The 114301-nt window shown below is 42.9% G+C and carries 107 protein-coding genes, 10 tRNA genes, 1 other RNA gene and 9 pseudogenes (1 of these 127 cut by a window edge); 72 read left to right on the plus strand and 55 right to left on the minus strand.

The window, feature by feature from the left end:
* Positions 1 to 89 precede the first annotated feature (89 nt).
* The 4 genes from L6C30_RS04270 to rpoD form a co-directional block, all read right to left on the minus strand.
* On the minus strand, positions 90 to 635 hold the full coding sequence (locus L6C30_RS04270) for a hypothetical protein (protein WP_236162474.1): 546 nt from the start codon (positions 633 to 635) through the stop codon (positions 90 to 92).
* A 75-nt stretch (positions 636 to 710) separates the two neighbouring features.
* The gene (gene lipB, locus L6C30_RS04275; protein WP_070153958.1) at positions 711 to 1367 is read right to left on the minus strand and encodes a lipoyl(octanoyl) transferase LipB; all 657 of its coding nucleotides are present in this window, start codon (positions 1365 to 1367) and stop codon (positions 711 to 713) included.
* 153 nt (positions 1368 to 1520) lie between these two features.
* Entirely contained in the window at positions 1521 to 1814 is a 294-nt protein-coding gene (locus tag L6C30_RS04280) for a YbeD family protein (RefSeq protein WP_019837061.1), read from the minus strand.
* A gap of 114 nt (positions 1815 to 1928) precedes the next feature.
* Entirely contained in the window at positions 1929 to 3815 is a 1887-nt protein-coding gene (rpoD, locus tag L6C30_RS04285; RefSeq protein WP_019837062.1) for an RNA polymerase sigma factor RpoD, read from the minus strand.
* Between the two features lie 373 nt (positions 3816 to 4188).
* On the opposite strand from rpoD, the gene L6C30_RS04290 reads away from it, so the two are divergent.
* Together L6C30_RS04290 and L6C30_RS04295 are read left to right on the plus strand one after the other, a co-directional pair.
* The gene (locus tag L6C30_RS04290; protein WP_019837063.1) at positions 4189 to 4389 is read left to right on the plus strand and encodes a PA3496 family putative envelope integrity protein; all 201 of its coding nucleotides are present in this window, start codon (positions 4189 to 4191) and stop codon (positions 4387 to 4389) included.
* 68 nt (positions 4390 to 4457) lie between these two features.
* Entirely contained in the window at positions 4458 to 4982 is a 525-nt protein-coding gene (locus tag L6C30_RS04295) for a YecA family protein (protein WP_070153956.1), read from the plus strand.
* 138 nt (positions 4983 to 5120) lie between these two features.
* On the opposite strand, the gene L6C30_RS04300 is transcribed toward L6C30_RS04295, so the two are convergent.
* The 5 genes from L6C30_RS04300 to L6C30_RS04320 all read right to left on the minus strand — a co-directional run bounded on the left by L6C30_RS04300 (position 5121) and on the right by L6C30_RS04320 (position 8600).
* The gene (locus tag L6C30_RS04300) at positions 5121 to 5663 is read right to left on the minus strand and encodes a hypothetical protein (protein WP_019837065.1); all 543 of its coding nucleotides are present in this window, start codon (positions 5661 to 5663) and stop codon (positions 5121 to 5123) included.
* 225 nt (positions 5664 to 5888) lie between these two features.
* Entirely contained in the window at positions 5889 to 6305 is a 417-nt protein-coding gene (locus L6C30_RS04305) for an ABZJ_00895 family protein (RefSeq protein WP_070153955.1), read from the minus strand.
* Positions 6306 to 6353: 48 nt separating this feature from the next.
* Positions 6354 to 6968, minus strand: a complete 615-nt coding sequence (locus tag L6C30_RS04310) for a DedA family protein (RefSeq protein WP_019837067.1) — start codon at positions 6966 to 6968, stop codon at positions 6354 to 6356.
* Between the two features lie 75 nt (positions 6969 to 7043).
* The gene (locus L6C30_RS04315; RefSeq protein WP_070153954.1) at positions 7044 to 7331 is read right to left on the minus strand and encodes a hypothetical protein; all 288 of its coding nucleotides are present in this window, start codon (positions 7329 to 7331) and stop codon (positions 7044 to 7046) included.
* 336 nt (positions 7332 to 7667) lie between these two features.
* A complete protein-coding gene (locus tag L6C30_RS04320; RefSeq protein WP_070153953.1) occupies positions 7668 to 8600 on the minus strand; it encodes a rhodanese-related sulfurtransferase in 933 nt (310 codons plus the stop codon).
* A 218-nt stretch (positions 8601 to 8818) separates the two neighbouring features.
* Between L6C30_RS04320 and L6C30_RS04325 the strand changes: the two genes are divergently transcribed.
* On the plus strand, positions 8819 to 9304 hold the full coding sequence (locus L6C30_RS04325) for a DUF1289 domain-containing protein (protein WP_230244050.1): 486 nt from the start codon (positions 8819 to 8821) through the stop codon (positions 9302 to 9304).
* A 105-nt stretch (positions 9305 to 9409) separates the two neighbouring features.
* Here L6C30_RS04325 and panD read toward each other — a convergent pair whose 3' ends face one another.
* From panD to L6C30_RS04380, 11 genes are all read right to left on the minus strand, one after another.
* Positions 9410 to 9790: an aspartate 1-decarboxylase gene (gene panD / locus L6C30_RS04330; protein WP_004972232.1), complete on the minus strand. Its 381-nt coding sequence runs from the start codon at positions 9788 to 9790 to the stop codon at positions 9410 to 9412.
* Positions 9791 to 9936: 146 nt separating this feature from the next.
* Positions 9937 to 10518 carry an aminoacyl-tRNA hydrolase gene (gene pth / locus L6C30_RS04335; RefSeq protein ID WP_230244051.1) on the minus strand — a complete coding sequence of 194 codons (582 nt, stop codon included), beginning with the start codon at positions 10516 to 10518 and terminating at the stop codon, positions 9937 to 9939.
* Between the two features lie 18 nt (positions 10519 to 10536).
* Positions 10537 to 10833, minus strand: a complete 297-nt coding sequence (gene rplY, locus L6C30_RS04340) for a 50S ribosomal protein L25 (protein WP_070153949.1) — start codon at positions 10831 to 10833, stop codon at positions 10537 to 10539.
* Positions 10834 to 10935: 102 nt separating this feature from the next.
* Positions 10936 to 11889, minus strand: a complete 954-nt coding sequence (locus L6C30_RS04345; RefSeq protein ID WP_004972226.1) for a ribose-phosphate pyrophosphokinase — start codon at positions 11887 to 11889, stop codon at positions 10936 to 10938.
* Positions 11890 to 11925: 36 nt separating this feature from the next.
* Positions 11926 to 12000: transfer RNA gene (locus tag L6C30_RS04350), tRNA-Gln, on the minus strand.
* Positions 12001 to 12093: 93 nt separating this feature from the next.
* Positions 12094 to 12168 (minus strand) — tRNA-Gln (locus tag L6C30_RS04355).
* 19 nt (positions 12169 to 12187) lie between these two features.
* Positions 12188 to 12262 (minus strand) — tRNA-Gln (locus tag L6C30_RS04360).
* A gap of 27 nt (positions 12263 to 12289) precedes the next feature.
* Positions 12290 to 12364: transfer RNA gene (locus tag L6C30_RS04365), tRNA-Gln, on the minus strand.
* A complete protein-coding gene (ispE, locus tag L6C30_RS04370; protein ID WP_026438066.1) occupies positions 12363 to 13193 on the minus strand; it encodes a 4-(cytidine 5'-diphospho)-2-C-methyl-D-erythritol kinase in 831 nt (276 codons plus the stop codon). Before ispE ends, L6C30_RS04365 begins: the two co-directional genes overlap by 2 nt.
* A 19-nt stretch (positions 13194 to 13212) precedes the next feature.
* Positions 13213 to 13791 (minus strand): lipoprotein insertase outer membrane protein LolB, encoded by a 579-nt coding sequence (gene lolB, locus L6C30_RS04375; protein WP_070153948.1) that lies wholly within the window; start codon positions 13789 to 13791, stop codon positions 13213 to 13215.
* A gap of 7 nt (positions 13792 to 13798) precedes the next feature.
* Positions 13799 to 15511: a tetratricopeptide repeat protein gene (locus L6C30_RS04380; protein ID WP_236162475.1), complete on the minus strand. Its 1713-nt coding sequence runs from the start codon at positions 15509 to 15511 to the stop codon at positions 13799 to 13801.
* Between the two features lie 79 nt (positions 15512 to 15590).
* On the opposite strand from L6C30_RS04380, the gene hemA reads away from it, so the two are divergent.
* The gene (hemA, locus tag L6C30_RS04385; RefSeq protein ID WP_019836799.1) at positions 15591 to 16865 is read left to right on the plus strand and encodes a glutamyl-tRNA reductase; all 1275 of its coding nucleotides are present in this window, start codon (positions 15591 to 15593) and stop codon (positions 16863 to 16865) included.
* 73 nt (positions 16866 to 16938) lie between these two features.
* Here hemA and L6C30_RS04390 read toward each other — a convergent pair whose 3' ends face one another.
* Together L6C30_RS04390 and L6C30_RS04395 are read right to left on the minus strand one after the other, a co-directional pair.
* The gene (locus L6C30_RS04390) at positions 16939 to 18909 is read right to left on the minus strand and encodes a DNA primase (protein WP_230244052.1); all 1971 of its coding nucleotides are present in this window, start codon (positions 18907 to 18909) and stop codon (positions 16939 to 16941) included.
* A gap of 196 nt (positions 18910 to 19105) precedes the next feature.
* Complete coding sequence (locus tag L6C30_RS04395) at positions 19106 to 20086, minus strand: outer membrane protein assembly factor BamD (protein ID WP_019836796.1); 981 nt, start codon at positions 20084 to 20086, stop codon at positions 19106 to 19108.
* A gap of 71 nt (positions 20087 to 20157) precedes the next feature.
* On the opposite strand from L6C30_RS04395, the gene rluD reads away from it, so the two are divergent.
* The 3 genes from rluD (at position 20158) to L6C30_RS04410 (ending at position 22634) form a co-directional block, all read left to right on the plus strand.
* Positions 20158 to 21210, plus strand: a complete 1053-nt coding sequence (rluD, locus tag L6C30_RS04400) for a 23S rRNA pseudouridine(1911/1915/1917) synthase RluD (RefSeq protein ID WP_070153945.1) — start codon at positions 20158 to 20160, stop codon at positions 21208 to 21210.
* Positions 21211 to 21281: 71 nt separating this feature from the next.
* A complete protein-coding gene (gene pgeF / locus L6C30_RS04405) occupies positions 21282 to 22025 on the plus strand; it encodes a peptidoglycan editing factor PgeF (RefSeq protein ID WP_070153944.1) in 744 nt (247 codons plus the stop codon).
* A gap of 39 nt (positions 22026 to 22064) precedes the next feature.
* Entirely contained in the window at positions 22065 to 22634 is a 570-nt protein-coding gene (locus L6C30_RS04410; protein ID WP_070153943.1) for a flavodoxin family protein, read from the plus strand.
* Positions 22635 to 22719: 85 nt separating this feature from the next.
* Here the strand turns inward: L6C30_RS04410 and smpB are convergent, their stop codons facing one another.
* Positions 22720 to 23196 carry an SsrA-binding protein SmpB gene (gene smpB / locus L6C30_RS04415; RefSeq protein ID WP_230244053.1) on the minus strand — a complete coding sequence of 159 codons (477 nt, stop codon included), beginning with the start codon at positions 23194 to 23196 and terminating at the stop codon, positions 22720 to 22722.
* 178 nt (positions 23197 to 23374) lie between these two features.
* On the opposite strand from smpB, the gene coaD reads away from it, so the two are divergent.
* The 5 genes from coaD to L6C30_RS04440 all read left to right on the plus strand — a co-directional run bounded on the left by coaD (position 23375) and on the right by L6C30_RS04440 (position 24967).
* Positions 23375 to 23866 carry a pantetheine-phosphate adenylyltransferase gene (gene coaD / locus L6C30_RS04420; RefSeq protein ID WP_019836792.1) on the plus strand — a complete coding sequence of 164 codons (492 nt, stop codon included), beginning with the start codon at positions 23375 to 23377 and terminating at the stop codon, positions 23864 to 23866.
* A 1-nt stretch (position 23867) separates the two neighbouring features.
* The gene (locus L6C30_RS04425; protein ID WP_230244054.1) at positions 23868 to 24131 is read left to right on the plus strand and encodes a YfhL family 4Fe-4S dicluster ferredoxin; all 264 of its coding nucleotides are present in this window, start codon (positions 23868 to 23870) and stop codon (positions 24129 to 24131) included.
* A gap of 27 nt (positions 24132 to 24158) precedes the next feature.
* An RNA gene (gene rnpB / locus L6C30_RS04430) (RNase P RNA component class A) lies at positions 24159 to 24536 on the plus strand.
* Between the two features lie 73 nt (positions 24537 to 24609).
* Positions 24610 to 24686: transfer RNA gene (locus L6C30_RS04435), tRNA-Met, on the plus strand.
* 204 nt (positions 24687 to 24890) lie between these two features.
* Positions 24891 to 24967: transfer RNA gene (locus L6C30_RS04440), tRNA-Met, on the plus strand.
* Positions 24968 to 25111: 144 nt separating this feature from the next.
* On the opposite strand, the gene L6C30_RS04445 is transcribed toward L6C30_RS04440, so the two are convergent.
* The 3 genes from L6C30_RS04445 to gltA form a co-directional block, all read right to left on the minus strand.
* On the minus strand, positions 25112 to 26737 hold the full coding sequence (locus L6C30_RS04445; protein ID WP_230244055.1) for an NAD+ synthase: 1626 nt from the start codon (positions 26735 to 26737) through the stop codon (positions 25112 to 25114).
* A gap of 355 nt (positions 26738 to 27092) precedes the next feature.
* The gene (locus L6C30_RS04450) at positions 27093 to 27608 is read right to left on the minus strand and encodes a hypothetical protein (RefSeq protein ID WP_070153941.1); all 516 of its coding nucleotides are present in this window, start codon (positions 27606 to 27608) and stop codon (positions 27093 to 27095) included.
* Between the two features lie 194 nt (positions 27609 to 27802).
* Entirely contained in the window at positions 27803 to 29077 is a 1275-nt protein-coding gene (gene gltA, locus L6C30_RS04455) for a citrate synthase (RefSeq protein WP_019836788.1), read from the minus strand.
* A 1097-nt stretch (positions 29078 to 30174) separates the two neighbouring features.
* On the opposite strand from gltA, the gene sdhC reads away from it, so the two are divergent.
* The 9 genes from sdhC to sucD all read left to right on the plus strand — a co-directional run bounded on the left by sdhC (position 30175) and on the right by sucD (position 42240).
* Positions 30175 to 30573, plus strand: a complete 399-nt coding sequence (sdhC, locus tag L6C30_RS04460; RefSeq protein WP_026438062.1) for a succinate dehydrogenase, cytochrome b556 subunit — start codon at positions 30175 to 30177, stop codon at positions 30571 to 30573.
* Positions 30573 to 30938 (plus strand): succinate dehydrogenase, hydrophobic membrane anchor protein, encoded by a 366-nt coding sequence (gene sdhD, locus L6C30_RS04465; RefSeq protein WP_230244056.1) that lies wholly within the window; start codon positions 30573 to 30575, stop codon positions 30936 to 30938. Before sdhC ends, sdhD begins: the two co-directional genes overlap by 1 nt.
* A 12-nt stretch (positions 30939 to 30950) precedes the next feature.
* On the plus strand, positions 30951 to 32849 hold the full coding sequence (locus L6C30_RS04470; RefSeq protein ID WP_004972199.1) for an FAD-binding protein: 1899 nt from the start codon (positions 30951 to 30953) through the stop codon (positions 32847 to 32849).
* A gap of 14 nt (positions 32850 to 32863) precedes the next feature.
* Positions 32864 to 33574, plus strand: coding sequence for a succinate dehydrogenase iron-sulfur subunit (locus L6C30_RS04475; protein WP_026438061.1), 711 nt, complete (start codon positions 32864 to 32866; stop codon positions 33572 to 33574).
* Between the two features lie 874 nt (positions 33575 to 34448).
* Positions 34449 to 37271, plus strand: coding sequence for a 2-oxoglutarate dehydrogenase E1 component (locus tag L6C30_RS04480; RefSeq protein ID WP_236162476.1), 2823 nt, complete (start codon positions 34449 to 34451; stop codon positions 37269 to 37271).
* Between the two features lie 16 nt (positions 37272 to 37287).
* Positions 37288 to 38502, plus strand: coding sequence for a 2-oxoglutarate dehydrogenase complex dihydrolipoyllysine-residue succinyltransferase (odhB, locus tag L6C30_RS04485; RefSeq protein ID WP_236162477.1), 1215 nt, complete (start codon positions 37288 to 37290; stop codon positions 38500 to 38502).
* A 60-nt stretch (positions 38503 to 38562) separates the two neighbouring features.
* On the plus strand, positions 38563 to 39996 hold the full coding sequence (gene lpdA, locus L6C30_RS04490; protein ID WP_236162478.1) for a dihydrolipoyl dehydrogenase: 1434 nt from the start codon (positions 38563 to 38565) through the stop codon (positions 39994 to 39996).
* Positions 39997 to 40170: 174 nt separating this feature from the next.
* The gene (sucC, locus tag L6C30_RS04495) at positions 40171 to 41337 is read left to right on the plus strand and encodes an ADP-forming succinate--CoA ligase subunit beta (RefSeq protein WP_019836779.1); all 1167 of its coding nucleotides are present in this window, start codon (positions 40171 to 40173) and stop codon (positions 41335 to 41337) included.
* A 12-nt stretch (positions 41338 to 41349) separates the two neighbouring features.
* Complete coding sequence (gene sucD / locus L6C30_RS04500) at positions 41350 to 42240, plus strand: succinate--CoA ligase subunit alpha (RefSeq protein WP_019836778.1); 891 nt, start codon at positions 41350 to 41352, stop codon at positions 42238 to 42240.
* A gap of 213 nt (positions 42241 to 42453) precedes the next feature.
* On the opposite strand, the pseudogene L6C30_RS04505 reads toward sucD, so the two are convergent.
* Positions 42454 to 43527, minus strand: a pseudogene (locus tag L6C30_RS04505) (poly-beta-1,6-N-acetyl-D-glucosamine N-deacetylase PgaB).
* Between the two features lie 489 nt (positions 43528 to 44016).
* Positions 44017 to 45030: a tryptophan--tRNA ligase gene (gene trpS / locus L6C30_RS04510; protein ID WP_019836775.1), complete on the minus strand. Its 1014-nt coding sequence runs from the start codon at positions 45028 to 45030 to the stop codon at positions 44017 to 44019.
* A gap of 191 nt (positions 45031 to 45221) precedes the next feature.
* Here trpS and L6C30_RS04515 point away from each other — a divergent pair, with 191 nt between their 5' ends.
* The 3 genes from L6C30_RS04515 (at position 45222) to L6C30_RS04525 (ending at position 47545) form a co-directional block, all read left to right on the plus strand.
* A complete protein-coding gene (locus L6C30_RS04515; RefSeq protein ID WP_230244057.1) occupies positions 45222 to 46151 on the plus strand; it encodes a DUF808 domain-containing protein in 930 nt (309 codons plus the stop codon).
* 70 nt (positions 46152 to 46221) lie between these two features.
* On the plus strand, positions 46222 to 47127 hold the full coding sequence (locus tag L6C30_RS04520) for a neutral zinc metallopeptidase (RefSeq protein WP_019836774.1): 906 nt from the start codon (positions 46222 to 46224) through the stop codon (positions 47125 to 47127).
* 127 nt (positions 47128 to 47254) lie between these two features.
* Positions 47255 to 47545: an MGMT family protein gene (locus tag L6C30_RS04525; RefSeq protein WP_051092510.1), complete on the plus strand. Its 291-nt coding sequence runs from the start codon at positions 47255 to 47257 to the stop codon at positions 47543 to 47545.
* Between the two features lie 158 nt (positions 47546 to 47703).
* Here the strand turns inward: L6C30_RS04525 and L6C30_RS04530 are convergent, their stop codons facing one another.
* Together L6C30_RS04530 and L6C30_RS04535 are read right to left on the minus strand one after the other, a co-directional pair.
* Entirely contained in the window at positions 47704 to 48144 is a 441-nt protein-coding gene (locus L6C30_RS04530; protein WP_019836772.1) for a universal stress protein, read from the minus strand.
* A 189-nt stretch (positions 48145 to 48333) separates the two neighbouring features.
* The gene (locus L6C30_RS04535) at positions 48334 to 48972 is read right to left on the minus strand and encodes a CatB-related O-acetyltransferase (RefSeq protein ID WP_019836771.1); all 639 of its coding nucleotides are present in this window, start codon (positions 48970 to 48972) and stop codon (positions 48334 to 48336) included.
* A 389-nt stretch (positions 48973 to 49361) separates the two neighbouring features.
* Here L6C30_RS04535 and L6C30_RS04540 point away from each other — a divergent pair, with 389 nt between their 5' ends.
* On the plus strand, positions 49362 to 49736 hold the full coding sequence (locus L6C30_RS04540; protein WP_019836769.1) for a hypothetical protein: 375 nt from the start codon (positions 49362 to 49364) through the stop codon (positions 49734 to 49736).
* 37 nt (positions 49737 to 49773) lie between these two features.
* Positions 49774 to 50097 carry a hypothetical protein gene (locus tag L6C30_RS04545; protein ID WP_019836768.1) on the plus strand — a complete coding sequence of 108 codons (324 nt, stop codon included), beginning with the start codon at positions 49774 to 49776 and terminating at the stop codon, positions 50095 to 50097.
* A gap of 106 nt (positions 50098 to 50203) precedes the next feature.
* Here L6C30_RS04545 and L6C30_RS04550 read toward each other — a convergent pair whose 3' ends face one another.
* The 4 genes from L6C30_RS04550 to carA all read right to left on the minus strand — a co-directional run bounded on the left by L6C30_RS04550 (position 50204) and on the right by carA (position 55472).
* Complete coding sequence (locus L6C30_RS04550) at positions 50204 to 50416, minus strand: hypothetical protein (protein ID WP_019836767.1); 213 nt, start codon at positions 50414 to 50416, stop codon at positions 50204 to 50206.
* 110 nt (positions 50417 to 50526) lie between these two features.
* Positions 50527 to 51003, minus strand: coding sequence for a transcription elongation factor GreA (gene greA, locus L6C30_RS04555; RefSeq protein ID WP_230244058.1), 477 nt, complete (start codon positions 51001 to 51003; stop codon positions 50527 to 50529).
* 83 nt (positions 51004 to 51086) lie between these two features.
* Positions 51087 to 54317 (minus strand): carbamoyl-phosphate synthase large subunit, encoded by a 3231-nt coding sequence (carB, locus tag L6C30_RS04560; protein ID WP_019836765.1) that lies wholly within the window; start codon positions 54315 to 54317, stop codon positions 51087 to 51089.
* Between the two features lie 15 nt (positions 54318 to 54332).
* Complete coding sequence (gene carA, locus L6C30_RS04565) at positions 54333 to 55472, minus strand: glutamine-hydrolyzing carbamoyl-phosphate synthase small subunit (RefSeq protein WP_019836764.1); 1140 nt, start codon at positions 55470 to 55472, stop codon at positions 54333 to 54335.
* A gap of 323 nt (positions 55473 to 55795) precedes the next feature.
* On the opposite strand from carA, the gene L6C30_RS04570 reads away from it, so the two are divergent.
* Complete coding sequence (locus L6C30_RS04570) at positions 55796 to 56275, plus strand: hypothetical protein (RefSeq protein WP_019836763.1); 480 nt, start codon at positions 55796 to 55798, stop codon at positions 56273 to 56275.
* A 126-nt stretch (positions 56276 to 56401) separates the two neighbouring features.
* Here the strand turns inward: L6C30_RS04570 and L6C30_RS04575 are convergent, their stop codons facing one another.
* Together L6C30_RS04575 and yhbY are read right to left on the minus strand one after the other, a co-directional pair.
* Positions 56402 to 56941, minus strand: a complete 540-nt coding sequence (locus L6C30_RS04575) for a DOMON-like domain-containing protein (protein WP_019836762.1) — start codon at positions 56939 to 56941, stop codon at positions 56402 to 56404.
* Positions 56942 to 56947: 6 nt separating this feature from the next.
* Positions 56948 to 57271, minus strand: a complete 324-nt coding sequence (gene yhbY / locus L6C30_RS04580; protein ID WP_004972158.1) for a ribosome assembly RNA-binding protein YhbY — start codon at positions 57269 to 57271, stop codon at positions 56948 to 56950.
* A 297-nt stretch (positions 57272 to 57568) separates the two neighbouring features.
* Between yhbY and rlmE the strand changes: the two genes are divergently transcribed.
* The 4 genes from rlmE (at position 57569) to L6C30_RS04600 (ending at position 61693) form a co-directional block, all read left to right on the plus strand.
* The gene (gene rlmE, locus L6C30_RS04585) at positions 57569 to 58219 is read left to right on the plus strand and encodes a 23S rRNA (uridine(2552)-2'-O)-methyltransferase RlmE (RefSeq protein WP_019836761.1); all 651 of its coding nucleotides are present in this window, start codon (positions 57569 to 57571) and stop codon (positions 58217 to 58219) included.
* 137 nt (positions 58220 to 58356) lie between these two features.
* Positions 58357 to 60246 (plus strand): ATP-dependent zinc metalloprotease FtsH, encoded by a 1890-nt coding sequence (gene ftsH, locus L6C30_RS04590; RefSeq protein WP_019836760.1) that lies wholly within the window; start codon positions 58357 to 58359, stop codon positions 60244 to 60246.
* A gap of 187 nt (positions 60247 to 60433) precedes the next feature.
* Positions 60434 to 61288, plus strand: coding sequence for a dihydropteroate synthase (folP, locus tag L6C30_RS04595; protein WP_019836759.1), 855 nt, complete (start codon positions 60434 to 60436; stop codon positions 61286 to 61288).
* Positions 61289 to 61378: 90 nt separating this feature from the next.
* The gene (locus L6C30_RS04600; RefSeq protein WP_019836758.1) at positions 61379 to 61693 is read left to right on the plus strand and encodes a DUF5713 family protein; all 315 of its coding nucleotides are present in this window, start codon (positions 61379 to 61381) and stop codon (positions 61691 to 61693) included.
* 24 nt (positions 61694 to 61717) lie between these two features.
* On the opposite strand, the gene L6C30_RS04605 is transcribed toward L6C30_RS04600, so the two are convergent.
* On the minus strand, positions 61718 to 62143 hold the full coding sequence (locus tag L6C30_RS04605) for a hypothetical protein (RefSeq protein WP_236162479.1): 426 nt from the start codon (positions 62141 to 62143) through the stop codon (positions 61718 to 61720).
* Between the two features lie 121 nt (positions 62144 to 62264).
* Positions 62265 to 62350, minus strand: a tRNA-Leu gene (locus tag L6C30_RS04610).
* A gap of 209 nt (positions 62351 to 62559) precedes the next feature.
* Between L6C30_RS04610 and L6C30_RS04615 the strand changes: the two genes are divergently transcribed.
* Positions 62560 to 64332, plus strand: a complete 1773-nt coding sequence (locus L6C30_RS04615; protein WP_236162480.1) for an alkaline phosphatase — start codon at positions 62560 to 62562, stop codon at positions 64330 to 64332.
* A 71-nt stretch (positions 64333 to 64403) separates the two neighbouring features.
* On the opposite strand, the gene L6C30_RS04620 is transcribed toward L6C30_RS04615, so the two are convergent.
* The 3 genes from L6C30_RS04620 to L6C30_RS04630 form a co-directional block, all read right to left on the minus strand.
* Positions 64404 to 65135 carry a hypothetical protein gene (locus L6C30_RS04620; RefSeq protein ID WP_019836755.1) on the minus strand — a complete coding sequence of 244 codons (732 nt, stop codon included), beginning with the start codon at positions 65133 to 65135 and terminating at the stop codon, positions 64404 to 64406.
* Positions 65136 to 65246: 111 nt separating this feature from the next.
* Positions 65247 to 65332 (minus strand) — tRNA-Leu (locus L6C30_RS04625).
* 15 nt (positions 65333 to 65347) lie between these two features.
* Positions 65348 to 65421: transfer RNA gene (locus tag L6C30_RS04630), tRNA-Cys, on the minus strand.
* 153 nt (positions 65422 to 65574) lie between these two features.
* Here L6C30_RS04630 and folD point away from each other — a divergent pair.
* Together folD and L6C30_RS04640 are read left to right on the plus strand one after the other, a co-directional pair.
* Positions 65575 to 66423 carry a bifunctional methylenetetrahydrofolate dehydrogenase/methenyltetrahydrofolate cyclohydrolase FolD gene (gene folD, locus L6C30_RS04635; RefSeq protein ID WP_019836754.1) on the plus strand — a complete coding sequence of 283 codons (849 nt, stop codon included), beginning with the start codon at positions 65575 to 65577 and terminating at the stop codon, positions 66421 to 66423.
* Between the two features lie 202 nt (positions 66424 to 66625).
* Positions 66626 to 67280: pseudogene (locus L6C30_RS04640) on the plus strand (methyltransferase).
* A gap of 39 nt (positions 67281 to 67319) precedes the next feature.
* Here L6C30_RS04640 and L6C30_RS04645 read toward each other — a convergent pair.
* Positions 67320 to 67754, minus strand: coding sequence for a hypothetical protein (locus L6C30_RS04645; RefSeq protein WP_236094758.1), 435 nt, complete (start codon positions 67752 to 67754; stop codon positions 67320 to 67322).
* Between the two features lie 295 nt (positions 67755 to 68049).
* Entirely contained in the window at positions 68050 to 69879 is a 1830-nt protein-coding gene (locus tag L6C30_RS04650; RefSeq protein WP_019836751.1) for a phosphoenolpyruvate carboxykinase (GTP), read from the minus strand.
* 413 nt (positions 69880 to 70292) lie between these two features.
* On the opposite strand from L6C30_RS04650, the gene L6C30_RS04655 reads away from it, so the two are divergent.
* The 5 genes from L6C30_RS04655 to L6C30_RS04675 all read left to right on the plus strand — a co-directional run bounded on the left by L6C30_RS04655 (position 70293) and on the right by L6C30_RS04675 (position 75567).
* Positions 70293 to 71231 (plus strand): diacylglycerol kinase family protein, encoded by a 939-nt coding sequence (locus L6C30_RS04655; protein ID WP_019836750.1) that lies wholly within the window; start codon positions 70293 to 70295, stop codon positions 71229 to 71231.
* Positions 71212 to 71985 (plus strand): metallophosphoesterase, encoded by a 774-nt coding sequence (locus L6C30_RS04660; RefSeq protein ID WP_019836749.1) that lies wholly within the window; start codon positions 71212 to 71214, stop codon positions 71983 to 71985. Before L6C30_RS04655 ends, L6C30_RS04660 begins: the two co-directional genes overlap by 20 nt.
* Before the next feature lie 185 nt (positions 71986 to 72170).
* Positions 72171 to 72461 (plus strand): co-chaperone GroES, encoded by a 291-nt coding sequence (gene groES, locus L6C30_RS04665; protein ID WP_004972131.1) that lies wholly within the window; start codon positions 72171 to 72173, stop codon positions 72459 to 72461.
* Between the two features lie 59 nt (positions 72462 to 72520).
* On the plus strand, positions 72521 to 74155 hold the full coding sequence (gene groL, locus L6C30_RS04670; protein WP_180052218.1) for a chaperonin GroEL: 1635 nt from the start codon (positions 72521 to 72523) through the stop codon (positions 74153 to 74155).
* Positions 74156 to 74415: 260 nt separating this feature from the next.
* On the plus strand, positions 74416 to 75567 hold the full coding sequence (locus L6C30_RS04675) for a helix-turn-helix transcriptional regulator (RefSeq protein ID WP_019836747.1): 1152 nt from the start codon (positions 74416 to 74418) through the stop codon (positions 75565 to 75567).
* Positions 75568 to 75605: 38 nt separating this feature from the next.
* Here the strand turns inward: L6C30_RS04675 and L6C30_RS04680 are convergent, their stop codons facing one another.
* Entirely contained in the window at positions 75606 to 76790 is a 1185-nt protein-coding gene (locus L6C30_RS04680) for a hypothetical protein (protein ID WP_019836746.1), read from the minus strand.
* Positions 76791 to 77071: 281 nt separating this feature from the next.
* Between L6C30_RS04680 and L6C30_RS04685 the strand changes: the two genes are divergently transcribed.
* The 3 genes from L6C30_RS04685 to L6C30_RS04695 all read left to right on the plus strand — a co-directional run bounded on the left by L6C30_RS04685 (position 77072) and on the right by L6C30_RS04695 (position 82411).
* Positions 77072 to 80176 carry a multidrug efflux RND transporter permease subunit gene (locus L6C30_RS04685; protein ID WP_236162481.1) on the plus strand — a complete coding sequence of 1035 codons (3105 nt, stop codon included), beginning with the start codon at positions 77072 to 77074 and terminating at the stop codon, positions 80174 to 80176.
* A gap of 162 nt (positions 80177 to 80338) precedes the next feature.
* Positions 80339 to 81673: a magnesium transporter gene (gene mgtE, locus L6C30_RS04690; RefSeq protein ID WP_236162482.1), complete on the plus strand. Its 1335-nt coding sequence runs from the start codon at positions 80339 to 80341 to the stop codon at positions 81671 to 81673.
* 147 nt (positions 81674 to 81820) lie between these two features.
* A complete protein-coding gene (locus L6C30_RS04695) occupies positions 81821 to 82411 on the plus strand; it encodes a DUF4112 domain-containing protein (protein ID WP_026438058.1) in 591 nt (196 codons plus the stop codon).
* Between the two features lie 109 nt (positions 82412 to 82520).
* Here L6C30_RS04695 and htpX read toward each other — a convergent pair whose 3' ends face one another.
* A complete protein-coding gene (htpX, locus tag L6C30_RS04700) occupies positions 82521 to 83426 on the minus strand; it encodes a protease HtpX (protein WP_004972117.1) in 906 nt (301 codons plus the stop codon).
* A 188-nt stretch (positions 83427 to 83614) separates the two neighbouring features.
* Positions 83615 to 84502 (minus strand): lytic transglycosylase domain-containing protein, encoded by an 888-nt coding sequence (locus L6C30_RS04705; RefSeq protein ID WP_019836743.1) that lies wholly within the window; start codon positions 84500 to 84502, stop codon positions 83615 to 83617.
* A 535-nt stretch (positions 84503 to 85037) separates the two neighbouring features.
* Between L6C30_RS04705 and ttcA the strand changes: the two genes are divergently transcribed.
* Positions 85038 to 85958 carry a tRNA 2-thiocytidine(32) synthetase TtcA gene (gene ttcA / locus L6C30_RS04710; RefSeq protein ID WP_026438057.1) on the plus strand — a complete coding sequence of 307 codons (921 nt, stop codon included), beginning with the start codon at positions 85038 to 85040 and terminating at the stop codon, positions 85956 to 85958.
* A 246-nt stretch (positions 85959 to 86204) separates the two neighbouring features.
* Positions 86205 to 86588: an SCP2 sterol-binding domain-containing protein gene (locus tag L6C30_RS04715; protein ID WP_019836741.1), complete on the plus strand. Its 384-nt coding sequence runs from the start codon at positions 86205 to 86207 to the stop codon at positions 86586 to 86588.
* 166 nt (positions 86589 to 86754) lie between these two features.
* On the opposite strand, the gene L6C30_RS04720 is transcribed toward L6C30_RS04715, so the two are convergent.
* Positions 86755 to 87870: a transglycosylase SLT domain-containing protein gene (locus tag L6C30_RS04720; RefSeq protein WP_026438056.1), complete on the minus strand. Its 1116-nt coding sequence runs from the start codon at positions 87868 to 87870 to the stop codon at positions 86755 to 86757.
* 363 nt (positions 87871 to 88233) lie between these two features.
* Here L6C30_RS04720 and greB point away from each other — a divergent pair.
* From greB to L6C30_RS04765, 9 genes and pseudogenes are all read left to right on the plus strand, one after another.
* Positions 88234 to 88724 (plus strand): annotated as a pseudogene (gene greB, locus L6C30_RS04725) (transcription elongation factor GreB).
* A gap of 86 nt (positions 88725 to 88810) precedes the next feature.
* Positions 88811 to 88900 (plus strand) — tRNA-Ser (locus L6C30_RS04730).
* Between the two features lie 809 nt (positions 88901 to 89709).
* Entirely contained in the window at positions 89710 to 89970 is a 261-nt protein-coding gene (locus L6C30_RS04735; protein ID WP_049591060.1) for a hypothetical protein, read from the plus strand.
* Positions 89971 to 89988: 18 nt separating this feature from the next.
* Positions 89989 to 90567 carry a hypothetical protein gene (locus L6C30_RS04740; RefSeq protein WP_236162483.1) on the plus strand — a complete coding sequence of 193 codons (579 nt, stop codon included), beginning with the start codon at positions 89989 to 89991 and terminating at the stop codon, positions 90565 to 90567.
* An 11-nt stretch (positions 90568 to 90578) separates the two neighbouring features.
* Positions 90579 to 90959 (plus strand): hypothetical protein, encoded by a 381-nt coding sequence (locus tag L6C30_RS04745; RefSeq protein WP_019836737.1) that lies wholly within the window; start codon positions 90579 to 90581, stop codon positions 90957 to 90959.
* A gap of 139 nt (positions 90960 to 91098) precedes the next feature.
* Positions 91099 to 91398 (plus strand): hypothetical protein, encoded by a 300-nt coding sequence (locus L6C30_RS04750; protein WP_019836736.1) that lies wholly within the window; start codon positions 91099 to 91101, stop codon positions 91396 to 91398.
* Positions 91399 to 91455: 57 nt separating this feature from the next.
* A complete protein-coding gene (locus L6C30_RS04755; protein WP_070153901.1) occupies positions 91456 to 92493 on the plus strand; it encodes a DUF932 domain-containing protein in 1038 nt (345 codons plus the stop codon).
* 148 nt (positions 92494 to 92641) lie between these two features.
* Positions 92642 to 93733, plus strand: a complete 1092-nt coding sequence (locus L6C30_RS04760; RefSeq protein ID WP_019836735.1) for a YqaJ viral recombinase family protein — start codon at positions 92642 to 92644, stop codon at positions 93731 to 93733.
* Positions 93734 to 93871: 138 nt separating this feature from the next.
* The gene (locus L6C30_RS04765) at positions 93872 to 94768 is read left to right on the plus strand and encodes a hypothetical protein (RefSeq protein ID WP_019836734.1); all 897 of its coding nucleotides are present in this window, start codon (positions 93872 to 93874) and stop codon (positions 94766 to 94768) included.
* A gap of 190 nt (positions 94769 to 94958) precedes the next feature.
* Here L6C30_RS04765 and cadR read toward each other — a convergent pair whose 3' ends face one another.
* A complete protein-coding gene (cadR, locus tag L6C30_RS04770; RefSeq protein ID WP_001219642.1) occupies positions 94959 to 95366 on the minus strand; it encodes a Cd(II)/Pb(II)-responsive transcriptional regulator in 408 nt (135 codons plus the stop codon).
* Positions 95367 to 95461: 95 nt separating this feature from the next.
* Here cadR and L6C30_RS04775 point away from each other — a divergent pair, with 95 nt between their 5' ends.
* The 3 genes and pseudogenes from L6C30_RS04775 to L6C30_RS04785 all read left to right on the plus strand — a co-directional run.
* The gene (locus tag L6C30_RS04775) at positions 95462 to 96358 is read left to right on the plus strand and encodes a cation transporter (RefSeq protein ID WP_004964805.1); all 897 of its coding nucleotides are present in this window, start codon (positions 95462 to 95464) and stop codon (positions 96356 to 96358) included.
* A 3-nt stretch (positions 96359 to 96361) separates the two neighbouring features.
* Positions 96362 to 96874: a signal peptidase II gene (lspA, locus tag L6C30_RS04780; protein WP_000905420.1), complete on the plus strand. Its 513-nt coding sequence runs from the start codon at positions 96362 to 96364 to the stop codon at positions 96872 to 96874.
* Between the two features lie 21 nt (positions 96875 to 96895).
* A pseudogene (locus tag L6C30_RS04785) lies at positions 96896 to 97108 on the plus strand (transposase family protein); the annotation flags it as partial.
* 32 nt (positions 97109 to 97140) lie between these two features.
* Here the strand turns inward: L6C30_RS04785 and merR are convergent.
* Positions 97141 to 97575: an Hg(II)-responsive transcriptional regulator gene (gene merR, locus L6C30_RS04790; RefSeq protein ID WP_019836732.1), complete on the minus strand. Its 435-nt coding sequence runs from the start codon at positions 97573 to 97575 to the stop codon at positions 97141 to 97143.
* A gap of 71 nt (positions 97576 to 97646) precedes the next feature.
* Between merR and merT the strand changes: the two genes are divergently transcribed.
* The 7 genes and pseudogenes from merT to L6C30_RS04825 all read left to right on the plus strand — a co-directional run.
* A complete protein-coding gene (merT, locus tag L6C30_RS04795; RefSeq protein WP_001294659.1) occupies positions 97647 to 97997 on the plus strand; it encodes a mercuric ion transporter MerT in 351 nt (116 codons plus the stop codon).
* 13 nt (positions 97998 to 98010) lie between these two features.
* Complete coding sequence (merP, locus tag L6C30_RS04800) at positions 98011 to 98286, plus strand: mercury resistance system periplasmic binding protein MerP (RefSeq protein WP_004178136.1); 276 nt, start codon at positions 98011 to 98013, stop codon at positions 98284 to 98286.
* Positions 98287 to 98313: 27 nt separating this feature from the next.
* Positions 98314 to 98739, plus strand: coding sequence for an organomercurial transporter MerC (merC, locus tag L6C30_RS04805; RefSeq protein WP_236162484.1), 426 nt, complete (start codon positions 98314 to 98316; stop codon positions 98737 to 98739).
* A gap of 38 nt (positions 98740 to 98777) precedes the next feature.
* Entirely contained in the window at positions 98778 to 100463 is a 1686-nt protein-coding gene (merA, locus tag L6C30_RS04810) for a mercury(II) reductase (protein WP_005174088.1), read from the plus strand.
* Between the two features lie 16 nt (positions 100464 to 100479).
* Positions 100480 to 100674, plus strand: a pseudogene (merD, locus tag L6C30_RS04815) (mercuric resistance transcriptional repressor MerD); the annotation flags it as partial.
* Positions 100675 to 100721: 47 nt separating this feature from the next.
* Positions 100722 to 100802, plus strand: a pseudogene (locus tag L6C30_RS04820) (mercury resistance protein); the annotation flags it as partial.
* Positions 100802 to 101377 (plus strand): annotated as a pseudogene (locus L6C30_RS04825) (ISL3-like element ISPpu12 family transposase); the annotation flags it as partial. The pseudogenes L6C30_RS04820 and L6C30_RS04825, both read left to right, overlap by 1 nt.
* 67 nt (positions 101378 to 101444) lie before the next feature.
* Here L6C30_RS04825 and L6C30_RS04830 read toward each other — a convergent pair.
* The gene (locus L6C30_RS04830; protein WP_019837812.1) at positions 101445 to 102041 is read right to left on the minus strand and encodes a putative adenosine monophosphate-protein transferase Fic; all 597 of its coding nucleotides are present in this window, start codon (positions 102039 to 102041) and stop codon (positions 101445 to 101447) included.
* 12 nt (positions 102042 to 102053) lie between these two features.
* A complete protein-coding gene (locus L6C30_RS04835) occupies positions 102054 to 102224 on the minus strand; it encodes a YhfG family protein (protein WP_000935322.1) in 171 nt (56 codons plus the stop codon).
* Between the two features lie 300 nt (positions 102225 to 102524).
* Here L6C30_RS04835 and L6C30_RS04840 point away from each other — a divergent pair, with 300 nt between their 5' ends.
* The 9 genes and pseudogenes from L6C30_RS04840 to L6C30_RS04880 all read left to right on the plus strand — a co-directional run.
* Positions 102525 to 104810 carry a class I SAM-dependent DNA methyltransferase gene (locus L6C30_RS04840; protein ID WP_019837813.1) on the plus strand — a complete coding sequence of 762 codons (2286 nt, stop codon included), beginning with the start codon at positions 102525 to 102527 and terminating at the stop codon, positions 104808 to 104810.
* Positions 104810 to 106180 carry a restriction endonuclease subunit S gene (locus tag L6C30_RS04845; protein WP_019837814.1) on the plus strand — a complete coding sequence of 457 codons (1371 nt, stop codon included), beginning with the start codon at positions 104810 to 104812 and terminating at the stop codon, positions 106178 to 106180. Before L6C30_RS04840 ends, L6C30_RS04845 begins: the two co-directional genes overlap by 1 nt.
* A complete protein-coding gene (locus L6C30_RS04850) occupies positions 106177 to 109428 on the plus strand; it encodes a type I restriction endonuclease subunit R (RefSeq protein ID WP_236162486.1) in 3252 nt (1083 codons plus the stop codon). Before L6C30_RS04845 ends, L6C30_RS04850 begins: the two co-directional genes overlap by 4 nt.
* A gap of 7 nt (positions 109429 to 109435) precedes the next feature.
* A complete protein-coding gene (locus tag L6C30_RS04855; RefSeq protein ID WP_081406283.1) occupies positions 109436 to 109645 on the plus strand; it encodes a DUF2513 domain-containing protein in 210 nt (69 codons plus the stop codon).
* Positions 109646 to 109735: 90 nt separating this feature from the next.
* A pseudogene (gene arsC / locus L6C30_RS04860) lies at positions 109736 to 110169 on the plus strand (arsenate reductase (glutaredoxin)).
* Between the two features lie 57 nt (positions 110170 to 110226).
* Complete coding sequence (locus tag L6C30_RS04865) at positions 110227 to 110547, plus strand: metalloregulator ArsR/SmtB family transcription factor (RefSeq protein WP_004644580.1); 321 nt, start codon at positions 110227 to 110229, stop codon at positions 110545 to 110547.
* Between the two features lie 6 nt (positions 110548 to 110553).
* Positions 110554 to 111027 (plus strand): arsenate reductase ArsC, encoded by a 474-nt coding sequence (locus tag L6C30_RS04870; protein ID WP_026438201.1) that lies wholly within the window; start codon positions 110554 to 110556, stop codon positions 111025 to 111027.
* Positions 111028 to 111034: 7 nt separating this feature from the next.
* Positions 111035 to 112078, plus strand: a complete 1044-nt coding sequence (gene arsB, locus L6C30_RS04875; RefSeq protein WP_019837818.1) for an ACR3 family arsenite efflux transporter — start codon at positions 111035 to 111037, stop codon at positions 112076 to 112078.
* Between the two features lie 5 nt (positions 112079 to 112083).
* Positions 112084 to 112272, plus strand: a pseudogene (locus L6C30_RS04880) (NADPH-dependent FMN reductase); the annotation flags it as partial.
* Between the two features lie 65 nt (positions 112273 to 112337).
* Here L6C30_RS04880 and L6C30_RS04885 read toward each other — a convergent pair.
* The 4 genes from L6C30_RS04885 to L6C30_RS04900 form a co-directional block, all read right to left on the minus strand.
* Complete coding sequence (locus L6C30_RS04885; RefSeq protein WP_019837820.1) at positions 112338 to 112580, minus strand: hypothetical protein; 243 nt, start codon at positions 112578 to 112580, stop codon at positions 112338 to 112340.
* Positions 112577 to 112960 (minus strand): transposase, encoded by a 384-nt coding sequence (locus tag L6C30_RS04890; protein ID WP_163143575.1) that lies wholly within the window; start codon positions 112958 to 112960, stop codon positions 112577 to 112579. Before L6C30_RS04890 ends, L6C30_RS04885 begins: the two co-directional genes overlap by 4 nt.
* Before the next feature lie 98 nt (positions 112961 to 113058).
* Positions 113059 to 114003, minus strand: a complete 945-nt coding sequence (locus L6C30_RS04895) for a copper resistance protein B (protein WP_019837822.1) — start codon at positions 114001 to 114003, stop codon at positions 113059 to 113061.
* Positions 113990 to 114301: the 3' portion of a hypothetical protein gene (locus L6C30_RS04900; RefSeq protein ID WP_004668310.1), read on the minus strand. Its footprint extends 27 nt past the window's final position; only the last 312 of its 339 coding nucleotides appear in the window; its start codon lies off the right edge, out of view — the gene reads right to left on this strand; the stop codon is at positions 113990 to 113992. The genes L6C30_RS04895 and L6C30_RS04900 overlap by 14 nt, the downstream gene beginning before the upstream one ends.

The raw sequence follows: 114301 nt of genomic DNA on the forward strand, positions 1-114301 counted from the left end.
TTTGTTTAAGATAAGATATAACTCATTGAGATGTGTCATAGTATTCGTCGTTAGAAAACAATTATTGTGACATTATTTCAATGAGTTATCTATTTTTGTCGTGTACAGAGCCGTTTGAAATAAGATTGGGCAACTTTTAAATAGATATTGGCTGCACCTGATAGTTTTTCTTTTAAGCTGAGTTCAGTCGGATATTGTTTTACCGCCAGTTCTGCCAGTAATTTAGGCAAGATGAGCGCTTCCATTTTATTCAGGCAACGTACCAAGCGAATTGCATAAGATACATCACCATCGGCAATCATGCGGTCATGCGCAAAAGCCTGTGCGGTACTTTCCTGAAATGAAAACACTAAAAATGCATGATTTAAGTGTTTGAAGGTAATGGTTAAATCGGGTTTTTGTGCCGTATTCTGTAACAGTTCTAATTGATGATCCGCAGTGACTTTGGCAACAAAGGCTGGACCATTCGGAAAAACTTTCATAGACAACACAAAGTTGCTGGGAAATTTGGCAACTTCTTGTTTAATTTCTTCATCGACCTGACTTGCCATGACTAAACCTCTGCCAATCACATCCATCATGAGTTTGACATAGGCCAGTTGCAAAGCGGGTTTCACAGATTTAGTTGAAATCACGCGCTGAATCCCTGTGTTATAAATCATTATTTAGAGTAAATACTCTATTTTATTTCTTATTGAAAAGAAAGCCATTTATACGTGAATGACTTGTACGTCATTAAAGTAACCGCTGTTTTGTAAAGTTGCAATGATATCTGCGCAGAAGTTTTCAAAATGTGGATAGTCATTGACTAAATCCATCACACGTACCATTTCCAAACCTGCATAGCCGCAAGGGTTTATACTTTGAAAACCTGTTAAATCACAATCAATATTAAGAGCTAAACCGTGATAACTACGACCTTTGCGAATTTTAAAACCGAGCGAGCCAATTTTTCGTTCATTGACATATACTCCTGGTGCATCGGCTTTGGCATAGGCATCAACGCCGTATTTTTTTAGCAGTTCAATCATCAAATTTTCGGCATAAGACACCAACGTACGGACATTCCAGCCTAAACGGTTCAGGTCAAACATGAAATAGGCAACCAATTGACCTGGGCCATGCCATGTAACTTGACCACCGCGATCCGTCTGTACTACAGGAATATCCGTTGCCATTAAGATATGTTCGGCTTTACCTGCTTGCCCTTGGGTGAGTACATTAGGATGTTGCAAAATCCAGAGTTGGTCAGGGCTGTCAGCATCACGTTGTTCAGTCCAGTATTTCATTTCCTGAAAACGTGCTTCATAGTCAGTCAGGTCATGATATTGACGAATAATCAGGTTTGGCCGTTGTGCAGTATCCACAGAGATGCAGTCCTATCCATAAAAGCAAGAAATTGATTTTATTATACGAAAATGTCGTGGGTGTAGGGGATTTGTGGATGGAATAAGATTTTAGCAGCACAGAAACAAAAAAACACGCCCGAAAGCGTGTTATTTGAAAATCAATCTACAAAATTACAATGCAGTTTTAATCAAAGGGCAGGCTGCCAAATCTGCATAAATGGCATGCACTTGTTCCAATTCTTCAAAACGCAATTGTGCTGTAATTGAATGATACTTGCCTGTGCGTGATGGGGTAATGCTGATGCTTTGTGCATCAAACTCAGGGAAGTGTTTCACTAAAATTTCAACCACAGCAATACGCAGTTCATCACCCGCGTCACCAATGAGTTTAATTGGGTAATCCATTGGAAACACCCAAAGATGCTCTTGCAGTTCACGAGATGGGGTACGGTTGAATAACGTCATAAGCGTGTGTCTCTATTTCTATATCAAACGCCTGCTTAGGGCAGGCGTTTTTTGGTCTTGTTGAATAAATGAGGCTGAATTTTAAAATTTCAATAGCTCATTTATGCAGCAATTTTAGTCATTTTCTAAGAATGAACGTAAGTGTTCAGAACGAGAAGGATGACGAAGTTTACGTAAGGCTTTGGCTTCAATCTGACGGATACGTTCACGGGTCACATCAAACTGCTTACCCACTTCTTCCAAAGTATGATCGGTTGGCATATCAATACCAAAACGCATTTTCAGAACTTTGGCTTCACGTTCAGTCAAATTTTCAAGCACTTCACGGGTCGCTTCTTTTAAGCCTTCAGAGGTTGCCGCATCAACAGGTGAGGTGATGTTGCTGTCCTCAATGAAGTCACCCAAATGAGAATCTTCATCATCACCAATTGGCGTTTCCATAGAAATCGGCTCTTTGGCAATTTTCAGCACTTTACGAACTTTAACTTCGTCCATTTCCAAACGTTCGCCTAATTCTTCTGGAGTCGGTTCACGACCCATTTCTTGAAGCAATTGACGCGATACACGGTTGATCTTGTTAATAGTTTCGATCATGTGTACTGGAATACGAATGGTACGCGCTTGGTCGGCAATAGAACGGGTAATCGCCTGACGAATCCACCATGTTGCATAAGTCGAGAACTTATAACCACGACGGTATTCAAACTTGTCTACCGCTTTCATCAAGCCGATGTTACCTTCTTGAATCAAGTCTAGGAATTGTAAACCACGGTTGGTGTATTTTTTCGCAATCGAAATCACCAAGCGTAAGTTGGCTTCAACCATTTCTTTCTTCGCACGACGGGCTTTAGCTTCACCTACTGCCATACGTTTAGAAATGTCTTTGATGCCTTTCACATCTAAGCCTAACTCTTTTTCAATGTCGGCAATTTTTTGTTGGAATGCCAAAATATCTGGACGTACTTTTTCCAAATAACCTTTTTGGTCGGCAGGTGCTTTGGCAATGTGCTCATCTAACCAAGCAAAGTTAGATTCCTGACCTGGGAATGAGGTACGGAATACAGTACGATCCATACGACCACGACGTACCGCATAACGCATCACTTCACGTTCAGCAGTACGAATTTGTTCATGTGTACCACGAATCATTTCCGAAATAATATCGAATAAACGTGGCGTAAATTTAAACATCATGAATACCGTCGCTAAAGCTTCTAAAGCTTCTTGTGCTTCGGCACTTTCACGACCATGTTTTTCAATAGCTGCAATTTTTGCAAGATAAGCCTGTTCCAATTCACCAAAACGCATTCTTGCAATTTCTGGGTCTGGACCTGAATCTGCTTCTGATTCTTCTTCGGCTTCAGCCTCTTCTTCCTCATCGTCATCATCAAGTTTAACGTCTTTGGTCGGTTTGTTGCTGGTATCTTCTTCTTTGTCTAAATCGGCTTCGTCCTCTAAAACTTCTGGAATTTCTTCATCGGTTTCAGGGTCTAAATAACCTGATAAAATATCAGCAAGGCGACGTTCACCTGCTTCATAATCTTTATATTCTTGCAGTACCACTTGCACAGCGTTTGGCCAGTAGGCAATCGAGTGAAGTACATCGCGAATCCCTTCTTCAATACGTTTCGCGATGCTAATTTCACCTTCACGCGTTAACAGCTCAACCGTACCCATTTCACGCATATACATGCGCACAGGGTCTGTGGTGCGACCAGGCTCATTTTCTACAGAGGCAAGTACGGCGGCAGCTTCTTCTTCAGCAACTTCGTCGGCAGCTTCCGCATTACCCTCAAACATTGCATCATCAGATTCAGGCGCACGTTCATGCACAGGAATACCGACGTCTTGAAGCATTTGAATAATGTCTTCAATCTGCTCGCTTTCTGTGATTGAGTCCGGGAGATGATCGTTAACCTCAGCGTAAGTTAGGTAACCTTGCTCTTTGCCTCGGCTAATCAGAGCCGCTACTTGCGAAGTAGGGGAATTCATATCGCTCATCTTTGCTTACTCTTCGTTGAATCTGTGGCAGTGAAAAACCGTGCATGATAGCACAATTCGCTTTAAATAAGGGGGGAATTGATCAATCAAGCATGATTTTAAAATGATGTTTGAATGAAGAATTTGATAGGAATATGGGGCTTTAATACTGTTTTTCAAGTCAATTTCCTTTTTGCCCACAAAATATTTTTATGATTGGGGCGAATCTCAAATAATGATACTAACTTGTCCATAAATACACAAATTTCCCCCAAGGCTGCAAGCGGTTTATGTTGCAGTTATTTGAAAAAAATAAATAAAACTTGACAATGGTGAAAAAGGCAGATAAATAGCGGCTTGACCCTTCACATTTTTTCATTCTGAGGTAGTTTTAGTGTCTTCTACAGATTTTGAACTAGATGATAACTACGGTGATGATGATGTTAATTTCGATGAGGCATCAAACAAAATAAGCGCGAAAGAATCTTTAGAAAAGCGCCGTTTGATTGATGATTTACTCGCACAACGTCGTTTGGAGCGTGAGCTCAAAGATTTTGATTACGATTTTGACGATGATGACGACGAAGATGACTAAAATCAGGTACTGTATCGGGCATTGAAAATGTTATGCTACACCCCTAAATTGACACCGATGGATTTGAAATGACTGCTTTAGATTTAGACCTGTTAAGTGAATATCTAGATGGCGACCAAAACGAGCATGGTCTAGACTTCGCTGCAACGCATGGTTTCTTGTGCGCCATTGCAGTTGGACCTCAATTTGACCCATGGTTAAATGAATTGTTTGAAGGCAATCAAAAGAAAGTCCCTGCCGAAATTATTGCGCAAATTGAGGCTTGGTTAGAAAGCATTCGCCAAAGTTTAGCCAATGAAGAAGGCATTGAGTTTCCATTTGAAATTGAAGAAGCAGAAGTTGATTCAAGTTTAGGTGATTGGAGCGTTGGCTTTGTCGATGCGATGTTCTTAAACGAAGAAGCGTGGTTTAGACCTGAATTTGAAGAACAATTGGTTGATTTAACTTTGCCAATGATGGTGTTCAGTGGCATTGATGAAGAAGATCCACAGATGGAAGCTTTCCGTCGAAACGGTCAGTTAATGGACGAAATAGCAGAAGAAATTCCTGAGAATCTGAATGAGTTGTATTTAATGTATCACACGCCTGATTAAGCTGCAAAATTTATTTGAGAGATTCAGTTTTTTGCATATATGAAGGGTTTATCCGCAAAAAGCACTGCTAAATGCAGTGCTTTTTTGTGGCTCTAAGATGAATAGATTTGTGCTATATATGTAGCGGAACTTTGCCCACTAGCGTGTAGCGCGATCCCAAGCATCTTTTACCGCAAATTTGGCTTGTTCCCACGTTAAGCGAGAACTCCCTTTAATATGTTCCCATTTCCCTTTTAAATCGTGTTCCACATCTTCAAAGCGGGTATGTGCATCATAGTGTGGGCGGTTTTCATAACCAACACGGTAGGCATTTTGATAGTCACGTTCATATTCTAAATCGGGGTAATGACTACGTGTTTGAGCATAATAGTCTGTATTGAGACTATTGGCACGCCAGTACGTTTCTTCTTCTGTAGGGTTTACTGCTTCTGCAGCGCCTTTACCAGCCAAGCCACCAACAACGGCACCTACAGCACCACCCACCACAGCACCTACTGGACCACCTAATGCGCCAACGGTTGCACCTGTTGCCGCACCCCCAACTGCGCCAAGACCTGTACCAACAGGGTGTGCACCAGGTTCTCCTGTAATTGGGTCGGCATTTAAACGATCACGCTCTTCTTTGGGTAAGTTTTTAACCACATCACGGTCAATCTTATCATTGCGTTCAAAATCTGACATCCGAATCACCTTTTTCTCTTTGTATGCGTTATTGCGTTTTTATATTCATAAACCGCTATGAATAGGTTTAATTTACGCTGCTACAATGTAGATTTGTACTCTATTCAGAATGTGTTTCAGTTACAGCGCATGTCCGACGTAAATTTATGTGTCATATATCAGCCTGATGTTAATTTTAAGTGTTTACTGTTATGGTTCAATGTAAAATACGCGCTTTAGGTAAGCTTATAAAAACGTTTTGTGATAATAACGATTCGCATACCAACCATAAGCAACATGAAAAATTGCGCCATGAATTGCAATCAAACACAGCATCACCACCGCAGACAAAGCCAGTCCTGCTTTATCTGCAGCTTGTAAAATGGCCTCAGCATTCGGGTTCATGAGCACTAAGAAAAACACAAAGAAGCTGCCAATAATAATCGCGACTGCACTTGAGCCCCAGACCAGTTGAATTTTTTCATCACTGCTCGGTAAGCGTTGTTCTTTTTTGACAAAATGTCCTGCGCTAATGAATGCTGCGGCAATTAATGCAGGGAGTAAGGTTAAGCCACCTAAGTTCAGACCAAAAATCAATACGCTAATGAGTAAGACCAGCGCAATACTGTAAACCGCAGCAAAAAATAATAAATATGGTTTCATGTCTGATTTTCCCCAAAAAATTGATTCAATTACGCAGCAACGAGCGCATTAGTCACGCATTTTACGTTTATGCCTACGGTATAAAAGCATGGCGATGACTAAGAGCACCAAGCCGATAATGACATGACTGACCTGACTGAAAATTTGCTGCATCAATTGTTGGTTTTCACCAAAATAATAACCCAGGCAGGCTAAAAAAGTGGTCCAGATGATTGTGCCTAAACCACTATAAAACATAAATTTCCAAAATGGCATGTGACTCATGCCTGCAGGAATACTAATCAGAGAACGAATGGCGGGAATCATGCGCCCAAAAAATACAATCCGATGTCCATATTGTTCAAACCAATGTAGGGAGTTTCGGACATCTTGTTCTTTAATCCATAGATATTTACCGTAGCGATTCACCCAGTGGTAAATACTTTCGTGTTTACAGCGATAACCCACCCAATACAACACTGCCGCCGCGACCAATGAGCCGATACAGCCCGCAATAATGACACCCAATAGCAATAATTGCCCTTGCGATGCAGAGTAGCCTGCAGAGGGCATAATAATTTCAGAGGGAACAGGTGGAAAGACATTATCCAGAAACATCAACAGGGCAATACCTAGGTAGCCCAGTTGTTCCATAATGGAAATAATCCATTCAGTTAAGTTCATGCAAGTCGTGCTTTAGAAAAGTGCTTCTATCCTAAGCAGTATTGGTCAAACAGTAAAGTCTTGCGCAATCTGGACTTAATCAAGCTCTGCATGGGTCAGGGTATAGATATATACACGTCTTAAGCTATACGCCACGAGGATAGGGATGGCACAGAGCAGGGCGTAATTCAAGAAATGCGCTTGCAGATGGTAGCCTACAAATGCCGCAATAATACCGCCTAAAATTGCACCTAAAGCTACAATAAAAGTATGTGATTTATGTTCCAAACAATCTTGCATTGTTGCACTATGCGCAGCAGTCACCGCTTTTACAGGCGTAAAACGTAGTGTGTGCATTGAATTTGAAATTGTTGTTTTAGGCATAGCGTCACTCCTGATTGCGGCATATAAATTTAGGAATACATAACGATCCTTGAATTTTGGGTCACGGAATATGTTGAGTTTGTGCTGAACATCCGCACGAATAGAGCCACAAATTTTGTGGCTTATTTTGATTGAATGCTATCACCTAATCAGGGGATATTGCGCAATGCTTGGTAAACATGCGTTGTAATTTTATGTTCTATGTAATCTTGCATGAAGCGTATAGATGGACATAAAAAAATCCCCATACAGGATGAGGACTTTTCATGATCGATGGTCGATACAACATTAACATGGCTTTAATTAGCCTTATTGATGTGTATGAGCCTGTATTGATTACAGACGTTTACGTTTAGCTGCGGCAATTTGTGATTGGCGCATACGGAAACCTTCTTTTTGTTTCTCGCTGGTTTTATCAATACAGTACACGCAAGATACGCCGTGTTCATAGCTTGGTAATTCAACTTCTTTAGGCAGTAATGGCCAACCGCAAGCATGACATTTGGTGTTTTGACCTTCTTGCATGCCATGTGTTACCGCTGTACGACCATCAAATACGAAACATTCGCCTTCCCATAAGCTTTCATCGGCTGGTGTTTCTTCTAAGTATTTGAGTACGCCACCTTTTAAGTGATAGACCTCGGTAAAACCTTCTTGTAACAATAAAGAGGTCGATTTTTCACAACGAATCCCGCCTGTGCAGAACATCGCAATTTTTTTGTCTTTATGCTGTTCTAGGTTTTTTTTCACATATTCTGGAAATTCACGGAACGTTTCAGTTTTTGGGTCAATTGCGCCCTTAAACGTTCCTGCTTTGTATTCATAGTCATTACGGGTATCAATCAGAATAACATCGTCACGGGCAATCAGTTCATTCCATTCTTTCGGGTCTAGGTAGTGACCGACTAAATCACGTGGTTTTACTTCTACACCCAAAGTCACAATTTCTTTTTTGAGCTTGATTTTCATTTTACGGAATGGCTTTTCAGAGCTATGTGACTCTTTGTATTCCATTGATGTAAAACCTTCATCCCACAGAAATTGATGAACTTGATCAATGGCGGCACGATCACCCGCCACAGTTCCATTAATGCCTTCACCTGCCACAATAAGAGTACCGCAAAGGTTGATTGAATTTACCAAATCTAATAAGCGTTGTTGAAGATCGGCAGGATCTGAAACTTCTTTGAATTGATAAAGTGCGGCAACAACCCAAGTCGTGGTCGCTGGCTGTTCTACAGGTGCAAGCTGTTCTACAGTAGCGTTCATGGAGTACTCCAATAGATGAAAGACAAAAATTTAAGGCGCATATTCTAACCTGCTTTGTGTGAATATGCGAGAAAACCGAGCGCGGTACATGGTTTGTAAAGCACGACACAACATTTTAAAAATGGAGCAGAACGGAGTATGATGCCACTCGTTTCAAAGAAGAATGTTGTGTTCATATTGATGCGTCAACAGGTGTTGTTAAATATTGGAGTGTTGTGTTGAGTAAGGATCGTCAAATTGCCACTTTAACCCCGTGTGCAGGTCGTTGTTCTACGGTGTTTGGTGATGCTGTCTGTCGAGGTTGCCGTCGTTTTAACCATGAAGTGATTCAATGGAATAGTTATACGCCTGAACAACACACTGCCGTTTGGCGTCGCTTAGATGCACAGCTTGATCAGATTTTAGTGCCTATGCTGCCTTTTGCCGACCTGTGTCATGTCGAAGAGTTTATCCGCTCTAAGCGTGTGCGTTTACGTGATGATGCTTCAAAAGGGCGTAAGCTGTATCATGCATTGAAAATTTGTGAAAAAAATCGACATTTTACCGATGAAAGCGGCTTGGGCATTCACGACAAAGAAGTGCGACCTTTGTGGCAAGAGTTTGAACGTCGTGTGTTGGCGCTTGCAACCGCAAGTTATGATTTTGCATTCTTACGTGCCGATGGCATCAGTCATAGCTTATTGCATAGCTTGCAAGATGACTAATTTGTAAGTCTTGCTATGAGGTCTGCAAAGAGTAGACAGACTTTTATTGAGCCATAAAAAAAACTCGCAAAATTTGCGAGTTTTTTTATTTTGTACAGGAATGGCTTAAGCCACTTGTACAGGAATACAGTTTGCAGTGTGGCTCACGGTATTGTCTGGGTTTGCATAGACCAAACGTGGTTCGTGCGCATTGGCTTCTGCTTCAGTGAAGTCACCAAAGGTTGCAATAATAATAATATCGCCTACATCGGCTTGGTGTGCAGCACCACCATTGACTGAAATGATGCCTGAGTTGTCTTCACCACGAATTGCATAAGTTGTGAAGCGCTTACCATTGGTCACGTTCCATACGTGGATTTCTTCATATTCACGAATGCCAGCCAAATCCATGAGTGTTCCGTCAATTGCACATGAACCTTCGTAGTGAAGTTCTGCATGAGTTACAAAAGCACGGTGGATTTTGCATTTTAATAAACGAGATAGCATGGTGAGCGTCTCCTTAGTGGACCTAAGATTTTATCTTATGGTTGAATTCAAACACTGCTTGCTGGATGTCAGTTCCGAGCAGAAAGCGCATTTTGCTCTGAAAATTGCGACATGGCAAGTGTGATTGTTCAACAATTGTGGATTCATCAGTTCGGTTTATAGGCATTGATTTGATTCATGGCTTGTTGTACTTCGCCATTGACCAGTAACTTGATACGACCTAATGCATGTGCAAGTGCATCATCCATTAAAGTTTGCTCGCTACTCGGTGCTTTGCTCAGTACATGACCAGACACGCGTTCTTTTGAACCCGGATGCCCAATACCAATGCGTAAACGATGGAAGTTTGGACCTGTGTGCGGCACGATGTCACGTAAACCATTATGTCCACCATGACCACCACCCGTTTTTAGGCGAATGATCCCTGGGCTCATATCCAGTTCATCATGAGCAATCAGCATTGCCTCAGGTGCAATTTGATAGAATTTGGCGAAGGGAACAACACTTTGACCAGAACGGTTCATAAAGGTTGTGGGTAATAACAGACGAACGTCTTGACCTTCGATATTACCACGTCCGCTGATCCCATGAAATTTAGGATCGACTTTTAATGCGATGCCATATTGATCTGCAAGGCGTTCTACAAACCAGAAGCCTGCATTATGGCGGGTTTGGGCATACTCTTTACCAGGGTTGCCCAAACCAACAATCAGTGAAATATTAGCCACTAATTACACCATAAACACTTATGCGCGTTTGAAGTCAGCGTGCATAGGTGTGTTTTTAGCAGGGTGACGTTGTAACGCTTGAATTTTCACGTTTTCAACTTTGTCACCGACTTTGATTTCTACAACTTCTTCAAAGAAAGCATTGCTTTCTAAAACTTTTACAAGCTCACGAAGTTCTAAAGTGATTGATACTGGTTCAGCGTCGCCACCATAAATGATAGCTGGAACTAATGCAGCGTGACGAAGGCGGCGGCTCGCACCTTTCCCTTGGTTAGCTGCTTCTCGCGCTTGAGCGTTTAATACGAAGTTTGCCATGATAGACATCCTTATTTTGAGTTTAAATAAACTAGATCTGCGACCAATCTAGTGATAGAAAACCCTGCCAAAGTGGCAGGGCTTTGAAAATTCAGCGCATTATTATAGATAAGAATCGAACATTGCGCTAATAGATTCTTCGTTGTTAATGCGACGAATTGTTTCTGCAACCATGCTTGCTACAGATACTTGGCGAATTTTACCAAGTGCTTGTGCTTCTTCTGAAAGAGGAATGGTGTCGGTAACAACCAGTTCATCAATCACAGAATTTTTCAGGTTTTCAATCGCTTTGCCTGAAAGTACAGGGTGGGTCGCATAAGCAACTACGCGGCGAGCACCAAAAGTTTTGAGCGCATCGGCAGCTTTGCATAATGTACCTGCAGTATCTACCATGTCATCTACAATGACACAGTCACGATCTTTTACATCACCAATCAAATGCATCACTTGTGATTCATTCGCTTTTTGACGACGTTTATCGATAATTGCAAGATCGATATCACCCATTTGTTTTGCAACAGCGCGTGCACGAACCACACCACCAACGTCTGGTGAAACTACCATGAGGTTGTCGTGTGACTGTTGACGCAGGTCAGCCAATAGCGCAGGCGTACCATAAATGTTGTCTACAGGGATGTCGAAGAAACCTTGAATTTGGTCTGCGTGCAAGTCAATCATCACCACACGGTCAATACCTACAGTGGTGAGCATATCTGCAACCACTTTAGCGGTAATTGGAACACGCGTAGAACGAGGACGACGGTCTTGGCGGGCATAACCGAAGTAAGGAATCACGGCGGTAATACGACCTGCACTTGCACGACGCAACGCGTCAGCCATCACCAAGATTTCCATGAGGTTGTCATTGGTTGGCGCACAAGTAGGTTGTACGATAAATACGTCTTTACCACGGACATTCTCGGTAATCTCTACAGCAATCTCACCATCAGAGAAGGTAGAAACTGATGCAGCACCTAAAGGAATGTGCAAGTGGCTTACGACTTTTTGAGCGAATTGTGGATGCGCGGTTCCACTAAAAACGACAAGATTGGGCATGAAGCACCCTTGGCGGTTGGTGTATGTAGGAATAGATGGCAGGGGTAGCTGGATTCGAACCAACGGATGCCGATATCAAAAACCGGTGCCTTACCACTTGGCGATACCCCTAATGCGGCAGAACTTTAATATTTTTACGGCACTCTGTCAAGGTGAGTTAACAGGATAACGCGAATAAAGGGTGTTCTGTCTAATGCGAGAAAATGGCAGGGGTAGCTGGATTCGAACCAACGGATGCCGATATCAAAAACCGGTGCCTTACCACTTGGCGATACCCCTAGATTTGATCACTGTAAGATGGCAGGGGTAGCTGGATTCGAACCAACGGATGCCGATATCAAAAACCGGTGCCTTACCACTTGGCGATACCCCTAATACAGTAATCTACAGGTGAATGAGATGGCAGGGGTAGCTGGATTCGAACCAACGGATGCCGATATCAAAAACCGGTGCCTTACCACTTGGCGATACCCCTATTGTACTGTGAAATGTCGTAATGGAGATTCATTTAAGCTATACACTAAGTACGCAGTACATGGTGAGTTCGCCAAAATGTGGTCTACATTCATTTCTGTAGTCACTTCAGTAAAGACACAAGCACCTGTACCTGTAAGCTTTGCTTGACCAAACTGGTCTAAATAACGCATTGCTTCATCTACTTCGGAGTATAAATTTCGCGCCACAGGCTCAAAATTATTTCCAAAGTCAGATGGCTTTATCTGATAGCCGCAGAATTTAGTGGGCTTCGTGTTTCTTGTCAATGTTTTTTGTGAAAAAAGTAGTTGAGTGCTGATAAAACAGTCAGGTTTTAACACAATATATTGTTTTGGGGCTAAGTCTATGAATGTTAACTGTTCACCAATGCCTTCTGCCCATGCATTGCGACCATACACAAAGATCGGTACATCTGCTCCGAGCTGTAAACCCAGTTCTGCCAGTTTTTGAGTATCGAGGCCACATTGCCAAAGTTGATTGACCACAATTAAAGTGGTTGCGGCATTGGATGAACCGCCGCCAAGCCCTGCACCCATAGGGATGTGCTTCTCAATTGCTATATTTAAACCTGTGGTTTGTTTCGCGTAAGGCATTAAAATTTGCGTGGCTTTGTAAATCAGATTTTGTTCTAAATCGACGCTGTTTAAACCCTGAATGTGAATGCTTTGAGTATCATTGATTTCAAATTCTAGCCAGTCATATAAATCAATCAGTTGAAAAATAGTCTGCAATTCATGGTAGCCGTTGTCACGACGCCCAGTAATGTGCAAAAACAGATTTAATTTGGCAGGTGAGGGTACACGAATCATGACTAAACTTGGCAAGTGATTAACGATTTTGGATGAGCATTGTAATACGGTTTTCTTGCCCTGATTCAAGTCCCTGTTTCAAAATCAGGCGGTTTGGCAAACTGGCACTGTCGTTATAGCTCAAATCGACTGTCCAACCATCTTCAATAAATTGAGTTGGGCGCTGTTGGGGATCTTTTTGAATTTGGGCATTGACCGTTGCAGGTCGGGCTTGTACCCAATCGACCAAGTGGGTGATAGGCGCTTGCCAGCCCGTGGCTTGTTCTAACAGTTCTTCAGGACTTTCTGCATAAATTAACCCTGTTTTGGCACTATTGAGGGTGACTTGTCCAGGTTTTCCGTTAATTTGTGTTTTCCCAACGCCTAAAATGCCGCTCAGTTCAATGTCAAACTGCTGTTGCTGCTGTACCCAAGTAAAAAAGGCACTGCCAGATTGCTGTGGAGTGCGCACGCCAATTTTGCCTTGCAAGTTAAATTGATTTTCAGCTTCAACTTGCTGTGAAACATTGGCTGGTTTTTGTACGAAAGGCTGACAACCTGTCAGCACAAGGCTACTGGTGGCAAAAAGGGTTAATCCTAATTTTGAAAATAAACGCATGAATCATTTAACTCTTTTTAACTGGCTGCGGTAACAATAGCGAATTTAATTGTTGCAATTGCGGATCATTCGGATGATTTTGTTGTAATTGTTGTAACACTTGGCTGAATTTTTGAATATTACCTTGCATATACAACGATTTTGCATAACGTGAGCCAATCGCGGCACTATGACTCAGTGCGTAGGCTTTTTCCAACGCTTGAGCCGAAGCGGTATAGTCATTTTGTAAATAGCTGACATAACCTAAGGTATCTAAAATAGAGGCCTGTTCAGGAGCAAACTCAAGTGCTTGCTCAACATAGCGACGCGCTTCGTCTAAACGGCGATTTTGAAGCGCAAGGGTATAGGCGTACGCATTTAAATAGGTTGGGCTGTTCGGCTCAATTTCCAGTAACTTGGTGAGCAGTTGATCCAGTTTGTCTTTTTCCTGATGTGCATCGAGTAGTAAGACTTCTGAATAGATCAGATCAGGATCATCGGGTAGGTTTTTGATGGCTTCATCCAGCAAACGCAGAGCCGCTTTTTTATTGTCCATACGTTTTAAAATATCGGCCTGTGCCTGATATAAAAAACTGGCATGCTGTGGATAATTGACCCGTTCCTGCGTTAAAAAGCGCAGTGCATCGTTTAGTTTATCTTGCTGGGCAAAAATACTGATCATGTTGCGACGTGAAACGGTATAGAGGCTACCATCGACCAAACGATAATAGGCTTTGGCTGTTTCAAAATGCTGTTTACGTTCGGCATTGACCGCCAAATAGAAATAGGCTTCGTTTTGATATTGTGCCGAATAGCGCAGCTCTACCAAATACTTTTCAGCTTTTTCGTATTGTTGTAAGTCAATACTGGTCAAACCTGCAATAAATAAGGCTTCATCTTCCGTAGGCCATTTTTTTAAAATGGCTTCCAGCTTTGTTAGCGCCAAAGTTGCTTCATTTTTTTTGACCAGATATTTGGCTTCGGCTAAACGGACTTCAAAATTATTTTTGTGTTTACGGCTAGATTTGGCATACCAAGCTGCTGTTTCTTCTTCATTGCCGAGCGCGCTCAATAAATTGGCTTTCATTAAAATATAGCCAGTGACTTTCGGGCGTTTACGCAACGCTTGGTTAATGGTATCGAGGGCAGCTTGATATTGTCCATTTTGCGCTTTTAAACCTGCAATTAATACCAAAATCGATGGATTGAATTTGGCTTTGCTGGTGCGCAGAGCTTGAATCAAAAACTCACGGTCTTCCACAGATTCAGGAGAAATGCGTGCCAAAATTTGTTCTAAGTCAGCCGTTGCATCAATATTTAGAATTTTGTCTAAGGTTTCTGCGGCTAAGTCGTACTCATGTGCTTTTAGCGCAATGTGCGCCAAATAAAACAGCGCAGGCACATCGGATGGTTCTTGTACTACCCAATGTGTTGCAATGTCTAGTGCGGCGCTTAGGTCGTTTTGTTCAATCGCAACATTTAGGGCGCGTTGCTTAATAGAGGTCGAGTTATTCTTAATTGCCAAGACAGTATAGTTGTGTAATGCCGTTGGAATATCACCATAAGCCAAGGCAAACTCTGCGACCATGGTTTGTTTTACCGCATTATAATTTGAATTTGCATGATAAATTTCTTCAGATGCTCTAAGATGAGCAACTGAAGCCATGCTACCGACCAGTAAGAATGTGGTAGAATATTGCTTAATTGTAGCGCCGTATGGTCGGCTATTTGTTTGACGCAATTTTTTCTTTATCCAAGTAATGCTTTTTATGACACCGTTATTGCACAATAGCATAAATTTAGCGAAATGATGATCTGATATGTCTTTCTTTGCATTGGGTGTCAACCATCAAACCGCCTCTGTAGAGTTGCGTGAGCAAATTGCATTTAACCCAGAAAAATTAAGTGCCTTACTTGCTGAGCAAAGCCAACATCCCGAACTGAATGATTTGGTGGTGGTGTCTACCTGCAACCGTACCGAAGTCTACGCCATGTCTGAACATCCAGAACAGGTGTTGGATTGGCTTGCACAAGTGAATGGTATCGATGCACAGCAATTGAGTCGTCATGTTTATCGTTATGAGAATGCACAGGCGGTGTCGCATTTAATGCGTGTAGCCAGTGGGCTAGATTCTCTCATGTTGGGTGAGCCGCAAATTTTAGGTCAGGTCAAAACTGCCCTGTCTTTAGCTAAAGACGCGCATACGGTTTCGCAACAACTCAACCGAATTTTTGAATATGCTTTTTATGCTGCCAAACGGGTACGTTCAGAAACTGCCGTAGGTAGCCATGCTGTGTCGATGGGTTATGCGGTTGCGCAACTGGCGTTACAAGTTTTTAGTCACCCTGCAAAACTGACGGTGATGGTGGTGGCTGCAGGCGAAATGAATAGCCTTGTGGCAAAGCATTTAGCAGAAATGGGCGTCGCTAAAATATTAATTTGTAACCGTACCCGTGCCCGTGCCGAAACATTGGCGCAGGAAATTGCGCATCAGGTAGAAGTTGAAATTATTGAGTTTGATCAGCTTGCGGCTAATTTACATCGTGCCGATGTGATTTCAAGTTGTTCGGGAAGCTTGCATCAGGTGATTGCTTATCATGAGGTGAAAGCAGCTTTAAAAAAGCGCCGATATCAGCAAATGTTGTTAGTCGATTTGGCCGTACCACGTGATATAGATCCTAAAATAGAAAACTTGGATGGCGTGTATTTGTACGGGGTCGATGACTTGCAAAGCGTGATCGATGAAAACTTGGCACAGCGTCGTCAAGCTGCTGTGGAAGCAGAAGTCATGGTTAATCAGCTTGTGACTGAGTTGGTAACCCATCAAAAAGTTCAGCAAGCGGGTGCAACCATTCATGCTTACCGTGAACATGGCGAAAGCTTACGTCAGGAAGAATTAAACTTGGCGATGGCGCGTATTGCCAAAGGTGAAGATGCTGCACGGGTTATGCAAGAATTTTCTTATCGTTTAACTCAAAAATTACTCCATCCAACTTCTATTTTATTACGTGAAGCAGCCAAAGGCGATGAGCCTGAATGTTTTGAGTTTATGCAGGAAAATTTGGCAGCGACAATCAAAAGTCGTCGTAAATAAGCTGGATCATCGTGATTCACAAAAAATGATTGAGTTTGGTCGATATAAAACTCACTCTATAAGACCAGATTGTTTATTCCTCTAGCAAAGTTAGCGATCTTTTTTTATCAATTTCATAAATTTGATGTTTCAAACGCTTCATTTCTTCAATGCTGCTGAATTTTTTAGAGCGAATTTTTTGCTGTAAACAGTCGTATTGCAATTTAGTTGAAAAATCTTGAGCCAATTTATCAACATGCTCGGGAGAGGTTGTGTAATCACTGACATTGGCTTGTTGTAAAATACGCTGTAATTCATAGTGATACGCCGAACATGCACCCAAAATATAATATTTGGCTTGTTCAGGATCATCGGGTAGATCATCAAAAATAGTATTTAAAATATTTAAGATTTGATGCAGCAGGTGATCACTTGGAATCAGTGCACGTAACGGTTCAAAGTGAATATACAAATACGGATGATTGATTAGAATCGCAATCACATATTCTTCAGCATCAACTTTGGTGCTAAAACTCAAAGATGCATCGTTATTGGTCTGTGCCTGCCATTTACGGTTAAAGCCTAACTTTTCACGAAAAAACTGTTGCAGCAAATAACGATAAGAACCCGTTTTGGGCAAAAGTTCGGTCAATTGCCGGAGTTCGCCCATGACCTGACTTTTGCCTTCAGGGGTACTGATATTATGGCCTTGGGTGAGATGTGCAAAAACAAAATCTGACAGTAAAGGCGCCTGATCTAATAAACGTCGGAAATTTTCGATGCCCTCACGACGAATAAGTGAGTCTGGGTCGTGCTCATTCGGTAAAACAAAGAATTTCAGTTCACGCCCATCATTTAACAAAGGCAGCGCAATTTCCAATGTGCGACGTGCGGCTTTTTGACCTGCGGCATCTCCATCAAAAGCGATGGTAATGCGGTTATTTTGACGGAACAGAATATTTAAATGATCGGTATTGCTTGCTGTACCAAGTGTTGCTACAGCACCATAAACGCCGTATTGCTGTAAGGCAATCACATCCATATAGCCTTCAACCATTAAATAGTCTTGGGCTTTCAGTTTGCGTCCTTCATATAAACCATAGAGCAATTGGTTTTTATGAAACACTTCCGAGTCGGGCGAGTTGATGTATTTGGGTTTGATTTCATCATTCAGTGCACGGCCACCAAAGCCGACCACACGACCTTTGCTGTCACGGATTGGGAAAATCACCCGATCACGCAGTAAATCGAAGTCACGTCCTTTGTCACTGGTACGAATCAAGCCTAGAAGTTTTAAACCTGCAATATCTTGCGGAAAGGCTTTTTCTAAATGCTGCCAATCTTCAGGTGCATAACCCAAACGCCAAAACTGCAAGGTTTGTGCGGTTAAACCACGTTTTTGAAAATACTGCTGCGCGGCAGGGCTGTGCGGCAATTGCTGCTCATAATATTGCGCTACATTTTCTAGCAAGTCGTATAAGTTGCCTTCCTGTGCAGGAGTTTCCTGCGTGCTGTCCCATTGCTCAAAGCTTGCAAACGGGTCGGCACTGTTTTGAAATTCCGAGTTCTGAAATTCCGAATTTGCGTATTCAGCACTTTGAAATTCGGCAAAAGGATCAAAGTCGATGCCTGTAGCAACCAAAGCCTGCTCGTTTGTTGCAGCTTGAGTCGCAGAAATTTCGTTTTGTTCTTTTGCTGTTGGCTTGGGTTGAGCTATCGGTGTTGGCTTTTTGGCTTCGCGTTTATAAGAAAGTTTTTTATTGTCGTGCTGATCTTTCGGGAGTTCGATGCCTGTTTGACTGGCCAAGTCTTTCATGACATCTATAAAATTACGGTTATCAATATCCATTAAAAAACGGATGGCGTTACCATTTGCTTGACAACCAAAGCAATGATAATACTGCTTGTCACGATAGACGTGAAAAGACGGGCTTTTTTCCTGATGGAACGGGCAGCAGCCCGAATAGGTACGACCAGTTTTTTTTAATTTCACGCGCTGACCAATCAGATCGACAATATCGGTGCGATCTAAAATTTGATCAATCGTGTGCTGTGGAATGGCCATACGGTTTTTTCTGTTATCTCTTGGTAGTGAAAGGTTCGCCGAACAGGTCGAATACATCAGACTGTGCTGATTGACTCATTGAGTATTCTCTTTTTATCTTTTTCTAGGGCAGGAAACAAGCCCATAAAAGACCAAAGGGCAAGTATCATAACTTGCCCTTTGCATTTTTCAAAACTGAAAAACAGTCGTAAAGGTTTTATTCAGCACTGTCGTTTTCAGATTTTGGACGATCGAGCAAACCAAAACTCAAACGGTTGGTGAGGCTGCGTGACGGCTCTGCTTGCGCTTTAGCATCTGACTGCTGTGCTTCGGTGCTGCTTTGCGCTTCACGTCCGAAAATACCCAAAGTTGCACGATTAAGCCAGCTGGCATCATGGCGCGCAGCACGTAAATTCACGCTACCATCCGCTTTGACCAAGTTTGGATAATTCAGCTTCAACACATCAATATATTGCTGAGCCGTGGCTTGATCGCCCAATTTACCATAACCGTAAGCCACCGTTGCCAATGCTTCAGGAATTTGCGGTGTTTGCGGATAGTGTTCAATCACCCACAATGAGCGCTCAACTGCAGCCACCCATGCTTTACGTTTAATGTTATAACGTGCTGCATTCATTTCGGCTTCAGCCAGTTCCTGACCAATAAACTGCATACGCTGTGCCGCATCTACCGCATAAGTGCTTGATGGATAGCGACGGATAAAATCGACAAAGTTTTGATAGGCCAATTTTAAATAGCTAACATCACGGTGCGATTGCTTGAGCGAGGTATAACGCAACAAGCCATCATAGTTTTGTTCCATATTCGCCACGCCACGTACATAGTAGGCATAATCGGCTTTAGGGTGCTGCGGGTTCATGCGGATAAAACGATCTGCAACAGCAATTGCACCTTCATAATCCTTTTGCTGGAATTTTGCATACAACAATTCAAGCTGCGCCTGCTGCGCATAATCACCCGTTGGGTAATAGGTTTCTAAAGCTTCGAGATGCTTAACGGCATCGGTGTATTGACCACGATCCAGTGCTTTTTCTGCTTTTTCAATATAAACCTGTTCGCTAGATTGCGGACCAGTATCGACCACTTCTTTTTTTGGATTGCTGCTACAGCCCACAATTGCAGACGCAACGCCGAGTGAAAAAGCAAGCATTGTTATTTTATAACGTGGTAGCGACATAAAAATTCCTCTGTTAATACGGGCAATGAGCTACAATTGCGCTATTAAACCACTTTTGTCTGAATGAGCAAATGAGTCAAGCACAATCTACCCATTCCAATTTACCTGAAACTGAGTTCAATTTACTTGAAGATGCTGAGGATGCAGATAACCATACTTCAGGCTCAACTGCAACACGTTTATCGTTGCAATTTCAATTGGATGACAGCCATTTAGGACTACGCATCGACCAAGTTGCAGCCATCATTTGGAGTGAATTTTCACGTGAAAAGCTAAAACAGTGGCTCAAAGACGGTCATTTGTTGGTAAATGGTAACACGGTCAAACCCAAATATAAGTGTGAAGGTGATGAGCTTCTCACCCTAGAAGTCGAGCTTGAAGCGCAAACCCGTAGCCTGCCTGAAGATATTCCATTGGATATTATTTATGAAGATGATGACATCATTGTGATTAATAAACCTGTGGGTATGGTGGTGCATCCGGGGGCAGGCAATAGCTCAGGGACTTTAGTGAATGCCTTGCTACATCATTATCCAAAATCGGCTGAGTTGACTCGTGCAGGTTTGGTGCATCGTATTGATAAAGATACGTCGGGTTTATTGGTGGTTGCCAAAAATCTGGAAGCACAGTTTGCCTTGACCAAGCAACTGTCAAAAAAGTCAGTCTATCGTTTATATGACTTGGTGGTGTACGGCAACATGATTGCGGGCGGTACAGTTGATGAGCCGATTAAACGCCATCCTGTAGATCGGGTGAAAATGGCGGTCTTGCCAGGCGGCAAAGATGCCGTCACACATTACAATGTTAAAGAACGCTTTCAGCACTTCACTCGTGTTCAGGCGCGTTTGGAAACTGGGCGAACACATCAAATTCGTGTGCATCTAAGTTATATTGGTTATGGTTTGGTCGGTGATTCTGTTTATACGCCACGTGTACGTGTGCCCGCAGGTGCATCTGCATTATTAAACGATACGTTGCGTAAATTTAAACGTCAGGCCTTACATGCCGTCAAACTTGGTTTGGTGCATCCACGAACTCAAGAAGAAATGATGTTTGAAGCGCCGTGGCCGGAAGACTTTAAACAATTGGTAGACGTGTTACGCAGTGAAAATGCTGCCTATTAATTGTTGTAAGGATAGCATCAACAAGATTAACCCAGATACAGCAACGCCAGAAAACGATTAAGGATAGATGTATGCAATTCGTTCAAGGATTACCTAAAGGTGTGTATGTCGGGCAAACCCGTATACAACATGCACAGGCTTTAGCAACAGACTGTGCCGATGTATCTGGTTTTAATCTGGCACTGCATGTGCAGGACGATGCGTGGCGTGTGCAGCAGCATCGTATGAGTTTGCTGGCAGAGTTTGCGGAATATGGGGTCGATAAGATGACGTGGATGACGCAAACACATAGTGTGTTGTGTCAGACCATTAATGAGCAAATCACTTGTGAAGCCTTAGAAGGTGATGGTTTGGTCACTCAGCGTAAAGCGCATGCTTTAATGATGATGACTGCAGACTGTTTACCAGTGGTTTTGGGTAATGCTGAAGGCACTGAAGTTGCGAATCTGCATGCGGGCTGGCGTGGCCTTGCCAACGGTATTATCGAAAACACCATTGCCGAAATGCAAAGCGTCCCAGCATGGGCGTGGTTGGGTGCAGCGATTAGTCAGCCGTGCTTTGAAGTTGGCGTAGAGGTGAAACAGGCGTTTTGCGATAAATATCCTGAATTAGACTCGGCCTTTATTGCTGGGCAGCAGCATGCTAAATATCTTGCCGACTTGTATGCAATTGCGCGTTTTATTTTGCAGCAGCATGGCGTTACAACGGTTTTGGGTGGTGATCAGTGCTCCTATCAACAAGCCGATGATTACTATTCTTACCGCCGTCAAGCACGTACAGGACGTATGGCAACATTCGTGTTTATGCAGGCTTAGTGTTAAACTTGACTTAATTATTTGGTTTTAAACATTCTCATGTCAGTGACTCATTCAACATCTTCTTGCGCTGCTATTCGTGTGGCGGTGGTTTATCACAGTCCTTATGGTCATACTGCAAAGGTGGCACAGCATATTGCACAAGGTGCTGCGCAAATGGATGCTCAGGTGACTTTGATGGATGTGGGTGAAATTGAATGGGACAGTCTAGACCAAGCCGATATTATCATTATGGGCTGTCCAACTTATATGGGTAGCATTACTTCGGCTTTAAAACAGTTTATGGAGCAATCGTCTAAGCGTTGGTTGGCTAGAACTTGGCAGGGCAAACTGGCGGCAGGTTTTACCAATGGCGGTGGTTTAAGCGGCGATAAACTGGCAGTGCTGCAACAAATTAACTTATTTGCGATGCAGCATGGCATGTTGTGGTCAGGTTTACCGTTTATGCCTACAGGGCGTAGTCCACATGATATTAACCGCATGTCGAGCTTTTTAGGTTTAATGACGCAGTCTGACAATGCCAGTGTTGAAGTTACGCCACCCGAAGGTGATTTGGAAACTGCAGTCAAATTTGGTAAATACTTGGTGGAATTAAAACTTAAAGCCTAAGAATTGTTCTACTTTTAACTTCCATAAAAATAAAAAAATGCTCGAAATCAACATCGAGCATTTTTTATGGGCGGAATGTGCAGAATTATTTGTGCATCAAACGTGCTTTATCACGCTGCCAATCACGGTCTTTTTCAGAAGCGCGTTTATCGTGCAATTGTTTACCTTTCACCAAAGCAATTTCAAGCTTCGCTAAAGGACCTTTCCAATAACAAGCTAAAGGTACACAAGAATAACCTTTTTGATTGACTGCACCCATCAACTTTTCAATTTCACGTCGTGACAGTAATAGTTTGCGGGTGCGGGTTGCTTCAGGCACTACATGTGTTGAAGCCGACAAAAGAGGTTGAATTTGTGCGCCAAATAAAAAAGCTTCATTATCACGAAGCAGGATATAACTTTCAGTAATAGTCATACGTCCAGCGCGCAAAGATTTGACTTCCCAACCTTGCAAAGAAAGTCCTGCTTCAAATTTTTCTTCAATAAAATAATCGTGGCGTGCACGTTTATTCTGTGCAATTGTTCCGCCCGTATTTTTTTTAACTACAGTTAGCTTCGCCATAATCAATTACTTCCAAACTTATGACTATTGTGCCTCAAACCAAGGCTTGCTGACAAATCAAAATCATCACAACTGCTGGCGAAACTGCTCTGATATTTCATAATTTGGTAGACTTTGCTCACTAAATTTTTTTGAATTTGTTAAACTAACTTTGACAAAACCAACTAGAGCATAATGGATGTCTAAATCTCGCGTAATTTATCCGGGCACCTTTGACCCAATTACTAATGGTCATATTGACTTGGTGACACGTGCCGCAAAAATGTTTGAAGAGGTTGTGGTCGCAATTGCTATAGGACATCATAAAAATCCAATTTTTACTCTGGAAGAGCGTGTAGAATTGGCACAGGCATCTTTAAAGCATTTGCCTAATGTTGAATTTGTCGGCTTTGATGGTTTGTTGGTTAATTTTTTTCGTGAGCAAAATGCGACTGCAGTTTTGCGTGGTTTGCGCGCTGTTTCAGATTTTGAGTATGAATTTCAGTTGGCAAATATGAACCGTCAGCTAGATAGCAATTTTGAAGCTGTATTTTTAACCCCGTCAGAGCAATATTCGTTTATTTCATCCACGCTGGTGCGTGAAATTGCGCGTTTAAAAGGAGATGTGACCAAGTTTGTACCGCAAATCGTCGTCGAAGCCTTTGAACGCAAACATCAACAAGGTTGGTAGCGTGTCTTTATATATTACCGATGAATGCATTAACTGCGATGTCTGTGAACCTGTGTGCCCGAATGAGGCCATTTTCATGGATGAGCTGATTTATGAAATCAATCCGGCGCTGTGTACCGAATGTGTCGGGCATCATGATAAACCGCAGTGCCAGTTATTCTGCCCGGTGGACTGTATTCCGCATGATCCTAACCATGTCGAAACACAGGAGCAATTGCTAGCAAAATATCAAAAACTGATTGATCAAAAAAGCACGAGCAATTAGTGCATTTATTTGTTAAAATGCGCCCTCGAAGTGAACCAGACGATCGCTGCTGTGGATGTCTCCGTGACTGAAGCAGGGGAGGAAAGTCCGGGCTTCAAAGGGCAGGGTGCCAGGTAACGCCTGGGCGGCGTGAGCCGACGGAAAGTGCAGCAGAGAGTAGACCGCCTTCGTGTCGTTTCTTTTTCGGAAGAAATTGAAGGTAAGGGTGAAAGGGTGCGGTAAGAGCGCACCGCATGGCTGGTAACAGTTCATGGCATGGTAAACCCCACCAGAAGCAAGACCAAATAGGAATCCTGAGGTACGGCCCGTACTGGATTCGGGTAGGTCGCTTGAGCGTATAAGTGATTGTACGCCTAGAGGAATGATCGTTCTCGACAGAACCCGGCTTATCGGTTCACTTCGCCAAATTTTAAGCAATTGAAATGTGATAAGGCTTGACGTTGCTTAGATTACAGCAGATAATGCGCGCACAGTTTTTGGCTATGTAGCTCAGTTGGTTAGAGCACCGCACTCATAATGCGGGGGTCACAGGTTCAAGTCCCGTCATAGCCACCATTTTCAGACCACGTTCACTAACGTGGTCTTTTTTTTGGTGACTTAATATAAATTTTGCTGAAAATATTTAACGATTTCCGTAAGAAAATACTAATTTGATTAAAATTAAACAAATCTACCTGTTTTTGCTTAAACTGTGAGCGTTTGTAAATTAAAATGCTTGACGATGCAGAGCTAAGTTTAGATAATGCGCACACAGTTTACGGCTATGTAGCTCAGTTGGTTAGAGCACCGCACTCATAATGCGGGGGTCACAGGTTCAAGTCCCGTCATAGCCACCATTTTAATAGACCAAGCTCACAGCTTGGTCTTTTTTTTGCCAAATTTTTAAGTTGCTTTTGGTGCAGCATTGGTTTTATAGCAGTTATAAAAAACCAAGCCACAGCTTGGTTTTTTATGAATCTAGTTAAGCTATGCTTTAAGCTTTAAATTCCTGCTTTCCAACCATTGACTAGCGGATAGCGACGTTCACGACCAAAAGCACGCGAGCTTATACGTGGACCTAATGCACCTTGACGACGTTTGTATTCATTCCGATCAACCAATTGAATGACTTTCTCAACCATTGCACGTTCAAAGCCTTTGCTAATGATGTCTTCTTGGCTTTGATCTTCTTCAATATACGCATACAAAATTGCATCGAGCACTTCGTATGGTGGTAAAGAATCCTGGTCTTTTTGGTCAGGACGCAATTCGGCTGAAGGTGGACGAGTAATGACACGTTCAGGAATTACAGGGATATCGGCAATGCTGTTACGGTATTTTGCCAATTCAAACACTATGGTTTTGTACACATCTTTCAATACAGCAAAACCACCGACCATATCGCCATAAAGCGTGCAGTAACCAACTGCTAGCTCAGATTTGTTACCTGTAGAAAGCACGAGGTTGCCAAACTTATTCGATAGTCCCATTAAAATCGTACCACGGGCACGGGCTTGTAGATTTTCTTCTGTAGTGTCGCTTGGGCTGTTGCCAAAGAAAGGATAAAGCGTTTGCATAAAGCTATTGACGATAGGGTGAATTTCGGCAATACCAAAAGTCACGCCTAAGGTTTTGGCTTGCTCTGCAGCATCTTCAACGCTAATTTGCGCGGTATAGGTGTACGGCATCATCACTGCTTGTACTTTGTCTGCACCAATTGCATCAACCGCTATAGCAAGGGTGAGCGCTGAATCAATTCCGCCTGACAAGCCTAGAATCACACCTGGAAAGCCAGAGCGTTGCACATAGTCTCGGGTTGCGAGTACCAAACCTTGATAGATTTCAGCAAGGGTGTCTAAAGCGGGGCTAATTTCGGCGCTTCTAAAGTGCTTCAGCGCAGCGTCATATTCAGCGTAGAACAAACCTTCTTGGTAGGTTGGGGCTTGTAGCGCAACATTGCCTGCTTGGTTAATCACAAAGCTCGTACCATCGAAGATTAAATCATCTTGACCGCCAACTTGGTTGACATAAACCACATTGAGATGTAATTGCTTCGCTAACTCGGTCATGGTCTGTACACGATGCTGCGGTTTACCCACTTCATACGGCGAAGCGTTTAAGACCAGTGCAGTTTCAACATTCAACTGTGCTAATTGTTGTACCGTTGGCAAAGACCATAAATCTTCACAAATCAAAACGCCAAACTTATGACCAAGATATTCAAATACCAAATGTTGATGACCTTCGTCAAAATAGCGTTTTTCATCGAAAACTGCGTAATTTGGTAAATTTTGTTTATTGTAAATGCCTAAGATGTTGCCATCTTTCATGACGGCTGCTGAGTTAAAGCGCTGACCATCTTCAGTTTCATTAACAAAGCCGAAAACTAAAACAATATCTTTAATTTCGCGTAATTGTTCAAATGCTTGTTGCGTGCGTTGATTCAAGCTTGGGCGAAGTAATAAATCTTCTGCAGGGTAGCCCAAAGTTGAAAGTTCAGGAAAAATAATCAAATCTGCATGTTGTTTTTTCGCTTCATTTGCTTGTTCAAGCATTTTTTGCGCGTTTGCTTCGAGATTGCCAATGTGTGGAGAGAACTGTGCAAGGGCAATTTTAAAAGATTTCATTTAAATTAAGTCCTATTCCTATAGGTGTAAAATACACGTAAGTGGCTGATGATTATTGTTATAAAAATTTCAGCGCAGTGTATTGTGGATTAAACGACTGCCGAAAGGCACAAATAAAAACCATTTATTATCTAACAGATAAAGATCTTATTTTGCAGTGCAAAAATGGAGACTTTTGCTATTTTATCTTAATTTAGAATAGATGCTAGCATCGAATACACTTTATTGTCTTGTCTATGAGAATATCATGGAAATGTGTCAGCATTTTTATGCTATTTGTTTGAAAAGCATTATATTTTTATGCTGCTTGTTGCTGGTATTTGTCGTGAAAAAAGTGTGTATCAAGATGAGCAGGCTAAATTAAGTGGTGCGGGCTGTTTAAAATGATATTGTCTATTTTTTTAAGAAAAATATCTTTGGCAATTTCACCTTGTTGCTCAATGTTGTACGCAGAAAAGGGTTTTGCTGCAATTAAACGATATTGATAGGGATTGTAGCGCTTAAAACTCAAAAAATACGCCGTTTGTAATACTGCGCCACGCAGTAAGACGTTAATATTTTGTTGATGCTGTAAAATATGCGTCATCTCATGAATAAAGATCGCCTGATAGCCACGCTGTGCTTGGCTGTAGTCGGCTAGATAATGCCGATTCCGCACATGAATGTAGCCACATGGCGCCATAAAAATATGCTGTGGCTGCCAAGGCAAATAAGGATGGTTCATGACTTTGACTTGGCTGTAGTCAATCAGATTGCCAAATACAGATTGGCACAACTGTCTTTCCATTGCAGTTAAGCTACGACATCTAAACTGATCGAGTTTCAGCAGTCGCATAAATAAGCTGAGAATGAATAAATGAAGTTGTAGCATAGAAATGAGTTGTAAGTGGCTGACATCATAAAATATAGCGTAATTTTGCAATGATCTAAATTTTATTTTGTGGCTTGCTGGTTGTTTGGAATAAGTTAAGCAGTAACGAGTTTATCAGCTAAACAAAAGTAATAAAAAACCACCCGAAGGTGGTTTTTTGTCGTGTCGTTTTACACGCTACAACGCAGACCGAATTAACGGTTGATGTCGCGTTGAACTTCGCCAGTGTAAAGCTGACGAGGACGACCGATCTTGTAAGGACCGCTGTGCATTTCTAACCAGTGGCTGATCCAACCAACTGTACGTGCAAGCGCGAAGATCACAGTAAACATTTCTGTTGGGATACCAATCGCTTTAAGGATGATACCTGAGTAGAAGTCTACGTTAGGGTAAAGGTTACGTTTGATGAAGTATTCATCAGAAAGCGCGATACGTTCAAGTTCCATAGCAAGAGCAAGCTGTGGATCGTTGATGCCAAGCGCACCAAGAACTTCGTCGCAAGTTTCTTTCATTACTTTCGCACGTGGATCGAAGTTTTTATATACACGGTGACCGAAGCCCATGAGTTTAACTTCTTTAGTTTTCACTTTTTCCATGAAGCCAGCAACGTTTTCTACAGTGCCGATTTCATCCAGCATCTTAAGAACAGCTTCGTTCGCACCGCCGTGAGCAGGACCCCAAAGTGCAGAGATACCAGCAGCGATACATGCATATGGGTTAGCGCCAGTAGAGCCAGCTAAACGTACTGTAGACGTAGAAGCATTTTGTTCGTGGTCAGCGTGAAGTGTAAAGATACGGTCCATTGCTTTCGCAAGGATTGGATCTACTTTGTAGTCACGGTCTGCTGGAGTTGCAAACATCATGTACAGGAAGTTTTCAGCGTAAGTCAAATCGTTACGTGGGTAAACGAAAGGTTGACCAACAGTGTATTTGTAGCTCCAAGCCGCTAAAGTAGGAATCTTCGCGATTAAACGAATCGCTGTGATTTCACGATGGTTAACATCTTCGATATCTAAGTTGTTGTGATAGAACGCAGATAACGCACCAACGACACCTACCATGATTGCCATAGGGTGAGCATCACGACGGAAACCGTTATAGAAACGTTTTACTTGGTCATGAACCATAGTGTGGTTGCGAACTTTAGCGTCAAAATCAGCTTTTTGTTCTGCGGTTGGAAGCTCGCCATTTAATAATAAGTAGCAAGTTTCTAAGTAGTCAGCTTTAGTCGCTAATTGGTCAATTGGGTAACCACGGTGTAAAAGAATACCTTTGTTACCATCAATGAACGTAATTTTAGACTCGCAAGACGCTGTTGCCATAAAACCAGGATCAAAAGTAAAGTGACCTGCCGCCAACACATCCTTAACGTCAATTACATCTGGGCCTAATGTGCCGCTGTAAATTGGTAATTCAATTTCTTTTCCATCAAGCTGTAATACGGCTTTTTTGCCAGTTGCTTCAGACATTCAATAGATCTCCTGTCCTGGTGAATGTTGATCTGACTCGAAGTATCAATCTTTTAATGCGCAAGTCAGACGGATTAAAAATTAGCTCTAAGATTAGAGAGTACTGAAATTTTGTCAATTATACTTATGGATTAAGCAGACGACTGTTTTAGAGACAGTCGAAAAAATTCCAGTAAAAAATCAATAAAATCACAGCACAGCCGCCGTATCATAAGTCAAAATTTGTCAGATGTGCATAAAAAAATCAACAATAAGGATTTATTGTAAGCAATTTTAAATGCGGGTTTTGATATGCTATTTCTTTGGCAGGATTCAGTTCATTACTTAAAATTATCTAATTCTCATAACTTACATGTTGTTATATACACGGTAGGATTGTCAGATTGGTTGGAATAGGCAGTGAGTCTGGTATTTAAATTCGATATTGATTGATCAAAAAATGACTGATTGAACTCCATAAAATAGTCATAACACATTATATTTTGAGTAGGAAATGATGAAATCTTTGTGAGTAAAGCGCGTTTTTTGTCTAAAAAGATATAAAAAATACTGGATAAGTTATTCATTCACATGGTGATTATTATTTAAAAATTTATTTAGCTAAGGTGTTTTGAGTAAAGATAAAATGAATAATAGATGGATGTCTGGGGCTAGATGAACGTATTTGTTGTCGTTGTAAATGGCAGCAAGAATAGGACTGTATACATATATACTGCTACTTAATATTATCTAAGTATTTATAGGATAGTAAAACCTCAAAGCATATTATAAAAACAAAGAGTAAATTTAACTTTAGTCTAAATATTTTAAAAGTGCTTAATGCTCTACATATAATTTGTACTTTAATAATTGACTTAAAAAACATGGGTTTATGTTTTTATATTGTTATAAGTTGCAGGTAGCTCTCCTATATAATTGTTAATGATTCTTATTTAAAGATTTTTTTAGCCAAAAAGCCGAGTTGAGTTGTTTGTATTTTGACAGTTGACGTTTTATAATTCAGTGTCGTTTTAAGGTTGGGCATGTATTTGCCTGACTATGCCAGCTTTCCTTCGAATTTATTCCAACAAACTCCGGATGGAGTTTTTACTTACAGGATGCCCGCTGTGAAAAGCAACAGACCTGTCAATTTGTCCATGGGTCAAGTTTTAGAAGTAAACTTAAAATCACCCGTGGCTATTGCATCAATTCTACACCGTCTTTCTGGTGTCATCGTATTTTTACTCGTACCGGTACTTTTATGGTTGTTAGACAAGTCTTTGTCTTCACCTGAAGGTTTTGCTCAAGTTCAAGAAATTTTTAACGGTTTCTTTGTGCGCTTTATCGTATGGGTATTTGTAGCCGGCTTAATCTATCACTTCATTGCTGGTGTTAAGCATTTACTTGCTGACCTTGGTTTTGCAGAAGAACTGCAAAGTGGTCGCATTGCAGCTACTATTTCATTGATCTTGTCTGCTATCGGTATCGTTGCAGCATTTGTATGGATTGTAATCTAATGAAAAGTGCTACAGGTTTAACGGGGTCAGGTTCTCGCGATTGGTTTGTCCAACGTATTAGTGCTGTTGTTCTTGCTGTTTATACCGTTGTGGTATTTGGTTGGATTCTTCTTAACGGTGGATTCAACTTTGAACAGTGGTACGGCTTTATGATGACATTACCAATGAAGATTATGTCTTTATTGGCAGTCTTATCTCTTGTTGCACATGCTTGGATCGGTATGTGGCAAGTATTCACTGACTATGTGACTACTCGCCAAATGGGTCCTTCAGCTTCAGGTTTACGCCTAGTGCTGACTTCAGCAGTGATTATTGCTGTTTTTGCATACGCAATCTGGGCAATCCAGATTTTCTGGGCGAATTGATAGGAAAATATCATGGGCGCGATTAACCCTAAAGAAGATTATACAAATATTCCACACCAATTCTTTGACGCAGTCATCGTTGGTGGTGGTGGTTCAGGTATGCGTGCATCTTACCAACTTGCTCAAGCAGGTTTGAAAGTTGCGGTATTGACCAAAGTATTCCCTACACGTTCACACACTGTTGCAGCGCAGGGTGGTATTGGTGCATCTCTTGGTAACATGCAAGAAGATAACTGGCACTACCACTTTTACGACACGGTAAAAGGTTCTGACTGGTTGGGCGACCAAGACGCGATTGAATTCATGACGCGTGAAGCGCCGCAAGTGGTTTATGAATTAGAACACTTGGGTATGCCATTTGACCGTAACGCAGACGGTACAATTTACCAACGTCCATTCGGTGGTCACTCTGCAAACTACGGTGAAAAAGCAGTTCCACGTGCATGTGCTGCAGCTGACCGTACAGGTCACGCACTTCTTCACACGCTTTATCAAAGCAACGTGAAAATGGGCACTCAATTCTTCGTAGAATGGATCGCTCTTGATTTGATCCGTAACGAAGCTGGCGATGTACTAGGTGTGACTGCAATTGACCAAGAAACAGGTAAAATCGCAGTATTCCAAGCGAAAGCGACATTGTTTGCTACAGGTGGTGCAGGTCGTGTGTACCGTGCATCTACAAACGCATATATCAACACTGGTGACGGTCTTGGTATGGCTGCGCGTGCAGGTATTCCATTACAAGATATGGAATTCTGGCAGTTCCACCCAACAGGTGTTGCGGGCGCGGGCGTATTGTTAACGGAAGGCTGTCGTGGTGAGGGTGGTATCCTTCGTAACGATTCTGGCGAGCCGTTCATGGAGCGTTATGCACCAACTTTGAAAGACTTGGCGCCACGTGACTTCGTATCACGTTCTATGGACCAAGAAATTAAAGAAGGTCGTGGTTGTGGTCCAAACAAAGACTACATCTTGCTTGATATGACGCACTTAGGTGCAGACACAATCATGAAGCGTCTTCCATCTGTATTTGAGATAGGTAAGAAATTCGCGAACGTTGACTGTACTAAAGAGCCAATTCCTGTTGTGCCTACAATCCATTACCAAATGGGTGGTATTCCAACCAATATTCATGGTCAAGTGGTTGTTCCAGAAAGCCGTGAAACTCAAGAGCTGGTTGCGAACTACAATGCAGAAACTGATACATATACAACCAACGCGGGTGACCGTGACTTTGCTAAACCAGTAAAAGGTTTCTATGCAATTGGTGAGTGTTCATGTGTATCTGTACACGGTGCAAACCGTTTAGGTACAAACTCATTGCTTGACTTGGTTGTATTTGGTAAGGCTGCTGGTCAACACATCATTGAGTATGTGACTAAGCAACATGATGGTGAGTACGAACCACTTCCAACAACTGTACTTGAAAATACTGTGAACCGTATTCGTAAACTTGACGAATCGACTTCAGGTGAAAACGCTCAAGAAGTTGCTGATGCAATTCGTAACATCGTTCAAGACCACGCAGGTGTATTCCGTACTTCAGCATTGCTTGATGAAGGTGTGAAACAAATTCTTGCGCTTGAGCCACGTGTTCGCAACATTCATTTGAAAGACAAATCTAAAGTATTCAACACTGCACGTGTAGAAGCATTAGAAGTTGAAAACTTGTATGAAGTTGCTAAAGCGACACTGATCTCAGCTGCTGCACGTAAAGAATGTCGTGGTGCGCATACGGTTGTAGACTTTGAGTTACCACCAGATCACCCAACTTATTCTTATGGTCGTCGTGATGATGAGTGGATGAAGCATACTTTATGGTTCTCTACAGATAACCGTCTTGAGTACAAACCAGTACGTTACAAGCCGCTTACTGTAGCTGCTATTCCACCTAAACCGCGTACATTCTAATTGGGAGAAGTAAGATGAGTAGAGGTACTCGTACATTTAATATCTACCGCTACGATCCTGATAAGGATAAAGCACCGTACATGCAAACTTTTAAGCTTGAATTGACTGATAAGCACCGTATGTTGCTTGATGCACTTCTTGAATTGAAAGTACAAGACGAATCTTTGACATTCCGTCGTTCATGTCGTGAAGGTATTTGTGGTTCTGATGGTGTAAACATCAATGGTAAAAACGGTTTAGCATGTCTTTGGAACCTAAACGATTTACCAGAAGTGATCACAATTCGTCCGCTTCCAGGTCTTCCTGTAATTAAAGACTTGGTTGTAGACATGAATCAGTTCTACGATCAGTACAACAAGATTCATCCGTTCTTGATCAACAACCAACCTGCGCCTCCAAAAGAGCGTTTACAATCTCAAGAAGATCGTGAACATCTTGATGGTTTGTATGAATGTATTCTTTGTGCATGTTGTTCAACTTCATGCCCATCATTCTGGTGGAACCCTGACAAGTTCTTGGGTCCTTCAGCTTTGTTAAATGCATATCGTTTTATTATCGATTCGCGTGATACCGCAACTCAAGAGCGTTTGGCTCGTCTTGACGACCCATTCTCTTTGTTCCGTTGTAAAGGCATCATGAACTGTGTATCTGTATGTCCTAAAGGCTTGAATCCAACTAAAGCAATCGGTCACATCCGTAACATGCTTCTAGATATGGCTGGATAATTGACTGCGTGATCAGTTGAGAAAAGCACACCTAAGGGTGTGCTTTTTTTTGCAAAATTACTGTAAAAGTCGTGTGATAAGTTGCTTGTTTTTGATGAGTGCGTAAATAAAAAAGAGTAAAAAGTGTGATTCGAAATGAAAATTCGATATTTTTAAGAATAATTGGTGGGTTAATAGACAAAAATGGCTTTTAGCCGACTAAAGTTGCACAGAATTGTAATCCAGTGCTGCTATTTTTTTGTAATGCATGGGTAAATGCTAAGTTTAGCTGCAATATTTATTTATAGATGTTATCATATAACGTGTAAGTGAGAGGGCAGATTGAGAGATGTGCTCTCTTTTATTTTATCTGAAATAGCGGTGTTGGACTTTGGTCTAAATTGCATCTGTTTTTTAAATAAAGCACCATATGTTAGATGAAAATAGAATCAATGTATTTCGCCAATTTATAGGAGGTATGTGTCAAAAAAATCAATTGTATTTCCGAGATCATGTTACGATTAATAAATAACTACATTTGAAAAAAGTTGAATTTTTATACATTTTATCAACATTTTAAGTGCAAATGATGTGTTATTAAATCAGGACTATTGCAGAAAAGTCGTATTAGAAAAGCTAAGACTGAGCACTTATTTTTTCTAAAACGATTTTGCAAAAAATTGCTCGGCTTAGGTCGAGTATATAAGTGAGTGATGATGCCAGTGAGGGCGTTATGATTCATAAATGACATTGGGTTTTCCTAATGTAGTGATAACGCCTCATGACTTATGTCGATTGGGGGCTAATGTCATGTTACCAATTTGACATTATCAATCATGGGTTTGCTTAAAAAGCATCCTGGAAAATGTTTTTGCAATAGGAAATGGGTCCACAAATGCAAGAAGTTGCTGACGCACTGCGTCTTGACACTGAACTTTCCGCTGATAGTGCAGCGTATATTGAAGAACTTTACGAGCATTATTTAACGTCACCGGAATCAGTCGGTGCTGATTGGCGCGAATATTTCGATAAATTCCCGAAGGGTGATCAACCACACAGTAATGTACGTGAGCAATTCCTTTTATTAGGTCGTAATTCTAATCGCGTTCAAGCGATTGTTCAGGGTTCAGTGAGTTCTGAACATGAACAACGTCAAATTGGCGTGTTGCAACTGATTGCTGCTTATCGTAACCGTGGTCACCAAAAAGCAAAATTAGATCCACTAGGTTTGGCAAAACGTGAAGACGTGCCTGATCTTGATCTTGCTGCGCATGGCTTAACTAAGTCCGATTTAGATACTGTTTTCAATACAGGTAATTTAGAAATTGGTAAATCTGAAGCCACATTGGGCGAAATGGTTGAAGCCATGGACGCCATCTACTGCGGTTCAATCGGTGCAGAATACATGCACATTGTTGATACCAAAGAAAAACGCTGGATTCAACAACGCTTAGAACGTGCGCGTGGTAAGTTCACATTTACTGCAGATCAAAAGAAACACGTTCTTGAGCGTTTAACTGCCGCTGAAGGCCTAGAAAAATTTCTAGGTAATAAATACGTTGGTGCGAAACGCTTTGGTGTAGAGGGTGGTGAATCATTTATCCCGATGGTCAATGAAATCATTCAACGTGCAGGTACTGTTGGATGTAAAGAAGTCGTAATCGGTATGCCACACCGTGGTCGTTTAAACCTGCTTGTGAACATTATGGGTAAAAACCCAGCAGACTTGTTTGGTGAGTTCGAAGGTAAGAGCTTGCACAAAAAAGGTTCAGGTGACGTAAAATATCACCAAGGTTTCTCATCGAACGTGATGACTCCAGGTGGTGAAGTGCACTTGGCACTTGCATTTAACCCATCGCATTTAGAAATTGTTGGACCTGTGGTTGAAGGTTCTGTACGTGCGCGTCAAGTACGTCGTAAAGACATTGGTGGTGATGATGTATTGCCATTAATCGTTCACGGTGATGCAGCATTTGCAGGTCAAGGTGTTAACCAAGAAACCTTCCAAATGTCACAAACTCGCGGTTATACCGTAGGTGGTACAGTTCACATTGTGATTAACAACCAAGTTGGTTTCACAACATCTGACCCACGTGACGCACGTTCTACTGAATACTGTACTGACATTGCAAAAATGATTCAGGCGCCAATTTTCCACGTGAATGGCGATGATCCTGAAGCGGTGATTTTTGTATCTCAATTGGCACACGATTTCCGTCATACATTCCGTAAAGACGTTGTGATTGATTTGTTCTGCTACCGTCGTCGTGGTCATAACGAAGCGGATGAGCCTGCAGCAACTCAGCCAATGATGTATCAAGTGATCAACAAAAAGGCCACTACACGTACTTTGTATGCTGACCAATTGGTACAAGAAGGTGTGTTGGATCGCGCAGCAGCAGATCAAATGATTGAAGATTACCGTGCAGATTTAGAAGCGGGTAATCACGTTGCGAACGCATTGGTACTTGAGCCAAATACCAAAATGTTTGTAGATTGGTCGCCATACTTAGGTCACGACTATACAGACGATTGGGATACAACTTTCCCAATCGAGCGTTTGAAAGAACTTGGTCAAACCATGCGTAAACTTCCAGAAGGTTTCGTGATGCAGCGCCAAGTTGCTAAAGTGATTGATGATCGCTTGAAAATGCAAACAGGTGAAATGCCACTGAACTGGGGTGCAGCTGAAACTTTAGCTTACGCAACTTTGTTGGATGATGGTTACCTTGTTCGTTTGACTGGTGAAGACGTTGGTCGTGGTACTTTCTCACACCGTCATGCAAAACTGCATAACCAAGTCGATGGTAAAACTTATATTCCACTTTGCCACATCAAAGAGAACCAACCGCGTGTTGCAATCTATGACTCATTATTGTCTGAAATGGCAGTATTGGCATTTGAATATGGTTATGCGACGACTCTTCCAAAGAGCTTGATTATTTGGGAAGCGCAATTCGGTGACTTCGCTAACTGTGCTCAAGTGGTAATCGACCAGTTCATTTCATCTGGCGAAACCAAGTGGGAGCGTGTGTGTGGTTTAACAATGCTTCTTCCACACGGCTTTGAAGGTCAAGGTCCTGAGCACTCATCTGCACGTTTAGAGCGTTTCTTGCAGCTTTGTGCGGAAGAGAACATGCAAGTGATGACACCAACAACACCTGCACAGATTTTCCACGCTTTACGTCGTCAGGCGATTCGTCCAATCCGTAAGCCAATGATCATCATGTCGCCGAAGTCTTTACTTCGCCACAAGTTAGCCGTGTCTAACCTTGATGAGCTTGCAACTGGTACATTCCAGACTGTGATTGATGAAATTGATAACATCAACAAAGCAGACGTGACTCGTCTAGTATTGTGTGGCGGTAAAGTGTATTACGACTTGCTTGAAAAACGTCGTGAATTAGAATTGAACAATACTGCAATTGTTCGTATTGAACAGTTGTACCCATACCCAGAACAACGTCTTGCTGAAGTTCTTGCTTCTTATCCAAACGTAAAAGAACTGGTTTGGACTCAAGAAGAACCGAAGAACCAAGGTGCTTGGTTATTCATCGCGCCACGTTTATATGATGACGTAATGAAAACTGGTAAACAGATTCGCATTAGTTATGCGGGCCGTGAAGCATCTGCAGCACCAGCGTGTGGTTCACCATATTTGCATGCAAAACAACAAGCTCAGCTCATCAATGACGCGCTTGCGATCGTAGCTGAATAACAGGAGATTCGAAATAATGGCAACCGAAATTAAAGCACCGGTATTTCCAGAGTCAGTTGCAGACGGTACGATTGCAACTTGGCACAAACAACCTGGTGAAGCAGTTTCACGTGATGAAGTGATCTGTGATATTGAAACCGATAAAGTTGTTTTGGAAGTAGTCGCTCCTGCGGATGGCACAATCGTTGCAATCATCAAAAATGAAGGTGATACTGTTCTTTCAGACGAAGTAATTGCTCAATTTGAAGCGGGTGCTGGATCTGGCGCGGCTCAAACTCAAGCTGTTCAGTCTGAAGATCAAGTAGAGCAAGCTGCAGCGAAAACTGAAGCGGGCGCTGCGCCAGTTGTTGAGCGTGCACAACCTGTTGCTGACCAAGCACCAGCAGTACGTAAAGCATTGACTGAAACAGGTATCAATGCTGCAGACGTGTCTGGTACAGGTCGCGGTGGTCGTATCACTAAAGAAGATGTTGCAAATCATCAAGCTAAACCTGCTGCTGCAGCTGCGCCATTAAGCGTTGCGGTAGGTGAGCGTATCGAGAAACGTGTTCCTATGACACGTTTACGTAAGCGTGTTGCAGAGCGTTTACTTGCAGCGACTCAAGAAACTGCAATGTTGACAACATTCAACGAAGTGAACATGAAGCCAATCATGGAAATGCGTGCACAATACAAAGACGCATTTGAAAAACGTCATGGTGCACGTTTAGGCTTTATGTCTTTCTTCGTGAAAGCTGCAACTGAAGCATTGAAACGTTACCCAGCAGTAAACGCTTCTATTGATGGTGAAGATATCGTATATCACGGTTACTACGACATCGGTGTAGCGGTTTCTTCTGACCGTGGTTTAGTGGTTCCTGTATTACGTGATACAGACCGTATGAACTACGCTGAAGTTGAAAACGGTATTCGTGACTATGCTTACAAAGCACGTGACGGTAAGTTGGGTATTGAAGACATGACTGGCGGTACATTCACCATTACTAACGGTGGTACTTTCGGTTCATTGTTATCTACTCCAATTCTAAACACGCCACAAACTGCTATTTTGGGCATGCACAAAATCCAAGAGCGTCCTATGGCGGTAAATGGTCAAGTTGAAATCTTGCCAATGATGTACTTGGCGCTTTCTTATGACCACCGTTTAATCGATGGTAAAGAAGCTGTAGGTTTCCTTGTAACAATCAAAGAATTGTTAGAAGAGCCAGCTAAACTCATCCTTGACCTTTAATTCTAAAGAATAAATCAGTGGGCTCGGAGCGATCCTCTAAGCCCATTTTTGGAGATAAAAATGTCTCAACAATTTGATCTTGTTGTTATTGGCGGTGGCCCAGGTGGTTATGAAGCGGCAATTCGTGCGGCTCAACTTGGCTTTAAAGTTGCGTGTATCGAAAAACGTATTCACAAAGGTAAGCCATCTTTGGGTGGTACCTGTCTAAATGTGGGCTGTATCCCATCTAAAGCACTGCTTGACTCTTCCCAACGCTATGAAGCAACCGTTCACGAACTTGCTGAACATGGTATCACCACAGGTGAAGTACAGTTTGACCTTGCGAAGCTATTAGCACGTAAAGACAAAATCGTTGACCAATTAACTGGCGGTATTGATCAGTTATTAAAAGGTAACGGTGTTGAGTGGTTAAAAGGTACGGGTAAATTGCTTGCAGGTAAAAAAGTTGAGTTCGTTTCTCATGAAGGCGAAACTCAAGTTTTAGAGCCTAAGTATGTGATTCTTGCGACTGGTTCAGTTCCTGTAAATATTCCTGTTGCTCCTGTAGATCAAGACATTATTGTTGATTCTACTGGTGCATTAGAATTCCCAGAAGTGCCTAAGCGTTTAGGTGTGATTGGTGCAGGCGTAATTGGTCTTGAACTTGGTTCAGTATGGCGTCGTCTAGGTGCAGAAGTTGTTGTATTTGAAGCAATGGATGCATTCTTACCAATGGCTGACAAAGCTTTGGCAAAAGACTACCAAAAACTATTGACCAAGCAAGGTATGGATATCCGTATCGGTGCGAAAGTTTCAGGTACTGAAGTTAATGGTCGTGAAGTGACTGTTAAATATACCCAAGGCGGCGAAGACAAAGAACAAACTTTCGATAAATTGATCGTTTGTGTAGGTCGTCGTGCTTATGCTGAAGGTTTATTGGCAGATGACTGCGGTATTAAACTGACTGAACGTGGTTTGGTTGAAGTGAACGATTGGTGTGCAACTTCTGTTGAAGGTGTATATGCAATTGGTGACTTGGTACGTGGTCCAATGCTTGCACACAAAGCAATGGAAGAAGGCGTAATGGCAGTTGAGCGTATTCACGGTCATGCTGCACAAGTCAACTACGACACAATCATTTCAGTGATTTACACACACCCTGAAGCGGCGTGGGTTGGTTTAACTGAAGAGCAAGCGAAAGAAAAAGGCCACGAAGTGAAAACTGGTCAATTCGGTTTCGCGGTAAATGGTCGTGCTTTAGCTGCAGGCGAAGGTGCTGGTTTCGTGAAGTTTGTTGCAGATGCAAAAACAGATCGTTTATTGGGTATGCACGTGATTGGCCCTGCTGCGTCTGACATCGTTCACCAAGGTATGATTGCACTTGAATTTGTATCTTCAGTTGAAGATTTACAATTAATGACATTTGGTCACCCAACCTTCTCTGAAGTGGTGCATGAAGCCGCTTTAGCTGTAGATGGGCGTGCGATTCACGCGATTCAGCGTAAACGCAAATAAAACTAAAAAGAGCGGCTTAGGCCGCTCTTTTTGCATTTGATGGTTGTATTTATGGGAATAATCATCTAAAAGTAAAGAGCATAGGAAAAACACCACACAAGGAAAGCAATATTAAAACTCTGGTTTGATATTGGTGGTGATAACTGAATAAAAGAAGTAGTAAAAGGTTAGTCAATGAATCTACATGAGTATCAAGCAAAAGCGCTATTAAAAAAATATGGTATGCCAGTACAAGAAGGCATTTTGGCAACTACAGCCGTAGAAGCCGTGCAAGCTTTCGAGCAACTGGGCGGTAAATTTGCGGTGATGAAAGCTCAGGTGCATGCAGGTGGTCGCGGTAAAGCGGGCGGCGTGAAGGTCGTAAAATCTGCACAAGAAGCAGCAGACTATGCCAACCAAATTCTTGGAACACGTTTGGTCACCTATCAAACCGACGCCTATGGTCAGCCTGTAAATAGTATTTTAGTGGCTGAAGATGTTTATCCTGTAGAGCGCGAATTGTACTTAGGTGCTGTGGTAGATCGTTCAAGCCGTCGTGTCACCTTTATGGCATCTACCGAAGGTGGGGTTGAAATTGAAAAAGTCGCAGAAGAAACCCCTGAAAAAATTATTAAAGTAGAAGTCGATCCATTGGTGGGGTTATTGCCATTTCAGGCGCGAGAAGTTGCTTTCGCCTTAAAACTAAAAGATAGCCAAATCACTCAGTTTGTAAAAATTATGACTGCGGCTTATCAGGCATTTATTGATAATGATTTTGCATTGTTTGAAATTAATCCACTTTCAGTGCGCGAAAATGGTGAGATTTTATGTGTCGATGCTAAAGTCGGAATCGACTCTAATGCGTTGTACCGTTTACCTGAGGTATTGGCGCTGCGAGATAAGTCACAAGAAAATGAGCGTGAATTGCGTGCTTCAGAATTTGACCTGAACTATGTAGCTTTGGAAGGCAACATTGGCTGTATGGTCAATGGTGCGGGCTTGGCAATGGCAACGATGGATATTATTAAGTTGTATGGTGGCCAGCCTGCGAACTTCTTAGATGTAGGTGGTGGTGCAACCAAAGAGCGTGTGATTGAAGCCTTTAAAATTATTTTGGCAGATCACTCAGTCAAAGGCGTGTTAATCAATATTTTTGGTGGAATTGTACGTTGTGACATGATTGCAGAAGCAATTATTGCAGCGGTTCAAGAGGTAAATGTTACTGTGCCTGTGGTGGTTCGTTTAGAAGGAAACAACTCAGAGCTAGGTGCTAAATTACTAGATGAATCAGGATTAAAACTTATTTCTGCAAATGGCTTGTCCGATGCTGCAGAAAAAATTGTTGCTGCAGTGAAAGCTTAAGGAGAATCAGGCATGAGCGTATTAATTGATAAAAACACCAAAGTATTGGTTCAGGGTTTTACGGGTAAGAACGGGACTTTTCACTCAGCACAAGCACTCGACTATGGCACGAAAGTGGTGGGTGGGGTCACGCCAGGTAAAGGTGGTCAAACACATTTAGAATTACCCGTGTTTAACACTATGAAAGAAGCGGTACGTGAAACAGCTGCAGATGCATCCGTGATTTATGTACCAGCACCATTTGTTCTAGATTCGATTGTGGAAGCTGTAGATTCAGGCGTAGGTTTAATTGTCGTGATTACAGAAGGCGTGCCAACCATCGACATGCTCAAGGCTAAGCGCTATTTGGAAACCAATAGCAATGGAACACGTTTAGTTGGGCCGAATTGTCCAGGCGTGATTACACCAGGCGAATGTAAAATTGGCATTATGCCAGGACATATTCATCAACCAGGCCGTATTGGAATTATTTCACGTTCAGGTACGCTGACGTATGAAGCGGTAGCTCAAACTACAAAACTTGGACTTGGACAATCGACTTGTATTGGTATTGGAGGGGATCCAATTCCAGGAATGAATCAGATTGATGCTTTAAAATTATTCCAAGATGACCCAGATACTGATGCCATTATTATGATTGGTGAGATTGGCGGAACGGCAGAAGAAGAGGCTGCTGAATATATTCAGTCCAATGTCAGCAAACCTGTAGTGGGTTATATTGCAGGTGTGACTGCACCAAAAGGCAAGCGTATGGGGCATGCGGGTGCAATTATTTCAGGCGGTAAAGGCACAGCAGAAGAAAAGTTTGCTGCCTTTGAGCGAGCGGGAATGGCATATACACGTAGTCCTGCAGAATTAGGTTCTACCATGCTGCAAGTACTTAAGGAAAAAGGTTTGGCTTAAGCTAAATTTCGGCAATCTAATTAACAGATCATTCAATCATTAGATTGCCTATTAAGCAGAACATAATGATCGATTTAATCCCCGTAAAAGGGGATTTTTTATGTGTGAAAGCGTGCAATAATTGAAATATAAAGTTTTTTTAATCAATTAATTAAGTAAAAATTATGTAATAAGTAATATTTTATAAGGCTCTAGACTAACATATCTATTCTGCTAGTCTAGAGCCTCAAAAATAGTACGATCCAAATTTGGGTCGTATTTTTTTGCATGTCGAATTAAATCTAAATAGAATTTTTTGTGATCTTTAGCTTGTTCCATATAGGGCATGGCCATAATTGCGTTGTAATCATAATAACGGTAGGTACTTGGCATGGATTGTGAAAACCACTATTCGCTTTGTGGTTGAAGCACCACAGGTGCATACATGTTCCGAGCAACCAATAAATTCGGTTGGTATTGCTTTAAAACTTGGGTGATGCCCGCAGCCAATTGATCCAAGTACGCAGTTTTGTGTTTGGCTAAACGTCCCTGCAAAGGGTGTCGAATATTGTTGAAAATTCGTTTTGAAAAGCCCCATTCTTGATAGTACTTACGTGCCGAAGCCGAAGAGTCTTCATAATCTGACAAGGTAATATCATCATGGTACAGCACACCATCTACAGGGTTGTGCTGAATAAAATCACGGAAAATATCGACAATAATTGCCAAGTTTTTCTCTTCAAAAGGAGAAAGGCGAATATAGCCTTTTTGACCGCCTTGACGATGTTCTACATAGTTTAAATCTTGAGCTTTGGGTAATTCCCAAGCCAGCACTGGTAGCCAAGCATAGACTTGTTGAACCTGAGTTTTATCACGAATGAGTTGATGCACCTGTTGAAACAAATTGTCCCGCACTGGTACATGGCGGTTCTCAAAATAAACCTGATCGGCTGAACCATTGGCATCTGGGTCGGCAAAAGCCTGCAAAAAAATGGTATTGGGCTGAATGGCATTAATACGTTGAATTAAGGCTTGTATATTTCGCTTTTGTTGGGCTTTGTCGGTGTCAAACATATAATCTAAATCAATGTGCATGATGCGCATTTTTGCAATGTGATGCTTGTGTAGATTAGGTTTGGGTGAATTTGCGTTAGGCAGTTTTAGTGGCTCATGCAAAACATGCTGAATAGGGTGGTCTGGTATCACCACCAAGGCGTGTATTTGTGCGTAAGTGGAAATCGTCATCAAGAGTCCAATTTGACTGATACGCTGAATAGTTCGGATGAGTCCAGACATAAATAAGGGCATCACATTTAAAGCTGTACAACAGAATAGAGTTACTTTAATTGGAATACCGTTGGCTTCAAGTAGAATTTTGCAATGATGCTGTTGAGTCCTGTATTACCTCTAATAAAGAGTCAGTTGTGATGTATACAATTTGCTAAAAGTTTAGGTATATGCAGGTATCAAGGCGATAATTCAGACAAAAAAATACGCAATGATTGGGGTGATCATTGCGTAGGAACTACGAATCTGCATACACAGTTTCGGTAAAGGAGAAATGTTATGAAATTAGGATTGCTCCTAAAGCATGTGATTATCATAAGCAAAACCTGAATACTCTTCCTCAGTATTCGAGTTACGTGATGTTAAGTAACGTAACTAATAAGTGTTTTGTGTGAGTAAAATCACGAGATTTTGAAGGTTTTGCAGAAATAAAAAAGCCTCTAATTTTAGTAAATTAGAGGCTTTGGTTTTAAGCAATACGTGATAAAACAGGTGTTTAGAAAAAATGGTTTAGAAACGGAAAACGCCTAATCCAGCTTTCACTTCGTCTAAAGTTTGCTGAGTAATATCACGACATTTATCTGTACCCGATTTCAAAATGTCCATAATGTAATCTGGGTCTTTTGCCAACTCGATACGACGTTCACGGATAGGCCCAATCAATTCTTTTAGAATGCCTTCCAAACGCTTTTTCACCGTACCATCGCCCAAACCACCACGACGATAATGCGCTTTCAGTTCTTCAAGTTCTTCTTTGTTGGTATCGAAGGCATCTAAATAAGTAAATACTACGTTGCCTTCAACCTGACCTGGGTCTTCGATACGCAGGTGATTTGGGTCGGTGTACATTGCATTGACAGCTTTTTTAATGTCTTTGTCTGTGGCATCTAACACAATGGTATTGCCCAGTGATTTTGACATTTTCGCTTTACCATCAAAACCAGGTAAACGTCCGATATTTGACAACAATGCCTGACATTCAGGTAGCAAGTCATGACCAATTTGACGATTCACCCGACGCACAATTTCATTGGTCTGTTCAATCATTGGAATTTGGTCTTCACCTACAGGAACGACCGTTGCTTTAAATGCAGTAATATCGGCTGCTTGAGCTACAGGGTAGCACAGGAAACCTGCAGGAATATCACGCTCAAAACCACGCATCTGAATTTCAGATTTAATGGTTGGGTTACGCTCCAAACGTGCCACAGTCACGAAGTTTAAATACAACATGGTAAGTTCGTTTAGCGCTGGCAGGCAAGATTGCACGCAAATGGTGGTTTTTGTTGGATCAATCCCCACCGCTAAATAATCGGTTGCTACCTCAATAATATTGCGACGTACTTTTTCAAAGTTGTCGGCATTGTCAGTTAAGGCTTGAGCATCGGCAAGTAACAGATGTTGATGATGCGAGTCTTGTAAACCTACACGTGAACGTAAAGAACCCACAAAGTGACCTAAATGTAGCTGTCCAGTCGGACGATCGCCCGTCAAAATCACAGGACGATTATCTTGATTACTCATTTTTTATTCCAAGTCGTATCTACGACATCTATGTACCGATGAATTGCTACATTGTAAGGCATAACATTTTTCAATGTCACTTCCTTAAACAGATTGAATTGAATTCGTTTAAAAAATTAATGAAGTAAATACAGAGTTTATTTGCGTACAGTTTTAAAATAGATAGAAAATCGCATAAGGATAACAAAGCAATGGCGAGCAGCTTATTACTTTTATTAGATGACATTGCAACCGTTTTAGATGATGTAGCCGTCATGAGTAAAATGGCTGCTAAAAAAACAGCAGGGGTATTGGGTGATGATCTGGCATTGAATGCGCAGCAGGTCAGTGGTGTGCGTGCAGATCGTGAGTTACCTGTAGTGTGGCGGGTAGCTAAGGGCTCTTTTGTTAATAAATTGATTTTAGTACCGTTGGCACTGCTCATTAGCGTGGTTGCCGCATGGTTGATTAATCCATTATTGGTAATTGGTGGGTTGTTCTTAAGCTATGAGGGTGTTGAAAAGATCATGCACACCCTACAGCACAAAAAAGCAAAAACTGCCGCAGAAGCGCAATTAGAATTGATTCAGACTGAGCAAGACCTTGCTCGTTTTGAAAATGAAAAAATTAAAGGTGCAGTGCGTACTGACTTTATTCTATCGGCTGAAATTGTGGTGATTTCATTAGGTACAGTCGCAGCCGCCAGTTTCTTAACCAAAGTGACCGTATTAAGCGTAATTGCCATTGCCATGACCGTTGGGGTCTATGGCTTAGTTGCATTTATTGTCAAAATTGATGACATTGGTTTACATCTGACTGAACAAGCATCTAATTTTAAACAACGTATTGGTCGTGGCTTATTGGCATTCGCCCCGATATTAATGAAAACTTTGTCGGTTGTTGGGACTGCTGCCATGTTTTTAGTGGGTGGTGGTATTATCAATCATGCTATTCCATTTGTGCACCATTTCACAGAAGATACAGTAGAGTATGTTCAAGACATCCCAACTATGGGCAGCATTGTAGGGGCTGTAACGCCAACCTTAATGAATTTTGCGGTGGGTATTTTAGCGGGTGTATTGGTTGTGATTGTGGTTACACTGATTCAAAAAGTATGGCCAAAGTCTAAACAGAGTCAATAAGCCCTGCTTCAAGACTTAGACTATATTTAGAATGAACTATCATTCAAAAAATTGAGAAAGGATAAGAATAATGCGTTGGAAAGGTCGTCGAGTTAGTACGAATGTAGAAGACCGCCGTGGTGGAGGCGGAGCTAAAGCGGGTGGAATCAGTATTTTGGGCTTAGTGGTGGCCTTTGTTGCGTGGAAGTTTTTTGGGGTCGATCCTCAATCAGCTTATCAAGCGACCAAGCAAGTCACCTCGCATGCACAAAGTGCTGAAACCAAAGGTCTAGATAATCCAAGTCCTGAACAACAAGAGGCAATTGAGTTTGTGGGTACTGTTTTGGCGGATACCGAAGATACATGGTCACAAGTGTTTCAGCAGCAGCTAGATAGCCAATATGTGCCGCCTAAACTGGTGTTATTTACAGGTGTGGTTAATTCTGGCTGTGGTACGGCACAATCGGCAATGGGGCCGTTTTATTGCCCAGCCGATCAAAAAGTATATATTGATACTTCATTCTTCCAAGCCATGCGTCAGCAAATGGGTATTGGTGGTGAACAAAATCAGACTGAATTAAGCCGAGATGATCAGGCAGGTGATTTTGCCCAAGCCTACGTTGTGGCACATGAAGTTGGGCATCATATTCAGACCATTTTAGGAATTTCAGAGCAAGTGCATAAAGCACGTCAGCAAGTCAGTGAAGTGCAGGGCAATCAGCTTTCGGTGCGTCAGGAACTGCAAGCGGACTGTTTATCGGGGGTGTGGGCGCATCATAACCATCAACGTACTCAATTCCTTGAACAAGGCGATATCGAAGAAGCCATGGATGCAGCACATAAAATTGGCGATGATTATTTGCAAAAACGTGCACGTGGACAAGTCGTACCTGATAGCTTTACCCATGGCACCAGTGTTCAGCGCGTACAATGGTTCCAGACTGGCTTAAAATCAGGCTTGATTAATGATTGTGATACATTCAATGCCGCAATTTAAAGACTCAAATTCAAGTTTTACAAACAAAAGGAGTGTAGTCAGTCGCTCCTTTTTTATCGGCTAAATCAACGCGAGTGGATGGGTGCAAAAAACTTTAAGCCATAAACCGAGTGATGAATTAGCTCACATGATTTTGAACGTGGTGTGTTTAATTCCAGCAGGTCAGGTTGCGACCTATGGGCAAGTGGCACGTCTAGCGGGGCTGCCCAAACATGCACGTTTGGTCGGTTATGTCCTTAAGCATTTATCGGCAGAACATACAGTGCCGTGGCATCGGGTGATTAATGCGCAAGGAAAAATTAGCCTAAGCAAGTTCAACGCCCAAGGAGAAAATATACAAACGGTAAAATTGCAAAAGGAAGGGGTTCTGGTCATTGCAGGGAAGGTGAATTTAAAACAATACCAATGGCAGAATTAAACTTTACTGTTAAATTGAGTGTTTAATATTGAGATGTGATGATACTGAAGCAAGTTTGCTGAGTGAAAAGAAGCAATAAAAGTTTCGGAATAAACAAAAAAACTAATAAATGAGAGGGGGAAGTTCCTCGCTTCCGTAGAAATGAGGAACACGCAATCTTATTGACGTACCACAAGTACAGGTGTAGTGCCTTCGCTTAGGATGCTTTGCGCAACACTACCTAAGAATAATTTTTTCAAGCCAGTACGACCATGTGAACCAATCACAATAAGGTCAGCATTTAACTCTTTCGCAGCGTTGGTAATTTCGCGTGCAATCACTTGACCTTCAAGTAGTTTAGTTTCAGCTTCAACACCTTGTTCAGTGAATTTTTGCTTTGCTTCTTCTAAAGTTTTCACGATAGAAGCACGCGCGCGTTCAATCAAGTCATTGGTTTGGTTTGCAGTGATGTATTCTGCAGCAATATACGGGTCAAGTGTAAGTACTTGTACCACAGTGATTTTACTACCAAATGCTTTTGCAAGTTCAGCAGCCTTTGCAACAGCAGCAAAAGAAGTTTCAGAACCGTCCACTGGTACGAGGATGTTTTGGTAAGCCATGAGTGTTTCTCCTTATTGTAATTTCAATACTTTAATAAAATATTCGCTCTGAGTGCTGTCTTATCTTACGCTGAATTTATATAGAATAAAACCCAGTAATTTCATAAAGATAATTGAGTGCTGTAAGTCCTTATTTCACCATAATTTAGCATGAAATTGTGAAGCTGTGCTTTCAATTCAACTAAAGTTTTAATCAATTTTTGTTTGCGTGTTTTTCAAAAAATTGATTAGTTGATGAACATCATCACTCTGTAATTGTTCGCGGATTTTCAGTAAATATTTTTCATCTAAATCATACAGTTTTAGTGCCAAAAGTTGAGCAATCTCTACTTCACTAAAACGGTATTTGATGACTTTAGCAGGTACTCCTGCCACGATGGCATAAGGCGGTACATCTTGTGTGACCACTGCACCTGTCGCCACAATTGCACCTTCACCTAGTTCAACGCCTTGCATAATCATGGCACGACTACCAATCCAGCATCCATCCCCAATTTTGGTATCACCTTCAGCTACAAAACTACGGGTGTCAAATGGAAAAGCAGAAATCCAATCACTGCGATGCAATTGATTGCCCCCCATCATAATCACACATTCCGCACCAAAGCAGACAAAATTGCCTATAAAGAGCTGATCAATAGGCTTTTCTGCTGTGGCGGGTTTGTCGTGCAAATAGCGCACGACACAACGCTCGAAGCCCTGATCCCAATAAGCTGAATAATAAGAATAATTGCCTTTAATATGGATATTGGGGTTTTTTACAGTTTTGGAGATAAACTCAAATTCGCACCAGTGTTTGACAGGGGAATTAATCAGCGTTCCGGACATGGTGTATGTATAAAAAATTAATGAAATAGAATTATATATGAGTTACTTTTGATTTCTTATAATATTCATCCTGACAGAAGCTAGGTGGGCGGAGAAGTTAATGTTCGTCGAAAATGAGTTTGAAGAAAAAAGAGCAGATGAAATAAAAAGAATCATTCATACCTTTACTTTGGTAATCCCCCCTAAAAAAATAATAGGATTTAAAAGTAGAATTTTCCCTTAAGATACAAGCTGGCGATTCTGCATGAAAACACCTGAATTACTGAGTTACATGGATCAAATCTCAGGTGTTGTGAATTATGTGAATCAAACATTTAGTTTATTTAATGAAGTTGAGAAAGTGCGACCAAAAAAATTGCTCAAATAAATTTTAAGGATAATCGTAATTTATGAGTGCTTTTAACATTAACCGTTACACACTAGCGCTTACGGCTATTATTTTTTACGCCTGTGGGATGCTGTACTGGGTTTTTGCCGATGCCAATTTTGATGGCATGAAATGGTTAACCATTTGGTTCTTTAGCAGTACTTTATTTTTTGGTTTTTGGTTAGGTCATTTTTATGCGACGACCCCGATTGAAGAGCTTAAAGTACAAAAGAAAAAGCTGCTATGGGAGCATATCAAAGTTGGTGTGATGACTGTCGTGGTAGTCGCTATGGCAACAGGTTTAAATAAAAAGGTCGCTATTCTTGTTTTGGATATAGAGGGTTATGTCAGTGAACTCAAACAAGCAAAAGTGATTATGAGGGGGGGTAAAAGCTAATTTAAATAGGTTTTCAGGAACTGGTGTTTTCCCGGTAATGGATGTTAATAATGCTGATATAGAGGCAACCCCTGTTTGTGATCTAATCTTAAAAGATAAATGCCAATATGGTTATATGATGGATCAAGGTTTTGATATTCAATATATTGATGATTTGAAATATCCATTGAAATATAGATATTTGATCTTCAACATCAAATCACCCGACTTTTATCGAGGGATTGATTATCATGTTCATTTATATAAAACCAATCAACGCTATGTGTGGTATCTGATCTTTTTTACTATTATACCTGCATTAATCTTTGTATTTTTAATTCCATATCTTCTGTTTTTAAATAAACACCGTAAAATCAATTGACTAACGTTTAGCCAGTCTGGATAGTTCAACCACCAAAAGGCAACTTTAATTGATAAATAATAATTCCTCAAAAGAGATTGCTTTAGTGATTTGAAGCTTAAAGTATTTATCTTAAAAAATTCCACAAATACATAAAAACATTTTTAGCACTGTTTGGAAATAAGAATCCCCAAATGGCAAAAAAGAGTGATGATGCCAATACGATACTGACAGGACTGGTTTGTATATTGATGAAGAGTCCCCAGACTGGAATTAAAATCAGTCCTAACACAGCCCCAGAAAGCGCATAAACAAATGCATGAATAATGCGATTTTCCATCTTATTTTCCTCTATTTTTATCGCAGTATAATCTATAAGATCGGCTGTATGATTTATAGGCAATAAAAAACCCCTCAAAGAGGGGCATCACGTGCAGTTATCTTTAATTCTTAAAGATATTCTACATTCACAATTTCGTATTCCACTTCGCCTTGCGGAGTAACTATCTTGGCTTCATCGCCTTCATTTTTACCCAACAAACCGCGTGCAATTGGTGAGTTCACTGAAATTTTATTGATTTTAAAATCAGCTTCGTCATCACCCACGATTTTGTAAGTTTTGCGTTCTTCAGTGTCCAGATTTTCAATAGTCACAGTGACGCCAAAAACTACACGACCGTTTTGCTCCAGTTCTTTAACATCAATCACCTGGCAAGCACCCAGTTTACCTTCGATGTCCTGAATGCGGCCTTCGCAGAAACCTTGCTGTTCACGTGCGGCATGGTATTCAGCATTTTCTTTTAAATCGCCATGTTCACGTGCTTCTGCAATCGCTGCAGTAATACGTGGACGATCCACAGTTTTCAGTTGGTGTAATTCTTTCTCTAGGGCAAGTTTGCCTTCGGGAGTCATAGGATAACGTTGCATAGTTGTCCCTCTTTAAAAAATTGAAGTCTATAAATGAAAAAAAGCCCGCCACCCGAAAGGTGACGGGACTCTATTGAAATATATTAACCTACAGTAAGATCTTGTAGGCGATATACATCCATTGGTAATTTAATCGCTAAGGCTTGGCATACAGCATCTGCACCATTCAAGGTCGTGGTGTAATACACTTTACCTTGCAATGCAGAACGACGGATTGAGAATGAATCCTGCTGCGCTTGTTTGCCTTCAGAAGTATTGATGATGAGGTGAATCTCACCATTTTTCAAGCGGTCTACAATGTGTGGGCGACCTTCAGTCACTTTATTCACACGTTCACACTCAATACCTGCATCGGTGATGACTTTGTGCGTACCACCTGTTGCAACAAGTTTGAAGCCAAAATCAGCCAATTGTTTTGCAATACGCGCTACATGCGGTTTATCTGACTCACGTACAGACAAGAATGCATGTTTCACTTCGCCTTCAGTTGGGATTCCTGGTAAGCGATCATTCGAGCCTAGCACAGCTTTATAGAATGCTTCACCAAAAGTTTTGCCCACGCCCATGACTTCACCTGTAGATTTCATCTCAGGCCCAAGCACTGGGTCTACACCAGGGAACTTGTTGAATGGAAACACAGCTTCTTTCACAGAGAAGTGTTGCGGAATAATTTCTTTAGTAAAGCCTTGAGCTTCTAAAGATTGACCCGCCATACAACGTGCTGCAACTTTAGCCAATGATTCGCCAATACACTTAGAAACGAACGGAACAGTACGTGATGCACGTGGGTTCACTTCTAAGATATAAACGTCATTGCCTTTCACTGCAAACTGTACGTTCATTAGACCAATAACGCCCAACTCTTTTGCCATGGCAACAGTTTGACGACGCATTTCGTCCTGTACTTCATCTGACAATGAGTAAGGTGGAATTGAACATGCTGAGTCACCAGAGTGAATACCAGCTTGTTCGATGTGCTGCATAATACCGCCAATCACCACATCTTTACCGTCAGATACGCAGTCTACGTCAACTTCAATCGCATCATCCAAGAAACGGTCTAACAGTACAGGTGCATCGTTAGAAGCTTGAACTGCATCACGCAGGTAACGTTTCAATTCTTCTTCGTTATACACAATTTCCATTGCACGACCACCCAATACATAAGATGGACGAACAACCAGCGGATAACCCACTTTCGCTGCTTCTGCGATACCTTCTTCAGCAGATTTAACAATGCTGTTGTTTGGCTGACGCAATTGCAGACGTTGAATCATTTGCTGGAAACGCTCACGGTCTTCTGCGCGGTCAATTGCATCTGGTGATGTACCAATAATTGGCGCACCTGCTTCTTCTAAAGCACGTGCCAATTTAAGTGGAGTTTGACCACCGTACTGCACAATAATGCCTTTTGGCTTTTCCGTACGAACGATTTCAAGCACATCTTCCAAAGTAATTGGTTCAAAGTACAAACGGTCTGAAGTGTCATAATCGGTAGATACTGTTTCAGGGTTACAGTTCACCATGATGGTTTCATAACCATCTTCACGCATTGCAAGCGCAGCGTGTACACAGCAGTAATCGAATTCGATACCTTGACCAATACGGTTTGGACCACCGCCAATTACCATGATCTTGTCTTTCGCTGAAGGATTTGATTCACACTCTTCATCGTAAGTTGAATACATATATGCTGTGTCAGATTCAAACTCTGCAGCACAGGTATCCACACGTTTGTAAACTGGGGTTACGCCCAAGTTCCAACGGTGTTTACGGAATTGCTTTTGTGAAATTCCCATCAAGTTCGCAATACGCAAGTCAGATAAACCTTTACGTTTGAACGAACGGATGTTGTCAGCGTTTAGATCACCAAAACCTAAAGTTTTGATTTCATTTTCAGTATTAACGATGTCTTGAATTTGAATTAAGAACCAACGGTCAATTTTGGTCGCTTCAAAAACTTCGTCCAAGCTAAAGCCGTGACGGAATGCGTCAGCCACGTACCAAATACGCTCAGGGCCTGGAACTTTTAATTCAACTAAAATCTTGTCGCGTGCGCCTTCAGCACCCACTTCAATTTTTTCGTCAAAACCACAAGCACCAGTTTCTAAACCGCGAAGGGCTTTATTTACAGACTCTTGGAAGTTACGACCAATCGCCATGACTTCACCTACAGATTTCATCTGTGTGGTTAAAGTCGCGTCTGCTTGCGGGAACTTTTCAAAGTTGAAACGTGGAACTTTAGTGACAACGTAGTCAATTGATGGTTCAAATGATGCAGGTGTTGTGCCGCCTGTGATGTCATTTTTCAATTCATCAAGGGTGTAGCCTACAGCCAGTTTTGCTGCAACTTTTGCAATAGGGAAACCAGTAGCTTTGGATGCAAGTGCAGATGAACGAGATACACGTGGGTTCATCTCAATCACAACCATACGGCCAGTATTCGGGCAAATACCGAACTGAACGTTAGAACCACCTGTTTCTACACCAATTTCACGAAGTACCGCTAAAGATGCATTACGCATCAATTGGTATTCTTTATCCGTTAAGGTTTGCGCAGGAGCAACGGTAATTGAGTCACCTGTGTGCACGCCCATTGGGTCAAAGTTTTCAATTGAACATACAATGATACAGTTGTCGTTTTTGTCACGTACAACTTCCATCTCGTATTCTTTCCAACCAATGAGTGATTCATCAATCAATAACTGTTTAGTTGGAGAAAGATCGAAACCGCGTTCACAGATTTCAAGGAATTCTTCTTTGTTGTATGCGATACCGCCACCAGAACCACCCATCGTGAATGATGGACGAATAATCACAGGGAAGCCAAAGCGAGATTGAATCTCAAGGGCTTCTTCCATAGATTCAGCAATCGCAGCTTTTGGACACTCAAGACCAATTTTGCGCATTGCTTCATCAAACAATTTACGGTCTTCAGCTTTTTCAATCGCGTCTTTGGTTGCGCCAATTAATTCAACATTGTATTTGGCTAAAATACCGTTGGCATCTAATGCAAGCGCACAGTTCAACGCAGTTTGACCGCCCATGGTCGGAAGTACTGCATCTGGACGTTCTTTTTCAATGATTGCTGCAACAGTCTGCCAAGTGATTGGCTCGATATAAGTTGCATCTGCCATTGCAGGGTCAGTCATGATGGTCGCAGGGTTCGAGTTTACCAAAATAACGCGGTAACCTTCTTCGCGCAGCGCTTTACATGCTTGAGCACCAGAATAGTCAAACTCACAGGCCTGACCAATAACAATAGGACCAGCACCAATAATTAAGATGCTTTTAATATCCGTACGTTTAGGCATTATTTCGCTCCTTAATTACTTCTTAGCGGCTTCAATAAGTTCGATGAAATGATCGAACAATGGTGCGCAGTCATGTGGACCTGGACTTGCTTCTGGGTGACCTTGGAAGCTAAATGCAGGCTTGTCTGTACGATGAATACCTTGGTTTGTGCCATCGAACAATGAACGATGCGTTGAACGTACATTGTTTGGTAAGGTACTTTCATCTACCGCGAAGCCGTGGTTCTGAGAAGTAATCATCACTGTACCAGTTTCTAAGTTCTGTACAGGATGGTTTGCGCCGTGGTGTCCGTTCGGCATTTTCATTGTTTTTGCACCTGATGCAAGTGCAAGAATTTGGTGACCTAAACAGATACCAAATACAGGAGTATTCGTGGTTTCTACAATTGTTTTTACAGCTTCAATTGCGTAGTCACATGCAGCAGGGTCGCCAGGGCCATTTGACAAGAAAATGCCATCTGGGTTTAACGCAAGGACTTGTTCAGCAGGGGTTTGTGCAGGAACAACGGTTAATTGACAACCGCGGTCTGCCAGCATACGCAGGATGTTGGTTTTGACACCGTAATCGTATGCAACCACATGATATTTAAGTTCAGGTTGAGTAAAGCCTTTGCCAAGTTCCCATGAACCTTCAGTCCATTCAAAACCTTCAGGGTCGCAGCATACTTTTGCAAGATCTAAGCCGTTTAACCCGCCAAATGCACGTGCTTTCGCAATTGCTTCTTCTTCAGTGATATTTTCACCAGCAAGAATACAACCATTTTGCGCACCTTTGGAGCGTAAAATACGGGTCAATTTACGGGTGTCAATATCGGCAATTGCAACAACATTGTGTTGTTGTAAGTATTCGCCTAAAGATTGAGCAGAACGGAAGTTACTGTGTAATAAAGGCAAATCACGGATAATTAAACCGTTTGCCCATACTTTATGAATTCGACCTGACTCAACATCTTCATCATTGCAACCAGTGTTCCCAATATGTGGGTAAGTTAAAGTCACAAGTTGTTGTGCATAACTCGGGTCGGTCAAAATTTCTTGATAGCCAGTCATGGCAGTGTTAAAAACGACTTCACCAGTCGTACTTCCCGTCGCACCGATAGACGTACCTTTAAAGATTGTACCGTCGGCGAGGGCTAAAATGGCGGGGGTGCTCAAACCAAAGCTCCTGAACTAAAACCACAAAAATAGGGCTGTAAAAAAGCGAGTAGACGAAAAAAAAGGAAGGTCAATATTTAAACCTACCCTCCTATGTCTGCTCGCTTGAACTTAACATTGCATTATACGCATGAACTCGCCAAAAGTCCATTGTGAATCTGACGAATATGTAAGATAAAAGGCTTGCTTTTTTTGCTAGGTTTATGTTGTGGCTTGTAGTCTAAATGTAAGCAATATACGATTGTTAGACAATTCAAAACCCATTTTAGTCTAAATTGCCTTATGCTTAATTTATAAACAACAACGACCTTAGGTGAAGCAAAATGACTGAACAACAAAAATCAGTAGCTGATAACAAAGCCATTAAAGATACGGTGCATGAGAGTGCTGAAAAGCTTGAGAAAGTAACGCATGATGCCAAAGAGCAGGTGCTTGATGTAGTTGCGGAAACGCAAGAAAAAGTTCAAGCCGAAGCCAAACAACTCAATGCCAGCGTGCAAGAGCAATTGGGTCAGTTAAAGCAAGATGTGTTGCAAAAAATTGAAGCTTTAAAAGCACAATTTGGCAGTTCACCTAAAGATTTGGGTGAATTAAAAGATTTTGTAAAAACTGAATTTAGCGCAATCATTGAAGATCTTTCTAAACTTGGTAAAGAGTTGAAAGAAGATGTCAGCAGCATTTCAGTGAAACACAAAGACCAATTGGCTGAAACTTTTAAGCGTTCTAAAGAGCACACATTGGAAGCGTGGAAAAAAGTAAATCCATCAAAAACTGAAACGAATGATGAAGCTGATCAAGCATAATCCCGTTTAAACTGTTGCAGATTCAGCCATAAAAAAAGTGAGGTCATACGCCTCACTTTTTTTTATTTAAACTTTTCGCTCAGACCAAAAACTAGTTGTTTCAATCTAAACTATCATTAATCACAGTTAGAACTGATGTAGCCAATCCCGCTTATTGTGAAAATCGGCGGCAGGACTGCTGTGTTGCATGGCATAAAATTGCTCGCCCTGACTGGTTTTGAGCACAGCCGTCAGCCCAATAAACAAATCTGTCCATTTCAGTTTATGTTTCAGCATAAATTCGGTTAAATCCAGACTGACATTTAAACCGTAATGCGTACGTTTTAGCTGATTCAACTCAATATCATAAGCGGCTACAGGTGGCATTTGCTCAGGATAACGATATTCTTCAAAGGCATAGGCTTGCCAAGCTTGAGAAGGGGAGAGATTGATTTCACGATAAAAATCTTCGCCCTGAACGCCAATGAAAATTTCAAAGCAGGTCTGTTCCCACAAAAAGTCCTGACGTGGATGTGAAGCTACCAATGCAGGCCATTCGACCCACTGATTCGGATCACGCAGCCAATAACCTACATTTAAGCTAAACGGACTTTGTTGTTCAATTGCACCGACCAAAGAAATCGCTTGAAACTGACGATCAAAGGCGCTGAGTTCGTAACTTGCCATTTCAGCTTAGTTAGACAAATGCGCGTGACGAACTAAATTTGACAACTTAGCATTTTGTTTTGCTGCTTTTTTATAAAGCAAAGCAATTTTACCAATGGTTTGTACCACTTCAGAACCTGTTGCTGCAGCAATTTCAGTAATTACAGCTGCACGTACTTCACGGTCTTCACCACCAATTTTGACTTTAATTAATTCGTGATCATTTAAAGCACGGTTGGTTTCTTCAATTACATTTTCAGTCAAACCTTGACCGCCAACCATCACTACGGGGTTAAGTGCATGACCAATTTGACGTAAACGCTTGCGTTCCTGAATAGAGAGAGCCGCCATAAAGATAACCTAATTTTAAAAACGGCCTAGTATAACAAAAGCCAATTTGAAACGCTGTAAATTCTATGCAAATAATCCGCGAAGGTGCAGCAGTGCAAAATATCAAAAATTGAACATTTGCTTAGCTTTATCTATCTGTGATGAGTGTGGTTTTTTATGCCACAGTACAGAAATAAGCGATGGATTTAATAGAAAAAACTTGTCAGTTATTGGCATTTAGATACAGATGTCTACTGCAAGCTTGCTAATTTTCACGTACAATCGCAATTTAGATGGCTATTCGTTACTAAGAGAGTTATGGCAACACGCATTACCAACCAAAAATTATCCAAAAGTAGTCGTGCGTGGATGAGAGAGCACCTAGATGATCCCTTTGTGAAAAGAGCGCAAAAAGAAGGGTATCGTGCACGTGCTGCATACAAACTACTTGAAATTCAAGAAAAATATAAACTGATCAAACCGGGTATGACTGTGGTGGACTTAGGTGCAGCACCAGGCAGTTGGTCGCAAATTGCAGGGAAACTTGTAGGCGATAAAGGTTTGGTGATCGCTTCCGATATTTTAGAAATGGACGCACTACCAGATGTGACCTTTTTACAAGGTGACTTCCGCGAAGAAGAAGTGTTCGAAAAATTGTTAAATATTTTAAACGGACGCACGGTAGACGTTGTAATTTCTGATATGGCCCCCAATACATCAGGTAATAAAGCTGTAGATCAACCGCGTCAAATTTACTTATGTGAGTTGGCTCTTGATTTTGCCAATCGCGTATTGGGACCGAGTGGTCAGTTTGTGGTCAAAGTGTTCCAAGGTTCGGGGTTTGACGAATTTCGTAAACAGGTCGTGGACAGTTTTGATGTGTTAAAGACAGCAAAACCCGCTGCTTCACGCGCACGTTCCAAAGAAGTATTCCTTATTGGACAAGGACGTAAAAAAGCGTCTAAATAAAGTTTACTTGCCAAGCCGTTAAAAATTGTGCATTTTGTACGTTTTTAATAAATTGTCTAGCTGATCTTCAGCTTTTTTGAATGAAAGGTCACCCAGTAACGGGCATGATCAAATTAGATTGATATGGGAATAAAGCTTTGAGCGATCTCTTCAAGAATGCCGTATTGTGGCTGATTATACTTGGTGTGCTGATTCTAATTTTCAGCAACATCAATAACAGTGAAAAGCCAACTGCAATGAACTATTCAGAGTTTGTTGCAGCGGTGAATGCTGGTCAAATTAAGCAAGTCACAATTGATGGCGAAAGAATTAGTGGCGAAAAAGTCAATGGCTCGTCCTTTGAAAGTATTCGTCCAGCAGTTCAAGATCCTGAACTGATGCCGAATCTGATTAAAAACAACGTTGTTGTTGAAGGTACTGCACCTCAACGTCAAGGTTTGTTAATGCAACTATTGATCGCAAGTTTCCCTGTACTTTTAATCATTTTGTTATTCATGTTCTTTATGCGCAACATGGGTGGCGGTGCAGGTGGTAAAAACGGCCCGATGAGCTTTGGTAAATCTAAAGCTAAAATGTTGTCTGAAGACCAAATTAAAGTCACATTTGCAGATGTTGCGGGTTGTGATGAAGCAAAACAAGAAGTAGTTGAAATTGTAGATTTCTTAAAAGACCCTGCAAAATTCAAACGTCTAGGTGCAACAATTCCTAAAGGCGTGTTGATGGTTGGCCCACCAGGTACAGGTAAAACCTTACTTGCTAAAGCCATTGCAGGCGAAGCGAAAGTTCCATTCTTTAGCATTTCAGGTTCTGACTTTGTTGAAATGTTTGTAGGTGTGGGTGCATCTCGTGTTCGTGATATGTTCGAGCAAGCCAAACGCCATGCGCCATGTATTATCTTTATTGATGAGATTGATGCAGTTGGTCGTCACCGTGGTTCTGGTACAGGTGGTGGTCACGATGAGCGTGAGCAAACATTGAACCAGATGCTGGTAGAAATGGACGGTTTTGAAGGCAATGAAGGCATTATTGTCATCGCTGCGACGAACCGTGCCGATGTACTGGATAAAGCTTTATTGCGCCCAGGTCGTTTTGACCGTCAAGTAATGGTTGGCTTGCCAGACATTAAAGGTCGTGAGCAAATTCTGAATGTTCACTTGAAAAAGTTGCCTTCAGTTACAGGTGTAGATGTCAAAGTCTTGGCACGTGGTACACCGGGCTTCTCAGGTGCGCAGTTGGCAAACCTTGTGAATGAAGCTGCATTGTTTGCTGCCCGCCGTAATAAAAACACGGTGGATATGCACGACTTTGAAGATGCCAAAGACAAGTTGTATATGGGTCCTGAACGTAAGTCGATGGTGCTGCGTGAAGAAGAACGTCGTGCGACGGCTTATCATGAAGCAGGCCATGCGATTGTTGCTGAAATGCTACCGGGTACAGACCCTGTGCATAAAGTGACGATTATGCCGCGTGGTTGGGCATTGGGTGTGACATGGCAATTGCCTGAACATGACCAAACTAGCCATTATAAAGACAAAATGCTGAACGACTTGTCTATCTTGTTTGGTGGTCGTATTGCAGAAGAAGTCTTCATTAATCAAATGTCGACAGGTGCATCGAATGACTTTGAGCGTGCGACTAAATTGGCGCGCGCGATGGTGACCAAATATGGTATGTCTGACAAGTTAGGCGTAATGGTCTACGAAGATGATACACAGCAATCATTCATGGGCAGTTTAGGCAGTCGTACGATTTCTGAAGCAACTCAACAACAAGTGGATGCTGAAGTTCGTCGTATTATTGATGAGCAATATAAAGTTGCCCGCGATATTTTGGAAAATAACCAAGACATTGCCCACGCAATGGTAAAAGCATTGTTGGAATGGGAAACCATTGATCGTGACCAAATCCGTGACATTATGGAGGGTCGTGAGCCAAAGCCACCGAAGGTATATATTGCAGACAATCCTGTGATTGATGTAACACCAACTGATGGTCCTAGCACACCGCCGCCATTACCAGCGAGCTAATACCAACACGCTAAGTAATGCTGTGAATTTAAAAAAGAGCCTTTAAATAAGGCTCTTTTTTTATCGCTATAGCATGTGCGCAATCTTGTAATTATAGGCTATAAAATGGTTTGAGGGTGAAAAGAATTCAACATCTTCAAAATTAGCCTTGTTAAAATAAGCTTTTCAAATTAAAAGGAAGACCAGCATGCAGCTCATGCCATTACCCAAGCGCGTATTGCAATGCGGACGTTTGAGTTTAGATTTATCTCAACCGCATGTGATGGGAATTCTAAATGTGACGCCAGACTCGTTTAGTGATGGTGGGCAACATAATGAAAAAAATGCTGCTGTAGCACGTGCTTTGGAAATGATGGCCGAAGGTGCAACCGTGATTGATATTGGTGGTGAGTCTACACGTCCGGGAGCCAGTCCTGTGAGTGTGGAAGAAGAAATTCGTCGTGTCGTGCCTGTGGTAGAAGCCTTATCTGCTTATGATGTGGTGCTTTCGATTGATACATCTCAGCCTGAAGTAATTCGTGCATCAGTAGCTGCAGGGGCGCATATCTGGAATGATGTACGTGCGTTGACCCGTCCAAATGCGTTGCAAACAGCTGCTGAGTTAAATATCCCCGTGATTATTATGCACATGCGTGGTGAACCGACCACCATGAACAATTTAGATCAATATGATGATGTCACTATAGATGTAATTGCAGAGTTGCAGCAACGTGTCGCCGATGCTTTGGCGGTAGGGGTTAAACCTGAAAATATCATGATTGATCCGGGTTTTGGTTTGCCAAAAAATGCACAGCAAAACTTGAAATTGTTAAATGAGTTGCATCAACTCAATGGTATGGGGTATCCGATTTTATCGGCATTGTCTCGAAAAAGCTTTATTGGTGAAGCTTTAGGTGGGGCAGAGCCAACACAGCGTGCAGTCGGTTCAGTAGCGGCTCATTTACTCAGTATTCAGCAAGGTGCTTGTATGGTGCGTGCGCATGATGTGAAAGCCATGTCTGATGCCATTAAAGTTTGGCAAGCAATGCAGTTGGCAAATTAATCGCTGTTTGTAGATTTGGGTGAAGCTAGAATTAAAGCCCTGCTTATGCTATATAGGCACGCTTGAATCTCTGTATTTTTGAGTGCCTGTATGTTTGCAGATTTACTTCTCCCCATGTTTGATGATGAGTTTTATCCTGATATTTTGGTTGCTGAGTTAAAACAACTGATTCAACAGTTTGCAAAACATGTGTCTAAATCCAATTTATCTGAAACGGATATTTATCATTTTGCTGACCAGACCGTGCAAGCCATCAATAAAATGAAACCACAATTTGAAGATCTAGATTCAGATTTGGATGATACCGCAGCAGATTATATTGCTGAGGCGATGATGATGGTGCTGCAAGAGCAAGGCTATTTTGAGATTGAAATGGAAGAGTTGATTGCAACACGAGAGTGGTGATAGACACTCTCTTTCAGCTTTCACTTATAGATGATTTAACAAATCATTCAAAACATCATTCAAATGGCAACTTTGTTGTGTATGTAGTTCTGCAATTTCCCGAACATTTAGCATGTATTGACCATTATGTTCACTTGGCTGTGCAATTAAATTCACCCAAAACTTTGTATTTTGTTGCAGCAAAGTTTTGAGTTGGTTTGCTTCTTCAGGATTTTGGAAATCTAATAAATATAAATCGTTGCCTAAGCTGCAACGACGTAGTTGTAACTCTTGGTTTTTATATTGCACTGTTCCCGCAAAAATATCATAAAATTCTGCATCAGTTTCAATTGGGCTTACGGACTCGGTTGCGGACTCAAGGCTGGAACTTTGTACATGGCTTGCAAAACTGAGCAAGCAGCATAAACAGGTCATCCACTTGAAAGAGAAGATAAAGCGTTGTAGAAACATTTCAAATCATCAATACATAAATGTTATTGTTTTCAATATTATATTTTTTAGGCATAAAAAAACCAGCGTAATGCTGGAGTTCTTTATTTGCACCATTTCAATGATTTAAATCCATTTAAAATGGTGCCCGAGGCCAGACTCGAACTGGCACGCTTTGAGGGCGGGGGATTTTAAATCCCCTGTGTCTACCGATTTCACCACTCGGGCATGTGCGCAATAATAGAGGACGAAATAAAACTTGGCAAGTAAATTTATTTACAATTGCGTTCTTTTCAATCAATTCAAATTATTAGCTTGAAAAAAGTTCGGTTTGAAGCATATTTCTGTTGTTTGTCATCAATATTTCATGAATTTGAGATCAAAGCGAAATCATAAATTTCTATGTTGAGCGCTCAAGAAAAATAAAAGGAATATTCATGAACATTCGCTTAACTCGCCGCGAGTTGATTCAAAAAAGTTTGGCTGGTTTTGGGGTATTGTCATTGCCAGTCGCATTAACTGCATGTGGAGATGATAATGAATCTACAGCAGGAAATGCATTAAAAGTGCAGTTTTTGCATGGTGTCGCCAGTGGTGATCCGCTGCATGATCGTGTGATTTTATGGACACGCTTAACACCTAATGACAATGCAGCGCGTCTTGAGGTGGTGTGGGAAATTGCGAGTGATGAGGCGTTTAAGCAATTGGTGAATACTGGCAAAGTACAAACCAATGCAGCGCAAGATTTTACAGTGAAAGTGGACGCAGATCGTTTGCGGGCAGGGACTGAATATTATTACCGTTTCCGTTTTGGCAATATAGTTTCAGCTGTAGGACAGACCAAAACCTTGTCACAACGCAGCGATCAGGTAAAATTTGCAGTTTGCTCTTGCTCAAACTACCCTGCAGGATATTTCCATGTCTATAAAGAAATGGCACAGGAAAGCAATCTGGATGTGATTATTCACTTGGGGGATTATATTTATGAATATGGACAAGGTGGATACGCAACTGATGATGCACAACAGTTAGGACGTACCTTTGCAACAGACAATGATAAAGAAATAATCAATTTGGATGATTATCGTAAACGCTATGCTTTATATCGTACCGATGCCGATTTGCAAGCCGCACATCAACGCCATCCATTTATTGTGATTTGGGATGACCATGAGCTCAGTAATGATACTTGGGAAGCGGGCGCAGATAATCATCAAGAAGATGAAGGCAGTTTTATAGAACGTAAGCTTGCGGCATTACAGGCTTATTTTGAATGGATGCCAATTCGTCCAGTCGCTGAAAATGATCATTTGAATATTTATCGCCAATTTGACTTTGGTGGTCTAGTCAATTTGATGATGCTAGATACCCGTATTTTAGCGCGTCATAAGCAATTAGATTATGCCAATTATATGACTGAGGCAGGTATTGATGCGGTTAAATTCCAGACAGATTTATTAAATCCACAACGTACATTGATGGGTGTGGCGCAACGTCAGTGGTTGCAAGGGCAGTTGATCCAGTCTACAGCCCCTTGGAATGTTTTGGGTCAACAAGTCTTGATGGCAAAAATGCTGATTCCACAAGAATTGTTATTGCTTTTAGGGCAAATTACCAATGGTGATCAGCGACCTGAAACCCTTGCACAAATGAAGCAAAAAATTACTGAGTTGCTCACGCTAAAAATGCGCTTAAAAGCGAATGATCCAACTTTGACAGCAATGGATAAAGCGCGTTTGAGGGCGGTTGCACCTTATAATCTCGATGCTTGGGATGGTTATGCTTACGATCGTGAAGTTGTGTATGGGACATTGCAACAGCTTGGGAAAAAAGCAGTGGTGTTAGCAGGTGATACTCATAATGCTTGGGCTGCAAGCTTGCATACCCATGAAACCAATCATGAGGTTGGGGTGGAGTTCGCGACCAGTTCGGTATCATCGCCAGGAATTGAGTATTACTTAAATGTGCCTGCAGACGAAATGGCAGCGTTGGAATATGCCTTTCAAGAACTGATTGATGAGCTGGATTATTGCAACCTCAATCAGCGCGGTTATTTAACAGTGACTTTTAATCATGATCAAGTGGTTGCCGATTGGAAGTTTGTGGATACGGTGAAGGCACGTGAATACAAAATAGATTCAACACGTAGTCATCAAATGACCTACGATGTACACTTAAAACCAATCATTGAAGTTGCTAAAACCGCCTAAAAATTGGTGTGATGCTTACAGAAAACCGAGCTTAAGTTGCTCGGTTTTTTTTAATGTAAGGCGTGAAATTTTTATTCGAGTTTCTCTTGAATATAACTGTCTAAATCTATGTGTTTAATGCTTTTACATAAGGCTTGCTCAGCCTGCATAATCTGTTGATGTAACTCAAGTGCGTGCTGATATTGCTGAGTGAGTTGTGTAAAGCGGGGGCTATTTTTATTAGTGAAATATAAGCGGAATTGAATTTTAGCAGCCTGACGATACGACCAGTAAGCAGCACGACGAATCTGGGTTAAACAATATTTTTGTTCCAGACTGGCGTGGTCACGAAACATATTTTCTTTATACAAGCGAACAAAGCTAAAACTTATGCAAAAAAAGAAAAGGACTCCTTGCAGAATCGTACTTTGAAAATAGGCAAAATTTAGCGCTTGTAAAATAATCAGGACTGCAATTTTGAGTGGGGCGTGTTGCTGAAACTGATACCACGATGCAGAGCTGTGTTTGATCTGATACAACACATAAGGTAATAGCAGCATAAAGCCGAGCATAATCGCTAAAATAGACAAGGCATTGGCTTGAAAAGCATCATACTGTGCTGTGGTGTTTTGAATCCCCAAAGCTAAACTGATAGAAATAGGAATAAAAATCATACAGGCCAAGAGCCATGGAATAAACTCTTTCCATTCATCCAGCATGCCTTTGCTCTGAATAAAACCGTAAAACAAAATATTTCGTTTAAAGGCAGCAGGGTATTGTTGCTGTAATTGCTGCACATAAAGCAGTGCTTGTTGGGGCTTCATAGGCAGGTCATACAGAGAAATGAATATGGATAGGAGAGGGCTAAATCGCAGGCATAAAAAAACCAGCTAAATGCTGGGTTCTTTACTTGCACCATTTTAATGTGTTTAAAATGGTGCCCGAGGCCAGACTCGAACTGGCACGCTTTGTGGGCGGGGGATTTTAAATCCCCTGTGTCTACCGATTTCACCACTCGGGCATAGTTTTACAAGATTGGAGGCGGAGGTCGGAATCGAACCGGCGTCCACGGAGTTGCAGTCCGCTGCATGACCACTCTGCCACCCCGCCACGTCTTGTTGATGCGTATATTAGCAAGCTCTGAAAAAAAAACAATACTATTAAATGAGCAGATGCACATTAATTCGGCATATAGAATAAAATAGTCTAAATAATCATGTATTATTTGCAAAATTGATTCATATCAACATTTGGAGATGTGCCGTGGCATTAATTTTAGACGGTCGTGCATTGGCAAAACAAATTGAAGCTGATCTGTTAACACGTGTAGAAGCGTTAAAAGCAAAATCAGGTCGTACCCCAATTCTAGCGACTATTTTGGTCGGTGATGACGGTGCATCTGCAACTTATGTGCGCATGAAAGGCAATGCTTGCCGCCGTGTGGGCATGGATTCTTTAAAGGTGGAATTACCTACAGAAACCACCACAGAACAACTTTTGGCAGAAATTGAAAAATTGAATGCGAATCCGGATGTGCACGGTATTTTGTTGCAACATCCAGTTCCTGCGCAAATTGATGAGCGTGCTTGCTTTGATGCAATTTCGCTTGAAAAAGATGTAGACGGTGTGACTTGCCTTGGTTATGGGCGCATGGCGATGGGTGAGGCTGCTTATGGTTCTGCAACGCCAGCAGGCATTATGACCATTTTAAAAGAAAACAACATTGAAATTGCAGGCAAACATGCTGTTGTTGTGGGGCGTTCTGCAATTTTAGGTAAACCAATGGCTGCGATGCTTCTTGAAGCAAATGCAACAGTAACCATTTGCCATTCACGTACCCAAGATCTTGCAAGTTTTGTGAAACAAGCAGACATTATTGTAGGAGCGGTAGGTAAAGCAGAATTAATTCAAAAAGATTGGATTAAACAAGGTGCTGTAGTTATTGACGCAGGCTTCCATCCACGTGATGGCGGTGGTGTTGGTGATATCCAATTGCAAGGCATTGAAGAGATTGCTTCTGCATATACGCCTGTTCCAGGTGGGGTTGGTCCCATGACGATTACAACGTTGATTCGTCAAACGGTTGAAGCGGCTGAGAAAGCGTTAGGTTAAGCTTATTCTCCCTCTCCTGAGCAAAATTTAGAGCACTGCTTCAAAATGAAGCGCAAAAGAGGGAGAATTGATTGCGAAATTAATGGATGCTCCTTCTCGCTATAAGAGAAGCTTGGTATGGGGCGGTAAAATAATCTTCCCACTATCTCTCTCCTTTAAAAAAGCAGAGGGGACTTTTTTAAATTAAAACGAAGAATATCCAATGAGCTGTACCTTTCAATTTTCTCAAGCCCCTGAACATCTCTTAGATGCTTTGCATGAGGTAATTCCAAATTGTGAATTACTGGCACAGCAATTGCCTGAAACGCCTATTTCACTGTGGCTTATTCCACCTATATTTCCGACCGACAAGCTAGATGATGAAGTCATTCGTCGTATTTGGAATGATACGCCGTACTGGATTTTCTGTTGGGCTTCGGGACTTGCAATGGCGCAATGGTTATTGGCAGAACCTCAGCAAGTTAAAAGACTTCGGTGCGGGTTCAGGCGTGGTGGCGATTGCTGCAAAAATGGCCGGTGCCAAACGGGTAATTTGCTGTGATATTGATCCTATTAGTCTTGCAGCCTGTCGAGCCAATGCTGAATTGAATGATGTAGCTCTTGAATATTTAGATGATCTATACAAAGCAGAACAAGTGGATGTATTGCTGGCTGCCGATGTGCTTTATGATCAATGCAATCGCTTCTTTCTAGATGAGTTCTTAAAATTCGCCCCAGAGGTTTGGGTGGCAGACAGCCGAGTGAAAAACTTTAGTCATCCACAATATATAAAAATAGATGAACGCAGCGCGACCACATGGCCTGATTTAGATGAAGCCAAAGAGTTTCGTAATGTAAGTTTTTATAAGACGCGATAAATCATCACGTCTTATAGGAAGTAAGTTTTGTGATCCGAATTAATTGCAGCTATAACGCACAATGCGCAGTGTGCTTGGACGAGCATCTAAGGCCTGACGTGTAGCATAGTTTTCACTGCTATGTAGTTCAGGTGTGTTCGATAAGCCAATAGAGGTGCGGCTTTGTCCAAGTTGGCGACCATAAGGGTCTTGCTGGTTCGCTGCAGGATTCACCACTTCATTAATATTTAAAATACGCAATTGATAAGTTTTATGCGTACCAAGTTCTTTTTGGCAAGCACGCTGTAATTTACTTTCGTCGCGCTGTTGGTTTTGACGTCCTGCAAGCGTATAAGCCAATACTGCGGTGTGATCGGTTTTACTTTCAACTTTATAGCCGACAAAACTATTCTCATTTTGCTCTGGCAAAGTTTGACAAGCGGATAAACCTAACCCAAGTCCCGTCATAGCCAAAATAATCATTGTATTCTTCATGGATTTATTCATGATCATGTCCCTGGTTTTGATGTCATTTGATTGTTGTTTTAAGTATGCCATAGCTCAGAGGACAAAGCAGGGCTTTGTTGGTGGTGTGGCAGGCTGTCTATATTTGGGGCTGATGAGCGTGTGCTCGTGAGGTCGTTTTTTTACCATGAATCTTCACATTATTCAGTATTGACGCTTCGTGTGAGAGTGTGATTAAAGCTCGGATTTCGAGTTTTTAGTCACTAAAATATCAGGGCAATAAAAAGGTCACCGAAGTGACCTTTTCTTAGCAATCTGCGTTGAATTATGCAGATTTAACCGCTTCAAGTAAGGCAGCTTGACGTGCTTTCAATGCAGCAGGTAAGCGCTCACCAAGCTTGTTAAATAACTCAGTGTGGCTTTCTAACTCTTTGATCCATTGTTCTTTATCTTGCGCTGTTACAGTTTCAAATTGCTCTTTAGAGAAATCTAAACCAGACCAGTTCAATTGCTCATACGTTGGAACGAAACCAATTGGAGTTTCAACAGCTTCTGCACGACCTTCGCAACGATCGATGATCCACTCAAGAACGCGCATGTTCTGACCAAAACCAGGCCATACGAAGTTGCCTTCTGCGTCACGACGGAACCAGTTTACGTTGTAGATGCCTGGTAATTTGTTACCTGCAGCTTTTGCTTTTTCACCAACTTTCTCACCCATTTCTAACCAGTGAGAGAAGTAGTCTGCCATGTTGTAGCCCGCAAATGGCAGCATTGCAAATGGGTCACGACGAACGACACCTTGTTGACCAACCGCAGCAGCAGTGGTTTCAGAACCCATAGTTGCTGCTTTATATACGCCATCGACCCAGTCAAATGCTTCTGAAATTAGAGGCACAGTGTCTGCACGACGACCACCGAAGATGAATGCTGAAATTGGAACACCTGCAGGATTTTCCCAGTCAGCATCAATAGAAGGACATTGACCTGCTGCAACAGTGAAGCGCGCATTTGGATGAGCTGCTTTTTCTGCGCCAGTGTGTGGTTGGCCTTTCCAGTTAGTCAAGTTAGCAGGCGCTTCTTTAGATAGACCTTCCCACCAAACTTCACCGTTGTCAGTGACAGCAACGTTGGTATAGATCACGTCTTTGTGCATGGTTGCCATACAGTTCGGGTTGGTCTTGGTGTTAGTACCAGGTGCTACACCGAAGAAACCAGCTTCAGGGTTGATTGCATATAAGCGACCGTCTTCACCTGGTTTGATCCAAGCAATATCGTCACCTACAGTTTCAATTTTCCAGCCTTCATAACCTGCAGGTGGAATTAACATTGCAAAGTTGGTTTTACCACATGCAGACGGGAATGCTGCTGCGATGTAGTGTTTTTCGCCTTGTGGGTTGGTCACGCCTAAAATAAGCATGTGTTCTGCTAACCAGCCTTGTTCACGGCCCATTGCAGAAGCAATACGAAGCGCTAAGCATTTTTTACCCAATAATGCGTTACCGCCGTAACCAGAACCATACGACCAAATTTCACGAGTTTCTGGATAATGTACGATATATTTTTCTTTGTTACATGGCCAAGCTACGTCTTTCTCGCCTTCAGCCAAAGGTGCGCCCACAGTGTGTACGCAAGGAATAAATTCGCCATCTGTGCCCAATACGTCATAAACAGCTTTACCCATACGAGCCATTTTAGACATGCTGACAGCAACATAAGGAGAGTCAGTTAATTCAATACCGATGTGCGCAATGTGGCTACCTAATGGGCCCATAGAGAATGGAACCACATACATGGTACGACCAGCCATTGAACCGTCGAATAAACCGTTTAATTTAGCGCGCATTTCAGCTGGCGCTTCCCAGTTGTTCGTCGCACCAGCATCTTCTTTGTTTTCAGAGCAGATGTAAGTACGGTCTTCAACACGAGCAACGTCAGAAGGATCAGAATTTGCAAGGTACGAACCAGGGTGTTTTTCTTGGTTTAATGCTTGCATGGTGCCGTTAGCGATCATCAAGTCGATTAGACGTTGATATTCTTCTGCGCTACCGTCACACCATTCAATTTTTGCTGGTTTTGTTAACTTTGCAATTTCTTCAACCCATGCAATAAGCTTTGGGTGACGAACGAATTCTGGTGCGTTCACTTGGGTCATGGTGAGGCCTATCTTAAATGTGTACAAGTTATGTACAAAGTACAATCCGAACAATGGGGTACATGGTTCAGATGAAATATGAAAAAAAGTGGCTGTATTAAAGCACAAAAACTTAAAAAAAATAAGACATAGGCTTGAATTAGCTCAATGTGAAATCATCCGTATAAATTATGAATAATATATATGAAACATAGGCTTACATTTTTTTTGCGTTACTTATTGTTATTTAAAAAAATTATGGGCGTTATTTAGCTAAGTTATTTTAAATTAAAACAGTGGTTTATGTGTGTATTTCAGTATGGAGTGATTATTGATTTAATGAATGGTCATCATTCGATTTTTACATAAAGCTGCTTTTCATTCTGCATCAATTGGTTGAAATTAGAGCAAAAGCTTTAAAATGATTGAAGAAAATGTCGACAACTTTGCAGCCATTATCTCTTATTTATAATCAACAATCTGGATTTCATGCCACACAGCAAGAAGGTGTATATGAAGAACTGTTGCATGTTTTGTCACAGCATGGTTTTGAAATCCAATTGTTTGAAATGGGTGAAATCGGGAACTTTGATCAGCTCATGCAACAGGTATTAGCACGGCATCAAGCAGCGCATTTAAGCGGTGTTGTGGTTGCGGCAGGTGGTGATGGTACTTTAAATGCTGTGGCGGGTAAACTGATTGGCACTCACATTCCGATGGGAATTTTACCTTTAGGGACGTTTAATTTCGTGGCGCGTGTATTGAATATCCCGCTAGATTTAATTGAAGCTGCACAGGTTATTGCCACAGGCACGACGCGCGCCGTGCATGTGGCACAAATCAATCAACATATTTATTTAAACAATGCCAGTTTGGGTTTATACCCTTTATTTATTCAAAAACGTGAGCGTTATAACCGTTATTTAGGACGCTTTCCTTTACATGCCTATACCTCGGCTTTAGATGTACTGCTGCGTGACCGTAAAGAATTAAAACTAAAACTAGAGATCGATACAAAGTGCTATCCACTGAAAACTCCGCTCATTTTCTTTGGGAATAATCAATTGCAACTGTCTGAAATGAATTTACGGATTGCTAAAGCGGCTGCAGCGGGCAAAGTTGCAGGTGTCGCAGTGGCAAAGTCTGATAAATTGACTTTGTTTAAAATTCTGTGGCAATTCATTCAGGGGAAGGCTGAGCAAGCCGATGATATATACAGTTTTGCAGCAGAACAGGTGGTCATTCATAGTGAATCTCCACAACTGACCGTGGCACTTGATGGAGAAATTGTTAAAATGCGCCCGCCACTACGAATTTCTGTATTGAAAAACGCATTAAACATTAAGGTGCCGCATGCTGCTGCATCTATCTGATTTGCATTTTGGCACTGAAAATGTAGCTTGTATGCAGGCCGTTCAACAGCTGTGTGTAAGTATGCGTCCTGAAGCTGTAGTGGTAAGTGGTGATTTAACCCAACGCGCACGCTATACACAGTTTTATGCCTGTAAGCATTTTTTAGAGAGTTTGAATTTACCGTATTTGGTTGTGCCAGGTAATCACGATATTCCGCTCTATCATCTTTGGAGTCGTTTTTTTAGCCCATTTGCACGGTATCAACTGTTTTTTGGGGGTATGGAAACAATTATTGAAACCGACCACTTTTATGTGATTGGAATAAACAGTATTAGGCGACGTTTTCACACCCGTGGACATATTTCTTTGAATCAAATTCAGGCGGTAGATGCTTTGCTACAAACCGCGCCAAGTAATAAGTTTAAAATTTTGGTTGCGCATCAACCATTTTATACACCACCAAATGATCGCCATGGCATTAAAGATTGTCCTGTGTTAGGGCGAATTGCCTTAGAACAGTGGAGCAAAAATGGTTTATATGCCTTGCTGCATGGACATTTACATCAACCTGCAGTGTATGACTTAAATCAAATTTATGCATTAGGGGTAGCGCATCCTGTGCTGGATATTCATGCGGGTACTGCAATTTCGTATCGTTTGCATCAGGGTATGCCGAATAGCTTGAATGTATTGTGTCACAATGGTGATGTGCAGCATTACATTTTTGATGCTGCACAAAAGCAATTTGTATTGTGGCAACAAAGTGCAGAATAAAACACCGATCTAGCTAGCTTGTTTAAAAAAACAACAAAAACTGAAATATTTTTATCTTTCCCCCTTGAAGCGTTTATTTCCATCCCCACAACAGTGTCATCTAAAATTTATTTTGATGATGACCAAAGGAATAATTAAGTCGTCATCAGGAATCTATACATTGACCTAGTCTAATGGAGTTATTTATGAGCAACATTCGTCCATTACATGACCGCGTAGTTATTCGTCGTGTTGAAGAAGAAACAAAAACAGCTGGCGGTATCTTGCTTCCAGGTTCTGCTGCAGAAAAACCAGCCCAAGGTGAAGTGATTGCAGTAGGGAATGGTCAAATCACAGACAATGGCGTACGCGCTTTAGACGTAAAAGTGGGCGACAAAGTCTTGTTTGGTACTTATGCAGGCACCACAGTTAAAGTAGACGGTGAAGAACTTCTAATTATGAAAGAGTCTGATATTTTAGCGGTACTTGAAGGCTAAGTTCAGAACTCATATTCAAAGCAAATTTGAACATTATTTAAAAATATTTGGAGTTAAACATGTCAGCTAAAGATGTAAAATTTGGTGATTCAGCTCGCACTAAAATGATCGCAGGTGTAAACGTACTTGCAGACGCAGTTAAAGTAACTTTAGGCCCTAAAGGTCGTAACGTAGTGATTGACCGTTCTTTTGGTGCACCGCACATCACTAAAGATGGCGTTTCTGTTGCGAAAGAAATCACCTTAAAAGACAAGTTTGAAAACATGGGTGCTCAGCTTGTACGTGAAGTGTCTAGCAAAACCAACGATATCGCAGGTGACGGTACGACCACTGCAACAGTACTTGCACAAGCCATTTTAAATGAAGGCATCAAATCTGTAACTGCGGGTATGAACCCAATGGATTTGAAACGTGGTATCGACCTTGCTGTTAAGGCAGTCGTTGCAGACATTAAAGCAACGGCTAAACCAGCATCTGATACTAAAGCGATTGAGCAAGTGGGTTCGATCTCTGCAAACTCTGATGAAACAGTAGGTAAACTCATCGCACAAGCAATGGAACGCGTTGGTAAAGAAGGCGTAATCACTGTTGAAGAAGGTTCAGGCTTTGAAGATGCGCTTGACGTTGTTGAAGGTATGCAGTTTGACCGCGGTTATATCTCGCCATACTTCGCGAACAAACAAGATACTTTGACTGCAGAACTTGAAAATCCGTTCATTCTTCTTGTTGATAAAAAAATCAGCAACATTCGTGAACTGATTACTGTACTAGAAGCGGTTGCAAAAACAGGTAAACCTCTTCTGATCATCGCTGAAGATGTTGAAGGCGAAGCGCTGGCAACGCTTGTTGTGAACAACATGCGCGGCATCATTAAAGTATGTGCGGTGAAAGCGCCTGGTTTTGGTGATCGTCGTAAAGCAATGCTTCAAGATATTGCAATCTTGACAGGCGGTACGGTTATTTCTGAAGAAATTGGTATGTCTTTGGAGCAAACATCACTTGAGCATTTGGGTAGCGCGCACAAAGTTACAGTCTCTAAAGAAAACACCGTGATTGTGGATGGTGCTGGTGATGCAAATCAGATTTCTGAGCGTGTTCAGCAAATCCGTGCGCAAATCGAAGAATCTACTTCTGAATATGACAAAGAAAAACTTCAAGAACGTGTTGCTAAATTAGCAGGCGGTGTAGCAGTCATCAAAATTGGTGCTGCAACTGAAGTTGAAATGAAAGAGAAGAAAGACCGTGTGGATGATGCGCTTCACGCAACTCGTGCTGCGGTTGAAGAAGGTGTTGTTGCAGGTGGTGGTGTTGCACTGGTACGTGCTGCATCTGCACTTGATGGTCTGACTGGTGCTAACGATGACCAAAACGTAGGTATCAACATTCTTCGTCGTGCAATCGAAGCGCCGCTTCGTCAAATCGTAGCCAATGCTGGTGATGAGCCATCTGTAGTAATCAATGCTGTGAAGAACGGTGAAGGTAACTATGGTTATAATGCTGCGACTGGTGAATATGGCGACATGTTGGAAATGGGTATTCTTGACCCTGCAAAAGTAACTCGTTCTGCACTTGAGCATGCAGCGTCTGTTGCTGGCCTGATGTTAACAACAGAATGTATGATTACTGAAATTCCAGAAGACAAGCCAGCAATGCCAGATATGGGTGGCATGGGTGGTATGGGCGGTATGATGTAAAACTCAGCGTACCCAAACTTCAAAAACCTCGTATCGTAAGATACGGGGTTTTTTTATGGCGCAATTTTTGTAATGTAGAGATTGCACACATGAAAAGACAAAATCACCTAGCTATTTTTTATTTACACATTAAATGTGTGATATGTATCTAAACTCCTTTTTTTTGTGAATAAAATTCATTATTCTTGTTTAGAACAATAATAAAAACAAATGATTAAATAAATGTAATGCAGATTGGAGTAGGCATAAAGGGGATAAAAATGGATAACCGAGAACACGAAATTATAGGCAGTATTTATGATGCCGCTGTAGATGTGAGTTTATGGCCGCAAGTAATTGAAAAAATTGTTCAATATACAGACAGTAAAACCGCCATTTTTACTGCCTTAGATCAATTTAGTCCAAGTTACGATTTTTTATTTAGTCACAATATTCCAGCTGAAGCTTTGCATGCCTATCGTGATGAGCGGATTCGCGTGATTGACATGCAGTTACACCGAGTATTGTGGGAAAATTTAGGTGTGGGGCAAGTAGCGAGCTCGGATTTATCTCATTATGGGGAAAACCCTGAAAGTGATGAATATATCTTTTATGAACGGTGTTTGAATCCGACGGGAATTAGTTATATCTCGGCTGTTTTGCTCGATCAGGGTTCACATCGTTGGGCGGTTTTGGGACTACACCGTGCGCCAGATGTAGCGCCGTATCAACAAAAAGAGTTGGATTTTTTAAAGCATTTGGGTGTGCATTTACGCCGTGCTTTACAAATCCATCGTCAGTTTAGTTTGGTTAAACAAGAAAATTTAAGTTTGTATAGCGTGCTCGATCATTTAAAAACAGGTGTAATTTTGCTTGATCATCAGCTGAGTTTGACTTATTCAAACCCTTTAGCTCAAAGCATGCTGGAACACGATTCATGTTTAGATTTGGACTTGTATAATCGTTTAAAAACCCATGCTTATGATCAAAATCGTTTAGATCAATTATTACATTCAGCCTTGTTGGGACAGTCGGCATTAAACGCAGATGTAGGCGGTGTATTGTCTTTGTCAGATGCGAAAGGACAACAATTAATGCTGACTATCGTACCTTGTTCTAAATTAAAAAATATGCAGCATCAAAATGCAGGACAACATCAAATTGCGGTATTTCTGACCGATAAGCATCAGCACTATGCCTTGTCAAAAGCCTATTTGCAGCAAGCTTATCAATTGTCTAAACGTGAGTTTGAGCTGTGTGAGTTGTTGGTAAATGGTTGTAAGTTAGAAGAAATTGCGGAACATTGTGGAGTTACGCTCAGTTCCGTGCGCACTTATTTTAAAAATATTTATGAAAAAACCCAATGCAACTCGCAAATTGAACTCATGCATTTATTAATGGGCTGTACCATTCATTTTGAGCATATTGGTTAAAGCTGCCTAAGTCTAGCTTAGACAGCTTATAAGAGTTTTTAGTTACTGCGTTGTAGGGTAACAGAGGGTTCGCCTTCAGTGCCTATGGTCAGACTTGTGCCTGAAATAGTATAGTTTACAATTGATTTGGAATTGTCAAAGCTATCATGGAATCCAGCACATTCGTTGGTGTCATAAAAAACTTCGGTAGGTGTGAGTGTATTCGCATTAATGGATAACTTGCCATATTCAATTCCCGCCCAACCGCAATCTTCACCACCTTCTCCATCTAGGAAGAAGTAGTAGTTATTGTCAAAGAAGGCAAAGAGTTGAGTTTCTGAGAACTTCCAAGTACCGACTAGACCTGATGATTGTTTGACTTTAGTTAAAATATAGGTGCTATTACTTCCTACATCGGTCAGCACTAAATCTGTACCGTTATAACTTAAGCGGTAATGACCATCATTGTCAGGATGTGAAAGCCCGTAGTCACCGTTTGTATCGAGTGAGATCTCTGGACTCAGCGCTGAAGTTAAAGCATTCCAATTTAGTCGTCCTATTTCAATACCAGGTTGCCCCGTTACATCAGCTTCATCTGCTTCACCTAGCACGTAACGTCCGTCTGGTAAAATATGTAATACAACAGCAGATGTATTGGTGCGTCCAATTTCCCAAGTTCCAGCAATATCTTTATAAAAGGTGGCTTGGAAGTTTTCTGCAGCTTTTTCTGGTGTCACGAGTTGATCTTCTGTGAGGGGTGTTTTGCTAAGTACTTCAGTTGCGAAGTCGGTGCTGCTTTGTTTAAAATCTAGATTTACAGCATTGAAGGCTGCTTGAGTCTCCGCACTAATCTCAATCCCATTACTATGGTCGCCATCGGCATCTAAAGATTGTAGCAATACCATTAAGTTGGTACGGGCATTTTCACTTTCAGCTAAATCTAGTGGGGTAATACGTGCTTTAGCTTCAATGACTTCGCCCAGTTGCACATCACCAATCAAGAAGCGAACAGTATCGCCCTCCTTATATTCAAACTCACCTTTATCATTGGTTGTACCTTCAATACTTTCACCTGAATTCGAAGCTCTGAGATATTTAACCCCAACTACAGGACCATCGGTTAGTACACCAATTTGTATTGTTGAACTCGGCGGTGGATTCGGATTGCTATCAGAATCATTGTCTGAACCGCCACATGCACTCAGTAAGCCTGCTAAAGTTAAGCATAATAAAGTTTTTTTCATCACGAATTCCTTGTTATTCAAATTGTCATGTATGCAGTATAGAAATTAGATGAGTTTAGGTGCTATCCCAAAATTGGGAGGCTATACACAAAAATCTGTGAGAAAAAATGAAGACCAATCAACATTTTTGTGACAAAACTAGATTTTTTGATGTGCAGTCATCGAAGTTCTATTTAGCTGTGTTAATTTGAAACACGGTTTCAAGTTTTTTTGATGATTTTCATCCACTTGATTCATTTCATATAAATCTCATTATTGTTATCTATAAGTGATCCAGTTTTATGCTGTCTAAATTTTTTATTGAACGTCCAATTTTTGCAGGTGTGCTCGCTATTATGGTGATGGCACTCGGGATTTTTTCAGTATTAAATTTACCAGTAGAACGTTATCCAGACATTGCACCACCTCGTATCACTGTCAGCGCAACCTATACGGGAGCTTCGGCAGAAACGGTTGAAGAAAGCGTCACACAGGTTTTAGAACAGCAAATTAAAGGCTTAGATCACTTACTGTATTTCAGTTCTAGCAGTGATTCTTCAGGACGAAGTCGCATCAGCATTAGCTTTGAAAATGGTACCAACCCCGATACCGCACAAGTACAGGTACAAAACGCGATTAATGGCGGAATTAACCGCTTACCTGAAGATGTGCAACGTCAGGGGGTAAATGTCTTTAAATCATTGGGTGATACCCACATGGTCATTGGGCTGTACGATGCCACAGGCAAAAGCAGCAATATTGCCTTGTCTGACTATATGATGAGTCATTTAGAGCAAGAGTTGGCACGCATTGAAGGTGTGGGTGAGGTCGATGTTTTTGGTGCGCAATATGCAATGCGGATTTGGCTGAATCCGTTAAAGTTAAAACAATATGCGCTGATGCCAAGTGATATACGTGCTGCAGTATTGGCACAAAATACCCAAGTCGCAGCAGGTGCAATTGGTGAATTACCCACAGCACAAGAACAATATCTCAACGCCAAAGTCACCTCAGGTTCACGCTTAAAAACGGTAGAAGAATTTGGAAATATTATTTTAAAAGCAGATCAGACAGGTGGCTTTGTTTATTTAAAAGATGTGGCACGTATTGAACTTGGTGCAGAAAATTATCAAAGCTTTAATACCATTAATGGTTTTCCATCGGCAGGGATGGGGATTTCATTATCGTCTGGTGCCAATGCGTTACAAACTTCAGCCTTAATTCAAAAACAAATTGAGCATTTAAAACATCAATTGCCCGAAGGTTACCAAATTGTCTATCCACGCGATAACACACCTTTCGTGCAGGAATCAATTAAAGAAGTGGTGAAAACTTTAATTGAAGCGGTGATTTTAGTTGTCATCGTGATGTTCTTGTTTTTACAAAACTGGCGCGCTACGCTCATTCCTGCTGTGACCGTGCCTGTGGTGATTTTAGGTACCATGGCCGTGTTGCAACTCTTTGGCATGAGTATTAACACGCTGACCTTATTTGCTTTGGTATTGGCGATTGGTTTATTGGTGGATGATGCGATTGTCGTGGTCGAAAACGTCGAGCGTTTAATGCACGAACAGCAGCTCTCGGCTAAACAAGCATCCATTGAATCGATGCAGGAAATTAGTGGTGCTTTGGTCGGCATTACCTTAGTTTTGACCGCAGTATTTATCCCTATGGCATTTTTTGGTGGTTCGACTGGGGTAATTTATCGCCAGTTTTCCATCACCTTAGTGACTGCGATGGTACTGTCTTTAGGTGTGGCCTTAATTTTAACGCCTGCTTTGTGTGCCTTGATTTTAAAACCCAATCCACAACCTGCCCAATGGGCGATCTGGTTTAATCAAAAACTGGAAAGCTTAAAACAACACTATCTCAAATTATCAGGCTGGACGATTCAGCATAAAGCGATTTGTCTGGTTATTTTTGCAGGCTTATTGACGGTTTTTGCTTTGTTTTACCGTGCCTTACCTACCAGTTTTATTCCTAATGAAGATCAGGGTATGTTGTCGGTGCAATTTAAATTACAGGAAGGTGCGCCATTGTCTAAAAGTCGTGAAGTGGGCGAAAGCATACGCGAATACTTTATGCAGCATGAAGACCACAATGTCGATTTGGTGATGATTCGTTATGGACGTAATTTTTCAGGAACAGGGCAGAATTTAGGGCAGGGTTTTATTGCGCTAAAACATTGGAATGAACGTCAAGGGCAGCAACATACTGCACAAGCCATTCGTGAACGTGCCATGCAGCATTTTCGACAGCATGCCAATGCACAAATTACCATTGGCATGCCCGCAGCAGTCCGTGGTTTGGGGCAAACCGATGGCTTAGAGTTTTGGATGCGAGATGTGAATGGTACAGGACGTGATTTTTTAACCCAGCAATTTCAAAATTTGCAGCAGCAAGCCACTCAATATCAAAGCTTTAAAAATTTAGATCAACGCGCTAATCCTGAAAAAGCAGAGCTAAATGTCACGATTGATCAGAAACAGGCGATGGCAGCAGGTTTAAATCAAACGGCGATTAACAGCACTTTAGCGGCAGCTTGGGGCGGTAGTTATATCAACGATTTTATTGACCGTGGTCGAATTAAACGCGTGATTATGCAGGGTGATGCCGAGTTTCGTGGCAAACCTGAAGATTTGAACCAATGGTCGGTACGCAGTCAGCAAAATCAAATGGTACCTTTTAGCCAGTTTGCTCAACTCAGTTGGAGTGGTGGGCCAGAAATCGTCAATCGTTTTATGGGTTATAGCGCTTTGCAAATGGAAGCCGATACTGCTGAAGGATATAGCTCGGGGCAAGCGATGCGTGATTTAGAACAGATGGTGGCACAGCAGCAGGGCATTGACTTGGCATGGAGTGGGTTGTCTTTTGAAGAAAATCAGTCTAGCAATCAGGCTTTGTTACTGTATTTGGTTTCCATCGGGTTTATTTTCTTGTGCCTTGCGGCCTTGTATGAAAGTTGGAGTATTCCTACAGCGGTGATGAGCGCCATTCCTTTAGGGATTGGTGGAAATATTATTTTCAGCTATTTGGCAGGTTTCCCGAACGATATTTATTTCCAAATTGCCTTGCTCACCACCATTGGTTTGTCATGTAAAAATGCCATCTTAATTGTGGAATTTGCTTCGGCTGCGCAGCAACAAGGCAAACAGGTGATTCAAGCTGCTTTAGAAGGTGCAAGTTTGCGGCTCAGACCAATTTTAATGACCTCATTGGCATTTGGTGCTGGTATTTTACCGTTGGTATTTGCGTATGGTGCAGGTGCAGCAAGTCGTCAGGAAATTGGGGTGAGTGTTTTGGGCGGTGTAGTTTTTGGCACAATTTTAGTGCTTGTTTTTATTCCATTTATGTACGTGCTGATTCGTTCTGTATTTCAAGTCAATCGCTCTTCATCTATGAATTAAAGGTTTTTTATTAAACACTTAGCAGAATAATAGGCTATGATATAAAACGCTAAAAATCTTGCATTAATCAACCAGTTTTCGGATTTTTAAGCACTGGTTTGGGCTGAGAAACTTTGCCCATTCTTCATTTTACGTTTTGGAATGATGGAGTGGGTGAGAGCAATGACCAATCTGCACGCTGAACAGTTAGAACAAGCCTTGCAATTACATCAGCCAAGTACAGTGCGCAGCTTGATAGATGGTATCAACCCTGCCGATTTAGCCGACTTAATGCAGCACTTGAGTCTGAAAGCACAGCTGAATTTAATTGAACAAATTGACAGTGCTGCCTTGGTGATGGAGTTTTTACCACTGCATTCGCAACATCAAATTGCAGAGGCCATGGCACCGCAGCAATTGGTCAAACTGATTTCAGCCATGCATTCAGATGACCGCACAGATTTATTCAAGTTACTTTCGCCGCATTTACAGCACTTTGTCAGCTTACATATTACGGAAGAAAAACGCGTACAGATTCAATCTTTGGCGCGGTATCCTGAAGAATCTGCGGGTGCGATTATGAGTTCGGATTTCGTGGTGCTCTCACCAGAACTGAACATGCAGCAAGCCATAGATGAATTGCGCAGAATGACCGCAGATCGAGAAACTTTATACCTGATTTATATTGTCGATGAACTGATGAAACTATTGGGGGTTATTTCATTAAGGGAAATTATTCAAAACCCGCCTGAACAAAAAATTAAAAATGTGATGTGCACCGATTTGGTCACAGGTTTGGTGACTGAAGATCAGGAAAGTATCGCGCAAAAACTCAGCCATTATGATTTTTTGGCCTTACCGATTGTAGATGATGCACAGCATTTACTGGGGATTGTCACCTATGATGATGCGATGGACGTGGTACAGGCAGAAACTACAGAAGACTTTTTAAAATCCAGTGCGGTAGCGTCTTCACCTGGCATGAGTATAAAAACTGCGCCAATTTTATTTTTATATCGCAAACGTGTGTTTTGGTTGGTGATTTTGGTATTTGGCAGTTTATTGTCTGGAATTGGCATTGCGCATTATGAAGAAATTATTGCAGCACATATTGTGCTGGTGTTTTTCTTGCCACTTTTAGTCGGGAGTGGGGGTAATGCGGGCTCTCAGTCTGCAACTTTAATGGTGCGGGCACTGGCTACAGGTGATGTGCAAGTCAAAGATTGGTTGCATTTACTCTGCCGCGAAAGTTTGGTAGCGCTGTGTTTGGGTGGTACGATGGCTTTTGCCGTCTCAATTTTAGGCTATTACCGTGGCGATATGATGGTGTCTGTGGTTTTAGCACTCAGTATGTTGGGCATTGTGCTGATGGGCTGTTTAATTGGCATGAGTCTACCTTTTATTTTGCATCGCATGAAACTAGACCCTGCTAGTGCCTCTGCGCCTTTGGTAACGTCGATTTGTGATGCAACTGGCGTGGTAGTGTACTTATTTATCGCCTCTCAGTTGTTACTTTAAATGCTGTCGGTGATGAGGTGACTTATTGCCCGCTTATCTTAAAACTTTTTCCAATGATCAAAATTCTATTTATCAAAATAATATAGACCTGAGCAAAAAACAGCTTTATTCTCAATGAGATTGCATTTGCCTAATGATAATTTTTCTATGCCAGAGTCTGCATCTTCAAAAAAACTCAGCCAGCAAGAGGTGGTTCGCCTAGAACGCGATTTAGCCAAGTTTGCCAATATGATGGATTCTGTGGTGCGTATTCCATTTACCAAGCAGGGTGTAGGAGCCGATGCCGCATTGGGAACTGTACCTATCGCAGGGGATGTTGCAGGTTTTGCACTGACCTGTTATGCGATTTATAAAGCTAAACAAATTGGTGTACCGCAAACCAAACTCACGCCAGTGATTAAACTTGCTGTGATGGATGCAATAGTTGGTTTTGTACCCATTGTCGGTACAGTATTTGATGTATTTATTCGCCCAAGCCGTAAAGCTTTAGATGTAGTGCATACGCATATCCGCGAAGAATATCAGATTCACAGCGAACATCATGTGGTGCATCCGTTTTTACATGAGCGCTTGGAACGTAAACAACAGCAGTCGGCATTTTGGCGTAATCCAGTGGTCGCGTGGCTGTGGTTGCATTTGCCTGATTTGCTTGGCGTGATTTTTCTTATTTTCATTATTTGGGCGGTCTGGTTTGGTGCAAGTTGGTTGTGGCACTGGTCACAAAGTTTTGCTGTTTAAAAGAACCTGTTTAAAGTCCAAAACTACGCAGTAGATCTCATTTACAGACATGAAAAAAGCTTCCCTGAGGAAGCTTTTTGGTGTAACTGCACATATGTTGCTATGTGCATTAAGGTAAATTTAATTGCTGTAAGGCTGCAACACGTTGTTCAATACTTGGGTGAGTTTGGAACAACGCTGCCAAGCTAAAACCTTCTTCTTTACCTGCAGAAATCGCAAAAGCTTTCATTTCTTTTGGCATCGCATCTGGCATTTCAGATTCTGCTTGTAAGCGTAATAATGCAGAAATCATGGCTTGTTTACCTGCCAAACGTGCACCAGCTTCATCGGCACGGTATTCACGTTGACGCGAGAACCACATCACGATTGAAGAGGCCAAAATACCAAATACGATATCCAGTACAATGGTAATTGCAAAATAAGCCAAGCCTGGTGCTTCGCCATCTTCACGACCAAATACGTTACGGTCAATGAAGTCACCTGCAACACGGGCAAAGAACATGACGAATGCGTTGACCACACCTTGAATTAGTGCCAAGGTGACCATGTCGCCATTGGCAACGTGACCAATTTCGTGTGCCAAAACTGCACGTAATTCATCTTTATTCATACGCTCAAGCAGCCCTGTAGATACAGCCACTAAAGCATCGTTTTTATTCCAACCTGTTGCAAAAGCATTCGATTGGTAAGAAGGGAAAATACCCACTTCTGGCATTTTGATACCAGCACGTTGCGACAATTGTGCAACTTCATTTAATAACCACGCTTCAGCTTGGTTACGAGGGGCATTCGGGTCAATTAATTCAGTCCCAGTTGTTTTTTTCGCCATCCATTTAGACATGAATAGTGAAATTAAAGAGCCAACCATACCAAAGACAAAACAGATGACCAACAGGTTGCCTAGGTTTAAGCCACCCGCGCCATGGTAACTACCGACACCGAAGAGTGACAAAATTATGCCAGCTACCACCAGTACCGCGAGGTTGGTTAGCAAGAACAAACCAATCCGCATCATTGAGTAAATCCTCTTATATTAAAAATGTAATCTGATTTATTAATAAACCATGCCGTAAATATGCGGTGTATGTATTAAAAATTCAAGAAAAAATAATAAAACTGTACTAAAAATATTTTGGCTAATATTGCAGTTGGCATTTCAAAATAGCTTGCGTAGCCGCAAGCACAAATGAAGCGCTTTAGCTTTTATTCTGAAATAAAAATACGTGCCGAAGCTGTGGCATTCCCTGTCGCGTATGAACCTGCAGGTGCATCGGTAAAGCGACCATCGGCGGCCATAATAATTTGACGTTGTGGGCGTTTGTTTGCTGCGATTTGATGATTACCGGCAGTGTAATTGTCTGACTGCGCAATCACTTGGGCATTTTGACTCTGAGTATTGCTAGTGTTATTTGCCGTGATTGCATTGTTGTTAGCACTTGCACTAATGCCGCTGGCATACAGGTTACTATAACGACTGGTCACACGACGAACATAGTCCTGTGTTTCACGAAAAGGTGGTACGCCGCCATATTTTGCCACATTCCCTTCGCCTGCATTATAACCCGCCAAAGCTAAAGAGGTGTTGCCGTTAAAGCGTTTGAGTAACCAAGCTAAATATTTTGCCCCTGCCATAATGTTTTCTTGCGGGTCATAAGCATTGCTGACATTAAAACGCCGTGCTGTCGCAGGCATGAGCTGCATTAAACCTTGCGCACCAACTGGCGAGCGGGCGTTGACATTAAAACCTGATTCAGTATGCATCACGGCTTTGATTAGACCTTCTGAAACACCGTGTTGCTGTGCTGCTTGCTGAATAATGTGGTCAAAGGCATTTTTATTGCGGCTATAACTTGGCAATACTGATGCTTCGGAATTGCCCCAGTTGCGATAACTGTGAATATTACTGTCTGGATAATAGGTGACTTTTACTTTAGTCAGTGAACGATCTGCACTTTTACGGTTGGTCAGCAAGGTACTCCCATTGCTGTCTTTATACATATAAATTTGACCTGCGTGCGTAGTGGTTGCCAAAGGCATGATGCTGGCAGTCCCCAAAATATACAGTAAAAAGGCATTAATTTTATTGTTCATGCTGTGAATACACTAAAAGCTGTCCCTAAACAGTTATAAGGAGTTTAACAAAAATCTCACAGATGAAAAGGCTTTGTACAAATTCATTTACAGTAGTGTTGAAAAAAATCAAGCTCAATTGCTGACAGAGTAATCAAAAAAAAATATTTATTTTTTTTTAATTGGTTCAGCTTGACATGATTAAATGCATGATTTTAAATAAAAATAAAATTGATCAAAAAACAACCAACTTAAAGAGAAGCCTTAGAATATCGAGAAGAGGGGTTGTCAAGTTGTTTTAAATCCACAAAGTTATCCATAACTTTTGTGGAAAACTGTGGAAAAGTCCAAAAGATAAACATCTTGGTGAAAAAGTGAACTTGCGGGTTCAAACTTGCTATAAAAAGATCTGCTCAGACAAAAATGAAACGCGCAGTCAGAAATTAAGTTTTTCGACCAAAAGGAAGATTGCGATGAAATTACATTCTTTTGATGCGGGATGGGTCTGAATCGGCTAAAATTGCGCGGTAATTTTTTTCATGGGTTAATCGCGTCTATGTTCTCACCAGTTGAGTCCGATCAAGGCTTTAATTTCAAACCAGAACTTCCAACTAGCTCTGCGTATTATCGTTTGTTGAAAAAGCTGCGTCGCCAAGTCGGGCATGCGATTCGTGACTTCAACATGATTGAAGATGGCGATAAAGTCATGGTGTGTATTTCTGGTGGTAAAGACAGTTATACCTTGTTGGACATTATGTTGCAGTTCAAGCGCATCGCACCCATCAATTTTGATGTGGTGGCTGTGAACTTAGATCAAAAACAACCGGGCTTCCCTGAAGATGTATTGCCGCGTTATTTAGAAGAAAATAACATCCCTTATTACATTTTAGAAAAAGATACCTATAGCATCACCAAGCGTTTAACGCCTGAAGGTAAAACTTACTGTGCAGTGTGTTCGCGTTTGCGTCGTGGTTCTTTGTATGGCTTTGCGCAGGAAATTGGGGCAACCAAAGTGGCGCTTGGGCATCACCGTGATGATATTTTGGCGACTTTTTTCTTAAACTTGTTCCATGGCGGTAGCTTGAAAGCTATGCCACCGAAGTTGCTGTCATCAGACAAGAAAAATATGCTGATTCGTCCATTGGCTTATGTGGAAGAAAAAGACATCATTAAATATGCAGAAATGCGTAAATTCCCAATTATTCCGTGTAATTTGTGTGGTTCACAGGAAAACTTACAGCGTGCGATTATTAACGACATGCTACGTGAGTGGGATAAAGCACATCCTAAGCGTTTACATAGTATTTTTGGTGCAATACAGAATGTATCGCCATCGCAGTTGGCAGACCGTGAGTTATTTGACTTTGAAGCGTTAGACAGCCAGCGCGTATTTGATTTTGCCAATCAGGCCGAACAAAACGCAGCAGAGCAGAACAAACGCATTAATATGGTCAATTTAGGCTACGCTGCAGACTAAGCGAAAACAGCCTGTCAATCTCTTTAAAATGTAATCAACACCAAGCAAGCGCTTGGTGTTTTTTATGAATTTGATTTATTTGAGAAAGTCGTTATATCGACTAAAAATACAAAAACTGAACGTCCCGTACAAAATTTCTTAGCCTTTCGCGAAAGGTTCATGCTATAACAATCAGCAAGCAAAAAGCTTAATAATGATGGTGTCTGGATAGACAACACACATGCACAAATATATTGAGGAAAAATCATGCCTGCTTTTTTAACTGATGATTGGTTTGCAACTGTAGAAAATTTAACGGCTCAAGCTGGTGATTTAAACCTACCTCCAGCACTTGCAAATCTGGCAATTAACTTAGTGGTGACTGATGCTGCAGGCAACACAGAGTTGTCTTTAGAGGGCGGTAAAATCCAAAAAGGTTTGGCGGACAACGCAAAAACAACTTTAAATATGGATGCGGAAACCTTACGCAAAGTATTCTTAGAATTTGATATGGCTGCTGCAATGCAGGCTTTCATGACAGGTAAAATCAAAGTACAGGGTGATATGTCACAATTAATGGCATTGCAAACTGCAAAACCAAGCCAAGAACAAAAAGATTTGTTTAAGAAGATTCTTGAGCAATCTGCTTAATTAAAGTCATTTCTGCTGTAGTGGGTATTTATTGCCACTACAGCATTAAAAAAGCCTAGCTGAAAGTATCAACTAGGCTTTTTTATGCGCTGCAGCTTTAACAGCGCATTATTCGTGTTTGAATTGCAGCTGATAAACACTGCAATTCAATTACGCTAGGCAAGTTTTAGATATTCACCAACTGCGGTGTGGTCTTAATATGCTCAAGGTAAGCGCGAATACGAGTCACGTATTGCACTGCTTGACGATAACGACCATTGCTGGCTTTGTTAATGTCTAAATACGCATACAGGTTCACCCAATTGTTCGGGTTTTTGCCTTGTGAGCGAATACGCTTCTGAATTTGACTGACTGCACCAGGACCCATGTTATAAGCGACAAGGGCATACCAGTTACGATCAGGAAACGGAATATGTTCATAACGGCTGAGCATTTGGTCATAATACTTAGCACCACCCTGAATACTTTGAGCAGGGTCGGTACGGTTGCTAACACCCATTGCTTTGGCTGTGTTATTGGTCAGCATCATAATACCGCGCACACCTGTTGGCGAAACTGAGTTTGGCTTAAGGTAAGATTCCTGATAACCAATTGCCGCCAAAAGATGCCAATCTAAATCATACTGCGTGGCCGTCTTTTTAAAGTTGGCTTTATATAAAGGTAAGCGATTACGCAAATCACGCTGGATGATATCCCACGATTCTTGTTTGACCACATTACGATTATAAAATGAAGCCAATTGGCTAATGGCGCCATTTTGCTTGCCACGACACACAAAGTTGCTTGCGGTTTGACTCAGTGGATCATCTGCGTGTTTAAACACCCAGTTCAGCTCAGTATTTAAACCATTGCGCTTTAAAGTATTTAAATCGCCGCAACTGGCAGAAAATGCCGTGAGTTGCTGCTTTTCAATGCTTTGGATACTCGAGGTGGTCATGGCAAAATTAGCTTTACCAGAAGACACCCATTTTAAAGCGGTCGCATTGTCGCTTACCGTTTTAAATTCGAGTTTTACATTCATGCTTTCGGCATAGTTACGCACAAGGTCATAACCAAAGCCATGTAAATGTTGTCCATCTTTAAACACTGTGGTTGGATTTTCCACAGACACAACGGTCAATTTATTCTGATTGACGACGCTGTCAAATTGATGAACGGCTTTGCCTGCGTTAATACTGTGAAATGGGAGAAGAGCAGTACTGAAAGCGAGGACTTTGAATGGGAGGTGATTAAAAAATGAGTGAAGGCTAAGCCTAGACCCAGACGTTGAACTACTGTGCATGTTGGCTCCGCTACAAGTAATTTATGCCCTAAAAAGCAAAGGCAACATGCCTTGAACTTTTTCAAGTTTGATAAATTCAATAAGGGTTGGGCAGTCATGACGTCATTCAAAATGACTTGGGATTAAAGGGAAAGTGTGTAAAATTTCTACACGGGTTAAAAAGTGATCAAAAATTAAAGATGTGCGAATAATAAAGATGAAAATTTTGGATGTCAAATTTTGTACATAAATTTTTTTAAAAATACAACATAAGATATTAATTTCATTGGGGAATAAATTTTATAAATTTTTATTGTGTATAAAAATGCAATAAAATATACGATTTATGTTAACCAAATGTAAAAAAATGGCTGCAAAAACACCATGAAATCTAACTTAATTACACGTTCTGGACACGATAAACTCGTGGCTGAGTTAAAGCATTTGTGGCACGAAGAACGCCCTGAAATCACCAAAAAAGTAAACTGGGCGGCAAGCCTAGGCGATCGTTCAGAAAATACCAATATAATAAACAGCTTTTGCGTAAAATTGACCGTCGGGTGCGTTATTTGGGCAAGCGTTTGGAAGAATTGCGCATTGTTGATTTTGCACCTGAACAAGAGGGCAAAGTATATTTTGGCGCATGGGTCGAAATTGAAAATGAACAAGGCGAGCAAAAGACCTTGAGAATTGTGGGCGTGGATGAAATTTATGATCATCATCCACAACATATTTCGATTGATTCACCTATGGCTCGGGCTTTGTTGTCTAAACAGGTGGATGATGAGGTGGAAGTGCAGACACCGCTGGGTAAAAAGAGCTGGTTTATTAATTCGATACGCTATGAAAAGCCTGAAATTGCAGAAAATGACTGATTTTTGATTTTATTTTGAACATTTGGATAATAATTTTTAGAAACTATTTGCCAAGCTGAATTTTTCTTTATATGATAGCCGCCATTGGAAGCGTGGCAGAGCGGTTTAATGCACCGGTCTTGAAAACCGACGAGGGTGTGAGTCCTCCGTGAGTTCGAATCTCACCGCTTCCGCCAAATTTTAAGATAAGCCCTTGTATTTGCAAGGGCTTATTTTTTGTCTGTGTTTTTACCCCTCAACCTACCCCTCATCAAATTTTGGATTGGATTGATTTCTTTTGGTGGTATTTGGAAGATTAAGGAATATAGTTTAATAAGCTGTATTTAAATCTAACTAAATTCTTATTCAAACATTTTTTAATTATAAATATTTTCACTCCCCATCTATTTAGCTTGCTTGACGCTCTACAGCGTGCAGATTATCCTTAGTCTGCTGACCTACATCGTCAGCGGGTTTTGACAGACCCATTAACAAAGACAATATGTGAAATCTGATTTTGCATGTTGTGGACCCGTTCGTCCCCCTTCTTTGCGGTAGGGCGGAGGGGGGACGCGCTTGCGCGTGCTGGTTTCTTTGTTACCAGTCTGTCAACCCTCTTTCGTTCTGCCACCATCAATTGACAGTGATTTGGCAGGATTCTTTTAAAACAAAGGAGTACACCATGCGCTTACATCAATACTGTCTTTTATATTTCTCTTTTTTTATGTGTGTGCCCAATCTACACCACAAGGGTAATGTGACCTGATGCTCTGTATTTCATGCATTGCTGTGTCGATCACTTTCTAAGAATAAAACTTTTTTAAGTACATATTACCGATATGAAGATGAATCTCTCATGCTGTTTTGAGGGGCGTAGATTTTTGTGCTTTATCGTCTATAACACTTCAAAAAAACATAGATATTCATTCCAACATTTATGACATGGGGAACACTGTGTCTGATTAAGACCAAGACCAGTGATGCCTATAAAAAAGAGAAAATGATGATGTTTAAAACCTTCCTAAAAACGACTCTGATTTCATCACTACTTGCAAGCGCATCATTGGCGCAGGCAGGCTGGTTTGCACAAGCCAGTGAATCCTACCTTGTTCAAGCACGTCATACAGGCGGTGGGGTTTATCAATGTCTTTATAAAACCAATCCTGGCAACCGTGGTTGGCGTAATTTCACGGTGAACTTTCAAGGTGGTTGTCCACGTTTTGTTCACTTTAATGCGCAGAATGGTCAAGTCACTGTGCCCAACTAAATGAGGGGGAACATTCAAATGACCCAAAAAACCATATTGGGCTTGGCGGCAATCTTAGCCCTGACCTTGATCAGCATCGCAGGCTTCTACTTCTTTAGCCCTAAACACCCAACTGAAAAAACGGTTCCAGCCAACACTTCTGAGACCAGCTCTGCACAGCCTTTAGAATCCGCCACTTCTGCCGCATCAACCGAGATTCCCGCAGCGGAAGTGGATGGGATTGATGTCAAAGAATTGACCACGGGAAGCAAAAGTCTGAGTCCATCAGATCATGAGCCTGAGCTGCTGAGTTTTGAGTTTGATCAAAACCTTAAGGCGGTGGATACCTTACTGTCGATGCTGCCTTATGATGAACTGCCTGAATTTGAGCAGGACAATATAGACAAGTATCAACGCTATATCTTTGCCAAAGCCGCAAAAGATACAGGCAAATCAGTGCAAGACTTTAGCTTGCAAGAACATGGCGCACTGGAATCGGAGCAAGCGGGTAATCGCTACTACGTTTATAAATTTGATAACGGCACAGACTGTGAAATCCATTTGGCCAGCATTGATTTAAATACAGGCGATTATGGCGTGAGCTATAACTACTGCTAAGGATGAATTTGATGAAGCAACTTTTAAAACCCTTACTCCTCGTAGTGACTACAACGACAGGCATCATGCTGAGTGGCTGTAATGCAGGTCTTGATCCAAACACGTTTACGGTCGAACTCGATGTAATTGATACCAGTAATTGGTATGCCCAAAATCAATCCGCTACGGTATTGACCATCCGTTCCAATATTGCAGAGCCTATCGATGTCAGCCATGTTTCTGTCAATCATGGACAATGTCGTTATGAAGGCTATCGTCGATCATTGGAATATCCGCAGCACTTTAAGATGGGGCAACGTTTAAGACTGAAATTAACAGACTGTAGCTACAGTAATGTGGTGCAGGTTGATGTCGAAACAGATAAAGGCACTGCAAGCTATAGCTTTCAATAACCGTCTTGCATTCTAAATGTTAAAACACAGCATTTAAATTTAGATGAAACACCAAATCAAACCGTGTCCTCAATGGGCACGGTTTTTTTATGCCCTTCATTCAGCGCTTTGCACTGAATTCATTTCGCAAGGAATACCCATGTCTTTTATTCGATGTCCCTACTGTCAGTCTACCCAGGTCAGACAAACCGATTCAGGCAATACGCATGCCAATTATTTTGAGCAACTACAACGTTGTATCTCACCAACACAGATGGCGATGTTGGGGATGCAGGTCGCTCGCAAGTCAGGCTTTTCACCACTCTTCGGTGCAGCTGTTGGGGTGGTGGTGGGTGGCGTACTGGTGGTGGTGAGTCAGTATGCCTTTGAAAAGTACTACAGCAATGCCGAGCAGTATCTCTGTCTGGATTGCCAACAAGCGTTTGCATGGGTGCCGTAATCGCATCTCTGACTTTACACGGTTACATCTTTCACTTTTATTTGAGGAATAATCAAAATGGCACATCAAATTGAACAAATGGCGTATGTCGGTCAAACCCCATGGCATGGTCTAGGCAATCAACTCAGCCCAAACCAACCGATTGAAGTCTGGGCCAAGCAAGCAGGTATGGACTGGCGCATTGAATCATCCAATGTCAGCTACATGGCTCAAAACTCACGTGGACAAAGCATCATCATGCCGTATGAAGAACAACGGGTACTGTACCGTTCAGATACCCATGCACCTTTATCGGTGGTGAGTCAGCGTTATCAAGAAGTCCAACCAATAGAGATTCTGGAATTCTACCGAGACCTGACAGAGCAATCAGGCTTTGAACTGGAAACCGCAGGTGTCTTAAAGGGTGGGAAAAAATTCTGGGCCTTGGCACGTACAGGCCAAACCGCAGAATTGAAAGGTGGAGATGTCAGCAATGGCTATATTCTGCTGGCAACCGCATGTGATGGCACCTTAGCCACCACCGCACAATTCACCAATATCCGTGTGGTGTGTAACAACACTTTAGCCATTGCCTTGCGTGGACAGAGTTCCAATGCAGGCGTGGTCAAAGTACCGCACAGTACTAAGTTTGATGCCGACAAAGTCAAAGATCAACTTGGTATTTCAGTGAAAACATGGTACGACCATATGTATGAAATGAAACAACTTACCCAACGTAAAGTCACCCAGAAAGAAGCAGCGGCTTATTTTGATGCGGTATTTAACAACAATAGCCTAAGTGCGATGGAACAGGAGGATAACATCATTCAGTACTACCGTAATGTTGCATCCCAAGCCAATCCACAGCCGAATAAAACTGAACCGAATGGACGTGCCATGACCAAAGTCATGAATATGTTTAATGGGCAGGGACGTGGAGCAGACCTATCTTCAGCCAAAGATACCGCTTATGGACTGCTTTGTGCAATCACCGAATTTGTGGATCATGAACGTCGTGCGATGAGTACCGATCACCGCCTTGACTCTGCTTGGTTTGGTGCAGGTGCAGCATTGAAACAACGTGGATTGGAGCAAGCTTTACACTTAGCCGTTTAAGCTGAATTTAATTTTGAGACTTTACCATCAGGGCATATGATCCGTACGATCAAGTGTCCTCCTCATTAACGATCCCTCTTTGCCACATCTTCGGATGTGGCTTTTTTTATGCCGTTTTTTTAGAACGTATTCAGATGAGGAACAGCACATGAATCAAAGCATAACTACAAAACCTACAATGCATCAGAGCACTTTAACCACAACCAACCCAACAGCTGTCGCTGATTCAGGACAGCTACATCCACCACCAAGCCCTTCAAAACGCAGCTTAAATGCCAAACGTCTGATCAATACTAAACAACTGGACTATCAGGCATGGCTGGAAGTGCGTAAACAGGGGATCGGCAGCAGTGATGCCGCAGCTGCCTGTGGCTTGAATCCCTATATGTCGATGCTGGAACTGTGGATGATTAAAACAGGACGGGTACAGCAAAACATTGAAGATGAAAGCTCAGGACATGCACCTTTATATTGGGGCAAACAGTTGGAACCCTTGGTCGCAGAATACTACAGCATGCACACCAACAATAAAGTCCGTCGGGTCAATGCTGTACTGCAGCATCCTGATCCTGACAAAGCCTTTATGTTGGCAAACTTGGATTATGCCGTGGTGGGCAATGAAGAAGTACAAATACTGGAATGCAAAACTGCAGGGGAATATGGTGCCAAACTGTGGAAGGAAGGCGTACCTCTGTATGTACTGTGTCAAGTACAACATCAACTGGCGGTGACAGGCAAGCAAGCGGCACATATTTGTGTGTTGCTGTGTGGGCAGGAAACCAAAATCTACAAAGTCAGTCGTAATGAAGCTCTGATTGAACAGATCATTCAGGCAGAACGGCTGTTTTGGGAATGTGTAGAAAATGATGTTCCACCAGCAGTGGATGCCAGTGAATCGGCAGCCAAAGCTTTACAACAGCTCTATCCTGAACATACCCCACTGAGCTGTGTTGATCTAACGGAGGTGGAACTTGCCAATGAACTGTTTGATCAGCTGATACAGGAGAAACAGCAGATTGAACAGCACCAAAGCCAATTTGACCTACTTAAACACCGTGTTCAGGCACTGATGCAGGAACATGAACGTGCCGTATTTCAGCAAGGCTCGGTGACTTGGAAAAAGAGCAAGGACAGTATCAGCCTAGACATCAAGTCCTTACTTCAGCACCAACCTGAACTCATCCAACAGTACCCACTGCAGAAAGCAGGCAGTCGTCGTTTCAACATTTATCACGATTAGCTCAAAACTTAGAGTTAATCACTCAGCAAGAAGAAACCTGAAATCCCGTGCAGCCCTGCATGGGATTTTTTATTCCAATTTTATTTTAAGCAAACAGTGCAACACATCTAAACATCTCAACGACAGAGGAATTTCAACATGATTAAAGGTTTAGCAATCACACCACCCATCTTGGGACGGATCAGTATTGGCCGTGTAATAGAAAAGAATGGCAAGCGTCTGCCAGAGAAAGACGATCAGTTCACCATTACCAGTCAAATACAGGGTAAGGACGGTTGGATTAAACACCCCTTGGATGAGCAATTGCGTAGTCAAGCACCGAATCAAAAGCTGCGTAGCATCCCTGTACGTATGATCTTCAATGACCCTGAACTCAATCTTCGAGCTGAATATAGTTTATTTGACCGACAGACAGGTCGCCCGATTTGTGTGGGGAATGGTCAGACGTGTCAGCGTATGACATCACAAGGTGTAGAGCAACATCCTTGTCCATCCCCCGACTTATGCCCACTTGGACAGGGTGGACATTGTAAGCCTTATGGACGCCTGCATGTCAATTTAGGCGAAGCCGATGAGTTTGGGACTTTTATCTTCAGAACCACAGGTTTTAACAGTATTCGCACTTTGGCAGCACGTTTGAATTACTACCATGCAGCATCAGGTGGTTTGTTGTCGTGTTTGCCGTTGCAGCTCACGTTGCGTGGGAAAAGCACAACTCAAAGCTATCGTCAGCCCGTGTATTACGTGGATTTAACGTTACGGGAAGGCGTGGATTTGCAAACAGCAATTCAGACGGCTAAGGAGATTGACCAACAGGGGAAGCAGGCGGGGTTTGATCAGGCGGCATTAGATCAGATTGCACGGCAGGGTTTTGCCAATGCCAAGTTTGAGGTGCATGCAGAGGAGGGGATGGAATTGCTGGAGGAATTTTATCCAAACAATGACAGTGCTGCAGATACAGAGCATTCAGCGCAATTGGGCTATGTGCAGGAGATTCAGCAGGGGTTGCAGCAGAGTGTTAGAGCTGTGAATTGAGCACAGTTGAATTATCTAGTCAGCTTGGTAAGTCAATTAATGGATTCTGAACAAGTTGGCTAGTCACTAATTGAAGGGAGCTTTGGCTCCCTTAATTTTTTTGGGTAAGCGGATTAAATGGTTGATCTTACCTTTGCATGAGAGTGAGGCAAACCGGCATCTCATCGGATTATCTGGTTGGCACTCCAACCTACTGCTGATGCATGCTTCCCTCGCTAATTCCAGCAAGAACCCCACACGCCTTAACTTCCCGGTCATCGTTGCAACGCGCTCTTAGTGAAACGAGTTGTTTCTCAAGCGCCTGTAGAGCGGTTATCTGCGAGCGCACATGAGAGATGTGATCATCGAGCAAGGCATTGACAGCGGTACAGGACTGATGAGGGTCGTCCTGATAGCGCTTTAGTTCGTGAATTTCTGCCAGTGACAGATCCAGGATGCGGCAGCGACGAATAAAGGCCAGCCGCTCAACGTGTTTCTCGGTATAGACACGGTAACCGTTCTCCTGCCGACCAGGCGGCGGCAACAAGCCCTGCCGTTCGTAGAAGCGGATCGTCTGTGTATCTACCCCTACTGACTGTGCCAACTGACCAATACGCATCGGGTTCCTCCGCAACGGATTCTCTACGCTATTGACATTATAGCTACTATATAGTTTTAAATGAAAACCCGATCACATTCAAGTGGAGTCATATCATGAGTAAAAACTGCGGAGGCCCCTGTGGCGACCATGCAAGGCCTGCGGCGGATATCGATATGCAGGCCTCCTCCGAGGCGCCAGGGAGATGGGTCAGTGTTTATGCCGTGCCGAAGATGGACTGTCCATCAGAAGAGCGCATGATTCGCCTGGCCCTGAACGGCGTTGAGGGGATTCGGGCACTGTCCTTCGACTTGTCGAACCGCCGGTTGAAGGTCGTGCATGACGGCGAGGCTGAGCCCATTACCGCGAAACTGGCGACCTTGGGGCTAGGCGCCTCGCTTCAGGAAACCGTCATTGCCGACCCAGAGACGATCAAGGCCGCTGAGAGCTCGGCAGTCTCTGCTACGCAGGAGTCAGGCACTCTGCGCGTGTTGCTCGGTATCAATGCGATCATGTTCGTGGTGGAAATGACTGCTGGCCTGATCGCCCAGTCTACCGGCCTGATCGCTGATTCCCTGGATATGTTTGCCGATGCAGCCGTCTATGGTCTGGCTCTCTATGCCGTAGGGCGCAGTGCGAAAATGCAGGTACGTGCCGCGCATCTGGCAGGGGTACTGCAACTGATTTTGGCTATCGGCGTACTCGTCGAGGTGGTGCGACGCTTTGTTTTCGGTAGTGAGCCTGAATCGCTGATGATGATGGCGATCGCCTTCGTCGCATTGATTGCCAATACCAGTTGTCTGCTGCTCATATCCAAACATCGGGAGGGCGGAGCGCACATGAAGGCAAGCTGGATATTCTCGGCCAACGACGTGGTGATCAACCTGGGGGTCATCACCGCCGGCGCTCTGGTCGCGTGGACCGGGTCCAATTATCCGGATCTGATTATCGGCACCATCGTGGGGGTAATTGTACTTAACGGTGCTAGACGCATTTTGGCGTTGAAGGGTTAAATAATGCTCATTATTGGCAAAAAGCTCTCGCCGTATGCCCTATTGTCCATATCGGGCCTGCTGGCAGCGTCTGATCAGGCCGTAAAATGGCTGGTGCAACAATCAATGGCATATGGCGAGTCTATTTCAGTGACCTCATTCTTTAACTGGGTACACGTATGGAATACCGGTGCCGCATTCAGTCTTTTTGCGAATGGTGGAGGCTGGCAGCGCTACTTTTTTATCGGAATCGCGGTAGTGGTCTCGATTTTTCTGATCAAGCTGATCCTTGAAAATCGTCATAAAGGAGAAGCCATCGCTTACAGTCTTATCCTCGGTGGCGCCATGGGCAACCTGATTGACCGGGTCTTTCGCGGCTATGTTGTGGATTCCTTTGATTTCTATTGGCGAGACTGGCATTGGCCGGCCTTCAACCTGGCTGATATTGCAATTGTCCTCGGTGCCTTACTTTTAGTTTCCAGCAGCTTGTTGGGTAAAAAAGCAAACACCAATGCCGAGTCGGATGGATCTGACTGACACCTACGCCTATACAACACCATGACCGAACTTCCCGACAACATCCTTGACCTGCCGCAATACCAAGTACTGGGCTGCAAATCAACCGACGACGAAATGCACTTCGAGGTGGACGTGCCCGATCCCATCGCCTGCGAGGAATGCGGCGTGCAGGGTGAGTTCGTACGGTTCGGCAAGCGTGACGTTCCCTATCGTGATCTGCCCATCCACGGCAAGCGGGTCACTCTCTGGGTGGGGGCACCTCAGAAATCGGAAAATAAAGCACGCTAAGGCATAGCTGACCTTGCCAGGCCTGCTTCGCCCTGTAGTGACGCAATCAGCGGGCAGGAAACGTTCCCTTTCCGCGCATGGCAGGCGCACACCAGTTCAGACAGCACGGCCTCCATGCGTGCCAAGTCGGCCATCTTCTCGCGCACATCCTTGAGCTTGTGCTCGGCCAGGCCGCTGGCTTCCTCGCAATGGGTGCCATCCTCCAGCCGCAGTAGCTCGGCGATTTCGTCCAGGCTAAAGCCCAGCCGCTGGGCCGATTTCACGAACCGCACTCGTGTTACATCCGCCTCGCCATAGCGGCGAATGCTGCCATAGGGCTTGTCTGGCTCCGGCAGCAGGCCCTTGCGCTGGTAGAACCGGATGGTCTCCACATTGACCCCGGCCGCCTTGGCAAAAACGCCAATGGTCAGATTCTCAAAATTAATTTGCATATCGCTTGACTCCGTACATAACTACGGAAGTAAGCTTAAGCTATCCAAACCAAATTTGAAAGGACAAGCGTATGTCTGAACCACAAAACGGGCGCGGCGCGCTCTTCGCCGGTGGGCTGGCCGCCATTCTTGCGTCGGCCTGCTGCCTGGGGCCGCTGGTTTTGATCGCCTTGGGGTTCAGCGGGGCATGGATCGGCAACCTGACGGTATTGGAGCCGTATCGGCCGATCTTCATCGGCGCGGCGCTGGTTGCACTGTTCTTTGCCTGGCGGCGCATCGTCCGACCGACCGCAGCCTGCAAGCCGGGCGAGGTGTGCGCGATTCCGCAAGTGCGCACCACCTACAAGCTCATTTTCTGGTTCGTCGCCGTGTTGGTCTTGGTCGCGCTTGGTTTTCCCTACGTCATGCCATTTTTCTACTAATCAGGAGTTCATCATGAAAAAGCTGTTTGCCTCCCTCGCTCTCGCCGCTTTCGTTGCCCCCGTGTTCGCCGCCACTCAGACCGTCACGCTGTCCGTGCCTGGCATGACCTGCGCCTCTTGCCCGATCACTGTCAAGCACGCGCTTTCCAAGGTTGAGGGCGTGAGCAAGACCGACGTAAGTTTCGACAAGCGCCAGGCCGTCGTCACCTTCGACGATGCCAAGACCAACGTCCAGAAGTTGACCAAGGCGACCGAGGACGCGGGCTATCCGTCCAGCCTCAAACGCTGATCCGTTAACCGAACTCGGGAGCGACACATGGGACTCATCACGCGCATCGCTGGCAAAACCGGCGCGCTCGGCAGCGTCGTTTCCGCGATGGGCTGCGCCGCCTGTTTTCCTGCCATCGCCAGCTTTGGCGCGGCCATCGGACTGGGCTTCTTGAGCCAGTACGAGGGGCTATTCATTGGCATCCTGCTGCCGATGTTCGCCGGCATCACGTTACTCGCCAATGCTATCGCTTGGCTCAATCATCGACAGTGGCGACGCACGGCGCTCGGCACGATAGGCCCGATCTTGGTGCTGGCAGCGGTGTTTTTAATGCGGGCTTACGGCTGGCAGAGCGGTGGACTGCTCTATGTCGGCCTGGCCTTGATGGATGGGGTGTCGGTCTGGGATTTCATCTCGCCAGCACATCGCCGCTGCGGGCCGGACAGCTGTGAATTGCCAGAACAACGTGGCTGACGGCAACAGCCGTAGCCACCACAGAAAAGGAAAAATACATGACCACCCTGAAAATCACCGGGATGACCTGCGACTCGTGCGCGGCTCACGTCAAGGAAGCCTTGGAGAAAGTGCCCGGCGTGCAATCGGCGCTGGTGTCCTATCCGAAGGGCACAGCGCAACTCGCCATTGAGGCGGGCACGTCATCGGATGCGCTGACTACCGCTGTGGCCGGACTGGGCTACGAGGCAACGCTTGCCGATGCGCCACCGACGGACAACCGCGCCGGCCTGCTCGACAAGATGCGCGGCTGGATAGGGGCCGCTGATAAGCCCAGTGGCAACGAACGCCCGTTGCAGGTCGTCGTCATTGGTAGCGGTGGCGCGGCAATGGCGGCAGCACTGAAGGCCGTCGAGCAAGGCGCGCAGGTCACGCTGATCGAGCGCGGCACCATCGGCGGCACCTGCGTCAATGTCGGCTGTGTGCCGTCCAAGATCATGATCCGCGCCGCCCACATCGCCCATCTGCGCCGGGAAAGCCCGTTCGATGGCGGTATTGCGGCAACTGTGCCTACGATTGACCGCAGTAAGCTGCTGGCCCAGCAGCAGGCCCGCGTCGACGAACTGCGGCACGCCAAGTACGAAGGCATCCTGGGCGGTAATCCGGCCATCACCGTTGTGCACGGTGAGGCGCGCTTCAAGGACGACCAGAGCCTTACCGTCCGTTTGAACGAGGGTGGCGAGCGCGTCGTGATGTTCGACCGCTGCCTGGTCGCCACGGGTGCCAGCCCGGCGGTCCCGCCGATTCCGGGCTTGAAAGAGTCACCCTACTGGACTTCCACCGAGGCCCTGGCGAGCGACACCATTCCCGAACGCCTTGCCGTAATCGGCTCGTCGGTGGTGGCGCTGGAGCTGGCGCAAGCCTTTGCCCGGCTGGGCAGCAAGGTCACGGTCCTGGCGCGCAATACCTTGTTCTTCCGTGAAGACCCGGCCATCGGCGAGGCGGTGACAGCCGCTTTCCGTGCCGAGGGCATCGAGGTGCTGGAGCACACGCAAGCCAGCCAGGTCGCCCATGTGAACGGCGAATTCGTGCTGACCACCGGACACGGTGAATTGCGCGCTGACAAGTTGCTGGTTGCCACCGGTCGGGCACCGAATACGCGCAGCCTCGCGCTGGACGCGGCGGGGGTCACTGTCAATGCGCAAGGGGCCATCGTTATCGACCAAGGCATGCGCACGAGCAACCCGAACATCTACGCGGCCGGCGACTGCACCGACCAGCCGCAGTTCGTCTACGTGGCAGCGGCCGCCGGCACCCGTGCCGCGATCAACATGACCGGCGGCGACGCAGCCCTCAATCTGACCGCGATGCCGGCAGTGGTGTTCACCGACCCGCAAGTCGCCACCGTGGGCTACAGCGAGGCGGAAGCGCACCACGATGGCATCGAGACCGACAGTCGCACGCTGACACTCGACAACGTTCCGCGAGCGCTTGCCAACTTCGACACACGCGGCTTCATCAAGCTGGTCATCGAGGAAGGTAGCGGACGGCTCATCGGCGTGCAGGCGGTGGCCCCGGAAGCGGGCGAACTGATCCAGACGGCGGTGCTCGCCATCCGCAACCGCATGACGGTGCAGGAACTGGCTGACCAGTTGTTCCCCTACCTGACAATGGTCGAGGGGTTGAAGCTTGCGGCGCAGACCTTCAACAAGGACGTGAAGCAGCTTTCCTGCTGCGCTGGATAAAAAAAGGAGGTTTTCAATGAGCGCCTACACCGTGTCCCGGCTGGCCCTTGATGCCGGGGTGAGCGTGCATATCGTGCGCGACTACCTGCTGCGCGGATTGCTGCGTCCGGTGGCGTGCACCCCGGGCGGCTATGGCCTGTTCAATGATGCCGCCTTGCAACGGCTGTGCTTCGTGCGGGCGGCCTTCGAGGCGGGCATCGGCCTGGACGCGCAACTGGCCTCCATGCCAGCCGAGCGGGCGCACGAGGAGGCATTGCCGTGAACGCCCCTGACAAACTGCCGCCCGAGACGCGCCAACCCGTTTCCGGCTACCTGTGGGGTGCGCTGGCCGTGTTGACCTAGAGAGAGTGCGCAAGGGCCTCAGAAAGGAGCTGAAACCGTCCCAGAGCCGGACTCTCAAGGGAGACCGGAAAATCCTGCTGAAACGCGCTCACGAAGTCTCAGACCGGGAGCGCCTCATCATGGAGACCTGGACAGGCGCGTTCCCGCAACTGCTGGCCGCCTACGAGCACAAGGAGCGCTTCTACGGCATCTGGGACGCCACCACACGGCTCCAGGCAGAAGCCGCCCTGGACGAGTGGATAGCCACCATCCCGAAGGGCCAAAAGGAAGTCTGGAGCGATCTGGTCAGGGCAGTGGGAAACTGGCGCGAAGAGACCATGACCTACTTCGAGACGGACATGCCCGTCACCAACGCTTACACGGAGTCCATCAACCGACTGGCCAAGGACAAGAACCGTGAAGGGCGCGGTTACTCCTTCGAGGTGATGCGGGCACGAATGCTCTACACCACGAAGCACAAGAAGAAGGCACCGACTGCGAAGGTCTCTCCTTTCTACAAGAAAACCATCGGTTACGGACTGCCGGACTTCGCAGAGGAACTCAACTACGGAGTCGATCTATCAACCATCTGAGGGTGGTATCAGATTGATGGGGTGAAGGTGCCCCATCAACCATTAAATCCGTATACCCATTTTTTTGTTATTCAGGAGTGATAATGCAGGCTTCAAAAATAGCGATCAGTCCATCTAGCCGGCAGTTGAATCCATCAATATTGGCCTGAATCCAAACTTCTTTATTGTCAATTTTATCCCATTGTACGCCATAGCCGCAGTGGGCGAGTAAATGCTCAAAGAAAATACGCTGAGTGCGTCCATTGCCTTCACGAAATGGGTGAATCACGTTGACTTCACAATAAAAATCAGCGATTTTTTGGATAAGTGCTGGTTTGGCTAAACCTTGAAAATAGTGCTGCTGCTCAAGTTGCTTGAAGAGCTTATTGGCTTCAATTTCAATACGGGGGAAGGTACAAAAGCGGGTATCGCCTTTGGCAATATCCACTTGTCTTAGTTCACCTGCCCAGGCATACAGGTCTGAAAAGAGCTGAAAGTGAATGGATTGCAGGTATTTGAGATCGTAAGGTGGCTCGGCATACTCAATTCGTGTGCTGGCATACTCAGTCAACTCCAGTTCTGCCTGTTGCAGAATTTTAGCATCCTGAATGTTCAGTTTGTTTTTGAGGACGTCCGAGTCCGGGTAACAGTAAATGCTGTCACCCATTTCACCATATTTATCCATAAGGAAGCCTGATCACGATTCCGAGGTCTGTGAGAATTTCTTATATTTCTGTAGAATCTGAGCTTTACTTAATGCCGGTGCGGTTGAGGACGGGTTAATGCCTTCCAGCTTTAAACTGGCTTGATAATTCTGCAAGCGCGTAGCTTGGATATATTTTTTTTTCTGTTCGAGAGTGTTTAGCATTCTGGAATTTCCTTGAACAAAGGTGATGTAAGCCTAGTTTAGCAGATGGGCTTATAAATAGGCACGGCTTTCAAAAGCAGGGTTGTAGCGTTATGGTGGATGAACCTTCTATGAGAAAAATCTGAAACCAGACGACAAAATTTGTCGCTTAACTCTCACGCAATAAATGAATAATCAACAATCTGCTTTTAAATAATATAATATTATCCAACAGTTAAAAAATTATCAGTATTATCTCTAGCAACCGAAGTGTCGCCAGATACTGATCACTGATAAGAATTCAGGAATTGATTCGCCACTATGACCAACAATAACTTTTCACAAATCGCTTCTTTCATCTGGTCGGTTGCCGACCTACTGCGTGGTGACTTTAAACAATCGCAATATGGTCGCATCATTCTGCCATTTACCTTGTTACGTCGTCTGGAATGTGTACTGGAAGAAAGCAAGGCTGCGGTACTGGCAGAACATGAAAAAGTCTCCAAGCTGAATCTGCCAGAAGAAGCTCAAGAAAAGTTATTGCTGCGTGCCACCAATGGTTTGGCCTTCTTTAACACTTCCCCAATGGATCTTAGCAAAATGGGGCAGAGTGATATCAAGGCCAACTTAAGCACCTATGTGCAAAGTTTCTCTAAAGATGCCCGTGAGATATTTGAATACTTTAACTTCATCGAATTTGTAGGCTTACTCGATGATGCCAACCTTTTGTATAAAGTCGTGCAAAAGTTTGCTACCACGGATCTGAGTCCAAAGAACGTATCCAACCATGACATGGGCTTGGTGTTTGAAGAACTGATCCGTCGTTTTGCTGAAGGTTCTAATGAAACCGCAGGGGAACACTTTACCCCGCGTGACATCGTGCGTTTGACTACAGCATTGGTCTTTATGGAAGATGATGATGTACTGACCAAAGATGGCATTATCCGTACCATTTACGATCCTACAGCGGGGACGGGTGGCTTCCTCTCTTCGGGTATGGAATATCTGCATGAGCTGAACCCGAATGCCGTGATGCGTGCGTTTGGTCAGGAACTCAATCCTGAATCCTACGCCATCTGTAAAGCCGACATGCTGATTAAAGGCCAAGACGTGAGCCGGATTAAACTCGGTAACACGCTGTCAAATGATCAACTCTCTGTTGATCAGTTTGACTACATGCTGTCGAATCCACCCTTTGGTGTGGACTGGAAAAAGATCGAACAGGACATCAAGGACGAGCATGAACAAAAAGGCTTTGATGGACGTTTCGGTGCAGGCTTGCCACGGGTATCGGATGGTTCACTATTATTCCTGATGCACCTGATCAGCAAGATGCGTGATGCCAGTAGTAGCGAGAGTGGCAGCCGCATCGGGATTATCCTGAATGGTTCACCTTTATTTACCGGTAGTGCAGGCAGTGGCGAAAGTGAGATCCGTCGCTATATTTTAGAAGCCGACTTGCTGGAAGCCATTATTGCCCTACCCAACGACATGTTCTACAACACCGGGATTGCCACCTATATCTGGGTACTCAGCAATAAAAAAGCCACTGAACGCAAAGGCAAGGTACAACTGATCAATGCCTCAAACCTCAGTACCAAAATGCGTAAGTCGCTTGGTTCAAAGCGTAACTATCTGACTGAAGCTGAAATTGCCACCATTACCCAAAATTACGGTGACTTTGTCGCGGTAGACACCTTGGCGCAGGATGGCGAAACCGAACAGCAAAAACCATTCGCCAGCAAAATCTTTGCCAGCCACGAATTTGGCTACCGTCGCGTGACCATTGAACGTCCATTACGTTTATCGGCACAGATCACGGATAGCGCGATTGCATCATTACGCTTTGCCCCGAAACCGTTTAATGCCGTGATGCAAAGTATCGATGCACAATTGGGCACAGCCTTTGGTACAGCGTGGACAGCAGAAACTTATGGTCAGTTGCAGGACGTGGCGCTTGAGGTGCGTGCCCTGATTAAAGCCGAGTTCGCTGAGCTAAAAGAAAAAGACATTAAAGAGGTATTGGATAGCAAAATCTGGCTATTCCAGAAAGCCCTGATGGAAAAAGCCGAGGCGTTACAAGAGGTGATTGGTACTGAGCAGTTTGATGACTTTAACCAGTTTGATGAAGTGTTGAAAAAAGCCCTCAAGCAGACCGACATGAAGCTGGATGCCAAAGAGAAGAAACAGCTGTTAGAAGCCATCACCTGGAAAAATCCAGAAGCTGAACCGGTGATTAACAAGGTGCTGAAACACGCAGAAAAACCACTGTATGGCCAGTTTAGTTATCAGGGCAAGGTGGTGGAGTTTGTGCAGGATGGGGATTTGCGTGATGCGGAGAACATTGCACTTAATCCAAAAGTCAGCACTACAGAGCTGATTGAAGATTACTTCAAACGTGAAGTACAGCCACACGTGCCGGATGCCTGGATCAACGCGGACAAGCGCGATGAGAAAGATGGCGAGATTGGCATTGTCGGTTATGAAATTCCGTTTAACCGTCATTTCTACGTGTACCAGCCACCGCGTGATTTAGCTGAGATTGATGCGGATTTGGATGCGGTGAGTGCCGAGATTATGCAGCTGCTGCAAGAGGTGCATTCATAATGGTGAAGTATCAGAAATACGCGGAGTATAAGGATTCAGGGGTTGAGTGGTTGGAAAATGTTCCAAGAGAATGGGACATTATAAAAATTAAACACTTAAGTACTGTCAAGCGGGGAGCAAGTCCACGACCAATCGATGACCCAAAGTATTTCGATGATAATGGTGAATATGCATGGGTTAGGATTGCAGATGTATCAGCATCGGATATGTATCTTCTAAATACTACACAGACAATGTCCGACCTTGGTAGTTCCTTAAGTGTTAAATTAGAACCTAACCAATTATTCCTCAGTATCGCAGGTACTGTTGGGAAACCATGTATTAATAAAATCAAAGCTTGTATCCACGATGGATTTGTATATTTTCCTGAGTTAAAAATTCCCAATAAATATTTGTTCTATGTCTTTGCAGGCGAACAAGCCTATAAAGGATTAGGTAAAATGGGAACACAATTAAATTTGAATACCGATACGGTAGGTGACATTAAAGTAGCTTTGCCTAAATCCCAAAGTGATATTTATAAAATTATTGAATTCCTCGACCACGAAACTACCAAAATCGATCACCTAATTGAAAAACAACAACAACTGATTGAACTGCTGAAAGAAAAACGCCAAGCGGTGATTAGTCATGCCGTAACCAAAGGACTCGATCCGAATGTCCTGATGAAAGATTCGGGTGTGGAATGGTTAGGAGAAGTGCCTCAGAATTGGACTGCGACAAAAATAGGATTTCATGCATTAAAAATTGGTAGTGGTAAAACACCTAAAGGTGGAGCTGAAATATACCAAGACGAAGGTGTTTTATTTATTAGAAGCCAAAATGTTTACAATGATGGCTTAAGAGTAGATAACTCTGAAAGTGTTTATATCTCTGAAGCCATTCATGATGAAATGTCTACATCAAAGATTTATTCAGGCGATATCTTGCTAAATATTACAGGTGGCTCAATTGGACGTAGTAGTTTAGTCCCTGATAAGTTTCCTGAAGCTAATGTAAATCAGCATGTATGTATTATTCGAGTAGGGAAATATTTACAAGAATTTTTGTCTTTGGTTATTCAATCTGATCTCATTCAAGCACAACTTAGATCCATTCAAACGGGTGGTAACAGAGAAGGATTAAACTTTGAGCAAATTTCAAAGTTTTGGTTTGTATTACCTCCTAAAGATGAGCAAGAACAAATTATTTTATTTATTAAAAATAAACTAAATGAATTTGGTAAGCTTGAAGCTAGAGCAAATAAAGCCATTCAACTGATGCAAGAACGCCGAACTGCCCTGATCTCAGCCGCAGTTACCGGCAAGATTGATGTTCGCCACTGGCATGCGCCAACGGTTGCTGAGGCACAGACGGAGTTAAGCGCATGAGTCTAGACGCCACCCGTGAAAGCATTTTCCAGAACGACATTATTTCCCAAATGCTGGCAGAGGGTTGGCAACTCGGTACGCCACAAGGCTACAACCGTGAAACCGCCTTGTATGAGCAGGACGTACTGGATTTTGTGCAACAAACCCAAGCACAAGACTGGCAGAAGTTTCAGCGTATCTTTCCGAATGATACCGAACGGCATTTTCTAGAAGCCGTGGTTGCCCAGCTGAAGAAAGCCGACATCAATGCCACCGATGAACAGTCGCGTACCTATGGCACTTTAGGTGTGCTGCGTCACGGAGTGAAAACCCGCAGTGCCCGTTTTTTCCTGTGTCAGTTTAAACCTGAACATGCACTAAATCCCGATACCTTAGCCAATTACAAAAAGAACATCTGCCGCATTGTGCCAGAGTTGGTCTATAGCCCGTATGCTACGGCTGCTGAGTTACAGGACATGGGCAAACAGGCCAAGAAATGGCGTATTGACTTGGTATTGTTTATTAACGGCTTTCCTGTTGCTACTCTCGAACTCAAGTCCGAGTTTAAACAGGCGGTGCAAAATGCCATGTTGCAGTACAAACGCACCCGCTTGCCGAAAGATCCAGAAACCAACAAGCCTGAACCCTTGCTGATGTTTAAGCGTGGCGCATTGGTACACTTTGCCGTGAGTCAATACGAAGTCTATATGGCGACCCAGCTGGCTGGAGAAGATACTTTTTTCCTGCCATTCAATAAAGGCACGCATGACGGTGGCGCAGGCAATGATGTGCCAGAAGACCAGAATCAGTACGCTACGGCGTATTTGTGGAATGAAGTTCTCACCCCGGACAATTTGCTGAATATCATTGGACGTTTTGTCCATCTGCAAATTGAAGAAAAAGAAGACTGGGAAGGACGCAAGTACAAAAAAGAACTGCTGATCTTCCCACGTTACCACCAATGGAATGTGGTCACCAAACTGATCAATGCCGCCTTAGAGGAGGGCACTGGACAGAAATATCTGATTCAGCACAGTGCAGGTTCAGGTAAGTCTAACTCGATTGCCTGGACAGCACATCAGCTGTCGACCCTGTACGATCAACACAATCAGAAACTGTTTGATTCGGTGATTGTGGTCACTGACCGTACCATTCTGGATGCCCAGCTACAGGACACCATCTACCAGTTTGAACATGCCGATGGCGTGGTCGGACGCATCAACAATAAAGAAGGCGATGGCTCCAAATCGGAAAAACTGGCCAAAGCACTGGAAACCTCACAGCCGATTATCATTGTGACCATCCAGACTTTCCCCTTTGTGCTGCGTGCGATTGAAAACAGTACCAACTTGAAACAGCGACGTTATGCGGTGATTGCCGATGAAGCGCATTCTTCACAAAGCGGCTCTACGGCACGGCAACTCAAAGAAGTGTTGATGCTGGAAGAGCGTGATGAGGATGCAGAATTGTCTTCGGAAGATATTCTGGATGCGGTAGTGGCTGCACGTAAGGGCAGTAATAACCTCAGCTATTATGCCTTTACCGCGACACCGAAAGACAAAATCCTGCAACTGTTTGGCCGTGTACCCAATCCTGAACTACCACCCTCCAAGCAGAACAAGCCGGAAGCTTTCCATGTCTACTCCATGCGTCAAGCCATTGAAGAAGGCTTTATTCTGGATGTGCTGAAAAACTATACCAACTATAAAGTGGTATATAAACTCAAACAGAAAATTGAAGAAGCCGACAAACAGGTCGATGCCAAAAAAGCCAAGATCAGACTGAATCAGTGGGTGCGCCTGCATGACCACAACATTTCCCAGAAAGTGAAAGTCATTGTCGAACATTTTAAAAATAACGTGATGGGCTTATTGGGTGGGCAGGCCAAAGCCATGGTGGTGACCAGTTCACGTAAAGAAGCGGTGCGTTACAAGTTGGCCTTTGACAAATACGTGACGGATCAGGGCTATAAGTCCATTCAGGCTATGGTCGCATTCTCGGGTGAGGTTGAGTTTAATGACAAGGATACCGACAGCAGTGGTTTAGTCGGGCAGACCTTTAACGAACGCAACATGAACCCGGGACTGAAAGGACGGGAAATGCGCAAGGCCTTTGACAGTGATGACTATCAGGTGATGCTGGTGGCCAACAAGTTCCAGACCGGCTTTGACCAGCCAAAACTGTGTGCCATGTACGTAGACAAAAAGCTGGGTGGTGTTGAGTGTGTACAGACCTTGTCACGCTTGAACCGCACCTATCCGGGCAAAGCGGAATCTGGCACCTTTGTCTTGGACTTCTTTAACGATCCTGAAGACATTCTTGCGGCCTTCCAGCCTTACTATCAAACCGCAGAACTGGCTGATGTATCGAATCCGGATCAGATCTTTGACTTGTTTGAAAAGCTGAAAGCCAGCAAAATTTTCTTGTGGACGGAAGTCGAGCAGTTTGTAGAAGCCTTCTTTACCAAGAACAAATCCAATGCTGCGATTAGTAATATCTGCAAACCCGCGGTTGAACGCTGGCAGAAACGTTATAGTCAGGCCATCGAAGCCTATAACACCACCCGAGATATGCTGGAACGCTGCAAGAACACCAATGATGCGGTGCTGATTGCCAATGCCGACAATGCCTTTAAAGAGGCCAAGCTTGAAAAAGACAAACTGGAAATCTTTAAAAAAGACTTGGGCAGCTTTACCCGTTTTTACGAGTTTATGTCGCAGATCGTGGACTACGATGACAAAGAACTGGAAAAACTTAGTCTGTATGCGCGTAACCTGCGTCCATTGCTGCGTGAAACCGCAACGAAAGATGATGAGGTGGACTTAAGTAATGTCAGCATGAGCCATTACCGCTTGTCCAAGATCCGTCAGCAGGACATCAAGCTCAAAGAAGATGCCGAAGATTTTAAGCTGGAACCGGGCAATGACCTCGGTGCAGCCAAGCCACGCGATAAGAAAGAAGAATTCCTGTCTCAGATAATCGAGCGTCTGAATGATGTCTTTATCACCGATAACCTGACTGATAAAGATATGCTGAACTATGCTTATACGGTACGTGACAAACTGGCTGAGAATGAGATTGTGATGAAGCAGATCGCCAACAATACCCGTGAACAGGCCATGCTGGGGGATTTCCCGAAAGCCATGGATGATGCCATTCTTGGCAGTAGTGCGGCACATCAGGAACAGATGATGCAGTTGTTGTCTGATCCGGCGAAGGCCAGCATCTTTGCACGGGTGATCTTTGATATGTTGAGCAGTCCAAAATGACCGCTATATTAACCAAGGGGGTCAGTTTTTAAATGCCGTTAGGGGGCATTTTTACAATGCCGATAACACTTGGGATGGGCATGAATTATTAGATACGCTTAGAGATCAGAATGTTTGGAATCATATTAAAGAGATTTCTAAAGAAAAAGGCGTAGATATAACTTTTGAATCTATTAAGGTCATGCTTGGTTTAGCTTTGACTAGTTTATTAACTTAAAGCATTTTCAGAAGAGCAGTATATTTGGAATTGCATATATATGTCTATTCGTATATAAATATATGTAAAGATTCAATTGAGTTTGAGTAAATGACTGCGATTCCAAAAGTGAAGATTTATCACAACCCTGAATGTGGAACATCACGCAACACATTGGCCTTAATTCGTAATGCCAACATTGAACCTGAAGTGATTGAGTATCTAGTTACACCACCATCGAAAAATGAACTGATTCAAATGATCGTAAATGCGGGTTTAACCGTGCGAGAGGCAATTCGTAAAAATGTTGTGCCGTATTCTGAGCTAGAACTAGAACGTGATGATTGGACGGATGAACAGCTTTTAGATTTTATGCTTCAGTATCCAATTTTGATTAACCGTCCATTCGTGGTAACTGAATTAGGAACTCGTTAAGTCGTCCGTCAGAGCTGGTTTTAGAAATTCTGCCCCTCTCACAAAAAGGTGCTTTCACTAAAGAGGATGGTGAACAAGTGATTGATGCAAATGGGCAGCGATTGAAATAAAAATTTCATGGATATATGTGAATATTGATATATCCATATGTTTGAGTGGGTAAAAATATGGATCAAATCAATTTCTTTAAATGTTTGGCTGATGAAACTCGATTCAACATTGTCATGTTGGTTCTTGGGAATAATGAACAGTGTGTCTGTGATTTGACTGAAAAATTACAGTTGAGCCAACCTAAGATTTCACGGCATTTAGCCTTACTGCGTTCTTCGGGTCTCTTACAAGATCGACGTCAAGGGCAATGGGTCTATTACAGTCTCAATCCTAATTTACCCATTTGGTGCCTAGACATACTTAACACCCTTAAAAATGCTGATTTACAGCCAAAAGTTGCTCCATCATTTCAACAAATCAATAGTTATTGCGAGTAGAACAATATGAAATTCCTTTTTTTGTGTACTGGAAATAGTTGCCGTAGCATTTTGTCCGAAGTGCTTTTTAATAGTCGTGCCCCAGAGGGTTGGAAAGCTTATAGTGCGGGCAGTAAACCATCGGGACAGGTACACCCACTGACGATTGAAACCTTGGAAAATCTAGGTCTGTCAACAGATGGTTTGTGGAGTAAAACCATTGATGATTGTGAACAATACCAACCTGATGTGGTGATTACGGTTTGTGATTCAGCAGCACAAGAAGCGTGTCCGCTTTATTTAGGCGGAGCGATCAAGGCACATTGGGGTTTGGCTGATCCATCACACTTAGACTTACCTAAAGAAGAAAAATTACAGGCATTCCAAGTGACTGTAGACCATATCAATCGTCGTTTAGATGCTTTATTTGCATTGGATACAGCACATATGTCTCGTCCTGAATTGATTGCTGCAATCAATCACATCTCAGATATTGAATGAGAAAATTATGGCTCAACAAAGATTATCCTTTTTAGATCGTAACCTCACGCTATGGATTTTTATTGCCATGGCTTTAGGGATTGCGATAGGCGTGTTTTTTCCGCAAGCCTCTGTCGCTTTGGATAAAATGAGTGTGGATTCAGTCAATATTCCTATTGCGATAGGTTTGATTTTGATGATGTATCCGCCATTAGCTAAAGTGGATTATGCAGCGCTACCACAAGTGTTTAAAGACAAAAAAACCTTAACTTTGTCCTTAGTACAGAACTGGGTGATAGCACCAGTATTGATGTTTGCCTTAGCCATTGTTTTTCTACATAGCTATCCAGAGTATATGACAGGCTTAATCCTGATAGGACTGGCTCGTTGTATTGCGATGGTCTTGGTGTGGAACGGTTTGGCCTGTGGGGATAACCAATATGTTGCTGCATTGGTGGCTTTTAACAGTATCTTCCAAATTTTATTTTTCAGTACCTATGCTTGGTTGTTCTTGACCTTCTTACCACCTTATTTTGGTGTTGCAGGGCAAGTGATCAATGTGGATTTCTGGACGATTACTCATGCGGTATTCGTGTATTTAGGGATTCCGTTCTTCCTTGGCTTTATGACACGATTTATTCTGGTTCGAGCGAAAAGTTTGGATTGGTATCAAAATGTCTTCTTACCAAAAATTAGCCCACTGAGTTTGCTTGCTTTGTTGTTCACGATTGTGGCGATGTTTAGCCTCAAAGGAAATGATGTGGTGAGTTTACCACTGGATGTTTTACGTATTGCCATTCCATTGACCATTTACTTTATTGTGATGTTCTTCATCAGCTTCTTTATGAGCAAATGGATGGGCAATGATTACCCTAAAACTACAGCAATTTCCTTTACTGCTGCGGGGAATAACTTTGAATTGGCGTTGGCTGTAGCGATTGCAACTTTTGGTTTAGCTTCACCTGTGGCGTTTACTACTGTAATTGGTCCACTGGTTGAAGTACCAGTGTTGATTGCTTTAGTCAGTGTGTCTTTGTGGCTCAGAAAAAAGTTTTTTAAAGCAGAGGTGTAATTTCTATGACTCTCCCAAATGTAGATATGAATCTTCTCGATCAACCGACTTTAGAAAAAGTACAAGCTAAAGAGCTGGATCATCCACCGCGTATTTTGCTGCTGTATGGTTCAAACCGTGAGCGCTCATACAGCCGATTGGCGGTGATGGAAGCAGGACGTATTTTGGAGCAGTTTGGCGCTGAAGTAAAAATTAACTTAAAACCCTGAAAGCCGAAATTTCAGGGTTACACGAATGTTATTAATCATAAAATAATTGATTAATATGAACTTTTTTCGACTTTAAACGTTGTGTTGGTGTACTTGAACCGAACCCAATATTCAGGACCAATCAAACTGTATTTTAAAGTGGTAAGTCGCATCCCAATGTAGTTCTGATTTGTATCGTAAAAATTGGATTCTATACCATAAAAGGCTCTCACCACCTGAGCCATGGTCGTATCCATACCTGCACGCATGTCCATGGGCTGAGTAGACAACCAGATTTCATCAATGCGGATCATGTTGCCAGTGCCTTGAGTAATTCTGCCAAGACAGGTATTTCTGATGTCTGCCATTTTAGCTGAATATCATTATTCGTATGAGGCACGGTGATACACAACGTGATCCTCTCATCAATAGGTTGGCTGATTGCAGCAGTGTAAGGCAAAGCAATAAATGCTGGATTCACATGAGTAGGATCCTGCACGGCACCATCATGATGGCTGAAGATCCTGATCCAACGACTGACAAGGTTGGCATTAATACTATGTTGCAGTGCGACCGAAGCGATCGAGGTATTAGGATTTTTGCAGGCATTGACAATACTGAGTTTGAATTCTTTGCTGTATGTTCTGCGTTTTTTAGCAACAGGAGGTGTTGCTGAATATATATCCATGTTCATGGATTAAGTTCCCACTTGTTTTTAGGTGGGAACTAAATTAAGGCTTATAGGATCGCTTGGTAAGGCTGTGTTAGCCGGATGCTTACTCATTAAATTAATTAAAATCTAAATCTAACACCAGCTCCATATAACCAACCTTTCTCAGAGTTTGATTCTATTTGCCACGACGTTTCATCATTACCTTTTGAATACTCATAGGCAATGTCGATATACGGCATGATCTTTTTACTGATTTCATAGCGAGTTTCAAACCCTGCGGTTGCACTGCTTAAACCAGTTTTTTTCGCATATTTAGAGTCATCACTAAAGATAGCATCCAACTCTAAATAAGGTTGAATAATCAACTTTTGCGTAATCAGAAAATCACGTTCCGTTTCTAGGCTAAAGCCCGCATAATTGTCTTCTCCCGCATAGAGATAAGCATCAGTTTCAAAGAAATATGGCGCCATACCATGTAAGCCAATCACCGCATCAACATTTTCTTCGGTGTCTTTGCGATGATCATTGAGTTCAACTTTTTCACTACGATAACGTGTACCAATCTGTGCATCCCAAAAGTCTGAAATCATACGGCTATATAAAAGTTTGGCATCATAATGTGCATCATGCGATTCTTCTTTATCGGCATGAATTTTAATAAAAACCTTATTTTCATCTGTGCCAATACGGGTTTCAAACTCTGACTTTAAATCACCTGTGCCATCTTCATTGACAAGCCACTTATTATCCACTGTCGTAATCGCATAAATTTGCGCACCGTGTTCTGAGCGATGATCATAATGCGAACTCTGCTGAGCATTCGCATCTGGTACATGATGTAAATGATTAACCGTAGATGTTGCCTGATGTTGTGCCTGATTCATTTGGCTATAGTTCATTTGAGAGCGATCCATTTGCATCGGCTGATTTTGACTAGAAGATGTAGCAACTGTCATTTTTTCAGGCGCACTATGATCTTCACCATTATGTGCCAAACTCACTGCACTGACCATCAACAAAGAGCTTGCTAAAACAGTTTTAGAAAAAAGATTAATGGTGCGCATGTTGATCTCCTTTCTGTACTTTTTGATCTTGCTGTTTCTCTGTTGATTTGTGATGCATTGGCTGATGACCTGCATGTTGATGGTTCATCGGTGCTGAATGTGCAGCATGATTCATTTTCCCCATCATCTGCATGTGTTGTGCATGCTCTTGTGGAGAATGCTGTGAATGATCCATCTCAGACATCGCTTGATGATTCATTGATGGTACATTTTTTCCATCAGTCTGAGCAGTTGAATGATGCCCTTCGTGCGCCACACTTAAGGTCGTTAAACTCAATACCGCAACAGAAAAAATCGC

Origin of the sequence: Acinetobacter sp. KAM396, assembly GCF_021602765.1 — a bacterium.
GTDB classification, from domain to species: Bacteria; Pseudomonadota; Gammaproteobacteria; order Pseudomonadales; family Moraxellaceae; genus Acinetobacter; species Acinetobacter towneri_A.

What these genes read in the sequence shown, in the direction of transcription:
- L6C30_RS04280 (WP_019837061.1), bottom strand. Translation starts at nt 1,814, where the DNA reads ATGACGTTATTCAACCGTACCCCATCTCGTGAACTGCAAGAGCATCTT.
- rpoD (WP_019837062.1), bottom strand. Translation starts at nt 3,815, where the DNA reads ATGAGCGATATGAATTCCCCTACTTCGCAAGTAGCGGCTCTGATTAGC.
- L6C30_RS04295 (WP_070153956.1), top strand. Translation starts at nt 4,458, where the DNA reads ATGACTGCTTTAGATTTAGACCTGTTAAGTGAATATCTAGATGGCGAC.
- L6C30_RS04300 (WP_019837065.1), bottom strand. Translation starts at nt 5,663, where the DNA reads ATGTCAGATTTTGAACGCAATGATAAGATTGACCGTGATGTGGTTAAA.
- L6C30_RS04305 (WP_070153955.1), bottom strand. Translation starts at nt 6,305, where the DNA reads ATGAAACCATATTTATTATTTTTTGCTGCGGTTTACAGTATTGCGCTG.
- L6C30_RS04310 (WP_019837067.1), bottom strand. Translation starts at nt 6,968, where the DNA reads ATGAACTTAACTGAATGGATTATTTCCATTATGGAACAACTGGGCTAC.
- L6C30_RS04315 (WP_070153954.1), bottom strand. Translation starts at nt 7,331, where the DNA reads ATGCCTAAAACAACAATTTCAAATTCAATGCACACACTACGTTTTACG.
- L6C30_RS04320 (WP_070153953.1), bottom strand. Translation starts at nt 8,600, where the DNA reads ATGAACGCTACTGTAGAACAGCTTGCACCTGTAGAACAGCCAGCGACC.
- panD (WP_004972232.1), bottom strand. Translation starts at nt 9,790, where the DNA reads ATGCTATCTCGTTTATTAAAATGCAAAATCCACCGTGCTTTTGTAACT.
- rplY (WP_070153949.1), bottom strand. Translation starts at nt 10,833, where the DNA reads ATGGCAAACTTCGTATTAAACGCTCAAGCGCGAGAAGCAGCTAACCAA.
- L6C30_RS04345 (WP_004972226.1), bottom strand. Translation starts at nt 11,889, where the DNA reads ATGCCCAATCTTGTCGTTTTTAGTGGAACCGCGCATCCACAATTCGCT.
- ispE (WP_026438066.1), bottom strand. Translation starts at nt 13,193, where the DNA reads ATGATTCGTGTACCCTCACCTGCCAAATTAAATCTGTTTTTGCACATT.
- lolB (WP_070153948.1), bottom strand. Translation starts at nt 13,791, where the DNA reads ATGCGTTTATTTTCAAAATTAGGATTAACCCTTTTTGCCACCAGTAGC.
- hemA (WP_019836799.1), top strand. Translation starts at nt 15,591, where the DNA reads ATGTCTTTCTTTGCATTGGGTGTCAACCATCAAACCGCCTCTGTAGAG.
- L6C30_RS04390 (WP_230244052.1), bottom strand. Translation starts at nt 18,909, where the DNA reads ATGGCCATTCCACAGCACACGATTGATCAAATTTTAGATCGCACCGAT.
- L6C30_RS04395 (WP_019836796.1), bottom strand. Translation starts at nt 20,086, where the DNA reads ATGTCGCTACCACGTTATAAAATAACAATGCTTGCTTTTTCACTCGGC.
- rluD (WP_070153945.1), top strand. Translation starts at nt 20,158, where the DNA reads ATGAGTCAAGCACAATCTACCCATTCCAATTTACCTGAAACTGAGTTC.
- pgeF (WP_070153944.1), top strand. Translation starts at nt 21,282, where the DNA reads ATGCAATTCGTTCAAGGATTACCTAAAGGTGTGTATGTCGGGCAAACC.
- L6C30_RS04410 (WP_070153943.1), top strand. Translation starts at nt 22,065, where the DNA reads ATGTCAGTGACTCATTCAACATCTTCTTGCGCTGCTATTCGTGTGGCG.
- smpB (WP_230244053.1), bottom strand. Translation starts at nt 23,196, where the DNA reads ATGGCGAAGCTAACTGTAGTTAAAAAAAATACGGGCGGAACAATTGCA.
- coaD (WP_019836792.1), top strand. Translation starts at nt 23,375, where the DNA reads ATGTCTAAATCTCGCGTAATTTATCCGGGCACCTTTGACCCAATTACT.
- L6C30_RS04445 (WP_230244055.1), bottom strand. Translation starts at nt 26,737, where the DNA reads ATGAAATCTTTTAAAATTGCCCTTGCACAGTTCTCTCCACACATTGGC.
- L6C30_RS04450 (WP_070153941.1), bottom strand. Translation starts at nt 27,608, where the DNA reads ATGCTACAACTTCATTTATTCATTCTCAGCTTATTTATGCGACTGCTG.
- gltA (WP_019836788.1), bottom strand. Translation starts at nt 29,077, where the DNA reads ATGTCTGAAGCAACTGGCAAAAAAGCCGTATTACAGCTTGATGGAAAA.
- sdhC (WP_026438062.1), top strand. Translation starts at nt 30,175, where the DNA reads ATGCCCGCTGTGAAAAGCAACAGACCTGTCAATTTGTCCATGGGTCAA.
- sdhD (WP_230244056.1), top strand. Translation starts at nt 30,573, where the DNA reads ATGAAAAGTGCTACAGGTTTAACGGGGTCAGGTTCTCGCGATTGGTTT.
- L6C30_RS04470 (WP_004972199.1), top strand. Translation starts at nt 30,951, where the DNA reads ATGGGCGCGATTAACCCTAAAGAAGATTATACAAATATTCCACACCAA.
- L6C30_RS04475 (WP_026438061.1), top strand. Translation starts at nt 32,864, where the DNA reads ATGAGTAGAGGTACTCGTACATTTAATATCTACCGCTACGATCCTGAT.
- L6C30_RS04480 (WP_236162476.1), top strand. Translation starts at nt 34,449, where the DNA reads ATGCAAGAAGTTGCTGACGCACTGCGTCTTGACACTGAACTTTCCGCT.
- odhB (WP_236162477.1), top strand. Translation starts at nt 37,288, where the DNA reads ATGGCAACCGAAATTAAAGCACCGGTATTTCCAGAGTCAGTTGCAGAC.
- lpdA (WP_236162478.1), top strand. Translation starts at nt 38,563, where the DNA reads ATGTCTCAACAATTTGATCTTGTTGTTATTGGCGGTGGCCCAGGTGGT.
- sucC (WP_019836779.1), top strand. Translation starts at nt 40,171, where the DNA reads ATGAATCTACATGAGTATCAAGCAAAAGCGCTATTAAAAAAATATGGT.
- sucD (WP_019836778.1), top strand. Translation starts at nt 41,350, where the DNA reads ATGAGCGTATTAATTGATAAAAACACCAAAGTATTGGTTCAGGGTTTT.
- trpS (WP_019836775.1), bottom strand. Translation starts at nt 45,030, where the DNA reads ATGAGTAATCAAGATAATCGTCCTGTGATTTTGACGGGCGATCGTCCG.
- L6C30_RS04515 (WP_230244057.1), top strand. Translation starts at nt 45,222, where the DNA reads ATGGCGAGCAGCTTATTACTTTTATTAGATGACATTGCAACCGTTTTA.
- L6C30_RS04520 (WP_019836774.1), top strand. Translation starts at nt 46,222, where the DNA reads ATGCGTTGGAAAGGTCGTCGAGTTAGTACGAATGTAGAAGACCGCCGT.
- L6C30_RS04525 (WP_051092510.1), top strand. Translation starts at nt 47,255, where the DNA reads ATGATTTTGAACGTGGTGTGTTTAATTCCAGCAGGTCAGGTTGCGACC.
- L6C30_RS04530 (WP_019836772.1), bottom strand. Translation starts at nt 48,144, where the DNA reads ATGGCTTACCAAAACATCCTCGTACCAGTGGACGGTTCTGAAACTTCT.
- L6C30_RS04535 (WP_019836771.1), bottom strand. Translation starts at nt 48,972, where the DNA reads ATGTCCGGAACGCTGATTAATTCCCCTGTCAAACACTGGTGCGAATTT.
- L6C30_RS04540 (WP_019836769.1), top strand. Translation starts at nt 49,362, where the DNA reads ATGAGTGCTTTTAACATTAACCGTTACACACTAGCGCTTACGGCTATT.
- L6C30_RS04545 (WP_019836768.1), top strand. Translation starts at nt 49,774, where the DNA reads ATGGATGTTAATAATGCTGATATAGAGGCAACCCCTGTTTGTGATCTA.
- L6C30_RS04550 (WP_019836767.1), bottom strand. Translation starts at nt 50,416, where the DNA reads ATGGAAAATCGCATTATTCATGCATTTGTTTATGCGCTTTCTGGGGCT.
- greA (WP_230244058.1), bottom strand. Translation starts at nt 51,003, where the DNA reads ATGCAACGTTATCCTATGACTCCCGAAGGCAAACTTGCCCTAGAGAAA.
- carB (WP_019836765.1), bottom strand. Translation starts at nt 54,317, where the DNA reads ATGCCTAAACGTACGGATATTAAAAGCATCTTAATTATTGGTGCTGGT.
- L6C30_RS04570 (WP_019836763.1), top strand. Translation starts at nt 55,796, where the DNA reads ATGACTGAACAACAAAAATCAGTAGCTGATAACAAAGCCATTAAAGAT.
- L6C30_RS04575 (WP_019836762.1), bottom strand. Translation starts at nt 56,941, where the DNA reads ATGGCAAGTTACGAACTCAGCGCCTTTGATCGTCAGTTTCAAGCGATT.
- yhbY (WP_004972158.1), bottom strand. Translation starts at nt 57,271, where the DNA reads ATGGCGGCTCTCTCTATTCAGGAACGCAAGCGTTTACGTCAAATTGGT.
- rlmE (WP_019836761.1), top strand. Translation starts at nt 57,569, where the DNA reads ATGGCAACACGCATTACCAACCAAAAATTATCCAAAAGTAGTCGTGCG.
- folP (WP_019836759.1), top strand. Translation starts at nt 60,434, where the DNA reads ATGCAGCTCATGCCATTACCCAAGCGCGTATTGCAATGCGGACGTTTG.
- L6C30_RS04600 (WP_019836758.1), top strand. Translation starts at nt 61,379, where the DNA reads ATGTTTGCAGATTTACTTCTCCCCATGTTTGATGATGAGTTTTATCCT.
- L6C30_RS04605 (WP_236162479.1), bottom strand. Translation starts at nt 62,143, where the DNA reads ATGTTTCTACAACGCTTTATCTTCTCTTTCAAGTGGATGACCTGTTTA.
- L6C30_RS04615 (WP_236162480.1), top strand. Translation starts at nt 62,560, where the DNA reads ATGAACATTCGCTTAACTCGCCGCGAGTTGATTCAAAAAAGTTTGGCT.
- L6C30_RS04620 (WP_019836755.1), bottom strand. Translation starts at nt 65,135, where the DNA reads ATGAAGCCCCAACAAGCACTGCTTTATGTGCAGCAATTACAGCAACAA.
- L6C30_RS04645 (WP_236094758.1), bottom strand. Translation starts at nt 67,754, where the DNA reads ATGAAGAATACAATGATTATTTTGGCTATGACGGGACTTGGGTTAGGT.
- L6C30_RS04650 (WP_019836751.1), bottom strand. Translation starts at nt 69,879, where the DNA reads ATGACCCAAGTGAACGCACCAGAATTCGTTCGTCACCCAAAGCTTATT.
- L6C30_RS04655 (WP_019836750.1), top strand. Translation starts at nt 70,293, where the DNA reads ATGTCGACAACTTTGCAGCCATTATCTCTTATTTATAATCAACAATCT.
- L6C30_RS04660 (WP_019836749.1), top strand. Translation starts at nt 71,212, where the DNA reads ATGCTGCTGCATCTATCTGATTTGCATTTTGGCACTGAAAATGTAGCT.
- groES (WP_004972131.1), top strand. Translation starts at nt 72,171, where the DNA reads ATGAGCAACATTCGTCCATTACATGACCGCGTAGTTATTCGTCGTGTT.
- groL (WP_180052218.1), top strand. Translation starts at nt 72,521, where the DNA reads ATGTCAGCTAAAGATGTAAAATTTGGTGATTCAGCTCGCACTAAAATG.
- L6C30_RS04675 (WP_019836747.1), top strand. Translation starts at nt 74,416, where the DNA reads ATGGATAACCGAGAACACGAAATTATAGGCAGTATTTATGATGCCGCT.
- L6C30_RS04680 (WP_019836746.1), bottom strand. Translation starts at nt 76,790, where the DNA reads ATGAAAAAAACTTTATTATGCTTAACTTTAGCAGGCTTACTGAGTGCA.
- L6C30_RS04685 (WP_236162481.1), top strand. Translation starts at nt 77,072, where the DNA reads ATGCTGTCTAAATTTTTTATTGAACGTCCAATTTTTGCAGGTGTGCTC.
- mgtE (WP_236162482.1), top strand. Translation starts at nt 80,339, where the DNA reads ATGACCAATCTGCACGCTGAACAGTTAGAACAAGCCTTGCAATTACAT.
- L6C30_RS04695 (WP_026438058.1), top strand. Translation starts at nt 81,821, where the DNA reads ATGCCAGAGTCTGCATCTTCAAAAAAACTCAGCCAGCAAGAGGTGGTT.
- htpX (WP_004972117.1), bottom strand. Translation starts at nt 83,426, where the DNA reads ATGATGCGGATTGGTTTGTTCTTGCTAACCAACCTCGCGGTACTGGTG.
- L6C30_RS04705 (WP_019836743.1), bottom strand. Translation starts at nt 84,502, where the DNA reads ATGAACAATAAAATTAATGCCTTTTTACTGTATATTTTGGGGACTGCC.
- ttcA (WP_026438057.1), top strand. Translation starts at nt 85,038, where the DNA reads ATGTTCTCACCAGTTGAGTCCGATCAAGGCTTTAATTTCAAACCAGAA.
- L6C30_RS04715 (WP_019836741.1), top strand. Translation starts at nt 86,205, where the DNA reads ATGCCTGCTTTTTTAACTGATGATTGGTTTGCAACTGTAGAAAATTTA.
- L6C30_RS04720 (WP_026438056.1), bottom strand. Translation starts at nt 87,870, where the DNA reads ATGCACAGTAGTTCAACGTCTGGGTCTAGGCTTAGCCTTCACTCATTT.
- L6C30_RS04735 (WP_049591060.1), top strand. Translation starts at nt 89,710, where the DNA reads ATGTTTAAAACCTTCCTAAAAACGACTCTGATTTCATCACTACTTGCA.
- L6C30_RS04740 (WP_236162483.1), top strand. Translation starts at nt 89,989, where the DNA reads ATGACCCAAAAAACCATATTGGGCTTGGCGGCAATCTTAGCCCTGACC.
- L6C30_RS04745 (WP_019836737.1), top strand. Translation starts at nt 90,579, where the DNA reads ATGAAGCAACTTTTAAAACCCTTACTCCTCGTAGTGACTACAACGACA.
- L6C30_RS04750 (WP_019836736.1), top strand. Translation starts at nt 91,099, where the DNA reads ATGTCTTTTATTCGATGTCCCTACTGTCAGTCTACCCAGGTCAGACAA.
- L6C30_RS04755 (WP_070153901.1), top strand. Translation starts at nt 91,456, where the DNA reads ATGGCACATCAAATTGAACAAATGGCGTATGTCGGTCAAACCCCATGG.
- L6C30_RS04760 (WP_019836735.1), top strand. Translation starts at nt 92,642, where the DNA reads ATGAATCAAAGCATAACTACAAAACCTACAATGCATCAGAGCACTTTA.
- L6C30_RS04765 (WP_019836734.1), top strand. Translation starts at nt 93,872, where the DNA reads ATGATTAAAGGTTTAGCAATCACACCACCCATCTTGGGACGGATCAGT.
- cadR (WP_001219642.1), bottom strand. Translation starts at nt 95,366, where the DNA reads ATGCGTATTGGTCAGTTGGCACAGTCAGTAGGGGTAGATACACAGACG.
- L6C30_RS04775 (WP_004964805.1), top strand. Translation starts at nt 95,462, where the DNA reads ATGAGTAAAAACTGCGGAGGCCCCTGTGGCGACCATGCAAGGCCTGCG.
- lspA (WP_000905420.1), top strand. Translation starts at nt 96,362, where the DNA reads ATGCTCATTATTGGCAAAAAGCTCTCGCCGTATGCCCTATTGTCCATA.
- merR (WP_019836732.1), bottom strand. Translation starts at nt 97,575, where the DNA reads ATGCAAATTAATTTTGAGAATCTGACCATTGGCGTTTTTGCCAAGGCG.
- merT (WP_001294659.1), top strand. Translation starts at nt 97,647, where the DNA reads ATGTCTGAACCACAAAACGGGCGCGGCGCGCTCTTCGCCGGTGGGCTG.
- merP (WP_004178136.1), top strand. Translation starts at nt 98,011, where the DNA reads ATGAAAAAGCTGTTTGCCTCCCTCGCTCTCGCCGCTTTCGTTGCCCCC.
- merC (WP_236162484.1), top strand. Translation starts at nt 98,314, where the DNA reads ATGGGACTCATCACGCGCATCGCTGGCAAAACCGGCGCGCTCGGCAGC.
- merA (WP_005174088.1), top strand. Translation starts at nt 98,778, where the DNA reads ATGACCACCCTGAAAATCACCGGGATGACCTGCGACTCGTGCGCGGCT.
- L6C30_RS04830 (WP_019837812.1), bottom strand. Translation starts at nt 102,041, where the DNA reads ATGGATAAATATGGTGAAATGGGTGACAGCATTTACTGTTACCCGGAC.
- L6C30_RS04835 (WP_000935322.1), bottom strand. Translation starts at nt 102,224, where the DNA reads ATGCTAAACACTCTCGAACAGAAAAAAAAATATATCCAAGCTACGCGC.
- L6C30_RS04840 (WP_019837813.1), top strand. Translation starts at nt 102,525, where the DNA reads ATGACCAACAATAACTTTTCACAAATCGCTTCTTTCATCTGGTCGGTT.
- L6C30_RS04845 (WP_019837814.1), top strand. Translation starts at nt 104,810, where the DNA reads ATGGTGAAGTATCAGAAATACGCGGAGTATAAGGATTCAGGGGTTGAG.
- L6C30_RS04850 (WP_236162486.1), top strand. Translation starts at nt 106,177, where the DNA reads ATGAGTCTAGACGCCACCCGTGAAAGCATTTTCCAGAACGACATTATT.
- L6C30_RS04865 (WP_004644580.1), top strand. Translation starts at nt 110,227, where the DNA reads ATGGATCAAATCAATTTCTTTAAATGTTTGGCTGATGAAACTCGATTC.
- L6C30_RS04870 (WP_026438201.1), top strand. Translation starts at nt 110,554, where the DNA reads ATGAAATTCCTTTTTTTGTGTACTGGAAATAGTTGCCGTAGCATTTTG.
- arsB (WP_019837818.1), top strand. Translation starts at nt 111,035, where the DNA reads ATGGCTCAACAAAGATTATCCTTTTTAGATCGTAACCTCACGCTATGG.
- L6C30_RS04885 (WP_019837820.1), bottom strand. Translation starts at nt 112,580, where the DNA reads ATGATCCGCATTGATGAAATCTGGTTGTCTACTCAGCCCATGGACATG.
- L6C30_RS04890 (WP_163143575.1), bottom strand. Translation starts at nt 112,960, where the DNA reads ATGAACATGGATATATATTCAGCAACACCTCCTGTTGCTAAAAAACGC.
- L6C30_RS04895 (WP_019837822.1), bottom strand. Translation starts at nt 114,003, where the DNA reads ATGCGCACCATTAATCTTTTTTCTAAAACTGTTTTAGCAAGCTCTTTG.